Raw genomic sequence first — 115343 nt, 5'->3', positions numbered from 1 at the left:
CTGATGTTGATTGCCACCCGCAGCAGCCACGCTTTTTCATGTGCCGCATTTTCGAAACGAGGGACAGACCGCATGTATTGTAACAACGTATCCTGCAGTACATCTTCGGCATCGGTGAGAATGTGCAAATACGAATACGACAAACGCAAGATGGCCGTTCCGTGTTCCTCAAATAGCCTTTCTGTTTTCTGCTGGATACCTTCCTGTTGCTCGGTCGAATCCTTGGCCACGGCATGTGCATATCCGCAATTCGACCTTGAGGTCAATTTCCGAATCTGTGTCAGCAGCGTACTGCACAAAGACAAAATATATCGCATATAGCGATACTTCGGATTGCTGTATACTTGTTCAATGATATCCAATGTTGACCTCCTACCAAGCCTTCCTCCTGATGATTCGATGATTAGACGAAATCGCCCCCATTCCTAAGAGCAGGGACGATCTCCTTTTATTTTTTGCGGAACCCATGTTGTGAAGCAACGGGGCGTTAGTTTACTTTTACCGTATAATTTAACATTTGTGCAGGCTTCTGCTCCTTTTCCCATGGCCGGGAGTAGGTAAATGTCAACGTGTACGTACCCGGCTTGGCGGCTTTAAACGTCCATGTTTTTTCGTCCCCCGCACCTAATGCGAAAGGCTCGCCCTGCTTAGGCTTTTGGCTCTTCTCTGTCACAAGTTTAATTCCATTTTTATCGGTTGCATATCTCCAGGAGTATCCGGTCGATGTGTTCTCCTCCATGTTTACGCTGAAAAATTGCCCCGTTTTCACGCTGTTTACCTTATCCGCTACCAGCACAACCGGAGACTGCTGTTTTTCAGCTTCATCCTGTTCGGTCACTTTAATCGTGTACACTTTCGTCTCCGCAGCCTTCTGCTCCTTTTCCCATGGCCGGGAGTAGGTAAATGTCAACGTGTACATACCCGGCTTGACGGCTTTAAACGTCCATGTTTTTTCGTCCCCCGCACCTAATGCGAAAGGCTCGCCCTGCTTAGGCTTTTGGCTCTTCTCTGCCACAAGTTTAATTCCATTTTTATCGGTTGCATAGCTCCAGGAGTATCCGGTCGTCAAATTTTCCTCCAGCGTGATATCGAACGTTTTGCCCGCTGCAACGCTAATTTCTTTCAGATGATCGTTCTCCTTTTTCGCAGGCTTGATTGCATCCGTGGCCTTGTTGCCGTCTACCGACTTCACGGGGGTAATGCTGGCAAAAGCAATACCCTGAATACTCATGCTGCCAACCGACAAACAAGCCGCTAGGCTTGCAACCGTGATCATAGATTTCGTAATTTTCATTGTACTTTCCTCCCATAATTTTTATTTAAAATGAAAGGGCACAGAAAGAGCCTGATTTACCCTTGCAAATATATCAGCATTCCTTCTGTTTTGCGACATTCTATTATGTATACAAACGACGAAACGAAATTGTTGCAAATCCTCCAAAAAAAATGAAACATGCTTTTATAGCCTGTCTTCAAACCATAAAATATTTCTTAGGGTTGTAATCCGAAAGCGCTCTGGTGGAGTTATTCATTAGAGCATTTTTTCATTCGAACCGGGTTGCAACCGGTCAAGTCCAAAATTATGTGTAAATTCCCTCAAGCAAAATTCGTTGCTCTAGCTTAACCGTACAACCTTGGAAGAAGTCTTAGCATGTGTTTTGCGCCATTCCAAATAATCCGTCATATCCAGATACTTTCGGCCATTGCTCCACTTTTCATCTATCTCCATTAGCAAAGCTCCAAGTAATCGGTATGCAGAATCGCGGTTTGGAAAGATACGAATCACACGCTCACGACGCCGTACTTCCTCGTTTAAACGCTCTTGGCTGTTTGTCGTACGCAGACGTTTTCGGTACTTCTCTGGAATCGACATTACCGCCGTAGCATCGTCGAAACCTTAACTCCAGTATACGCATCGCTCGCTCCGCTTTCTCACTGTATGTCTCTAACGTTTTATCCAGCAATAGCCGAGCTGTCTCCAAGTCCGGAGCATCTAAAACGCCTCGGATGGCACGGTGCACATCTTCCTTGAGACTTTTCGGTGTTGCGTCCAGCACATTACGAATAAAGTGCGTCTGGCATCGCTGCCATGTAACCCCCTGAAAATGCTGACGGATCGCACGCACAAGCCCGCCATGCTGGTTAGAAACGATGTAATCCACGCCCCGTAACCCACGCTGCTTCAGTTCCTGGAAGAAGGCCCCCCACGTCTCTTCCGATTCCGAATCGCCGAGCATGTGCCCAAGCACTTCTTGTGTTCCGCCGGTATTGACTCCTGTTGCGATCAACAGTCCACGAGAGCGTACACGACCGTCTTCACGTGCCTTCAAGTACATGGGCGTCTACTGGCACAAATGGAAACGGGCTGTCACCAAGTGGACGATGGCTCCAAGCTTGTACGATGGGATCAAGCTTCTTACATAACTCGCTCACCGTAGACTTTGAGAATTCGGCGCCACACAGTTCCTCGGTAATCTGCGACACCTTGCGAGTAGAGACACCATTGACAACCATCTCCATTAAGGCTAATACAAAAGCTTGCTCGCTTCGTTGGTATCCGGCAAATAAATTCGTAGAGAACCTGCCATCCCGGATACGTGGAATATGAAGCGTAAGCGTGCCTACACGTGTTGTGAGCTTATGCGGGTATGTCCCATTCCGATATCCCTTGCGCTCCTCTGCTCGCTCATAACGTTCTGCATCCAACTGTTCGGTCACCTGCGCTTGTAAGACTTGATTCAATACGGAATCCAGCAGCTTGGCTACACCCGCATCTTTACGATCTCCAATAAATAATTGCTGCAAAATATTCGAATCTACGTTAATCTGATATTGAGCCATTTTCAATCCACCTCATTAGTTTGTTGTGTCAGCAACTACATTCTACTTGAGGGGGTTGAACATGGCTCTCTTCATTTATTGGAAGAAGCTATTTTACACAATTATACGGACTCATCTACGATTGACCTTTAAGCAACAACACGTCAAGTTCTGTACCTGTATTTACAGAAAGGAATCTCTTCGTAACCAGGTCAAATCGTACCGTGTCACTTACCTGAATTTCCTGATCTGTTGTTCCCCAAACTTCTTCGGCCACATAGGGAACGATTTCGGTCATCATTTGAATAAAGTCATCTGCTTTTTTATGGCGCTTCTTCTCCTGCTGTAAAAAGCTTTCCATTTCTTCGCTCATTGTTTTCTCTTTTTTGAATACGTTGAACATCGTCCAATCATCCTCTCATTTTTTTATAAATGCAAAAAAGCCGACCTCTGCACAGATTAACCCGTGCAAAAATCTTACTGCCGCTCTTACTTAGCTCAAAATGAGAGCATGTAGGATTACCAAATAAAAAACCTTGAAAGGCATAAAGCCAATCAAGGTTCAAAGTTTAAATAGGGCTTGCTGAATAGGTATAGGTAAGGCTTTGAAATAGCTCGCCACCTTTTCCCCACCTCCACACCGTGCATGCGACTTTCACCGCACACGGCGTTCCATCTTGCTACTTGAATTAAACAACAGTGCCCAAGTTACTCATTTTGCGGTATTGGTTTACCTTTTTAATCATGCTGCCTGTTAGGCCAAGCATGTTTATGAGTTTCATAATCGTTTCCTGGTTTGTGGCATGAATAAGTGTATGGACATCTTGATGAAGGATCCTCAGGTTATTGTAGCTGTCATCTCCACCAAGGTAAGTTGGAAGATAATGATGACAGTGCACATCGTCTGCATAAAGGAATATACCTGTGATCTCGCATTTTCCCATGACCATACTGTACCTACTAATCCGATTATCCAAGTATTCTGCACTGCGTTGAGGATTGTCTGATTTCATTAATATAATGATTTCTGATTGTACAAATCCAACCAGTTTTCTAGTAATCCTCTTCCGCCCCTCGACAGTAAATGGAGTTATCTCTTGACTGAAGTTCAGATTGTTAGAGGTAGTTACATCTACTATCGGGTATAAGTAGACTCCATCCACCTTGAACGTGCGATAACTGGTTGAGTAAAACTTCCTATATGTCGGAGGTGGATTATCAGGATGTTCGTATTTACCAGCCCGTTTCAAACGATTATAAGTGAACTTTTTCAGGTCATAGGCAAGTCGTGAGAACTCAATGAACACATGCGTTGCTTTCCTAAAGTAATTGTGAATCCCGAGAACAAAACTATTGAATTTGTGCACATTACCGGCTGAGGGTGATTGTTGAATATGTTGAATAAGTTTCTTATATTGTATCTTAATCTGTTGTTTTTTCTTCTCAATCACACCGGTATGTGCAACTGCCTTTTTCCCCTTCATTGTAGCTTTAATTGTAAAGCCGAGAAATTCAGATTTCTGTTTCCTCAAATTCAGAATTTTTGATTTCTCAGGGGAAATGTCCAACTTAAGGCGATCTTTCAAATAAAGTTTTACGGCATGGAACCATTTTTGGGCCGTTTTCCAATCACGACAGAGGATTTTGAAGTCATCGGCGTATCTGACGATGAATCCTTCTTTAAGCTTTGACTTCTTAAGAGCATTATATTTATTCCTCTTCGTATATGCATGTTTTGTTTGGAAATTCTCCCATTGTCCAGCTACCCAAGTATCAAGATCGTGCAGTGCAATGTTAGAAAGTAAAGGGGATAAAATTCCTCCTTGTGGGGTTCCTTTTACAGGAGTACCTTCACCTTCTATTACAGCTTTTAGCATTCGACTGATAATCCGTAAAACCTTACGATCGTGTATTCCAAGATTCCATATCTGCTTTAGCAAGGTTGAATGATTAATGTTATCGAAGAATCCTTTGATATCGATGTCTACGATAAAGTGAAGTCCCCCGTTATTAATCAAAAATTGAACTCTAGCCAATGCATTATGGGTGGAGCGCAATGGTCTGAACCCATAACTATGTTTATAAAAGTGCGCCTCGGCGATTGGTTCAAGTACTTGCTTAAAGCACTGCTGTATTAGCCGATCTAGAATGCATGGAATTCCCAGTGGTCTCTTTCTCCCATTAGGTTTTGGAATAAAGACCCGTCTAACCTTTTTAGGTTGGTAATTCTTAAGTTTTGTTTTAACAAGGTTCACAAGATCGCTGTCTGTCATTGTTTTAAGATTCTCGATTGTTTTGCCATCTGTTCCTGCTGTTTTAGATCCCTTATTTGACTTGATTGTACGGTAAGCAAGAAGGATATTTTCTCTTGATGTGATTAGTTCATAGAGACGTTTGAATGTTTTTCCTTGCTTGGCCTGCTCGTGTAAGTCTGTAAAGGTATCTGTTAGATTATAGTAATCCCAATAACGCAGAGCCTGTATTGTGGCAACCCCCTTGCAGAGATTGTCCCCACATTCATACCCGACCGATACAGTTCACTTTTGGAAAGTTGTTGTCAAGTAACAAGACTCAGGGCTGTTCCTCCACTTCTATTACGGAAGTTTCATTGGTCGTGCCCCTACTCTCACAAGGGTAAATGCATTTCGGTGTAACCTTATAGCAACCGTCTTGGACGGCAGTCCATTGTTGCAACGTCCCTTGCTTTCCTTGTTCCTTCTATCCTAGCTATGCATACTGCCCTTAGGTGACTCCTTTGAACCTGCAAGCTTGATACCGCCATTGTTCGGTATAGCGTATTTCCTAACATGTAATTGTACTTTACGCCACTTGCCCCAACATTCATTGGTCAACATGTTTCCATGAGGTAGGCATTTAGATTCTTACATTCGGAGTTTCGTCAGTTCCCCTTTGAACATTCTCACCATAGGCAATTTTTCAGCCGTCCGGCATATCAGTAAGCATACCTTCCTTGATTGGTGGCTCCAGCTTCCTTCTGCCGACTTCACCTAGCTTCATACCTCATGCCCTGCCGAACAAGACGCATGTAGGAGTCTCAACGGAACAGTTTTGGAAAACATGGATTCCTCATTCCTGTTCTCGGATAGAAAGTTAGACTTTTCTTTATAAAGTCCTTGCTTTTCCTGAAGTTATTCAGTTATAGCAAAACAAGTCGCACACATATTGCCTTTAGGCCCACAGAGGCTGACGGCACAGATTCAGCAGCAGTCTGAAAATCGGCAAAAAGAGAACGCGCAGCTTGCGTTCGAGATTCATAACAAGCAGTTGCAGGGCAATGACCGTTTCGCTTGTCTCTCGAAGGCGTGCTCGAATACGCCCCAGTCCGTAGGAGCGTTTGCCTTCTCCGAATTTTCCTTCGATTGCGTTACGCATTGAAGCATCCTGTCTGGCCTGGTTCCGATCAGGTTCCGCTTCTTTCTTCGGACGTCCTAAGTTTGGACCACTCAGACGGATGCCGTGCTCCTTACAATAGCGAAGGTTCTCCCGGTTTCGGTAGATTTGGTCGGCTAGAATGGCTTCCGGATAACACCCATATCGCTGGACGAACGACTCCACGGAAGCTTTCAGTGTCATGCTTTCGTTGAAGTTATCCCAGGACAGCTTCTCCATTCGAGCGTAACCATCCACCAGACTGATCGCCAGCTTTGCCCCAAACTCGACGGGAGCATTCACTTTCCCGCGTACAATCGGCCGTACATGCGGTTGGGAAAGACTGACGATTCGATCTTCCACCGAGTGTGTCCGTTTGTCGTACATCTCTTGTTGTTGACGATACAGCTCGGAAATGACGAGCAATTGCCGATACTGCTGCGAACCCAGTTGATTCAAGCTGCTTTTCGCTGCCAGCATTTCGATGATGCGAAGATTACGCGAAACATAACGAAGCTGTTTGCCAACCGCTTTCCGGATGGATTTGGCACCCGTTCGCCGTTTCTTGGCGATCTCGAGGTAGCGTTTGCGGGCGGTTTGACGATACGTTCTCGGTTTCTTGGCCTTCCCGACGAAAGGCTCGTGCAGAACATCGATGATCGCTTCGAGTTTTTCCCGCGCCTCGTTCAATAATTTCAAATCGGTCGGATACGAGATGTCGGCCGGTGCGCAGGTCGCGTCGAGCATCAAGGTGCCTTTGTTGCATGGTTTCTCTTTGCTTTTGCCGTCTTCATTAACGGATGTTCCATCAGAGCCATGGCCGCTGCCTGGAGGATCTTGAGGATCGTTCTTGTTTTGTTCCTGCTTCTTTCGCTCTGCGTCCTCTTCCAAAATCCAATCGTTGATTCGTTCAATGACATCCGCACCCAATCGCTTGCGGAAATGGGTCAACAGCGAGTGATGGAATGGAGGCTTATCTTGGAACGCCGGCAGCCCAAGGAAGTACTGGTAGTACGGATTTTCGGTGATCTGCTGGACCGTCTCTCGATCATCGAGCTGCATACGTTCCTGAATGTACAGCGCTCCCAAAGCCATACGAACAGACAAAGGGATCTGACCGCGCATTGATTTCTTGAACGACTTCGCGTAGAGTTCTTCTGCCCGCCACCACGGGATGATAGCGGCCAGTTGAACCCAACGGTTCTCCTTATTTAATTTACCGCCAAACGGCAAGTAGAAATCTTCGAACAACTGAAGCTGGCTTTCGGTTCTACGATACATGTCGGCTCACTCCACGTGCACGATTTTTTGCAAGAAATTCGCATTTTCCTTGCATTTTATTTCGAGTTAGAGTCCAGAAATCCTTGTAAAACCTTTGAAAAATGATTGTTCAGCAAGCCCTAAATAGCCCTCTCTTTGTGCCATGGTTTTGTTTCATCTTCTCTCCATGCAATCCAACCTACGGGTAAATCGGAGATTTCAGTTATGGAAGGGTGGAACTCCACGATTTCTTCTAGTGCAACTAACATCGCAGAATCCATATCGACATCATTACCACTATGGAATTGCCACATCCCATCATCAGCATCATGGGATACAAAAAGAATCTCCTTTTTCTTTTCTATTACATCTCGTGTTGTTAAGACCATTGTATTCGGCAAATCTACAAAACCATTTTTCTTACTGACCATAATGATTTACCTCGCTACTTATTTGATTTCTTTCGATTTTCTTCTCTTGATAAGACTTGGGCATTTGAATAACTGTTAGAGCCGCCTTTACTTTTTGGATAAATATGATCGATTTGAACTTCATTTGATGGCGGCGTAACACCTTTCTGGCTTTTTTGTGCAGGTACTAACTCTTTCCCCGAATAGTCAGATTTTATTACACCTCCATTTTTATTTTTGTTCTCCTCAATAATTTTTTGCTTTTGGGTCTTAGTAAAATTCTTTCCAGGTCCTACACTCTTTGAATCAGGTATCTTGGAGTAAGGAGTTTTTACTGAGCTTCCGCCTCCTCCAGAAGGTGCCCTCGCCGGGATATTTCTGATTCCTCCGGCTCCACAATTATGGGTCCAAATTTCCAACTCTGTTACAAAATAATTATGTACTCCTTCGACACGGAAGTTATAAACAGTCGTGCTGTCGTTCTTAATCTCGATACGATCAATCGGATAGAGTTTGCCTTCTGGATTTTGAAGCAGGTCACCTACCTTAAGGTGTCTTGCCTCTATCCAGCCTCGTCCAGGAATCCAGAACGGATGCTCTTCCGTCGTCGTTATTGTTATTCCTTTGACTGTAATTTGGTATGTCTCGTTTGCTTGCCGTTGGAACAATTCAACAACCTGATTATATCCTGTAAGTTCATCCTTCGTCAGTACAAAATCACCGATGCGGATCTCCTCAATCGGCTTGAAGCCTGAAGTCGTTTGTACAGGCGTGCCAGCAGAGAAGCAATTTAAATTGCAATTAGCGATGGATAAAGCAGAAGTAAAGGGAATGCTTGTGAATGAAAGGATAAAAAATAACATCAAAGAAATAATTTTTTTCATGTTCTTCTCCTTTTTTGCAAAAATTTAATCGGGTACTGCGTTCAGGATTGGTTACGGAATGCTGTCGTCCATACACTTTCTGTCCATGCTCTGGTTGAGATCAAGCAAACGGACAATAATCATTTCTTTCCCTCCTTAGCTCGTCACACAGCAAAGTTATCTATAAAAGGTGCTGGATGACGGATGGAATCTGTATTTGTCAAAAAATGACGTTTTTGAGTATAACAAAAATGGTGATTAATGTATTTAATATTTTGTGATAATTACCCAATCAGTGGGATTTCGAATTACATGGGAAAAAGGTGCCGTGTAATTTGGAATCAGCAGACCAAAACGGCATCAATCAATGGCGTGCCTGTACAGAGAGAGTTGATCGGCAGGAACGTATATGCCTATATTCGAGCGACCCGAGTAAAGTAGGACGGTAAACAATGAAAGGTAAGAATTCAGTTTTGATATGGTGTATTATGTAAAGGTAACCTTCGACGGATATCAAGATCATATTCAGAGAAGAGGCTAATAAAATTTTTAAACTCAGAAATGGAGGCGAATGGGAATATGACAACGATTGCGTTCATTGCTGCAAGCTTGATAGTATTTTACTTAATTGTAGGGGTTACAGGTATTAAGATTGAAGACGAACTTATGTATATTCTTGTGTTAATTATAATCGGTATATTACTTGATATAAGCTATAAATTGTCATCAATAGTTCAGAAGAATATAAATAGAAAATAATGGTGAACGATTTTGGATTTCTCTTGACTATACCCTTCTAGTATTTTACATTTGAGTTGCTTGTACAATATTGGGAGGTGCTGTTATGAGTAAAACGTCAAAACTGCTTACTGTTTCACTGCTGTGCTTTTCTTTGATTATTGCGACATTCGGAAATCAAAGCGCATCTGCACACTCAAGTGAAGAGTTAGTTCCTCCATTATTAAATGCTTTACAACAGAGTGAAGATGAAGTGAACAATCATCTTATCAAAATGGGTTTTAATGACAACGAAGTCGAAAAGCTCCCCCTTGAAATGAAGCAAGATATTGTAAGTAAAGGTGGAGTAAAGAAAGAAGTAATCAAAACAGACTCCAAAGTGATACATAAAGATCAAAATGGAAACGAACTGACAGTCACCCCATTCTACTCAGATAGTATGTTTGAGTTAACAGGATACGCAGTAAAAACAGCAAGTTACACAACAGAAAATGAATACGATATTTATGTAAATTACACTTGGAAAAAGCAGCCTTTAGCTGTGTTTACGGATACTGTTGCTATATCGTGGCAATCTCAAGGCACACCAATTGCTGGTACAGCATATTCAAGACATACCTTAGCCTGTTATCATGGAGGGGCTCATACTACCCATTTAACTAATGAAATGAATAATAGCTCTAATCTGAGTGGAACTGGATGGGATGTTGATCTTATTTATTTATCCGATGACGACTGGCAGTATGGTTATGGTAAGCAAACCATTCGGGTTGGTAAGAGCTATGAAGGAACAACTGGAGCATTTCAAGTAGGTTATGCTCACAGAAATTTGCCAGGGACGGTTAGCATTAGTTTTGGGCCTGCTAGTATCGACTTTGGTGGTTTTTCGGAAGAAGTCTTCGATAGATATAACTTCACTTACTAAAATAAAAGTATATCAAAAGAGCCGTTGAGGAAGGAATCCCACGGCTCTTTTGAACTATTTTATAGAGTATTCATTTACTTCAAACGTGAGGATGTTGTTGAAGATGACATAATCCGTTCGTTTGCTAAATGGTCCCTTATTATTGTTATGCTTATCAATTGCATATTTGGAAGGGCCTGATCCTGCGTCCTTTGCATCGTACCATACGATGAAGGCATTAACCTCATCCATGCTGAGGTCAAATTCTCTTTCCAAGCCTGTGGTCATCGTTACGACAAGTATTGCTCTATCGCCTTTAGGTTGTTCGGGCTCTTCTGGTTGTTGTGGCTCTTCAGGATCCGGACTTTCAATCGTGTACATTTCAACTGTACTTAGTATTCCGTCCTCCTTCCCAGTTGTTCCACCGATTACGTAGATATTATTATTTATAGCAGAAGAAAGGTTTTGTGTTCTAGGAAAGGTTAAATTATCAAAATTGGTTAATGTGTTGGTTTTCGGGTCATAAATTTCTACGGAAGACAAGATACCATTGGCTCCGTTACTGGAACCGCCTAAAATATATGCCTTATCATTAACAACAGATACCCCCATTCCGTTTCTGGGCATCGTACTCTCATTTTTTTTAAGCCATGAATCTGTTTCTGGGTCATATTCTAAAATTGATCCATGTGTAGAAGAAAAATCCCACCCACCAAAAACATATATTTTTCCGCCAATCTCTACAGAAGCTATACCGTTAGCAGGCAAAGGCATATCCGTTTTTCTTGTCCATGTATCTGTAGAAGTATCATAGCACTCTGTGTTCTTTAGTGCTCCATTCGAGTTTCCACCGCCAAAGACATAAATCTTATCCCCGATTGCAGTGGCTGGGGCCCAAGATCTTGCTGTGGGCATATTAGCGACTGTCGACCATTCATCTGTTTGAGTGTCATACACCTCTACAATGTTAGTACGTTCTACTTTTCCGTTTTTATCAAGATAACCACCAATTACGTATATCTTATTATTTACAACTGCAGTTGTTAATCCTGCTCGAGCTGTCGGCATGTTCTTCTTTTCTGTCCAAGTATCTGTTGTAGGATCATACATGTAAGTCGTGTTATGTTTCGTGCCAGAATAAGCTTCTTTTCCGCCTGATGATCCGCCAAAGACGTATATATACCCGTTTACGGTTGCAGTGGCCGCCCCTGCTCTTGGTTCGGGTAAATCACTTTTACGTACCCACTTTCCAGACTCTTCAGAAGCAAAAGTTTGAACAGGGCTGAAGAGGACGCCAATTAAAAGTAAGACTGCAAAGACCAAAGATACTCTTTTCTTCAATCTAAAACCCCTTTACAAGTAGTATTGCTACTAAGTGACTTTACTTAATAAGCAGTAGCTTGTCTAAACATTAAGTCCTATAAATTGAAATAATGTAAAGTTCGTTGTGATTTATTTTTCATTTCAGGTTATTTCCATTGATAATCGAACATGCATTCGCATACACTGTTATTGAGAGCAAACAAACGTTCGAGGGGTGATGATCATGAGGCTGGAGCAATGTATCGGCCGAACTGTTGAAATCATATACGAGGACCGGAACGGAGATTACGCAGCGGCGGATCGTCGTCCGCCGCATTCGCGACGGCGTGCTGCACGCAACATGCCTGACAGCGGGGGCATGGCGGCCGTATAGAAACTCTCGAACAATGGCTTATGGGAATCCAGCCGTATGATGCTACCTCAGCATAAACAGGCTTGATCGCTCATCAGGAGAATCAAAATCGACGCGAGCGGCCACAACTGGATGAACAGGAGTGGGAAGGTATCAATAGCCACCTGCAACGTTCGATGATGGAGGGCGAAGAAATAACGCTTAATGTTTATGACCCGTTTGATAAAAGAGTTGTGAGGGGGACTGTAGTCGATATTGATATGTTAGGCCAGCGTGTCCGAATCCGAACGGAAAACGAAGAAAGGCACTGGATTAGGGCGGAGGACATATTGGGGGTGATTGATTAATGAAGTGAGTTACAGCAGGCGATTATATAACCATTATGCCCCATTCTAATTTTGGGGCATAACTCTTACTTGTCTGATAATTTTGCATCTTCAAGTTTTCTTTCCATGATGATTCTATCCACAACCTCTTTATGCATACTAAGAAATTTCTTCTGAGATTGTGCAATACTATGCGTCTTCATGGATACGAGTACAAGACACAATGTGGCTGTAAACATATAGCCAATAGGTCCGTAATGTAGGTGAGTAGCTGCTGCGCTCGACTGACCTGCAGGGTCGTAAAATCCACCTGTGCTTCTCCTGGTGGTGCTCCAACCGTTCGCAGGTTTTAGCGCGTTCGAGATCCATTTCGTTTTTTCGCTTCCGGACATAGGCCAAAACGGTTCGTTGTCCGCCTGTAAACTGGTGTTCCTCTCTCAGCCGCTGGTAGATCCGTATCCCGGTATGCCGCTGTTTCCGGGGAAGCAGGCGATCTTCCTCCAGCCATGTGTCCACGATCTCCATATATGGCCCCATAACCGGGCTTTTACTCTTTCTTCTACCAATCGAGTCGTTCCCGTTGGACTGATCTGCGTACTTCTTCGCGGTTCTCCAGTGAATGCCCATCTGTCTGGCGATGTCACGGATCGAGCACCCTTCTGCTTCGCGTAAAAATCTGATATCGTGTTGTTGAGGCATTTTCAGCATCCTTCCAATCTCCTTCGTCAAGTTCTAGACAAACCTAACGATAGGAGGAATTTAAGGGGCTGACAAGTGCCTTTTTTGCATTCAACTTGAGCATTTTTACGCTGCAATTCTAGGCATTTTTAGTATGCAATACGTTCAGGTTGTTTGACGCTCAACAAGCTGAAAGCTTAACTTTGACTGTTCCAAGGATTCCCCTCCAATTTGATTCCATAAATGGTAGAAGGCATTCCATGCTTGCTCCTTGATTGGATTATGAATGGTCGTTATCCCCAGAGAGGCGGACAATTCGGTATCGTCAAAGCCAATAATGGCTAACTGCTCCGGGATGTCCAGGTTTTGGCGGCGAGCTTCATTCAAAATGCCTGCGGCCACGTAATCATTAGAGCAGAGGATTGCCTCGGGAACCTCTTGCATAGCGGAGAGAGAACGCCAGGCTTCCTCGCCGTCAAGCATGCCATACACTTCATACCGATACCAATCGGCTCTGACCGGCAAGCCCTGTTGCTTCATGGTCGATTCATACGCCAGCCTTCGACTTCTGGTGTTCAAACTGCCGGATCTGCCAAAAATATTCGCAATGCGCGTAAATCCTTTGGCCAGCAAGTGCTCCAGACCAAGCCTGTAGCCTTCGCCTTGATCCATTGATATGGAAGGAATCTGCCCTTTACGCATGCGTTGCCAAGAAATGATCGGCCCATAGCGACCGTAAGCGGATAGTTTCCCGGGATCATTCACGCAGGTAACAATCAATAAGCCGTCTACCCGCTTGCTCCGCAGATCTTCGAAGGCCTGCATCTCTTTGGCTTTATCCCCTTGAGAAGTATAGATAATCGTCTGGAATCCATAACGCAAAGCAGCTTCTATAAAATGGTTCAAAAAGGAAATGGTAATCTCAATAAGGGATACGATGACAATCCCGATTTGATTGGTTCGGCCTATCGACAGCGCTACAGCATTCCGGTTGGGGGCGTAGTCAAGCTGTTTCATGATTTGTAAAATTTTTTCTCGCGTCTCTTTGTTTACATTTGGCGAATTATTGATGACTCTTGACACCGTGGCCCTGGAATAGCCGGAGAGTAACATGATCTGTTCAAACTTTGACATGTAAGTTTCCCTTTCTAAAAAATTAAAGTTGACATGTAACCCGTTCCAACACTTATGATTTATTTGATTTAAGTCAAGGCTTTTATCTAGTGTACCATAAAATCTATAGATGGAACGGAGTGTAGCATATGAACAAGAGCAGCGGGATCGAGATCAATTTCCCACAAGACTTTCTGTGGGGAGGGGCTGTCGCGGCCAACCAACTGGAGGGCGCCTATAACGAAGACGGCAAAGGATTATCTACGCAGGACGTGAGCCCCAAAGGACTTGCCGGCCCGATAACGGAAGCTCCGACACCTGACAATCTGAAGCTGGCAGGGATTTATTTTTATCACCGTTACAAGGAAGATATCAAGATGTTCGCGGAAATGGGTTTTAAAGTGTTTCGCACTTCCATCGCTTGGTCGCGGATTTTTCCAAAAGGCGATGAGGCGGAACCGAACGAAAAAGGGCTGCAATTTTACGATGATTTGTTCGATGAATGCCTGAAATACGGGATTGAGCCGCTAGTGACTTTATCCCACTATGAAACCCCTTTGCATCTTGCGAAAGAATACAATGGCTGGGTTAACCGGAAGCTGGTGGACTTCTATAAACACTATGTCGCCACGGTATTTCATCGTTACAAAGGAAAAGTGAAATACTGGCTAACCTTTAATGAGATCAACTCCATTCTGGAGGCTCCGTTTATGAGCGGAGGCATTTATACACCGAAAGACAAACTCAGCAAACAGGATTTGTATCAAGCCGTTCACCACGAGCTCGTGGCCAGTGCGGCGGCGGTCAAGCTCTGCCATGAGATTGATCCGCAGGCCAAAATCGGCTGCATGATTCTAAGTATGCCTGCCTATCCGCTGACGCCGCATCCGGATGACGTTATTAAAGTGATGGAGTTCGAACATCAGAACTATTTCTTCGGGGATGTACATGCAAGAGGCGTATATCCGGGATACATGAAGCGTTACTTTAGAGAGAACGGGATCGAAATCAAATTTGAGCCCGGCGATGAAGAAACTTTGCTTCATACCGTTGATTTTATCTCATTTAGCTACTATATGAGCGTTTGCCAGACGGCTGATCCGGAGAAAAACGTAGCCGGTCAGGGAAATTTGTTCGGTGGGGTGCCCAACCCTTATCTGCCATCCAGCGAATGGGGCTGGCAAATTGATCCTCAAGGACTGCGTGTAGTCTTGAACGCTTTCTATGACCGTTATCAAAAGCCGCTGTTTATCGTTGAAAACGGACTGGGCGCGGTTGATGAGCTGATTGTAAACGAAGCCGGAGAAAAAACGGTGGAAGACGACTACCGCATTCAGTATTTGAACGATCACCTCGTTCAGGTTGCGGAGGCCGTTGCAGATGGCGTGGAAGTGATGGGGTATACGACCTGGGGCTGTATTGACCTTGTCAGCGCTTCGACGGCTCAGCTCAAGAAGCGATACGGCTTTATTTATGTAGACCGTCATGATGATGGCTCCGGCACGTTTGAGCGTTATCGCAAAAAATCTTTTTATTGGTACAAGGAGGTTATTGCCACAAACGGAAAAAGCCTAAAGCGTTGAGGCATTAGCAAAAGGCGATTAAGTTGGTTGGAACAGGCTTGTAAATTGCTCCTGCGGCGATTTGTGAGCCTTTTTCAATTGTCAGGCTAGGGGTACAGGGAAATGACCGATAATAGGATGGGGGGCGATATCATGATGAATTACAAGCATGAACTTATTACAAGAGATGAAAATCTGCCTATTAAAATCATCGTTCGTAGCACGAACAACAGAAAATTTATACCAAGACATTGGCATAATAGTGTAGAAATTTTATATGTACTCTCCGGAAGAGTTGATAAAATCTTTGTAGATGGCACTGAACATACAGCCAACCAAGGCGATATCGTCGTCATTAATTCGAATGCCACTCATTCTTTTTCTCTGGACCCGGGAAAGGAACGGAAGGATGTTACGATTTTAATTCCTTACGATTTTTTAAAGGCTAATTTTTACAACATGGATCAATATGCATTTGATTGTATCTCAATCAATGAAAAGAATGAACAAAAAATCATGCAATTTAATCAGATGAGGAAGAATTTAGACGAAATCGTAAGTGCCTTCATAAATAAAGAAAGTGATCATCTGGCTCCTATAAAAATAACAAGCTTATCTTATGAGTTGATATACATTTTGCTCACCTATTTTAAAAAAGAAAAAAAGTACGTTGGTGTCATTAAGTCAACTAAATATTTGGAACGGCTAACGCGGATCACAAATTTTATAAAAGAAAATTATAAGCAGAAGCTATCCATTGATATCATTTCCTCGGAATTTGGGTTATCGCCAACCTATCTTTCACGCCTTTTTATGAAATATATTGGAACGACTGTCTTTGATTATATAAACGCTATTCGACTTGAACGATCTTATCATTTTCTCATGAACACGGATCTATCCATATTGCAAATTGCATTGGAAAACGGTTTTCCAAACGAGAAATCATTTAATAGAGTCTTTAAAGCTGCGTATCATGTCACTCCCAGCCAGTATCGTAAAATGAACAAGAGACGAGAAGGAAAGCTTCAAGCGTATAAGAAAAATGCAGATAACGTTTAAACTGACGAAAAACAGAGAAGAATAATAACAGTGCAGTCCTATTCCTTCAAAGTGCAGAAGGCCTCTTAGTTTTGTCTTAGTCCCGAAAAAAGTTCAGTATTTGACCGGAATTTAGCTAAGAAAGGGTAGGAAATGTGAAAATGAATTCCTTAATATTATGTATGTAAACGCTTTAGGAAATCATCTTTGAGGAGGAAGACATGAACTACAGAAGCTTTGCCAGAGATGTAGTCAAATTACTCGGAGGGAAACAAAATATATCCAGTCTTGTACATTGTGCAACGCGGTTACGCTTTAATTTGCATGATTCTGCAAAAACAGATAAGCCGGCGATCGAAAAATTGGAGGGCGTTCTGGGTGTTGTTGAAAGCGGTGGACAATTTCAAGTTATCGTAGGAAAACATGTAGAGGACGCTTATAAAGAAATAGAAAAAATGATCAGCTCAACTGAAACTGCTGAGCCGGTAGATGAAACCAAGGATTCCCTGGGAAACCGAATTTTCGAAGTCATCTCCCGCAGCTTTTCGCCATTGTTGGGAGCCCTGGCCGGAGCCGGGATGTTGAAAGCGCTGTTAACGGTACTGACAATGGTTGGATGGTTATCTACAGAGAGCGGCACCTATTTTATTCTGTCTGCTGCTGGAAATGCCGTCTTTTATTTTCTTCCCATTTTCCTTGGGATTACACTGGCAACGAAGCTTGGGGCTAACCCATATGTTGGGGGTGCCATAGGCGCTGCACTGCTGGAGCCTAACTTTGCAGGATTATTAGAAAACATCGGTGACAGGTCTGATTTTTTAGGCATCCCTGTATTATTGATGGATTATTCATCTTCTGTTTTTCCGGTATTTATAGCAGTTTGTATTTATGCCGCTCTAAATAATTTACTGAAGAAGATCATTCATAGGGACCTGCATCTGTTTATGCTGCCGCTGCTTTCCTTGCTAATTATAGTACCTTTGACTGTATTAATATTTGGACCGTTCGGCATATATGTCGGAGATGCGATTGGTGCGGCAATCGGCTTCTTGAGCTCAAAAAGCGGGATATTAACAGGCGCTGTGATGGGGGCAGGATGGACTTTTTTGACATTGTTCGGCCTCCATTGGGGAGTTGTCCCTATTATGATTTCCAATATAGGCAGCGGTGGAGATCCGCTTACCGGAATGCTCGCTGCGGCTCCTTTTGCACAAATGGGGGTAGCACTTGGCATATTCTTAAAAACAAAAGACAAAAATCTAAAAACATTAGGCGGCTCCACATTATTGCCAGGCCTATTGTCCGGTGTAACGGAGCCAATTATTTATGGGTTGATGGTCCGTTTTAAGCGAACGATTATTTATGTCGTTATCGCCGGTGCCGTTGGGGGGGCAATTAACGGTTTCTTTGGAGCAAAAGCCACCGCATTCGGATTCCCAAGCGTTTTGACAATCCCTGTTTTTACACCTATGGGGTTATATGTTATTGGTGTGGCGGCAGCTTTTGTCGGTGCAACTCTTCTTACGGTCTTATTGGGATATGAAGATAGAGGAGGCAATCGGTAAGGTAGAAGAAAGCATTCGGGGTGAATACCGTATCAAGAGCTGTTGAGGAAGGAATCCCACGGCTCTTGTTTTGTTATTTAAACATAAAAGGAATTACCTTTGCCACTACATTTTGAATCAATTATCGAGATTGGCGAATGCTTCGATTTCTTCTCGGGGCAATGCAATCTCTGTAATACTGTCTTGCTTTGTAATCATTTTATTCAGCACATTTCTTTCATCAAGTCGATTTCTATTTTCATGAAAATTCTTACTTGGGTTACTCCACGGCCAACCTTACATTCTGAATAATTTCGTTACATCCCAATGATAGCCTCTTGCTGAGATTTAAAAGAGCTATGGTATTCATTTTTTCACCCTTCTAATCTAAAAAATCAACGTTAGGGGAAGATATATTATATTTTTATACCATATCTCTTGTTGATAAAAACTTTCTGATAGTCTTAAAAGAGCAATTAGAAGCATTTACTTTACGCCTAAGATTATCAACAGCCGGATTTGTGTTAGCTAAGTATAGCTTTTTCTTGTCGTTGAAGAAATTTGATATATGGTTAATCAATGTAGATTTACCTGTTCCGGCAGAACCATAAATCAAAGCTACACGGGAGTTTACAAACATTTGCTTTAAAGCAGATTTTTTCTCATCACAATCAATATCATAAGGAGTTGACTGTAACCAGAATTCAACTGAATTTACGTAATTGTCAATACCAGATGAAGAAATCTCCCTAAGCTTTCTAATAATTTCAACACTATCTTCAGCGTAACCATTTATATAGATGTGGTCTTTATAGGTTTCCAATCTTCGATTAGTATGTGTATAATATAGAGCGCTATTATATTTCTGTAAAAGAACATCAATATCACCAAATCCTTCAATATCTTTTTTTGATGTGAACAATACTCCATTCTTTTCTGTATTGTTTTTAACTAACCGTGCAAGAAGTTCATGTTCTCGACCTGAAGGCTTTATAGATTCAAACAAATTTAAGATTTTTGGATTGTGATTTTTCAATGACGTATTGAACGGCATGTCATCAAATGGAATACAGCCATAGTCCAAATACAAATATGATAATCTCCTACAGGACTTGTGCCATTGCTGCTGCTTTAAAACTTTATTATTTAATTTATAAATCAAATATCTAATTAGGGCTTGCTGAACAATCATTTTTCTAAGGTTTTACAAGGATTTCTGGACTCTAATTCGAAATAAAATGCAAGGAAAATGCGAATTTCTTGCAAAAAATCGTGCACGTGGAGTGAACCAACATGTATCGTAGAACCGAAAGCCAGCTTCAGTTGTTCGAAGATTTCTACTTGCCGTTTGGCGGTAAATTAAATAAGGAGAACCGTTGGGTTCAACTGGCCGCTATCATCCCGTGGTGGCGGGCAGAAGAACTCTACGCGAAGTCGTTCAAGAAATCAATGCGCGGCCAGATCCCCTTGTCTGTTCGTATGGCTTTGGGAGCGCTGTACATTCAGGAACGTATGCAACTCGATGATCGAGAGACGGTCCAGCAGATCACCGAAAATCCGTACTACCAGTACTTCCTTGGGCTGCCGGCGTTCCAAGATAAGCCTCCGTTCCATCACTCGCTGTTGACCCATTTCCGCAAGCGATTGGGTGCGGATGTCATTGAACGAATCAACGATTGGATTTTGGAAGAGGACGCAGAGCGAAAGAAGCAGGAACAAAACAAGAGCGATCCTCAAGATCCTCCAGGCAGCGGCCATGGCTCTGATGGAACATCCGTTAATGAAGACGGCAAAAGCAAAGAGAAACCATGCAACAAAGGCACCTTGATGCTCGACGCGACCTGCGCACCGGCCGACATCTCGTATCCGACCGATTTGAAATTATTGAACGAGGCGCGGGAAAAACTCGAAGCGATCATCGATGTTCTGCACGAGCCTTTCGTCGGGAAGGCCAAGAAACCGAGAACGTATCGTCAAACCGCCCGCAAACGCTACCTCGAGATCGCCAAGAAACGGCGAACGGGTGCCAAATCCATCCGGAAAGCGGTTGGCAAACAGCTTCGTTATGTTTCGCGTAATCTTCGCATCATCGAAATGCTGGCAGCGAAAAGCAGCTTGAATCAACTGGGTTCGCAGCAGTATCGGCAATTGCTCGTCATTTCCGAGCTGTATCGTCAACAACAAGAGATGTACGACAAACGGACACACTCGGTGGAAGATCGAATCGTCAGTCTTTCCCAACCGCATGTACGGCCGATTGTCCGCGGGAAAGTGAATGCTCTCGTCGAGTTTGGGGCAAAGCTGGCGATCAGTCTGGTGGACGGTTACGCTCGAATGGAGAAGCTGTCCTGGGATAACTTCAACGAAAGCATGACACTGAAAGCTTCCGTGGAGTCGTTCGTCCAGCGATATGGGTGTTATCCGGAAGCCATTCTAGCCGACCAAATCTACCGAAACCGGGAGAACCTTCGCTATTGTAAGGAGCACGGCATCCGTCTGAGTGGTCCAAACTTAGGACGTCCGAAGAAAGAAGCGGAACCAGAACGGAACCAGGCCAGACAGGATGCTTCAACGCGTAACGCGATCGAAGGAAATTCGGAGAAGGCAAACGCTCCTACGGACTGGGGCGTATTCGAGCACGCCTTCGAGAGACAAGCGAAACGGTCATTGCCCTGCAACTGCTTGTTATGAATCTCGAACGCAAGCTGCGCGTTCTCTTTTTGCCGATTTTCAGACTGCTGCTGAATCTGTGCCGTCAGCCTCTGTGGCCTAAAAGGCAATATGTTCAGCAAGCCCTAATTACATTACTGCCAGGACACTTACCTAATACCAGTTCACGACTTTTTTCTAAAATGCAAAAAAACGAAAATCTGTTACATTTCTAAATATTTGATTTTTTACATAAAAGAAGTACTCATCAGGAGAATCTATCAAGTCAACTAAACTCATACCCGTTTCAGTCAAAAAACGCATCAATTCCCGATATTCTGTCGTGCCACTATTAATTTTACGATGCCCTCCAAATATGTCAATAAACCTATTAAGTTCGCATGGACGTATCGACACTTCCCATCCATCAATAATCTGAATAGGCATTATCTTCCCCATTATATTAATGGTATCATTTCTTACAGAAAGCCTGACAGCGTAATTGTGTGTAATATCCAGTTTAGTAAAGGCAATTACTCTATCGAATTTGCTTGCCTTATCATTAGCAGCAGTGAAAGTCACCTCATAGTATATATTCTGATTAACAAAAATCGGTTTAACTTTTTGAATATAATATCTATCGTTATAAGAACTTCTGGTTATATTTGTTTGGGCTTGATTTATTCTATCAGCTATTTTTTCATAGTACTCCGATAGATTATGGTCAGTGTTAAGGGGGAAATTTTCTATATTTTCGAGTACATCTAAATTATATGTATTTTTTAGAAAGATCTTTATTTTCAGCAAATACTCGTAGTACTTTAGCATGAGTCTTTCTGACTTTCCCTCATCAAGAGTATAATGGGATGCTGAAATCTGTAACAAATCGTGAAATTTACTTAAAAATCTGTAGCTTCCTTTTGATTTTATATGTTCGAGAGATTTCGTAATATTGGGATATATAAGTTCAATATCGTTTCCGTTTCCATATATTTTTACTGCAATTGCTTCAACGAAGTTTCTGAGCTGCGATAGAATGTTTTGGGATAATAATCCTCTTTCAGAGTAATCAAATTTAGCTATATTTTTGCATATACTTTCATTTAGTACTAATATATCTAAATTGATTTTCATCAATATATTCTCCTCCAATATGTATTCCATATTAATCTCTTATGCAGCTATGTCTGAGTATAGGACGACAATTTATCCTTCCTACAAGCAGGTGTCTGGTATTTGAGGGTTTAGATAATGTTGGTCTGTGCATTCATTTGCAAGTGTGGGTTGGACGTGACTCCCCAGTAGCCCCCAGCTTAGATCTTAATTCTTATGGGCTTATATGGGCTTCGTAATTTTCTTTTGTTCAATTGCTTGCTTTTTTTGGTTAAATCCCCACTCCTAATATCATCTTGTTCCTGAACAATAGGTTTGAATCTTTTACGAAGAAAATCGATCCACTCAGTTCACCTAGTCACTTTTCATTATACCGGTCTAATCATAACAAATTTTGTCGAATTTCGTTGTCGACAGCTTATTTTTTCGTAACTACTTGTAATTTCTACATACTTGAAATGTAAGCGTCAAACTGAGCCCACCTTTTCATAAGCGATCAATCCCGTCACAATGAATCCATCACGTCCACGAAAGGATGGTTTCTGAATTGGAAACCAATTTGCAAGCAATTTGGAGTGAACATATTACTGCCTATCAGGCCAGTGGTCAAACGATGAAAGCTTGGTGAACGGAGCAGAATGTAACCGTTCATCAGTTGAAATATTGGCTCTACAAAGCCCAGAGAAAAGGACGTGCAGCTTCCGCGCTCCGGGTCTGTCAAGAATTTTGTGTAAACTCTTTTTATAGAACCCTTCCCCCGAGGGGGAGAGTCGCCCCTTACGGCAAACGCTGTCCAATTCGATCCGGATAGAAGACGGAGAGCTGGAGGAGGATTTATCCCCAGTTCTGCACGCGCCCCGTCCATTTGCGATTCAAATCCATCGTCGCAAGATACAGCATCTTCAGCAACGCTTCGTCCGTCGTAAAGATGCTCTTGCCCTTGGTCACTTTACGTAATTGCCGGTGGTAACTCTCAATCATGTTCGTCGTGTAGATGAGCTTGCGGATCTCCGGCGGGTATTTGAAGAATGTCGCGAGCTCGTCCCAGTTACTGCGCCATGAGCGGACAATAAGCGGGTACTTGCCGCCCCAGACTTCCTCGAAGCGATCCAGTTCTACCAGCGCCGCATCCTCCGTTGCCGCTTTGTAGATGGGCTTCAAATCGGCAGTGACTTTCTTCAAATCCTTGTAGGAGACGTAGCGCGTTGAATTGCGGATCTGGTGAATGATGCACTTCTGAATCTCCGTCTTCGGATAGCAGGCCGTAATGGCTTGGGAGAAGCCGGTCAGATTGTCGACACAGGTGATGAGGATGTCCTGGACGCCGCGGTTTTTAAGATCGTTCAGTACGCTCAGCCCAAATTTGGCCGATTCGTTCTCGCCAATCCACATGCCCAGGACGTCTTTGTTCCCATCCAGATCGATGCCGATCACCATGTAGGCGGCCTTGTTCACGATGGCGCCATCCTGCTTAACCTTGAAGTGAATGGCGTCGAGGAACACGACCGCGTACACGCCTTGCAGCGGGCGATTCTGCCACTCCTTGATAAGCGGCACAATCTTGTTCGTCACGTTGGAGATCATCGTTGGCGAGACCTCTACGCCATATAGATGATTCATATGCTCCTGAATATCTCGCGTGCTGACGCCTTTAGCGTACATAGCGAGGATTTGGTCTTCGATGCCGGTAACGTTCGACTGTTGTTTCTTGACGATGACCGGCTCGAACTCGCCGTTGCGATCGCGCGGCACTTGGATGTCGACTTCGCCATACTCGCTGATGATCGTTTTCTTGAATTTGCCGTTGCGGCTATTACTCGTGACTTTGTTCTTGACGTCGTGCTTCTCGTAACCCAGTTCTGTGTCGCGTTCGGCCTCCAGCATGGACTGCAGCGTTTCTGCAAACAGCTCTTTCAAGGCCGACCGTACATCATCCATGGTCTTCAGGTTATTTTCTTTGACGAACGCCTTCACCTGTTCTTTGCTAAATCGCGCCACTTATGTTATCCTCTCGAACCAACCTTTCTCTTAGTTTAATCGATTTGCGTTTGATAGTTTACACAGAATATTTTACAGACTCGTTCCTTTCGTCCTATCTATCGCTCTATGTGCGTACAAAGTTGCAGTCATATTTGAAAAAAACGCAAGAAAACGAAGATAACAAAAAACAGGTCGTTTATGGTGGTATCTGACCATAATTGACCTGTTTCGTTTAACGCTATTACGTTAAATAGGGATACTTTTTCCAGACATTCTGTACGTACATCTTAATTTATGAAAATATCATACAGGTAAAACAAAGGTTATGTTGGTAATGATGATGGTAAGGATTTCATTCGGCACTGGGTAGTCCCCAAAAGAAATAAGTACTTATTACTCAATCTCATCGTCATTAAAAATGGCTTCAAACTCCTCATCAGTATAATCTCTATTACTTGATAGATGATAACGATGAGGTATCCCGTTATGGTCTAGAACATGATCTACAACACCTTCCTCATCAGAAATAACAAAAGTAATTTCATCATCACCTTCATATTTCTTCGGTGTTATATCTGCTAAAACGAGCCACGCACTTCCTTTAATTCTATAAAATTCACTATAAAATCTTACTGACCTTTCTATATCTTCATGTATGACTCCATATATATTATGCTTTTTCTGATACTCTTTTGCAATTTGAATAGCTTGGCTTGCGGTTATGTTCGTTTTCTTTTCTTCCCTCACTATTTCTCAAATCCTTTCCAATCAGGTAGCGGCCATTGTCCATTTCTAATAAAGAAAATCACTAGCGTTGCATAGAACCTGACATGAAGAAGACTTTAAACTCCAGATACGGAACTAATAATCATTATTTATATATATTTACAGTTTCTTTTTTCCTAGCAAAGCCAAAAGTCGATCTCCTACTAAACCATAGGAACATGTTACCATCAAATGTTAATATGCCATTATTACCTATTTAATCACCACTTTAACGGTCTTACATTGCTTTGGGTGTTTTCGTGGTCGACCACCCTTTCGTTTCTTCCGCCTGCCCTTCGAGTGCTTGGTTGGTTTGCGGTGCAGTGCCATCAAAAATTGATCCCACGTTTTATTCATATAGACCCGAAGCAGCTTTAGAAATGACCATAGCGTTTGAGTGGTGTCAGCCTCCTTCCGGACCAACATGACTAAACCATATGCGATGAAGGCTAAAAAAATCTGGTTCCATACTGCCTCTGGATGGAAACTGTACAAATGGACTAAGCTCATATGTTGCTTCATCCATTTAAAGAATAATTCAATCATCCAGCGGCGCCGATAAATCTCGCAGATTTGGGCTGCGGACTTATCCCAGACATTCGTAAGCACACGGTACTGGCGGTTCTTCTCATCGGTATACTCCACTAACCGGAGCTGGGCTTCTATCACATGGCCTTCTTCATCCTTGTAGCTCACGATCACGTCAGCATCACGCACCACAGGCGTCGTTTCATCGATCTCGTGCTCGCAGATGATCGCCGTCTTGTTGCTTTTCTTAATGCGTGCCACGAAGCGTAGATTATCATCCAGCCACTGCTTATAGTGACCATATGTGATGTACCCGCGATCCAAAACATGAATGGCATCTTTATCGATCACCAGATCCAAAGCCACTTCGCTGTCAGCAACGCCTCGTGTGGAACAAACAATGTTTTCGGGATAGACGGTATCCGGGTCGCAAACAGCAAGTTTGGTGTGGATCTTTACCCCGTTGCTGTGTTTGGAGCAGTAGGCCCATTTTCCAGCGACATCAGGGAGTGTAAGTACCGTTGAATCGACAATGCTCAGTTTCCCGATGCCGGGGATACCCTGCTTCGGATAAAGTTGTTGCAAACGTTGTGTCACTTGAATCCATAGCTGCTGCAACACCGGTAAAGGCAACGCTCTGAGTGTACGTACGAGTTGGGAAGCGCTAATGGATTTCAAGTGGATCGCCTGCTGCAGCTGTTCGTTCGCACGCAACGCGTTGCAGATATCTTCGAGGTCCGTGCGTTTATTCAATTGAGCATCAATGAGTAGTTTGATCGCTCTCACGAGTGTAAACTTTCGTCGATAATTGAAGATTGGGAATTCGTCGTCCGAGAGCTGAATCAAATTTAGGCATTTACAAATGACGGTCTGATCTGGTATATTACCCATGGTCTTTTCTCCTTTTGGTGAGGGAATGGGTAACATGCCTATCCTTCAACATTAGGAGATTTTTTTATGAGTTACCAGATATAATCGATCAATAAATTGAAGAAAAAGTAATTAATGAGAAATATATTTTTCATGTCAGGTTTGGTGCAAGGCTAGTGAAAGAAAATATATCTTTGTGCTTCATATATCTCCTCAGCACTAAATTTTTCTTTATTTTTCATAATTTCATTATAAACATACTCTTCCCTTTCTGCTCTTGATTGTTTCAGATAATTTTCTTGTCCAAGTTCTCTAAATTGTTTTGCATGGTAGGATTCATGGAGAGCACTTAAAAGTGATGCGTCAGGTCTCAAGACCATTTGTCCAGTATATGGGTCAAAGCCCCCCGCAACGTTTCCAGGGAGAATTTTTCCCTTTTTGTCAAGAATAACTTTAATGCCGATATCATTCATGTCTTTCTTAAATTTCTTTAAATCTCGAATACTCATAATCCTTAACCCATCAGCTGTTAGACGAGTTTGACCACTAACGGGCATATTTTCCCATTCTTTATAATCAAAATCTCCCGTCCCCTTAGAACCCGGAGGCTTCCCATCAGAACCACCCGAACTGCTCTTCATTACATTATCAAGCTTACTCTTCAACCCTTCCAGGCTTTCCGTCAATTCCTTGCTCATGTTCTCGAAGAGATCGGATGCTTCATTCCCCATATGCGATGCACCCGCAAGTTGGTATCTGGGCGGGGGATTCAAGCTATTTCTCAGCTTCTCCAGTTGCTCTCTGGCATTGCTGCCAAGGTGGCTCAGATCTTTCTGTAACGCTTCCCCGAGCTCCTTTGCGAGTCCGGCCAGCCCTTTTTGTTCGTGTTCTACATAGATGCGGGCTAACGTGTTGCCGTTCTCGCTAAGGCCATCCATATAGTTGCTGAATTTTCGGGAAATGTCTCCTGCACTGTCCGAGATCCATCGGCTCGTAGTGCCGACCTGCTTCTTGATGAATCCGCCCACCGGCTTGAGCACCTTCGGATCAAGGAGTCCTGCGGTTCCAAAGCTTATCGCCGCATCGAACAACGTCGTTTTCCAGCTTAGTCCTTCCCCGTCCATCGCTTGTCTCATGAGGCTTTCGGCGGCCCCGACCATTCCTTGAAACGTCATTCGGCCACCGATGGAAGCCCAGATCCCGCCATAGGGACCAAATATGGCGCCGGATACGGCTCCTATCGTCGTATCTCGAAACGCATCCCACATATAAGCCGAAGTATCGCTGACTTCCCCCCGGCGGATGTCCGAGATCGCTTTTCCGGCTACGGCTGCGGTCCCGGATATGGCCGCCGTCGAAGCAACGGCTGCGATCACGACAGCACCGGCTCCCGCTGTAGCCACGGTGGCCACGGCGGCAACCGTGACCACCGCCACCACCGCTAATCCGGCCAACACATTGCCCCACAGCTTGCCCCAATCGAACTTCGGCGCTTCGCCCTCCTGCGGCTCATCCTCGTACGGCGCATACTCCGTCCGGTCTCGCCCCAGCACCTCGACATGCTCTCCGAGCAGATGATACTCGTTCTCGATCGAGAAGCCGCTCAGGGCGGTAAGCTTCTTGACGAGCACCTGGCTTTGTGCATGGATACGAATCCGCTTCGGGGTAAATAGCGAGATATCGTCTTTTGCATTCAGCAGCAGCTTCCGATGGCTTGTCATCGTGACGCCCGTCGCATCGTCAAAGCTGAGTTGAAGCGGTTCCTTGCTGCCGCTGACGACGTTGATCGCGGTCGGAGACAGTTCCAGCTCGCTGCCGTGCTCCGTGCCGAAGTAGCGGATATTCGGGTCTCCCGTCTTGGCGCAGCTATCCCCGTTCTTGCGCACGCACCCGGTCACCGCCGCGCCGCTTCCCGTGGCGTCGGGCAAGTACAAGGTCGCATGCGTCCCCACCTGCGGCATGCAGTACATGGCGTTGCCCGTTGGCGGAGCGAAAGGAAACCAATACGCCGCGGACGCGGCTTGTTCCTTGTCGATATCCAGACGAAGCTGAACCTGTTCGCCCTGGACGGCCAACACTTCGCCTTCCAGCGACAGGCCGGTCAGCCTCGGATTCACCAGCCGCTCCTGACGAATCCCCTCCCGCCGCGACAGCCGATAGGTATAGACGAACTGTCCCCGGTCCATCCGGGCCGACACCTCGCTGACCACCAGCCGCTTGTTGCGGAACATCACCTCGTCTCCGATCGCGTAACGCGCACCGCTGTCGATCTCGCAATGGTAGAAATCCGCCGGATGCAGGCCGGCTTCGTAGCCGCCCGCCCGTTGAAACGCCGCCAGGTCCCGGCGGGCGATATACGGGAGATCGCCGGGCAGCTCGCAGCTCCTTCCCTCCGGCATGCCGAACATAAACCTTGGTTTTGCCTCTACTATATCACACACGAGAACGGCATGAAAATGGCTGGCGAGCCGTGTCAACAGCTCCCAGTCCGTCTCGTCGTATTGGAAGATCGGCTCCCCGATGCTCGTCGTTTCGCCCGCGTAAGGGATGACATCGGAACCGGGATACGTCTGAATGATATCTTCCACGAGCTGGGCATAGGTCATCCCCGCATCCTGGAAGGAACGGCGCTTGCGCTTCAAGTCCATCAAATGGCTGCCTGACGCACCCTCTATCTGGATCGCATAGACCCCGTTCGTATGGGTGATGCGCACGTCGCTGACCGAACCTTTAAAAATCGCGCTCTCGCTTTGCCCATTTTTCTCGTACAAATGAATTTCGTCGTGCTCCGCAGCGTTCAAGACCGCTTTCACATGGTCGGTGTCCTCGACATAGCCCCGGACGACAAGCCGTCCGTGCTCGTTCGGCTTCCATGCCAGCCGTACATCCTCGATTCGTTGCAGCCGGTACGGCGATTGAATCCGGATGTGATCGAATCCTTTCATCATCGTCAGCCTCCGCTTGGATTACTCGTCGTGCTGCCCGTCGGTCAGGAAATAAATCACGCCGCCCCAGTTGCACACGAGCAAAGAATCGGTCGTCAGCGCCGGCTGACCTTCCACCTTCGTATTCTCCTTCGTGTAGACCCATGTCTCCAAAAATTCAGGCATACATGGCTTGCCCGCGATCGTTTCTCCATTCTCCGCAATAAAATACACGGTTTCACCGCTTGGATTACGTTCTCCCTGACAGGCTCCAAAATGCGGGATATTCTCATGCGGCTTGCAATCCGTCTCATTCATCATCGGCTTGCCGTTTACAAACGACCCATGGCTCCTGGGCAGATTGATCCGCCGCGGGTTGCTGCCGCAGGCGCATTGCATGCGTGCCCCTCTGACCACATACCTCGGCGGAGTCCCGGCCCCTTCCGGCGTCGTCATCTCCATATTCAACATGAATCCCCCCTCTCTATTGCTTCTCCCTGCTTGCATCATTTCGCATACCGGTGGAATAGGACAAGCGCTCATCTCCCACCCTCTGCGTGCTTCTGTCTTGTGCCCGGTTTTTCGGCCATCCGCTGCCCCGTCTTATTCCACAATCGCTTTCTCCAGCCGCACTCCGGTGAAATTCCGGCGCAAGATGCTCTCCGCAACGTCCAGACGAACCGCTACAAGGGGCGAATCGCTCTCCTGGACGCGGACGATCTTTTTGCCCTTTAGCTTCTCTTCCGCTAACACCGGCTTTTTGACGAAGCGCCTGTCGGGAGACCACTCGCTGCTCAGACTGAGTACCATGTCCTCCGGGAAGATTGGAAGGAAATAGCGTTTCTGCCGCTGCCCTTTCAGGTCGAGCAGCGGCGTAAATATAAACCACGCCTCCGGCTCATATATCGCAAGGAGACGTTTCAGATCCTCGGACACGAGATAAAGCTGCCGCTCCATCACATCGAGGAACTCGCTCTCCGGCCCTGCCGTCACGTAGAATACAATCGGGTCCGGAATCTTATGCGCGCTCCGCCATCGGATGTCTCTGCGATCGATTTTGCTTCGCACCTGCTCCAGCACCGGCACGTCCGTATGACGCTCATCTTGCTTCAACCAGAAATAGTCCATGTTCCTATACCGCCCCATCGTTAGTCGCTTCTACGGCTCTCCCGTCGTCCCCTCCGCCGGAAGTTTCATACAGCAGCTCACATTGATCCTTGTATTCGCCAATGAATAATTGCAGGTTCACAGACTTGTCCATCCGGCGATAAGCTTCACTTTCAATGAGCGAAGGGATGAAGCCTCGCAGCCATTCCACCGTCAACAGGTGGTACTTGTAGGCTTCGATCAGCTTGATCTTCTCGATATCCATCCGGGTGATCTTTCTCGCATACGCTTTTCGCTTCTCCTCCAACTCCCCCATCCGGCGGAACTGCGGGGCGAAAATAAAATCAGCAGACCAAGAAGATGCGCATTCCTCCACATCGAGAAACCAATTATCGTCGTAGGCGTCGATCCGATAAAGAGCCGTGTTCGCCATGATGCTTGTCCGCAAAAAGGAGATATACACGTAACGAATGCTCCCCTTGCGCCCCTCTGCCTGCAGCTTGGCGTCTTGCTTGCATACCGCTTCGAAGGCCGCCAAAAAACGGCGTTCGATCTGCTCCTTCTCCTGCCGGTATCGTTCGTCGATCTCCGAGAGATCGAACTGCCAACGGTCGAACACATGCTGCTCCAGCAAATCTTGCAGCGCCTCCTCTTTACTCATCACCCGGATCATTCGATATTGACCTTCCCGCCGCTTAACGTCACGTGTTCGGCAATGTTCAGATTCGCGTCCGCTTGCTTCAAGTCGATCCCGGCTTCGCCCTGCAGCAAGATGCGCGCTCCTCCGGTAATTTCGATGTCATCCTCGGCGGACAGCACGATTTTTTTGTCACTATTAATTTCAATGCCTCCGTCATCCGTCAGGCGCATCAGCAGATTGCCGTTTCCGATAATCTCAATCGCCCCCGATTGGAATACGACTTGCTTGCCGTATTTGGTACTAATGCTTTTGACCGCCGGATCGCTGCGCTTCACCGGGTCGGAGGAGGCCAAGTCGACCGAGCTGGCGGCAAATGCGTTAGGCTCCCTCTCATCAGGAAAATAGAGCCGAACCTCGTCACCGGCTTCCGGCATGCAATACCAGCCGCTTCCGTCCGGGGAAGAATAGACGGTCGAGTAGGGAAACCACATGGCCCCGGCATCATGTCCGCTGTCGATATGCAGGCTGACCTTCACTTGGTCCTTGGACACGTCCAGCACCTTGCCGAACAGCGAGGCCCCTGATAAGGCATGGGCATAGGTTGTGAGGCAGCTTACGCCTTTCTTTTCCCGCAGCTCGTAATGACTGACAAGAATGCCGCCTTCGAGGTTGGTCTCCGCGCGCGCCACAAAGAGCGTCCGCTGCCGAAACGCGACGGGGAAGCCGAGCTCAATCAGCTTGCGGCTTGTCACTTCATAACAAATACCGCTCTCGCCGTCCGCTCCCGACAGGCCGTTCGCGGCATGCTGCTTGGTGTCCTTCAAATTCTTGCGAATCGTATAATTATATTCGTCCAGCTTGAGCGGCTCGCCCACATCGGGAAGCCCGACATAATAGCGCGGCCCCTTATGCGCGGCTATCGGCGTGAGCGGAGCGTGAAAATGGGAAGCGAGCCGCTTGGCGAACTGCCAGTCGGTTTCCTGATACTGCACGATAAACTCTCCGATGCTTTGGCCCCCGGAAGCCCCATCGATGACATCGCCGTTCGCATATGCCCCGGTCAGTTGCGCGAACAGATCGCGGTAAGCCACACCGGCGTTTTGGTAAGAACGGCTCTTTTTCCGAAGATCCATCAAGATGGTGGCGCTTGTCGCCTCGATCGTTAACGTGCGGACGTTGCGGTTCGCCTGCACAGCCATTGTGGTAACGACGCCTTGAAACAAGACGATTTGTCGTTCGCCTTCTTGTACGTAAACTTCCAACTGCGTGTGATCGTCTGCCTCGTCGACGTATTGATCGAGCCTCTCTTCCGGTACAATCCCGCTTACGGACAACTTGACATGCTCGTTCAGTTGCTTGATCAGCCTCAATTCGAGCAGCCGTTCCAATTGGTAAGGGGCAACGACAACGTTGGCACTTGTATACACCGTCTGCTTCTGGCTCATTCTTGCTCCTCTCCGTCATCCAGGGGCAACACGTGTATGGTGCGCATGACTTGGAACGCGATGTCTCTCCACTGGTCATAATCTGCATAGCGGCAGCTAAAGGTCCCCATCCCAGTTTTGCCGTGGAACACGAAGAAGAAGAAAAGCTGATACATAAACCCGTCCAACGCGGAGCTCTTGAATTCGAAATACCCAACCTTATTGCCGTTCGCCTCTTCCGTCCCGTCAGAAAAGAACAGATGCGCCGGGTTCGTCCGCCGGATGCCGGCTCTCATACCGTTCGTTAATTCCTCGACCCATTCCTCTTGCAGGTCGTGGTCGATCCGGTTCAAAGTGAACGCGATACTGCCGGTCTCGTCGGATTTCACGATCGGCGGGCGTGCTTCATAAGGGTATTTCACTTTCCGCACTTGCTCCGGCATGTCCGTAAAATCCTGCGGGACATACATCGTCAGCTTGCCGTCGAAGAACGGTTGCTCCTCGAACGCGTAGTAGCGCTTTCCAACACGGACCGGTCCTGTACGAATGTCGTGCGGCTCCTTCGCTTTCTCCGCTTCGTTCAGCAGCGCTTGAATTTTTTCGTCCATAAATTCCATTCGACTCACATCCCTTCCCTCGAATAAAACAGTCCGAAAATCCCGTTTTTTGTCTACATCATAAAAAAATGACCAATAAGCGTCAATGAGTCTTCCACACAGGTCTATCGCACTGAATTATAGGCAGTTGATCGCGAAATCCGTCGAATGCCAACCATATGTTTCCACACTTTCAGCCACGTCAATGTCCGGGAAGGAAGCCGTGGACAGGTGAGTCCGCTCTACATTCTGGAAGCAAGGGGGCGATGCCAGCGAGAGGCGGGAGCAGCAAGCCTCCACTTTCGAGCGATGCGCATACTGGAGCAAGGTTTCGACGACGCTACGGCGGTAATGTCGATTCGATAGAAGCACTGCAAGAGTCTCCGTATGACGAACAGCCAAGGGGTATAAACGAGGAAGTACGATGTCGTGAGCGTGTAATTCGTATCTTTCCAAACCGCGATTCTGCATACCGATTACTTGGAGCCATGCTAATGGAGATAGATGAAAAGTGGAGCAATGGCCGAAAGTATCTCGATATGACGGATGATTTGAAGTGGCGAAAAACGAACGTAAGAACCCAATCCAAAAGTGTGCGATTAAGGTAGAGGAGCGAGTTTTAATTAAGGGAACTTACACACAATTTTGGACTTGCATTATGCCAGGGCTTTATTATGTGTTGTGCAGATCGGAGACGGTGGGGACGAAATGGGGACCGAATGAGCGTCTTTCCTTGGAATAGACTCCATTCCAAGCGAATTATAATCTATGAGGAATTTGAAATCACGTGCAGTACAGCGTCTTAAGTTGCGGTGCCGATAAGGCATTGGGTAGAGGCCTCAATCCGAAGAGTGATGGACGCAAGACTCATGGATGGACGGTTTCGCACCGAATGATCCGATTACGCGGGCTGAGATGGCCGTGATAATTGATCGGCTGTTGAAGCAGGCGGAGAAATAAGGGCTGGGGCCAAGCCTACTCCCTGTTGCATGATAAGAGCCGTGGGATCACTCCTGCGGCTCTTACTTAGCGAGAAATGAGAGCGTGTATCCATTACCACAAAGAAACCTTGAAAGGCATGAAGCCTAATCAAGGTTAAACAAATCAAGCGCCAATTTGATAAGTGAAGTAAAACCCGGCAGCACTGATTATTTCTTTAACTTGGTTTAAGAAGTTCTTGCAACTATCAGGGAGTTGATATTTGAAAAAAATCTTTATTTCAAATTCTTTGCCTTCAGAACCTTCATATGAAGTATAGATTTCTCCGCTCTCAATAAAACTCAAATAAACATTAAGCTTCTCCTGAAGAAGTAAGAGATGTCTTTCCTCATCGTCCCATGAAAGTGAGTCTATTATTCCAAGAGATACTACACCAGTTTCTTCGTTAAGGCTAAGTACATCGATTTCATTAGTGTTTTGTAACGGCATTTTTATACCCCTTTCTTTTCTTTGGGGCTTATAGCTCCATCTCAACCATCTTTCTTTCTATATGGACTTTAGTTGGTGGTATTTTTGTTCCTCTAGTATAAGGTGCTTTCCCTTTACCTACAACTGTTGGGGATGCTTTACATTCAACACAATTTATTTGACCTGTTTGCTTGTTTGTTGACACAATATCAATTCTCGTCTTAACCCCACTTTCTGTTTTTACGGTTATTTGCTGCCTCACATTAGTATTATTAGGATTCGAAGAAATCTTATTTACTACTTCTTTCTCAAAAGCATCTCCATTAGCTCTATTTATTTTAATTTGAGACGTCCCCTTATAGCTTGAGCCACCGCCCCCTCCTGAAGGCGCCCTCATCGGGATATTTCTAACTCCGCCTGCTCCACAATTATGCGTCCATATTTCGAGCTCCGTTACGAAATAGTTATGTACTCCTTCGACACGGAAGTTATAAACAGTCGTGCTGTCGTTCTTAATCTCGATCCGATCAATCGGATAGAGTTTGCCTTCTGGATTTTGAAGCAGGTCACCTACCTTAAGGTGTCTTGCCTCCACCCAGCCTCGTCCAGGAATCCAGAACGGATGCTCTTCCGTCGTCGTTATTGTTATTCCTTTGACTGTAATTTGGTATGTCTCGTTTGCTTGCCGTTGGAACAATTCAACAACCTGATTATATCCTGTTTTTCCTGTTCGTTCATCCTTCGTCAGGACAAAATCACCGACGCGGATTCCCTCTATTGGCTTGAAGCCTGAATTCGTTTGTACCGGGGTTCCGGCAGAGAAGCAATTTAAATTGCAATTAGCGATGGATAAAGCAGAAGCAAAAGGAATGCTTGTAAATGAAAGGATAACAAATAACATCAAAGAAATAATTTTTTTCATGTTCTTCTCCTTTTTTGCAAAAATTTAATCGGATACTGCGTTCCTGATTAGTCACGGAATGCTGTCGTCCATACACTTCATGTCCATGCTCCGGTTGAGATCAAGCAAACGGACAATAATCATTTCTTTCCCCGCTTAGCTCGTCACACAGCAAAATGTATTTAAAGTTTTGTAATAATTACCTAATCAGTGGGATTTCGAATTACATGGAAAAAAAGGCTGCCGTGTAGGTTGGAACCAGCAGACTAAAATGGCGTACCCTGAGGGGGTTATATCCCAGTCCTATATTAATACAATAAACTGGGTGCAGCTCCATCCACCAACAAGCGAAACCCGGTTACAGGAGCCCTGCTTACATGATGCGTGGGCTCTTTTTTATTGGGTGGGTAGGAGCCGAGTCAGAATCTGCCTTATTCCATATCATATAAGTACCAAGAAGAAGGAGGTAATTGATCCAGGACTGATAGTGGAATTGGGTGACTCGGGATTAGGTGGGTGTCCTCGATAGGCTGTGCTATCTGTACTTCTTGGTGGAGATTGTTCTGGATGAAGTGCCCAAGCCCCCTCCATAATCTTAGCTATACCCCGCTGATACCTCCTTGGCGGGGTTATTTCCATGGATATTCAAAAGCCCCCGATTACTCAGGGGCTTTTATCATTTGTATTTACATTACAGGAGAACACTTTGATAGATATCGGCAGCAAATGCAAGGCCGGCCGTATTGATAGCGCCATGTGGCAAGTAGTTCGTCACCTGAAAAGAGAATACGAAGCGAACACCAATATTAACGCTGACTACTCCAAGGGAAGCTGGTATCGAATAGAAGCGGACATTTTGCCAGTTGTACGGAAAGGCGATGTCTGTCGTAATCCCAGCTACCGGGTTGAGCGTACCGGCATTCAGATCGACATCCAGCCCTGGCACTGGGAACAAGTTGATACCAAGAGAGGAGACGGCCTGGATACGTGCTGTTACCGCGTTGTCAGCGAACACAGTTAATGCAATTAAGAATTCATTCAGTACACCGATAGATAATGGGATGGTGACTGAGACGGAAGCGAAGCCGTGCGTCTCACCAGGGAAAAATGCGGGTTGGGTCCATACGAATTGCGGGTTCGGCGCGGCCGCGAGTGGTGTATTGTCATTATCAAATTTTGCCAGTTGAGGCCAAATTGCAGGGGCATTGCCCACATTGACGACATTGGGTGCGGCTCCTGCCAAAAGGCTATTTACTGCAGTTGCTCGATCTGGAGCAGAAACGACATTCGCCGCACTGCTTGTAAGCCGTTGGATAGGAACGAGTGGCATCAGAAAACCTCCTTCATTTAATGTCGAGGGACCGAGAATGTTCTTGTCCTCCTCCTTCAATAATGTATGAAGGGTAGGGGTAAACTGCTTGGATGAACTCACTATATTTGAGGTCGATAGTTTATCGAGATAGGAAGGAATGTGACAAATGTTCGGGCGGTTGCAGAAGCTGCAAGGTTAAATGGGACGCTGAGAACCGCACTCGCCAAGCCGGTTTTCCGGCGATCACCGAAGAACCGTTGAGGAAAGTGATATGCTCCCCTTAAAGTAGACAGGTAAAAAAATAAAACCTTCTGCTTTAAGGGGAGCATATCAAGGAATCCCACGGCTCTTTTTATTGCACCGGTGAAAAGGAGCTCTGCTGGCATTGTACTAGGGCGTGTATGCAAACCTTAAGCCAACCAGATCATGGAAGAGGCCAGCTTTAAGAAGGCAACAAAAGTACAGGCCAATTTATCGTACCGAGTTGCCAGCCGACGATTATGTTTGAGTTTGTTGAACAGGCATTCGACCAGATGACGCTCTTTATACAACCACCAGTCGGTTGTACGTTGGATCGTGCGATTCTTCTTACTGGGAATGACGGAATGGGCCAGTTTCTCTTCCAAAAGCGCAATGATTTTATCGGTATCGTATCCGCGATCCGCCAAAACATGTTTACCTTGTATGTCTTGGGTTTGCAGGATCTCATAACCCGTTACACAATCATTGATGTTGCCTGCGGTTACTTCGAAGCGTAGCGGATTGCCAAGGCCGTCTACAACGGCATGAATCTTGCTGGTTAAGCCTCCGCGTGATCGTCCGATGGCTTGGAATTGCTGCCCCCTTTTGCCCCCGCGCCGTGTTGGTGAACACGAACGATGGAAGCATCGAGCATAACACTTTCGTCATCGGGATTGGCAGCCAGAACCTCTAGCATTCGATCAAAGATGCCTGCTTTCTCCCAGCGGCGGAAACGACTGTAGACACTGCTCCAGGAGCCATAATGCTCTGGCAAGTCTCGCCAAGGCGCACCAGAACGAATCACCCAAAGCATGGCATTGAACATTTTTCGGTTATCGATTGCCGGACGTCCACCCTGTGGTTTCCGTTCCGGTGGCAAGAGGTCTTTGAGTCGTTCCCATTGGTCATCTCGTATCTCATATCGTCTTCTCATAGGATAAGTTTACCAGATATTTGGCTATTTCGATAGTTTGCGTACACGCCCTAGTAGGGCTCCTTTTTTTATATGGTTGGATTCGAGTCAAAATCCGGCTTATTCCATCCGTATCATATAGGAGGTACTCGATCCAGGCATGTTAAGAACAATCTTCATAGCAAGCGTCTCTTTCCCTTATTCGATCCATCGAATCAGGTTCGGTTTTTCATCCAATATGGATAGATACTGCTCCATCCATCCATATTTCGCTTCCGAATCGAGCAGCATATATCTTTGGTATTTTTCAAGACGGTCTTCGAGTTTTGACCATCCAAAGTGCTTCAATCGAAGCTCCGATAAACGGTGGGGAAGCTCGAATACATTCTCAGGGAGCCGCCCGCAATGCAGCGGAGTCTCCCTCCATTTGTATACAAAATCAGAACGGTAACGGAGCAAAAACGGACGATAGGTTAAGTGCGATCGCCAAAGATGGTCCTCCCTGTAATGGGTTTCGTTCCAAAAATCGAAGAGCCGAAAACAAAATAAGTCAACTTCGTCTTGCTGTAACAGTTGTTGAATCTCACTGGCAAACCGGCCCTCAAAAATTTCATCAGCATCGAGATTCAAAATCCAATCGGGCTCTGTTTTCACCGTTTCCTCCCATTGTTGCTTTCGTAAATCGACTTCGTTTTTAAACTTTGATACGTCATTCCTTACCAGCCTAACGGGTATCCCCTGCAACGCGTCGAGGCAAACGTCAACCGTGTTATCTTCGCTGCCGTCATCGATAATCACTGCCTCATCAATATATTTTCGGTGCTCCTCGAGTACCTGTTTCAAATACCGTTTCTCCTCGTTCTTGACCACCATTGTCAATGTCAATTTATCCCATCTTTGTTTTATAGGGGGTTCTGTGATTTGACCAATGCTTTCGGATAACCCTATATCCTGCCTTTTGGTATGTTCGCCAGTCTCGTATTTGAACCTTTCTACCCCGTCTAGATCAGACTCGCGATAAATATGATAAGCAGGAAAGTGAGTGTCAACATATAACGAAAACCCGATTGCAGCGGCACGAACACAGAAATGACGATCTTCCCCCCAAAAGGAAAGGTTCTTAATAGGCTTGAAGTTGACGCCAGCGACTAAAGCATGACGACTGATAAGAGTACAGGCCCCTAACCCTCCTACTTCATATACCCCCGGAACTTTTAATTGAGTAATAAATTGATCGTAACGGACAGCGATGTCTTCGTCGCTTAAATCCTCACCCCGTTGCTGTTCCCACTGCGTGTACTCGTCACGAAGCCATACTTGAGGCTGAGGGGTAGAATCCGGTTGCCATGAGGTCCAAAAAATTTCCGACACGATATCTTTTCCCGTAGAGACAAGTTGTTCAACCGTTCTGGGATGCAGCAGCAAATCGGAATCGACTAGAAATAAATAATCATACTGTTCATCAGTCGCATGTTGGATCATGGTATTTTTAAATTCTGCTACTTTCCAAATAAGATGTTCGGTCCAAAAATGTGTGGTTTCGTTACGAAAATACTCATCCCCTTGCCCGGATGTCAGCACCGTAACATGGTCCACCACCTTGGCGAAGTCTCGAAGCATTTCACTTGCCCGTTCGTCCCGGTTATCATCAATAAATAAATATCCGAATTCCATATGTTCCTGCCTTAAACGATGCAAAGAGATTAAAAATTCGCGTAAAATGGCCGGTTTTTGATGGACGGGACTTCCGATTAACACACGCGTTTTGTCATTCATGACGATCCCCTCCGGCTTTTACCTTGTCGTAATTGCTTAAGACAGATTCCAAATACCTTTTATTTTGCATGACCCTTGGGTCGGTCGGACGGTAGCTACAGGCAATCTCATTATGATAGTGAGCTAATTCGTATTCACCAATTCGGTCGTAACATACGCAAAGTTGAAGATGGGGAAGCCAGGTCGAGCATACGGGATTGAGAAACCCCCAGTTGTCTCTCGACTGTTCGAATTGGATAGCCAGCCTATACCAGAATATCGCTGTTCGAATGTCCTCCTGCTGCAAGAAATGAAATCCCAAGCGGCAACAAAATTCGGGTCGGGGACTACCATATTGAAAAGAGCGTAAAGAAGATGCCAACTCCTGTTCCCGATTACCAAGCTGATGATAACAGTCTGCTAACTTCCCGCAGGAAGCAATATTATCTTCGACCCATCCCTTTCCCGTAGCTAGAAATTTTTCGTAATAACATATTGCTTGTTCGTACATCCGGTGATCAACGAGTTCATTTGCAAAGTAATATAAAACCCTAGGCGAAAATTCTTCGCCGCTGAGCAACCGTTTTTCGTAAATTTTAAGATTTCTGTCGCTATCATGGTGGAGTCTGTTATGTGTGATGATAACATCACTGTTCAAAATATTCCCCCAAACTTCGAGGTATTCGTGAACGGCACCAATCCATCGGAATTGGTTTCCCCTCTTCACAAGGCGGTTACGTCTAACGCTTGAAGTCACATTACCAAATTCATCGAAAGCTAAATGATAATCCATCATAACAGAATCAACGGATTGATCGAGTTCCTCTTTTAGAGTGGACAATTTCTTACGGTCTTCATCCATTAATATGTCATCCGCGTCCAACCAAAAGATATAGTCCTTTGTAGCGAAACTGAAAGCATAATTACGTGCCGCTGCGAAGTCGTCAATCCATACGAAATCGAAAATTTGATCCGTATACTTACGTACAATTTCCTTGGTGTCGTCGGTCGACCCTGTGTCTACAATAATGATTTCGTCAACGATATCCTGAACGGAGCTCAAGCATCGATCGATACTATCCTCTTCGTTTTTTACAATCATACAGAGACTAATGGAAATCAAATTAATCACCTCATTACAGGTATATTCTGGGGGGAATACCCATGTGAGCTTTATTTCTCCTTTATTATTTCTATAAACGTTACGTCCCAAAAAAGCGGCCAGCCCCGCTAAGGACTAGCCGCTTATTGTCTAGGGCTGTATTAAAGCCCCTGTAAAAGTGATTGCTCCGACCGCATTAGCTGTACCGACAGTAGTTAGTGCAGCTAAGGTATAGGTAATATTTCCAGATCCAGGGGTTAGATCAACGTGGTCAACGCTGGTTGCTCCAAATGTGGTATTTGCGACTGCATGCTGATTAATGCTAAAAATTATAGTTGCCCCACGGAGGACTTGTAGTTGAAGTACTGTATTACCTGACGTAGACTCCCATCCTACGATTCCAGTTAACCAAATGCGGCTTCCTACAGGAACTCCCGTTATTGTGATCGTTTTTAATGTAGTTGCGACTGCGCTTAACGGGATGGCTGAACTCCCCGTTGTATTTGGCGTATTCTGGGATACTCGAAATTGTTGGAAGGGGCTTGTGGCTCCCGTGACTCCAGTGGCTCCGGTCGCTCCAGTGGCTCCGGTGGTTCCGGTGGCTCCAGTTTCTCCCGTGGCTCCAGTGGCTCCGGTGGCTCCAGTTTCTCCGGTGACTCCGGTGGCTCCAGTGGCTCCAGTCGCTCCAGTTTCTCCCGTGGCTCCACTGGCTCCGGTGACTCCGGTGGATCCAGTCGCTCCAGTTTCTCCCGTGGCTCCGGTAGCTCCGGTGACTCCAGTGGCTCCAGTTTCTCCGGTCGTTCCAGTGGCTCCTGTTGCTCCGGTAGCTCCAGTGGCTCCGGTGGCTCCCGTTTCTCCGGTGACTCCGGTGGCTCCAGTCCCTCCAGTGGCTCCAGTCGCTCCGGTGACTCCTGTTGCTCCAGTATCTCCCGTGGCTCCACTGGCTCCGGTGACTCCGGTGGCTCCTGTGGCTCCAGTCGCTCCAGTTTCTCCCGTGGCTCCGGTAGCTCCGGTGACTCCAGTGGCTCCCGTTTCTCCGGTCGTTCCAGTGGCTCCAGTCGCTCCAGTCGCTCCGGTGACTCCTGTGGCTCCCGTTTCTCCAGTGGTTCCTGTTGCTCCGGTAGCTCCTGTTACTCCGGTAGCTCCTGTTACTCCAGTGGCTCCGGTGGATCCGGTAGCTCCGGTGGTTCCAGTGGTTCCTGTTGCTCCGGCGGCTCCTGTCGCTCCAGTGGCTCCGGTAGCTCCAATGGCTCCGGTAGCTCCGGTGGCTCCGGTGGTTCCAGTGGTTCCTGTTGCTCCGGTGGCTCCTGTCGCTCCAGTGGCTCCGGTAGCTCCGGTGGCTCCGGTGGCTCCAGTGACTCCGGTGGCTCCGGTAGCTCCCGTTTCTCCGGTGACTCCGGTGGCTCCGGTAGCTCCGGTGGCTCCGGTGGCTCCGGTGACTCCTGTTGCTCCCGTTTCTCCGGTCGTTCCAGTGGCTCCAGTGACTCCCGTGATTCCTGTCGCTCCTGTCACTCCCGTTTCTCCAGTGGCTCCGGTAGCTCCAGTGGCTCCGGTGGCTCCAGTTTCTCCGGTGACTCCGGTGGCTCCAGTCCCTCCAGTGGCTCCAGTCGCTCCGGTGACTCCTGTTGCTCCAGTATCTCCCGTGGCTCCCGTGGCTCCAGTGGCTCCAGTCGCTCCGGTGACTCCTGTTGCTCCAGTGGCTCCGGTGGCTCCGGTAGCTCCGGTGGCTCCGGTGACTCCTGTGGCTCCCGTTTCTCCGGTCATTCCAGTGGCTCCAGTGACCCCTGTGGTTCCTGTCGCTCCTGTCACTCCCGTTTCTCCAGTGGCTCCGGTAGCTCCTGTTACTCCAGTGGCTCCGGTGACTCCTGTGGCTCCTGTGGTTCCTGTTGCTCCGGTGGCTCCTGTCGCTCCAGTGGCTCCGGTAGCTCCAATGGCTCCGGTAACTCCAATGGCTCCGATAGCTCCGGTAGCTCCGGTGACTCCTGTGGCTCCCGTTTCTCCGGTGGCTCCGGTAACTCCTGTGGCTCCGGTCGCTCCGGTGGCTCCTGTAGCTCCGGTAGCTCCGGTGGCTCCGGTAACTCCTGTGGCTCCGGTGGCTCCCGTTTCTCCGGTGACTCCGGTGGCTCCAGTCCCTCCAGTGGCTCCAGTCGCTCCGGTGACTCCTGTTGCTCCAGTATCTCCCGTGGCTCCGGTGACTCCTGTGGCTCCGGTGGCTCCGGTAGCTCCCGTTTCTCCGGTGACTCCAGTGGCTCCGGTAGCTCCGGTTACTCCTGAGGTTCCTGTAGCTCCAGTTTCTCCCGTGGCTCCGGTAACTCCAGTGACTCCTGTGGCTCCCGTTTCTCCGGTAGCTCCGGTAACTCCAGTGGCTCCCGTTTCTCCGGTGGCTCCAGTGACTCCGGTGGCTCCAGTGGCTCCCGTAGCTCCCGTTTCTCCGGTAGCTCCGGTAACTCCAGTGACTCCAGTGGCTCCCGTAGCTCCCGTTTCTCCGGTGACTCCTGTGGCTCCGGTAGCTCCCGTTTCTCCTGGCGCTCCGGTAGTTCCGGTGGCTCCAGTAGCTCCGGTAGCTCCCGTTTCTCCGGTAGCTCCAGTTTCTCCCGTGGCTCCGGTAGCTCCGGTGGCTCCGGTGACCCCCGTTTCTCCCGTGGCTCCGGTGGCTCCAGTTTCTCCCGTGGCTCCTGTGGCTCCGGTCGCCCCCGTTTCTCCGGTGGCTCCCGTAGCTCCCGTTTCTCCGGTAGCTCCGGTAACTCCAGTGACTCCTGTGGCTCCCGTTTCTCCGGTGGCTCCGGTGGCTCCCGTAGCTCCCGTTTCTCCGGTAGCTCCGGTAACTCCAGTGACTCCGGTGGCTCCCGTTTCTCCGGTGGCTCCGGTAGCTCCCGTTTCTCCAGTGGTTCCTGTTGCTCCGGTGGCTCCTGTCGCTCCAGTGGCTCCGGTGGCTCCAGTTTCTCCGGTGACTCCAGTGACTCCAGTCGCTCCGGTGACTCCTGTTGCTCCAGTATCTCCCGTGGCTCCACTGGCTCCGGTGGCTCCGGTAGCTCCGGTAGCTCCTGTTACTCCAGTGACTCCGGTGGATCCGGTAGCTCCGGTGGATCCGGTGGTTCCAGTGGTTCCTGTTGCTCCGGTGGCTCCTGTAGCTCCCGTTTCTCCGGTAGCTCCGGTAACTCCAGTGGCTCCAGTTTCTCCCGTGGCTCCGGTGGCTCCCGTTTCTCCGGTAGCTCCGGTAACTCCAGTGGCTCCAGTTTCTCCCGTGGCTCCGGTGGCTCCCGTTTCTCCGGTAGCTCCAGTGACTCCAGTGACTCCAGTGGCTCCGGTAGCTCCCGTTTCTCCAGTGGTTCCTGTTGCTCCGGTGGCTCCTGTCGCTCCAGTGGCTCCGGTGGCTCCAGTTTCTCCGGTGACTCCAGTGACTCCAGTCGCTCCGGTGACTCCAGTGACTCCAGTCGCTCCGGTAACTCCTGTTGCTCCAGTATCTCCCGTGGCTCCACTGGCTCCGGTGGCTCCGGTATCTCCTGTTACTCCAGTGGCTCCGGTGACTCCGGTGGCTCCTGTGGCTCCGGTAGCTCCGGTGACTCCTGAGGTTCCTGTAGCTCCAGTTTCTCCCGTGGCTCCGGTGGCTCCCGTTTCTCCGGTAACTCCAGTGACTCCTGTGGCTCCCGTTTCTCCGGTGGCTCCGGTGGCTCCCGTAGCTCCGGTCACTCCGGTGGCTCCTGGCGCTCCGGTGGCTCCCGTGGCTCCGGTAACTCCAGTGGCTCCGGTGACTCCAGTGACTCCTGTGGCTCCTGTGGCTCCGGTAGCTCCGGTGACTCCTGAGGTTCCTGTAGCTCCCGTTTCTCCGGAAACTCCAGTGACTCCAGTGGCTCCCGTTTCTCCGGTGGCTCCTGTGGCTCCCGTTTCTCCGGTAGCTCCGGTAACTCCAGTCGATCCGGTGACTCCTGTGGCTCCGGTCGCTCCGGTGGCTCCGGTGGCTCCTGTAGCTCCCGTAGCACCTCTAGTTAACACAGGAAAAATGATTCGACAGCTTTTTGGGGGGATTAATGATAAAGGGAGTAAGTTTAGAGGGTAAATTTTGATTTTCATAAACAACCTCCATTTTAAGTGGAGATTAAATTAAGAAAATATCACAAACTTTTCATCGTTTCTAATATTTTATGCAGGCAAGTAGTTAATGAAACATGTACATTTTTTGATTCTTGAGGCTCCACCTTTTCCTAGTTACTGGTTAGCCGAATCTTTTGACCAACTTCACCACTCGACACATGTCTGCGAGGTATAAGGAAATAAGTTGTGATGTTTTTTCTCGGTCCACCATGTCAGCGGTAGTCCTCTTCCTTTTCTAAACCCAGCCGGACAAACGAGCGTTCCCGTCAAGCATCGAAAAAACATTAAGGGCAGAAACGTGGCCATAAACTCGCCGACTAAACAAATGCTTTAAATCGAAAAGTGGCTGTGAAGGCTTTCTTGGAAAGAACGGAGAGAGTGGTAGCAATAAGAGAACAGGAGAAAAGCACGGTTCGATGTTTCGTAGGACAGTACCCGCAATTTGCTGGACATGGGTAACAGTCATAATGCTCATCGTACACGTATTCATGCTTTTTAAAGAAGCCTTCTTTCGTTGAAGATGGGTATAGAGCAGGACAGGACGAATTTCTTGTTATTGCAGAGCTGGCGTAATGTAACCTGCATCCGCCGCAACCGCTTGTGGAGCTGGAGCCAGACGAGCAACCTCATCTCTTGAAAAGCATCAATGGCTTTGGTCATTAAAGCAGTTTGTTATGGGGCGGTTGTTTTGCCTTGAAGAAAACTACTACATCAAGAAATACTATACTCAAAAATGTAAGTATTCCGAGAGGAAGTTGAGATCTAACGACTGGGTTGAGAAAAAAGTATAGGGGTTGTTAAATACCAACTTAATATGCAGAGTACAAAACGGAAAAGGCGGAAGCTTGAGCTGCGGTGCCGATAGGACATTGGGTAGAGGCCTCGATCCGAAGAGTGATGGACGCGGGGATTATGGGCGGACGTAACACGGGATTCGCCCCCAATGAACCGATTACGCGGGCTGAGATGGCCGTGATAATTGATCGGCTTTTGAAGCAGGCTGAGAAATAGATTATATTGAAGATGTCGGTTACCCGATGCAAAAAAGAGCCGTTGAGGAAAGAATACCACGGCTCTTTCTATTCACTATTAGGCGCATCTCTAAAAACGGAGTCTAAAATTAAATTCAGATGCTGGTGAAAAGGAGCTCTGCTGGCATTGTGCTGGTGGGGCTCCTTCTTTACTGCAAATCAAACATATACGGCAAAAGCCCCGGGATTATTCCGAGGCTTTCTTCTTACGGGTATACACGGGGTGGAGCATGGTCGATGGTACTCCACAAAAATGAGTAATTACCAAAAATGTCTTTCACAACAATGTCTTCTCCGTTTTTTGCACACGATCAACACTTTCTGCCCTTCTTTAAGAATAACCTTGATTGCTTTACGATGATGTCGCATCCCTTTTCTAAACTACAATATGAGAAAGTACTTCAAATGATTGGACCAGTATCACGACCAGTTAATTAGGGCATACCTATTATGGTTCCTTGCCTCCTTATCAGTGGGTCGTCTTTAGGGCGGCTTTTTTCTTATTTCTAAAGCTCCACTTTTCATCTATCTCCATTAGTAAAGCTCCAAGTAATCGGTATGCAGAATCGCGGTTTGGAAAGATACGAATCACACGCTCACGACGCCGTACTTCCTCGTTTAAACGCTCTTGGCTGTTTGTCGTACGCAGACGTTTTCGGTACTTCTCTGGAATCGACATTACCGCCGTAGCATCGTCGAAACCTTGCTCCAGTATACGCATCGCTCGCTCCGCTTTCTCACTGTATGTCTCTAACGTTTTATCCAGCAATAGCCGAACTGTCTCCAAGTCCGGAGCATCTAAAACGCCTCGGATGGCACGGTGCACATCTTCCTTGAGACTTTTCGGTGTTGCGTCCAGCACATTACGAATAAAGTGCGTCTGGCATCGCTGCCATGTAACCCCCTGAAAATGCTGACGGATCGCACGCACAAGCCCGCCATGCTGGTCAGACACGATGTAATCCACGCCCCGTAACCCACGTTGCTTCAGTTCCTGGAAGAAGGCCCCCCACGTCTCTTCCGATTCCGAATCGCCGAGCATGTGCCCAAGCACTTCTCGTGTTCCGCCGGTATTGACTCCTGTTGCGATCAAAAGTCCACGAGAGCGTACACGACCGTCTTCACGTACCTTCAAGTACATGGCGTCTACTAGCACAAATGGAAATGGGCTGTCACCAAGTGGACGATGGCTCCAAGCTTGTACGATGGGATCAAGCTTCTTACATAACTCGCTCACCGTAGACTTTGAGAATTCGGCGCCACACAGTTCCTCGGTAATCTGCGACACCTTGCGAGTAGAGACACCATTGACAACCATCTCCATTAAGGCTAATACAAAAGCTTGCTCGCTTCGTTGGTATCCGGCAAATAAATTCGTAGAGAACCTGCCATCCCGGATACGTGGAATATGAAGCGTAAGCGTGCCTACACGTGTTGTGAGCTTATGCGGGTATGTCCCATTCCGATATCCCTTTGCGCTCCTCTGCTCGCTCATAACGTTCTGCATCCAACTGTTCGGTCACCTGCGCTTGTAAGACTTGATTCAATACGGATTCCAGCAGCTTGGCTACACCCGCATCTTTACGATCTACAATAAATAATTGCTGCAAAATATTCGAATCTACGTTAATCTGATATTGAGCCATTTTCAAATCCACCTCATTAGTTTGTTGTGTCAGCAACTACATTCTACTTGAGGGGTTTGAACATGGCTCTCTTCATTTATTGGAAGAAGCTATTTTACACAATTATACGGACTCAACTTATGAAGGATAAGGAATGGTTTGAGGAGCTGATTGAGGTAGTGCCAGTAGCTGACACCACCCGCAAGTGAATAGATATTTACGTATTCAATATCAAGTAGTCATTATTATAGTAGTTTGATAGAACAATTATCAGAGCCTATTAAATTACAAATTTGAATGCCTAATAAAACAACCACCCAGGGCGGTTCTTTCCAGAAGACCAGCATAATAAACAAAATGCAGCCAGCGCAAAATCTACAGGAGGCAAAATCGCAGTGGTACACAACGGATTATAGAGTGCGGCGAGCAAGATGCCTACGACCGCCGCATTAATACAGATCAAAGCGCCTGTCAGCTCTAACACACCAGTATAAAAGCTCAATCCGTCGTTAGGCTTATAGAGAGCCCACAATTCTTCCTCCTTTTTGTTCTTATACATCCAATCCAGTGCTTCGTCGACCGTTTTCCATTTGGCTTTCTTCACGGTCGCCCTTTGCTCAGCGGCACCTTGGCCTGCTCCTTCGCTTTAGCCGCCTCTCGCGCCTTCTGGAGGGCCGCATTGCCTTCGGTCTCGATGGCGGCTACGGCTTCCTTCGCAGACTTGCCGTTCTCGACCATCGCCTTCAATTCCTTAATGATAATGTTCGAGAAGGCCATGAGGAATCCGTCCGGGGGGTTCACGTTCGAGCCCCCCATACGGACCCGCCCGAAGCTTTCGGCCGCAGCATATAGAAGGGTTCCGTGCTTTTGCCGTCTACCTCTTTCATACAATCCATCCTTGTCGGCAGTTGACCCCGGAAGGAACGGGAAGCGGCCTTCGTCATTTCTGCTGGACCGTTCACGAACTTCACGAATTCCCAAGCCGCCCGCTTGTTCGGGGAATCGGCCGCGATCGCATAGATAGAAGAACCCAACATCGTAAAGGCGGATTCCTCCGGCGAAGCCGGAGCGACGGGAGCCGTAACAAAGTCCCAATTGACTTCTTGGATGTCGCTGCCATACTTCGGCTGATTCCGAAGCTCGCTCAGGAGCCAGCCCGATCCGAACATCATCGCGACTTTGCCTTTGAAGAACTGCTCTGTCTGCCAAGAATACATCGTATTTTCTTTTTCCGGCTCCAGAGAAACAGTATAGACCGCTTTACTGCGAATCGCCTTGGCTGTCAGCTCCATCGCTTCCTTCCAGCCGTCCGTGTTGAACGTGATCTTCTCCCCCTTCGCATCGAATACCCGGAGCGACGAACTGCTTGCCACATTAAAAAGCATGTCGTCGGCATTGCCGAATTCATCAGACAGTCCATAAATCCGATCGTCCCCGGAACTGAGGCTCGCGAAGCGGCTCGACAATTCGATCAGTTCTTTCCAGCTCATCTGATTGCGCGGCGGGTCAATCTGATGTTCTCGGAACAGATCGGCATTATAGTAGACGACCGAGGTATTAAAGTACGGAGCCAAGCCGTATAACGAGCCGCGGCCGCGTTCCCGAAGCATCTCGACGAGCCCGGGCATATATCCGTCCAGATCGAATTTCTCCTGCTCGATCACCGTGTCCAGATTGTACAGCTTCCCTTCCTGCGCCAGTTTCTCGAAACTGTACAAACTGGTCATAATGACATCCGGCTTATGTTTCTCGATAAATTTGAGATATTCCTCCTCATAGCTCGTCCCGTTTTTCTGCATATCCAGATAGATTGTCCCCGTGTTGATGACCTCGAACTCAATATTGGGATACTTCATATAGAAGTTGTTCCCGTAATCGCTGTAAAAGATGTCCTCGTCATAATAGAGCACTTTAATTTTCGCCTTGCCCTCGGAGTCCATCGCGAACTTCCCGCCCAAGCAGCCCCCCAGCAAAGAAATCACCGCAAGCAGCAGTATGGCAACCTTCCATTTCTTTCTCAATCCGTTCTTCTCCTTTTCGTTATGGTCGCGGTTTCCCCGCAGACTTCCCGTTCTCGATCATCTCCTTCAGTTCCTTAATGATCAGGTTTGAGCAGTTCCTACGGAAGCCGTACAGGAATTCACGTTCGAGCTCCCGCCACAGGGACCTTCTCAATGCCTTCGGCCGCATCAGATAGAAAGAATCCAAGTTTTTCCGTCCACCTCTTTCATGTAGTCAAACAGTAATTCCGGCCTTTCTTAGTCCTGTTATAATTAAGATATAGCTGCTTATTATTTCTCCTTTGCAATGATTGTTTCTGCGATGTCCATCAGTTCTTCCTTCCCGACTTCGCTCATGATCCGGAATCTGATTTTCCCGTCGGCGCTGTTCCATTCAAGAATGTTCCATACAAGAACCTCATTATCTAGCTTATCGATATGTGTAATGTATACCGCTTCGGTTCCGCCAATTTCGAGCAATTCCCGGCTTACTTTCATTTCAGGCGGTAGGGTAGCCCCTTCGGGCTGCTCTTCTTCGGGCAGCTCTTCTTTATACTCCGCGATTATTGTGATATCTTTGTTGCCCCTTCCATTTCCCTTTCCGTAGATCAACTGCGAGCTACCGGACACATCCCAAGTCAGCTTTTTGACATAATATTTTTCTCCCTTCTTTGCCGCCTCCGCCTTCAGTTGTTTCTGAATCTGCTTATACTCTTTGCCAAAACGTTGAGGTTCTTGAGAGTAAACCATCCCCACCTTGAACTGGTAGCCATCCGGCAGATTACCCGGTTCCGGGATAGCCGGACCCTTGTATTCAGCTTGCTTTTTCGCAAATTCTTTGTAGCTCTTCAGCTCTAACACACCAGTATAAAAGCTCAATCCGTCGTTAGGATTATAGAGAGCCCACAATCCTTCCTTTTTTTGGTTCTTATACATCCAATCCAGTGCTTCGTCCACCGTTTTCCATTTGGATTTCTTCACGGCAAGCGCCTTCTCCGTCTTGTTCGCTGCGGTCGACGCCGCCGCGGGAAGCGCGGCTGTCACTCCGGATGAGAGTGCTCCTAGCAGCATCAGACCTGCGATCGTGGCAGTAATGTTTTTCTTGTTCAACATTCCATATTCTCCTTTCGGGCATTGCCCTTTCGTATTCGCTCATTAGGTATATTAAATGGTTACTGAAATTTTAATAATGTGAGTTTTAGTTAATTGCTAATTTTTTCTTCTATTATCTTAAAAGCCTCATACTGCCATGCTATCGCTTTTTAAAATAGGGATCGGAGTATTTGTAATACCTGTATGTTGGTTATAGCTCATTAACGTCCAACCACTTTCCAGAGGAATTAACCTAAAACTCGAATTCAAACGTCTTGCGCTTATATGCAAATTCAAACCCGAGTTTCGCCCCTAAACGAAGAGACTCCTTATTCGTCTCAAGTGCTGACCAGTGCGGGGTTATGCCAGTTACCAGACAATGCTCCAAATACGCGGCGCTCGCTAGTGTGGCGAAACCTTTATTCATGTCTTCGTCGTTATATGTTTCTACACTAATTTCATGATCTTGGCCATTTACACAGCAAGAAAGACATGCGCTAATAATTTGGTTGCCCTTCACCACGCAGTAGCCTAAACCTATCTTAAGAAACTCGTCGATCGAGTACCAAAATTCATTCAAGACCTCGGAGAGGATTTCTTCGTTCTTGATCATTGCTTTATCGATTCTTCGGATCGCATATCCGGCCGGCAACGGCTTAAAGGCGCTTTTGAAAGTATGGAAGCGTTTCGCATTGAATGCGTGGTACCACTCAAAATCCGTCTCGTAATTCCGATGCGAAATGGCTTTCTCTATCGCTTGCCCCCAAGCATCATCGCTTACAACCGCCAGAAAATAAGTGCCGCCGCAGGATTCCAACGTATCGATCTTCAATTGATTATCGATGAAGTCCGGCAGCGGACGAAGAAAGTCCTCGTTCGCAGGATCTCCAATGAACATTGTGATCGTTCCGGTAACGTCGATCATAGCCGTACGCGGATGCTCCGGGTTATCCACGTAAACGGTGCCGCGGTTATTGCCATTAATGACAGCGTTTAACGTCAAGTCGCAGGACTGGTCGTTTTTTAGCAACGGCCTTATTTTGTCGTGATCGTTTTTATGGAGTTGGCTAATCACGATGAGGCTCACTCCTTCTTAATGTAGCTTTTTCTTGAGAAAATACTGTTTGATTCCGTTCGGATAGTCGTCCAGAATGCCAAAAATTTCATACCCCATGATCTGATAGAAATACGGAGATTGATAGCTAAAAGTCGAGGTATGCGCAAAAGTGCAGCCCATTTCCTTGCCGGCACTTTCCGCCTTCGCGATCATCGCCTTGCCGTATCCTTTGCCACGGTAATCATCCGCAATCCAGAACATATCGATATACAAGCAATAGTTGTACGTTTCGCAAAAGATACCGCCAATCACTTGTCCGGACTTATCCTTTAAAAATAAATAGACGTCATGCTCCGGTTTTTTGAGCAATCCTTGTGATGCTTTGGCATTGTAATCGTACAGGTTGTCCGCTATATAATCATAATCTTTTTCACTGTAGTCGTAGCTTATTTTGATCTCTCCGTCTAACAAGGGTTCCTCCATCCAAGCATCTCCTTCACAAGATGAACAAAACCGGTTCTCTGGTTCTACCAGCCGACTGCAAAGTTTAAATCGATGACTACTTGGTAAGCAGGAAAGCGCCGCATCGATTCGCTCGCATACAACGGGAGGCAAAGGAATCGGATCATTTCGGCGACCCTCCTGCATTAAAATCGGGTCATACATCATTCTCCTATCGTGTGGGGATTCAAGGACTTCCGCCAGTAGCTCGCGAGCCCGATGCAACCGGGATTTTATTGTGCCTTCCGGAACGCCAAGCAACTTCGCGATTCGCTTAATCGGAACATCCTCATAATAATAAAGCTGGATGACGATCTTAAGGTGATCCTCCAAATACGCTACCGCTTCTTTCAACTCAATTGCCTCATAAGGAACTTCCGCGGCTGTACAATTCCATTTGGATTGATCAATGATCCGCATCCGTTTTTGTGCCCGCAGCAACTGGATGCATTCGTTAATCAGAATACGAGATAACCATGATTTGAAATAGGCCGGCTCTCTCAAGGTGCTTATGCTCCTGAACGATTTGAAAATCGTTTCCTGTACCGCATCGGCGCAATCCTCCTCGTGATTCAGGTATGTACGTGCCAAGTGATACAGATAATTCTTATGAGCCTGAATCAACCTGATGAAGGCGTCGGTATCTCCATGAATGGCCAGGCCAATATCTTGCTGAAAATCGTGTTTAAAAGTCACATCTTGAAACCTCCTGCTTCTGCGCTTGATTTTGAATACATAGACTTAGATGTAGAAAGAAGTTCATTGGTTCATGAAAAACAAAATTTCAAAAAATATAAATCACAAACCACTTCTAAAACAAAGCAAGTAAAACATCAGCCCGACATTTTAAACCTCTCCTTAACATGCACCCTCACTCAAACTGTGGATAGACGTTGAGAGAATAGAGTCCCTTGGTGTTAGACTCAGTTTTCATTCATACTCCAGCGCGGAATCTACCTTTCCGGCGTCCGTAATGTGGAGGAATGCTTGGAATAGATTAGGCGGATATTCGGCGATCCGGTGGCATAGATACAAATACCATTCATGGCCATACGTTAAATAAAGGCGAACCGGATAGCCCGCCTTCTTCAATTGGCTGCACAAATCCAGCCGAATTCCGTATAACATCTCGAACTCAACGCCCGGCTCATGGATCCATCCCCGCTTGATGACCTCATCAATGAGAGACTCATCATGTGTGGCGATCGACACCCGATGGCCTCTGCGAATGGCCTGATCCACAAGCTGAACATATCGCTCATTCAGGGCGGCCGCTCCTTCCCCGTTACATGCTGTGCTGCGGCTCGCTGCAGCAGCTGGTAGATGACCGGCGTCTGCTAGAATAGGTCTTCACATCAGGCCGGCGGGCAATGGACTTCAACGCCCCGGCAAATTTTTTTTCCAAATCAATCGTTGTCACTCTCAGTGGTCCCCTCTCTTGTCTTATAGATCCAATGTACAATAGGACAGGAGGAGAGGATTGTAAAAAATTGCGCTTATCTATACGGACATGGCATAAGTTTGAGGTGTTGCCCCTACGATTTTGGCAAAGGCTTTCGCAAAATGGCTCTGATCATAGAAGCCGGTGTCCACCGCAATTTCGGCAATGGGCCGCCGATTTTTCAATTCCTTCTTGGCATGATTGATGCGCAGCAGATTTTGATACGCATGTGGCGGCACATGCGTGCTTTTCTTGAACATGCGAATGAGATGATATCGGCTGATCCCGGCTTTCTGCTCCAACGTTTCCAGGGTGATCCGATCCGTATAATGCGCATGGATATATTCCTTGATCAGATTGACGTACTTCGGTTCCAGCATGCCATAAGGCTCATGCGTCAGATCGGATGCATGCTTGCTTACGAGCTTGTGCATCATTTCGATTAACGCCGTTTCGATTTCGAGCGGTGAACCGTTCCGGGTCAGTGCCCCCATAGTACGATTGAGCAGCTTGCTGCAGGCTTTATTCTTCTCCTTTTCGAGCAAGAACGGAATATGAAGCCGGTTGATATCGGGCAGTTCAAGCTGAGCGAACCATTCCGGCTTAATGAACAGCATTTTGTATTTCCATTGTGCATTGTTAGCAGGCTGACAGGCGTGGAGAATGAGCGGCGGAAAGCTGATCATTCGTCCCGTCTCTACGCGCCACAAGACGCCATCACACCAAGCATGCGTCTCGCCTTCATCGATTAAACCGATGGAATACTCCTCATGAAAATGCTTCTGATATGACAGGTCATTCTTATGGCATCGCTTTACCTCCAGAAAAGGCAACGCGTCGTCTCGGTAAAAGGTTATATCAGTCATGTGCAAGCCTCCATATGAGAATAAACTGGATCACCAGGCCATTGCCTGATTTGTACGTACCAGTTTAACATAATCGTTACAGTTATTGGGAACTGTGTACGTGTAACCACCTGCCCACCAGCCGCTTTTCCGCCTTTGTTATCCCTAGGTTTGCACCTCTCAGAATCAAAAATAATTCATAAATGGAATGGCCAATCTGAACTGAGTTTAATTATGTACTTCGTTTCCGTCACAGCAGGATATAATTTAATGGGGAAATGGCCCAGTTGTTCGAGACAGGCCGCTTTGGTAACATATTTCTAAGAGTTACTTGACTTTACTGAAAAATCGTCAGTTCACTTCTTCTCGGTTTCCCGCGGAAGTCCGCTTCGCCCTCACGCTGAATGGCGGATGCCCATCACCGTTCGTCACAGAGGCAAAAGGATAAGGAATATCCCTCATTTGGGGTAGAACCAATATTTTTACGTAAAATCCATACTAAGAAAATTTCTGGAATGGAAAAGCCGATTTTTTATTGAACAGACTTTTTCTAAGGCTACTGAGGATTTTTTAGTATGACTCCACATAAATTGTTCACACAAATATTGTGACTTTTCTACATGATAATCCCTCGGTGTACGGTGTAAGTTAGAATAAATTTTGAGAAAATAGTTTTGTTTTTCCATGAACCAAAAAGCTTCTTTTTATATCTAACTTATGGAACCAAAAATCAAGCGCGGGAATAATAAGGGGGGTATCATACAAGATTTTCATCAGGATGTTGGGCGTGCCATCTGTGGAATCACCTAGATAGTTTTGTATATTGAAAAAGGATCCGCATCTTTTATTATTTTAATATATTAGAATCATTTTAATTAGGAGAGAAAGACCGAATATGATTGGTTTTGTTTTTGATTTACATCTTCCCGTATTTATAGGCATTTATACAGTTGTTTTTTCTATTTTTTTAGCAAGTATGAAAATTAGGAAAAAGAAGTTTGAATTTTATAGAGTATTGCTTCAAGGTGCCTTTATTTTTTACATACTTGCCTTAATGAAATTAGTTTATCTCCCCATCCGCGTATTGTTTGGAGATCATAATTTAAGTCAACCGACTATTTATGATTTCATGCAATTAATTCCATTTAAAACTATAGAAACTACATTGAATCACCATAACTATATACAGGTTTATGGTAATTTGCTGTTGTTATTTCCCCTTCCTATTTTACTACAATTGATTTTTAAGAAGTTTTCCTTCTTTAAATCCTTTTTAATCGTACTATCTGTAACTGTATTTATAGAAATTACTCAATTTGGTATTGATTTATTAACGAATTATCCGAACAAAGTCATGGATATTGATGACGTCATTCTAAACACGTTAGGGGGAATAATTGGCTGGTTTTTTTATGAAACATATGCCGCGTTTAGGGAACGCCCCACCCTCGAAAGAAATAGAAAAGTATAATGAAAAACACTAGCGTTGCATCAATCTTTTTACGAAAATTTCTATCCCATAAGTCTCCATATTTGTAACTTATCGAACTATATTCGTGGACAAAAATAAAGAAATCTCCTATTGTTGAGTTACCCTAAACGTTATCCATAAAACGCCTCAACAAAGGAGATTTCTATGGACAACGTACCGAATCATAACGTCATTTGTCAATGCCTAAAATGGTTACATGTCCATTCTACTCGACACGAGTCATTGGATTACCGGGCCCAAACGCTCTTTTTCTCGCTCATTGATCGAATCAAGCAACGAACAAAAGGGAAACGCGGCATTACGCCTGGTATTGGCAAACTCAAGCTAATCGATTCATCGGGACTTACACTACCTCCCATTCTCGCGAAATGGTCCTATTGTTCCAAGAGTAGCCATGGCGTGAAGATGCACACCTCCTTGGTCGTTGCGCACTCCAAAACGAGGTATCCAGACATTCAGAAATGGGTAGAGGATAAGACTAAATTGCCGAGATTTATCGAAATCGCTGGCATATTGAGTTGTTTTTTAAATGGGTCAAGCAGCATGTTCGATTGGTAAAACCCCGCGGTTATACGGCCGAAGCGATTTGGAACCAAATGTATATTGCTTTAATCGCGTATGCTCTCTGTTTGCTGATTAAATTAACACTGGACTGTAAAAAGTCGACATGGGACCTCCTCCAGTTGATTCGCATCTATGCGACTTTTTTAGACTTAGCGCGGACATCGCAAATGTAAATACATACCATATATTGATGTTAATTGAAATTAGATTATGAACTAACCGCTCGATGCAACGCTAGTGGTGAAAATTATTGTTATAAATGAGATAATAATACCGACCAGTAATACTCCTTCAAATTACCAAGGCACAGACTATGACTCATTTTTTATAAACATGACAGTTGTTCAAATCATTTTTTTGCCAATGCGTTCCGGAAAGAATACGGAGGACTGCAGCAGCATTTTCCCCCAGTTTTTCACGCGGCCCCGTCTTCGGCGGATGATTCCCGCCAGAACCACCAGAGTCGCCTACTAATCCGGCCAACACATTGCCCCACAGCTTGCCCCAATCGAACTCCGGCGCTCTCAATAAGTCGCGTCATGATACAAAGCGTCGGCGCGCCGAGAGGTATGTGTATGGTTTATCTTCCTCCGACTCATAGTCGTTTTGCAGCAACATTCTGCCTCCATATATCCGAAAAATTGATCATTCCGAAAGCCTCCTTTTAAGACATACTGCCTCCCGACAGTCGCCGTGGGCTCTGAACCGGAGCCGTTGCAGGCGAAGCCGCTTTAAGCGCACGAGTCGCCTCCTTAGCCTAAAAATCTATACATTTATCCCACTAACGCATGATACGTACTCCAGTTGCAGAACTTATGGACTCCTGTCTCTCTCTAAAAAAACTGCAACAGCAAGACCATCAAACGGGATGCTTCCGGTCCAATCTTCATAGAAGATTCCGGAAGGTAAAGCTTCGTATAACGGAAACGGTTATATTTAATCTTCGCGCAGCACAGATGCACGTTCTGTTCCCTCGCTGCAAATGCGGTCCAGCATGATGGTGACCGCGAGCAGGTCCGCCGAACCGCCGGGGCTGATGTTTCGCTTGATGAAGTCCTCGTCCAGCTCGCATACCATTTGTCTGCCCTGGTCCGTCAGCATGCCGCCGGCGTCCAGAACGCGCTGAGCCTGCCCTTGGACAAACGCCAGTGTATCCATGTCGTGTCTGGCGACAATGTTCGTGTCCTCGTTTACGGTCATCAAATGGAGCAGCGTCTGCACGCATCTATCGTTCATATGGCAAGCACCCTGGGATTTTAAATGCCGGAACGCCGGAAGCGAGCAGTTCCTTACGGTAGGAAATCCGTTCTCCACTTCTCCGCGGATTCCTTTCAAGCCGAATTTCCTGTACAGCGTTTCCCCGTTGGTCAGCCCTTCCGTCTTCTTCAAGGAATCCAGCTCGCGCGAGCACAGACCCGCCGTCATCCTGGATATTTGCTCGCAGAGAGCGTCTGCATCCACACGGGCCCTTTGCTGCTCCACCATACAGCAAGCTGCGGCGGCACAAATGATCCCGAGTGAGAACACCAGCCCCTTGTGGGTGTTTACGCCGCCTGTAGCGTCAAACATGGCTTGTTCGGCCGCCATGCCAAGCGGCCGCAGGCTGTTGAAAAGCTCCTGCGGATGGTCCCCGCGAAACTCCGCTCCCAACCGGGCACACTTGACGAAATAGGAAGAAAGGGCGGCAGAGCTTTCCATAAAGGTGAAAAAGTCCATGTCCTTATGCGCGCCACGACTAAACCGGTCAACCAAACCCGGCTTCGGACTGGCGGAAACCTCCAGCAGCAGCGCCAGCACCGCATCTTTTCCCAGCTTCTCGCAAAGCTCAACCTCTGCCATCATAGATCACCTTTCTCCTAAGCCAAAATGGAATTGTTTTATCCGATGTGAGGCTTATAAACCGGCTCCCACATGGCTTTTTGCACCGCTTCTTCGATATGGTCCGTCGGAGCGCCCGCTACGCCATCCTTCATCGCGGCCTTCGCCACCGCAATAGCTACGGCTTTCGACACGCTGCGAAGATCCTCTACCTTGGGCAACAAGGATGCGCCGGGCTTGGTAATATCGACAAGACCGGCTACGGCGGATGCAGCAGCCGTGAACATATTTTCCGTGATCAGCCTGGCTTTCACGACAATGGAGCCAAGGCCGAGGCCGGGAAACACGAACGCGTTATTGGATTGCCCGATCACATACTCCGTTCCTTTATACGCAACAGGCTCAAACGGGCTGCCTGTGGCGATCAGCGCTTTGCCGTCCGTCCGCTCGATCAAGCTGCCCGGCGCCGCTTCCGCTAAAGCTGTCGGGTTCGACATCGGCATGATGATAGGCCGTTCCACGTGCCTCGCCATCTCTTTGACGATTTCTTCCGTGAAAGCGCCGGCCACGCCGGATGTGCCGATCAGAATCGTCGGCTTCACCTGGCGAATGACTTCCAGCAGGGGAATGGTTCCCTTCTCGCAGCGTTTCCAGTCCGCCACTTCATCGGCTTTTCGAACGTAAGGCCGCTGGAATTCCAGTATTCCGTCCATCTCGTCCGTTAGCAGCCCGCGTTGATCAATGGCCCAAAATCTATCGTACGCATCCTCTTCGGAAAGTCCGTCCGCCATCATCGCCCGGCTGATCTGATCGGCATTGCCGGTGCCCGCCGAGCCGGGGCCGAAGACAACGATCCGCTGCTCCCGCAGGGGAACACCCGTGAGCTTGAGTGCCGATAAGATGGCGGCAAGCGTAACCGCGCCCGTGCCCTGAATATCGTCATTGAATGTGAGGATTCGATCCTTCCAGGACTTGATAATGTTGCGGGCGTTCACGATGCCGAAGTCTTCCCAATGAAGCAGGGCGTTCGGGAACCGCTCAAGCGCCTTGGCAATAAAGGTATCGACAAATGCCGTATACCGTTCCCCTGTGATCCGCTCATGACGGTTGCCGATATAAAGCGGGTCCTTGAGCAGCTTCTCGTTATTCGTCCCCGCATCGAGCACGACCGCGAGAACCCGGCCCGGATGGATGCCCGCGGCTGCCGTATAAACCGCCAGCTTCCCGATGCAAATATTAATGCCGCCTACTCCCCAGTCGCCGATCCCCAGGATGCTTTCGGAATCGGTGGCGACAATCAGATCGATATCGTCCGGCTCCGCATCGATATTGGCGAACGTCTCCTCCATGCCGTCGATGTCGTCGATCGAAAGGTACACACCGTCGGGGCTATGGTATTCCAGGCTGTAATTCCGGATCGCTTCCCCAACCGTCGGCGTGTAGATAACGGGCAGCATCTCGCTGATGTGATCGGTCAACAGACGGTAGAACAGAACCGTATTTCGCTTTGCCAGATCGTTCAGCATGATGTTCTGGCGCAGCTTGTTCGGCTGCGCGAGAAATTGCTCATAGGCCCGTGTGGCTTGATCTTCCAAGGTCAGCACGATGGGGGGCAGCAATCCTTCGAGCTTCAATTTCTTGCGCTCTTCCAGCGTAAAGGCCACGCCTTTATTGAGTAACGGCTTGGCGAGAATTTCTTTCCCGCAGACGACGGATGCTTCATCGCGCTCAGCGGTTGGAAGATGTAGAGCTGCCATACGATTTTCCCTCTTTCTTCATATAGTTAACAGACGATTCCGGCGTTCTTGCATGGGCGGCCTCCTTCTGAAAATAATCGTCCGCGATCTTGTGAATAGCGTGCAAAAGCTCGGTTATGGAATGCGCCCTGCTCCGTCCGCATGCGTGCGCGTCCTGTTCGCACAGCAAGCACTTGCGCTTGGGATGACTCAGCTCCTCTCTGGATACGATCGTTCCGTTGCGCCCGATAACGTCCATATCCAGCAACCTGCCCAGGGGATGCAGATTTTCCAGCGTTATGACAAGCTCCTTGACCGCACGTTCATCCGCATCGACGACAATAAATGCTTCGGAGCCCGTCGCAAGGTTATAAGTTTCCAGATAGACCGGAGATATTCGATTCATTGTCAGTCGATGAATCAGGCTCTGATACCCCTCGTGGAAAATTTGCCTGCTCGTCGAAGTGGATTTCCGGGGACCGGGGATGTTTACCGTAAAGGAAATTAACGGCAGCGAGAAGGTCTCCAGAAGTCTTCTTTGTGTGGCCGCCCTGTCTTCGCGGGCCAGCAGCATCTGTTCAAGGGTTACTTCAACCTCTTGCATCATGGCGTCTCTCCCCGAATACGACGAATAATTTCATCGGCCCCCGGCGACATCAGGAACGTGTAGGTCGTGTCCGGAACCAGTTCTTGTACGGCATTCATATCGCCCTTACGAATCAGCTCCCGGACTCTCGATGCGCTGATGGCCACTCCGCCGGCTGCCAATCTCGGCACTTCCTCCACTTCGATTCCGCAGAAAGGAAGCATCTCTTTCATGATCCGGTTATAGGCGCGGGTAACCTCGCAGAACGGTTCTTCGCCTACGAACCTTTTTTCAATCTGCAAAGAAGGCGCGATATATCGGGTAAAAAGGGTAAGGTCAAGCTTGGCATAGGTCTCCGCCACGTCCTCATCCTTCTTCATAAAATAAGACGGAAAGGTAGCGTCGGATATGATATAATCCTTACCCCAATGCAGTACTACGTTGGACAGATGCTTGATCCCGTCCTGCACCAGCCTGTATCTGATTTCCGACGGAAAAATCGACCTGTCCTCCCGGACGACGAATACATGCAGCCTATTGTACCTGGCGGCGGCATATTCAATCAAGTGCCGGTGTCCTAATGTAAACGGGTTGCAGTTGACGACTATCGCCGCCGAAGGAACCGCTTCGCCGGATTCGCGAAGGGCGTTATCGAGATACTTTTGTACGCCGTCCCTTCGATTCTCCAGCAGCACGATTTCAGGCGGCACTTCGGCGATCGCATGAAAGCCGAGCCCGGAAAATATCCGCTTGTTCTCAGGCTTGGTAAAAATAAACAGGTGCGTCCGGCCTCTCCGGTATTCTTCGTTCACCAGATGCGTGACGACCCGGGCCGAAAGCCCTTGGCTTTTATATTCGTCATCGACGGCGATGCATTTCAGCACCCTGCCGGAGAAGGAGCCCGTGGCCACCATTCGGCCATCGTCCACGATGGCCACGGCATATTCCATTTCTTTGTCCACCGTCAGTCCCTGCGTGCCAAGGAACGCCTGGAGCCTGCTGATATCACGCCCGGATTCCAACCTTAGAACCTGTTCCTGCAGTTGATCTGTCCACATGGCATTCTCTCCAATAAAGGAAGCGCGTCCTGCCCCTGTATAGGTATGGACGAATACGCACCCATATTTGTCCCGCCGCTGGAGCCGCGGGAGGGCCGATTATTGTCTTGCTACCCCTGTTGCCGGGCAACCGTTTTGACCGCTTCGCTGACGGCGGCACTTACTCTTTTATCCAGTGCGTCCGGGACGATATATTGCTCGTTCAGCTCATCATCCTGCACCAATTCGGCAATTCCTTTGGCGGCGGCGATCTTCATTTCATCGGTAATAGCGACTGCTTTGACATCCAGAGCGCCTCTGAATATACCCGGGAACACCAGCAGGTTGTTGATCTGATTGTGGAAATCCGATCTGCCGGTGGCCACGATTCTTGCGCCGCCCTGAAACGCTTCATCCGGCAAAATTTCCGGAACCGGGTTGGCAAGCGCGAAAATAATGCTGTCCGGATTCATCGTTTGCACCATTTCTTTCGTTAGCACGCCTTCCACCGACGCTCCAATAAATACGTCCTTGCCTTTGATGATCTGTTCAAGCGGGCCCGTTTCGAGGCTTCGGTTCGTAGCCATCGCTATACTCTTCTGTGCTTCGTTAATGGAATCGTCGTTCTCGACAATGGCCCCGTTGATATCGCACAATACGATATGCTTGGCTCCGGCTGCAAGCAATAGCTTCGCAATGGCGATTCCTGATGCGCCTGCGCCGTTGATCAAGATGTTTACGCTAGCAAGCGGCTTATTGACGATCTTTAGCGCGTTGTACAAGCCGGCCAATACCGCGATGGCCGTGCCGTGCTGATCGTCGTGATAGACCGGAATATTGAGCAGCTCTTTCAGCTTGTCTTCGATATAGAAGCATTCCGGGGCTTTAATGTCTTCCAGATGAATGCCGCCGAAGCCCGGAGCGATGACTTGAATGGTTCTGACAATCTCATCCGGATCATAGCTGTCGATACAGATCGGATACGCATCCACGCCGCCGAATTCCTTAAGCAGCAGCGCCTTGCCTTCGATTACCGGCAATCCCGCCTCCGGACCGATATCGCCAAGCCCTAAAACCGCCGTGCCGTTCGTAAGAATGGCAACAGTGCTGCCTTTGATCGTATACTCGTAAGCTTTGCTTTTGTCTTTGGCGATTTCTTTGCATGGCTCGGCTACTCCCGGCGTATACGCAATAGCCAGATCATTTTTGTTGTTAATGGGCATTTTTCCCGCGATTTGCAGCTTTCCGTTGCTCTCCTTATGCGCTTTTAACGCCATTTCTTTTATGCTCATTGGTTTATTTCATATTGAACACCAGGTTCAATACGACCTCCTCTTCGATAGGATCAGACACGCCCGATCTTATTTGTTTTTTACCTGGCGGATAACGTCGATGACCGAACCGTCGCGGTATTTGACAACGCCGACAATTTTATCCTCCCATTGGATGGGCTCCGGATTTCCGACGATGCGGGTCGCTTTTTCCTTCAGTTCCTCAATCGTCACTACCGGAAGCTTGGCTGCTTTCAGGTTGTGCAGCAGGTCGTCCCGCATCGGGTTGACCGCGATGCCCTGATCGGTGACGAGCACGTCGACCGTATGGCCCGGGGTAATGATCGTATTGACCTTGTCGAGAATCGTGGGCATTCTGCCGCGGATCAGCGGAGCGACAATAATCGAGGCGGAAGCTCCGGCCGCAGTGTCGCAATGTCCGCCCGAAGCGCCACGAATCACGCCGTCGGAGCCTGTGATAACATTCACATTGAAATCAAGGTCGATTTCCAACGCGCTCAGTACGACGACATCGAGCTGGTGCGCCGCGCATCCCTCGTTGTCGGGGCTCGCATAATACTCGGCGTCGATCTGATGGTGGAAGCGGTTGTTCTTCAGCGATTCCACCGCTTTCAGGTCAAAGCTCTGCACGTCGAGCAGCCGGTGGATCAAGCCTTCTTCGTGCAGCTCGACGATCTGTTGGGTGATACCGCCAAGGGCAAAGCTTGCCTTGACATTATGCGCCAGCATCTTGTCCCGCAAAAACCGTGTCGTCGCAAGGGAAGCGCCGCCTGAGCCGGTTTGCAGCGAGAAGCCGTCCAGGAAGTAACCGGAAGCCTCGATAACGTCCGCGGCATAGCGGGCGATCAGGAGGTCCTTCGGATTGCTCGTATAGCGGGTAGCTCCCGAGACGATTCCCTTCGGGTCGCCGATGCAATCGACTACGACGACGTAATCGACCTGCGATTCCGGGATGCCGAAAGGCACGTTGGGATACGGGACCAAGTTGTCGGTAATCATGACGACACGGTTCGCGTGCTGCGCATCCACTTTCGCGTAGCCGAGCGAGCCGCAGGCCGAAGCCGCAGCATTGCCCCGCGAATAGCCGTTGGCGTTGCCGTACGGATCGCACGAAGGCACGCCGAGAAACGCGACATCGATCGGGCATTCTCCCGATGCGATCGCCCGCGCCCGGCCGCCGTGGGAGTTGATGACGACGGGAATGTCCATCAGGCCGTGGGAATAGGCTTGCGCGAGCTCGCCTCTTAGGCCGCTCGTTTCAATTCGGCGGATGACGCCGTTCTGCACATGCTTGACCAATGGAGCATGAATATCCGTAAGCGAGCTGGCCGCGAGCACGAGGTCGCGAATGCCCATCTCGGCGATTTTATCAATGACCATATTGACGATATAGTCTCCATTGCGGAAATGATGGTGGAACGAGATCGTCATCCCGTCTCTTAAGCCGGTCGCTTTAATGGCAGCTTCAATCGAAGCGATGACTTTGTTTTTGGCGGGATTTTGCTGGCGATCCTTGAGCCTCTCCGTATTTTTATACTGGCCGTTGACCTGCTTCTTATGATAGGGGGTCAGCGAGCCGAGCCCGTCGATATGCAAGGGAATTTCTCTTCCTGCCTCATTATGCATCACATTCACCTTATTCCGTGTTATTTTTACGCGTTGGCCAAGCTAAGAACTCTGCGGGCTCTTTCGACGATCGGACGGTCGATCATCCGGCCGTCCAGGCTGATGACGCCCGAGCCCTTGGCTTCCGCTTCCTCGATGGCTTCAATGACCCGCAAGGCTTTGCGTACTTCGTCCTCCGTGGGCGTGTAAATGCGATTGACGATCTCAATTTGGCGCGGGTTAATGATGGACTTGCCGTCAAAGCCCAACTGCTTGATCAGCTTCACTTCGTTCGCAAAGCCTTCCTCATCCTTGACGTTCGAGAAGACGGTATCGATCGCATCGATGCCCGCCGCCCTTGCGGCGAACAAGATGATGCTGCGGGCCGTCTGCAGCTCAATGCCGTCGGCCGAACGAGTCGTTTTGAGATCGGTTACGAAATCCTCAGCACCAAGGGCAATCCCGATGAGCCGGCTGCTGGACGTGGCTATGCGCTCGGCGTGCAACACACCCTTGCCGCTTTCAATCGCGGCGAACAGCTTGATCGTGCCGTGCTCCATGCCGATCCTGCGCTCAATCTCCGTGATTAATTCGTCCGCTTCGACGACATCGTCGGCTGTCTCCGTCTTCGGCAATCGGATGGCATGCGGTTTCGCCCGCACGATCGCCTCGAAATCGTCCCTGCCGTAAGGGGTGTTGAGACCGTTGACCCGAACGAGCACCTCCGTTCCGCCAAAGTCGAACGTTTTCAACGAATGGTATACGAGCAGACGCGCCGCATCCTTCTCGTTGACCGAAACCGAATCCTCAAGGTCGATCATGATCGAATCCGCCCCGTATATATGGGCATCCCGGATCATGCCGGGATTGTTGCCGGGAACGTAGAGCATCGTTCGTCTAAGCTTTTGCATTTATTCCGCCTCCCATGGATGGTGGTTGTCATGGACCGCTCTGCCGACAGCCGTCTTGACTCTCGCCTGTATGGTGCAATCCAGTGCGCCCTTGTCGTTGGCGCGTACCAGCGCATCCGCTACCCCCATGCTTTCCAGCGTTTCCCGGATGACTTTGCGAATCTGATTGCCGAACTGGTTTTCCACCGTGCTGATCAGATCGATTTCGATGCCCTTGCCTTCGTTTTGTTCGATGGATATCGTGATATCGCTTGATTCAAGCGTACCCGCTATCCCTACTCTGCTGATTTCCAAAGTGAACACCTCGCTAACTATGTCTGTGCCTTCAGCCTGCGGATTGGAACAGCTCCTTGATCTTTCTGGCCAGTTCCGATCCGGTTACCGGCTTACACATGTAATCGTCTATGATGAACCGTTCCTTGGACTCCACGACCTTTTCCTCCACAAATCCGGTCACTAAGATGATCTTGATTTGCGGATTTAGCGTTTTCATCCGTTCCGCCAAATCCAGGCCTTTAATATAGGGCATGGCTTGATCGGTGATGATAACGTCGAACTTGGTCGGGTTCGATTCGACTGTTTTGATCGCTTCAACGCTGCTCGATTCGGATTGTATCTTAAAACCGAAGGGCTCAAGACCTTTTTTCATCGCTTTCAAAACCTTGATCTTGTCATCGATAAGCAGAACGGTCTTTGAATCCTTAGGAACAGGCAAGGGACAAGACGGGCCTTCATTCACCTGTAATGTGGCTTGAGGAATGTAAACCGAAAAGACGCTCCCCTTTCGGACTTCACTTTCCACCGTTATAAATCCTTTATGACTCTCGACGATTCCGTACACGATGAACAACCCGAGTCCTGTGCCTTCTCCGGTTGACTTCGTCGTGAAGAACGGATCGAAGATTTGGGACATCGTTTCCTTACTCATGCCATATCCCGTATCCGACACGGATATTTTGACAAAGCGTGGAGCGTCCTGTGCGGATTCATTTATTTTTCGGGCCTCGTGGAGAGAGAGCGTCTCCACCTTGACCTTCAGAGTCCCGCCTTGACCCTTCATCGCCTGATACGCATTGGTGCAAAGATCTATTACCACCTGATGGATCTGGACTTTATTAGCTAGAATGACGGCACTGCCATCGAGCTTTTCATAAACGACATCAATATTTGGCGTTATAATCGGCTCGACAAGTTTCAATGTTTCCTCAACCAGTGCAGCTACGTTTGCGGGCTCATATTTGCCTTTCCCGTTATCCGAACGGCTAAAGACAAGCACTTGTTCGATAATATTCCGGGCTTTTTCAGACGCTTCATAGATTTCGTTCGCATAATCGTACATTTCTTCCTGAGGACTCAACTTGTTCAGCATGATTTCCGAATACCCCAAAATCGGGGTTAGCAAGTTATTGAAATCATGAGCGATTCCACCGGTCAACGTACCGATAACCTGAAGCTTTTGAGCGTGCGCCAGTTGCAGATCCTTTTTCCTTATCTGCTCGTGAGTCGCGTTCAGCTCCCTCAAATACTTCGTCTCCACTTCAAGGGCTTTTTTATTTTTCTGAGCCTTCATGACCATGAAGATAGCACCGGATAAAATTAATAAGATCATGAAAAAAATCTCCATGGTTTTGAAACGATTTTCGGCAATGGGCCCCTTTACGTCCTCATAATCCATAGCCGCGGCGACGATCCAAAAAAAAACGCCAAAGTGAGCCTTGGAAAAAGCTTCAAACTTCTTGGTTTTTTCCAGACTCTGCTCCATCCACCAATAGGAATGGTAAACCGCCGAACCTTCTTCCTCGCTTAACTGAAAATCCATTAACGTGTCCAGATCCCTAAAATCCAGTTCGGGATAAGCGATTTTCAGGCTCTCCAGGGATTTCCCTATATTCCACGGATTCGGATGCATGAGGTAGACCCCCTGATCGTTCTTTACGTGGACATAGCCCTTCTTGCCGACTCGGAACGGCTTGACCAAAAGTTCATATATAGCGTTCAGATCAACCGAACTGACGAGAATACCTTCAAATTCCTGATCTAGAAACACAGGTTGGTAAATATTTGTAATATACCTTCCAGGTTGTTCAAACTTGGCCTCCCCGATCAGAGCCTGTTTTTCCCTCAGAACATTTTGAATCTCATCTTCAATGGTTGTCCGAATAGTCTCCGCTTCGGTAGCGGAGGTTTCGGGAAAAATACCTACTGTTTTCCCTTTTTTATCGATAACGCAAATTCTGTCAATCCCTTGATTTTTTGCCATGTAATAAGCTTCAATCGCCTGCTTTACCGGCACCGGATCGGCATTGGCCATTCCGAGGGCAACTCCGCGGTTTCCCGCGACGATTCCAAGATTGTGAACCTGCTCTTTAAAGGACACCTCCAGGTTCCTGGCGGTCAATTTGGCGATCGTCAAAAGCTGCTGCTGTTGCTGAGTGATCACGGTCCGTTCGTCATTGACATAGGAACCATAGGCCATCCAGACAAGAAGCAGAAAGGCAACCGGGAGCGCCGACAGCATAATGAAATACAGCAGACTTTTTTTGTTTTGCAGCTTGTCAAGTTTGAAATACATATCGTTTTTCCTCTCCGGGCCATCTCTAGTCGCCCACTTTATACGGATGGAGGCATCCTGATTCCAATATGGACGAGAGGGAATTAATTTTTAAGTGACTCCCAGATTCCGACTTGTAAATCATTCTTAACGAACCTGCTTATCTCGAGATATACCCATCGTAAAACGAAAATCTTAAAGTATTCTGGCTTCATCTTAAAATTTTTTAAAGATTTTCGCTTGCGATACATTGGTCGGGATCGAGAAAGCCGTGAGATGGCAACGACAATAGAAGCCGGAACAATAAAGACGGCCGGCGCCGCAAACGCCAACCCGCCCTTATCTCATTTACTTCAACCACAACTCGAAAATTACGCCTGCAGCCACCAGAATCATGGCTCCGCCGAGACGGGTAGCCAGCTGCGCATAGGACATCAAGATCATTCTGTTCGATGCGCCCAATATTTCAAGGTCACCCGAGCCGCCTCGGTTAACGTGGCACAGACCGCCGGCAATGACGGCTTCAATTTCATAGAAGCCAACCAATTTAGCAAAGAACCAACATCCGACGGAAACGCCTGCAATCGTAAAGATACTAATCACAGCGGTTTGCAGATTAACGGCATGAAGCAGTGCGCTAAAGTCGGTAAAAGTGATACCGACACCTGCCAAAAAGACATACATGATTTTACCCATCATAAATTCGTTAACCTTTTTCAACCCGTCTTTTGCACGTTGAGGAATGACGTTACATCCATTTGCAAGGATCAAAAAGATAACCATGTAAGCATAAGGGTGAATCTTGAAAGAACCGATACTTGGAAGGAGGCCGTTACCGACCAAATTTGCCAGAGCAAAGAAGGCCATGGCCACAAACAGCCCAAAAACTGCGTCCGTCATTGTAGCCTTATTTTCTTTTTTGGCTTCGTTTGCAGCAGTGACTTGACCTTTAATCAATTCGCCGTTACCGGTCCACTTCGGCATTTTCTTTCCGATTCCATTTAAAATTGCTGCGAAAATGATGGAGAAAATGTTGGCGATTGTTAAGATTGCGATGGCCGAGGAATACCAAATTGTCGGGTCTTGCTGAGTAACTTGGCCCCAAATTTTACTCATCGGAATGGCGCCGGCGCCATTTCCGCCGCCCATAATCGGAAATGCATAATTGATGACGACTTCTTTATAAGGCACGCCTACAAGGAATCCGCCTACAATCGCAAAGATGATTGCAGTAATTGTACCGACGACAACCATCGGAATAAATGCGCCAATAGCTTTGGCCAAAAACTTTCTATTAATTGCCAAAATGGAACTGGTGATAATGACCGCAATAAAAAAGTCAAGCAATCCCATATCGTCAAAAAGATTCTTTACTCCGTCTACTGCTTCTGCAGGAATAACCCCTTGCGCCACTAAAAATGAAGCGCCCAAGAAAGAAAGCAAGGCGCCGCCGCCGAGATAGTCTTTCCAGATCGGAAGGTTATCTCCGACCTTTCCAAAGAAAAATCCCACAACATACAATAACATAATACTTCCGGCAAAAGAGGTTTCGATAGATTTGGTGACAATAGATAAAGTCAGGATTACAAAACCGGCAAACCATGCCCATAAAGGCACCCCGTACATGTTAAGGGATAGAAAATTTCCCTTTGAGGAGGTTCCAATCCCCTCGGAACCTAACGTTGGTGATAGTTTTGACATCGTTGTTTCCTCCTAAACTGAATGCATTACAGGGCCACGAGGTATGTAAGCGTTTACAGAAACGGCGCTTCCCCATACTAATGGAACACCTCTCTTCGTGTGGTTGCGCTCACTGTAAACGATTCCCATTTTTCCGCGATCGAACTTCCTGGTATTCGGCTGTTTTTTCGCTTAACGGGTAAGCGGGGAAGGATGGGTAACCAAACTCAAGCAAGTCCGCACATTGATCGCAAATTTGCCCGTTTTTGTCCAATGTCCTTCCATTCCCGTGACATAGCGGACATTCTTGTCGAGGCTCTTTCAATGAATTTCTTCCTTTCCGACATCGAAATGATCAAGCGTGTAATGCTTCTCCCATCGAATGTTGGATCATCCTCCTCTGGGGTTGAGATAAATTTAGTGTAAATTGCATTTCTTAAAGTATTCTGATCAAATCTTATTATTTTTTAAGATTTGCAGGAAAAAGAAAGACCGTCAGGAGGATGATCCTGACGGTCTTTCGGCTTATGCAATTTTGTTCTAGGTTTCCACAGTAAAACGGTATCCGATCCCCCATACCGTCTGGATATATTTCGGTTTATCGGGCTTATCCTCGATTTTTGTTCGCAGATGCCGGATGTACACCATGATCGTATTGTCGTCGATCACCGTTTCCTTCCAGACGTTCTGGTACAGCTGCTCCTTGCTGAACACCTGGTTGGGATGCTCCATCAAAAATTTCATCAGCAGCGCTTCTTTGGAGGAAAGCGTGATTTCTTCGCCGTTTTTGTAGAACGTATACGTTTTCAGATTGAACAGGAACGGCCCCAAGGCTAACTTGGAAATCTTATCCTTCGATTCAAGCATCTCGCGGTAGCGCCGGATGTGATTTTTCACCTGGGCGCACATAACCTGCGGGCTAAAGGGCTTGGTGATGTAACCGTCGGCACCCAAGCCGAAGCCGATGATCTGATCCGTGTCTTCCTTCTTGCCGCTAAGGAAGACGATCGGGGTGTTGATACCGAGTGCGCGGGTTTTCCCGAGGACGCCGTAACCGTCGATATGATCCATCACAATATCAAGAATGATCAGATCAAAGGCTTGCTTTTGGATCATATCCATCGCTTCGCTTCCGTTCTTCGCTTGAAACACTTGCATGTTATCGCTTTCAAGAACAGTGGTGATCAGCTTTCGAATATAGTCTTCGTCATCGGCGACGAGTACCTTTGCTTTGCTCATACTTATGCGGCACACCTCCGTTAAGGTCAAGGCTGTATACGAGTTTTTATCGGACAAAGAATGTGAATTTATTCCCATAGCCTTTTAAGGTGAAGTTTATCAACACTGTTCCGAAAAATCAAGAAGTCAAACCTAAAAAAAGGAGATCCGATGAAAGGAGACCACTGAGTAACTTGCTTTTTTCACTAAGCAACTAAACATCGAAAAACATTAGACGGCCGGTATCCCTGAATTTGGAATAACGGCCGTCTTTTTATTTTCTAATTCTGCCTCCAAAGCTGGATTTCTTGCTTCATCAGCTTTAGTCTTTTTTGTAAATTTACGGTGAAGATCGTTTCGAGAAATGTTAAATCTTGTACGCCTTCATCGCCTTGCGGATCTCTTTCCACGACGGGCGCTTGCCGTACATCAGGACGCCGGTGCGGTAAATCTTCGCCGCCAGCCAGCCGAACACGAAGACCGAGGCGAGCAGGATAACGATCGATGTCCCGAATTCCCACCAGGCTACCTCGCCTACGCCAAGACGCAGCAGCATCGAGGTCGGCGTGAAGAAGGGAATGAACGAAGAAATCTTCACCAGCAGCGAATTCGGCGTTGAGATGCTAAAGATCGCAATGTAGAACGCCGCCATCGTCAGCATCGTAATCGGCATGATCGCCTGGCCGAGATCCTCCGTCCGGCTCACGATCGAGCCGACGGCCGCGAACAGGGTCGCGTACAGGAAGTAGCCCAGCACATAGAGCAGCAAGCCGCCGCCTATAACACCCCAATCGATCATCGACATATCGAAGTTAATGGCCTCCAGCGGCGCGCTGTTATGCGGCAGCATCAAGTTCCCGATCATGACGAGGAAAAAAAGTCCGATCTGCATTAACCCGAGGATGAACATCCCGATAATCTTTCCGAACATCTGGGCGAGCGGCGAGACGCTCGTAATGAGAATTTCCATAATGCGCGAGCTCTTCTCCTGCGTAACTTCGGACGCGATCATATTCCCTGTCATCGTATTCGTCATGAAAAACAAAATGATGAGCACGGTAACGACAACGACCGATACCCCTTTCTTGGCCGGGTTCTCTTCTTCGCCCGCAGTGCCCCCATCCTTCAAAATCGTCTTGCTCTCGACTTGAACCGGCTCGTTCAATTGGGCAATCTGCTCCGGTGTCAATGAATCCTTGACCAGCCACTCCGTCTTAATCAGCGCGAGCGTGCCTGTCAGCTTCGATTCCTTCTCCATGCCGAGCTCATCTTTCCCGGAATAGACAACAAGCGGAAATTCTCCCTGCGCCTTATCCTCGAATGTAATATACCCTTCGATCTTGCTGGCCTCTACATCCTTCTTCAACTGCTCCTCCGACGCATCGGTATACGGAACGAAGCGGAAGTCCGCCTTCTCCTGCCTGGCATAATGATCGGTCAGCGACTTCGCGATGTCCGGATGCGGCCCGGAGACGACGCCGATCGTCGTCGGTTCGTTATTCGAGAACAAAGAGATAAAGTACGGGACGTTGGCGCCTATGCTAATCAGCAGCGCGAGAATCAACGTCGAAATAAGAAACGATTTGGTCATTAGCTTGGTCCGCAGCGTAAATCCGATGACCGTCCATACATTATTCATTCGAATCACCTCCTACCGCCTTGATGAAGATTTCATTCAAGGTCGGCTCCTTCACTTCGAAGTGCTGAATCGGACCTTGGGCGAGCGCTTTCTGCAAAATTTCCTGTGCCGCAGCCTCGTCGCTGATCCGAATGCGGTATCCTTCCTCCGTCCGGTTCACGTCGGCTACCCCCGGAATCAAGGCCAGCCCTTCCACTTCCCCGGCGGTCCGAAGCAGCACCTGCTCCCGCGGGTAACGGGACTTCAGCTCCCGCAGCGAGCCTTGAACGACCGCGTTGCCCTTCTGCAAAATCGTCACATTGCGGCACAGCTCCTCGACATGCTCCATTCGGTGGGTCGAGAACAGAATGCTCGTGCCTTGGTCGCGAAGCTCCTTGACGGTCTCCTTCAGCAGCTCGACATTGACCGGATCCAGCCCGCTGAACGCCTCATCGAGAATGAGCAGCTTCGGCTTATGCACGATGGCCGCGATGAACCCGATCTTTTGCTGATTCCCTTTGGACAGCTCCTCAATTTTCTTGTTATAGTTCTCCGGCACATTGAAGCGTTCCAGCCAATATTTAAGGTTCCGGTCCGCTTCCTTGCGCGGCATTCCGCGCAATTGCGCCAAGTAGGTCACCTGATCGCTTACCCGAATTTTCGGATACATGCCCCGCTCTTCCGGCAGGTACCCCAGTGTCCGCTGCAGCTCCGTATGGAACGGCTGGCCGTTATAGCGGATCTCTCCTCCATCCGGGTAAATAAGGCCAAGCACCATGCGCATCGTCGTTGTTTTCCCCGCGCCGTTCGCCCCGAGCAGACCGTAAATTTCCCCCTCTTCCACGTCCAGACTCAAGCCGTTGACGGCTGTCTTGTCCGCATACTGCTTCACGACTTGCTTCAACTCCAATGGCTTCATTCGCCTCGAACCCCCTGATTCAACTCAATTAAATACGCCAGAATATCATCCAGCTCAATGCCGGCCGTCTGCATCGGAATCATGCCGTTCTCCGCCAGGAACGCATCTGCCCGATCCGCCTGGCTGGCAATCAGCCGTACCCCGTGCCGTTCCTGGATCGCCTTGACTACGCCCGGAACGCCGGCATAATCCTCGGCCTCCCCTTCTACCCAGAATTCCTTCCAGGCATCGAACAGCGCATCCTTCTCGATAATGAGCAGCACCTGCCCCTTATGCAGGAACAGAACATAATCAGCCAGCCGCTTCACTTCCTCGATAATATGCGTCGCAATGACAATGGAACGATGGCCTTCTTCCAAATACGAATTCAAATCGTCGATCATCATCCGCCATGAAATCGGATCGAAGCCGGAAGATGGCTCATCCAGCAGCAGGAGGTCCGGCTGCGGGCAGATGCCCAGGATAAGATCGAGCTTGCGGCGCATCCCTTTGGACAGCTTCCTGAGCTTCGTCTTCGGGGGGATGTCGTACCGGGCCATCAGATGATGATACAACTTCCAATCCCATCGCTCATACCAGTAGGCGGAGAAGGCTGCTGCCGCTTCCGCGGTAAGATCATCCTCCTCCGAATTGGGGCTCTCCGCCACATAACCGATGCGCGCCTTGACAGACGTGTCCAGCTCCGGTCGATACGTCTCCTGGAAGAGCGAGATACTGCCGCTGTCCGGCTTAATGAAGCCCATGCACATCCCCATCAGCGTCGTCTTCCCGGCCCCGTTCGTTCCCACAATCGCGGTGACGCAGCCTTGGGGAATCTGTATGTTCAGCGGTCCGATTTGCAGGCGTTCCCTCCGCTTCATCACATCCTTCAAGACGATGACCGGTTCGGTATTCATCACATTTCCTCCCTATTGACGAATTACTTCATCTTCTTCTGCCGTATCAAGTCCTCCAGCATATGCGCAAGCTCTGCCGCGGACATTTCTACCCGCATGGCGGCCTCGATCGCCGCCACGAGCGCTTCTTCCACGGCCCGCTTGCGGTACTGCTCCCGCTCGCCGATCCCGACCGGCGCAACGAACGTCCCCGTTCCCTGCTTCGTCCGCAGCAGCCCTTCCCCTTCCAGATCCTGATATACTCTTCGAACCGTAATCACGCTGCACCGCAATTGATGGGACAATTCACGAATGGACGGCAGCAGCATCCCTTCATCGAGATAACCGCTCAAAATCAACGCGCGCAGCTGATTCGTAATCTGCGCATATAACGGTTCCGAGCTGTTCTCATTAATGTCAATCGGTATGAACACCGCCTGCCCACCCCCTGACTCTTCATATTGATATCGTCACACTCTCCCCGTGCAGAGGCTATGAACGTCTAGTCGAGATCCCGATTGCGAATCGTATTCCGGGTGGCGGCTATGCCGATAATGAATGTCTGGACAATGACGCCTGCGGCGATCAAGCCGCTAATCCACGGATAATGCTTGGCTATATAGATAACGGCCATCATCATGCTTCCCCCGGACAAGGCCACGTAAGACAATTCGCAGGTAGCCCCCGGCATGCTTGCCCAGTTCAAACTGGATGTAAACCGTCTGAACCACGACGGAGAATGCAGTCAGAACGAGCACATAGGCGATGAGCGACAGCGGCGAGAAGGTCGATTGCAGACTGTCGCTGAGCATCATCTGTGCGGTTAAGAACACCGTCATATTCAGAACGAAGGCCACCGCCAGCATCATATAGCGTGATAGCGCGATCGTACCCACATCAATCGGAAGAATGCGCAGCTTCCTCATCCATTTCGTATAAGAATCCTCCTGTAAATAGCGCGTGTTGCGCCGGGAGAAAAAGAAGCCGAAATTCGGCAAGGTGATAAGGTAGACAAAATCAAAAACCGCCCGCAGAACTAAAGTATCGCCCTCCTGATCCGGTTTCAACAAGCCATTCAGCATCAGCGTCGAAATAGCCCCCATATAACCACTGAACAACAGTGTGAACAAGACCCCCCATTTAAAGCGAATCAGGTCCGTCTTGACCAGCATCCACGCATCCTTCAACTGCTTATTCACCGGTATCCCCTCACTTCTCGAATCCATCGATGGAGACTCAGCATCTCTCGTGTCCTGCATCTTGAAGGCGCAGGCTCCATGATCACTGTGCTCACTGTATATATCTTTATACACAGTATACTCACTTCGTCATTTTAATGTCAATACTCGTTTCCGTCGGTATGCGTTTTTAGGTTGACATCCATAAAAAAAGCATTCCGGGGCAAGGAATCTTCCTTCGTCCGGGATGCTTGATCGTGACTGAAGAGAGCACGATAAAAACGCCCCTATGCCAGGCTCCCTCAACGGAAGCAAGCATAAGGGCCTTGACTTGAGTGCGTATCTAGCCGAAGATGGCTTCGATGACCGGCTTCGTGTGGCCGCCAGGGTACAGTAAATAAAGAAGCACATATACGGTCACGCCGGTGATGGCTGTAATGAACCAGATGATCGAGGTGATTTTTCCGATTTTGCGATGCAGCTTAAATTTGGAGCGGAATCCGCTAATCAATGTCGTAATGCCGAATACGGCCGCCACGGTAGCGAGTACAATATGGAACAGCAGGAAGATGAGATAGATCGTCTTCAATCCTTCAGGGCCGCCCCAGGAGGTATTGCCGACAAATATGGTCCGTGACACGTAAATGATAAAGAACAGAAGGGCGGCTGCGGCTGCCGCGATCATCGTCTTCTTGTGCGCCTCGCGCTTGCCCTTGATGATAAGCGCCCAGCCGATCGCGACCAGAACCGCGCTAATGACGATAAATGTCGTGCTTACCGCAGGCATAATATTATACAAATCCACGAATGGTATGCCTCCTCTACCTCAACTCAGACTTGCCTTTCATTATAAACCAATTCTATCAATGGAGCTGCCCTTCTGGAAGAGTGTCCACAATATCGTCATCCTCTTTGCTTTCTCTCCGGTACCAATGAATGAAGACATAATAGAGAATGCAGCCGAACATAATCTCTTGCACCAGCTTCATCACGATGCCCCCGAGCTGCTGATCCTCCTCCGGCGAGAACCAGTTGAAGAATTCAGGGCCGTCAAAAGCGGCCAGCAGCTTGCTCGGATCGCCGGTTAGACAGTAGCCCATCGCTTGAATCCACGTTTCCTTGTCCACATAAGTCGCGTACAACGGCTCGCCTGCAAAAATAATGAGCGCGCACGCCGGCGTAATCAGGACGCCGTTCAAGAAGATATAACCCATCTTCTTGACATCCGCCAGCATAACCCACTCCGGGACCGGCACGACAATCGGCCACCACATGATCATGGATGCGATGAACAGAACAATATAATAGACGACATGAACCGTGTAATGCGTCATCACATAATCATGAATCGCAGGCACATGGTAGAACGAGAATAAAGCATTGAACAGCAGGGCCATGAGGATCGGATGCATGAACCCTTTCAGCCGCCGGAGCGGCTTGCGATCGAGCAAATATTTCCACAGCCAGGCCGGGATGCCTAATAGAATCAATGGCGGGACAATAATGTACGTGATAGCCATCATCAGCATATGGAACGTCAGCATCATATGGCTCATGATGTTCAGCGGCCCCCATTGGGCCAGATATAACAGCAGCACGCCGATGATGAACATGAACTTCTTGGATACAGGCACGGGATCAACCTGGGCGAACACTCGTCTATACGGACCCGTGATTCCCAAATAGAGAATGATAACAAGCACCGAAGAGACAAGAAACAACGGACTCCATACATCATACGGGCTAAAGTATTTCGTTAATTCAAACAATCTCGTTCATCTCCTTCTCTTGCGGATGCCATCATTTCGCCACATTTTGCTCTATTACGGAAAAAGAGGCGACGGCTGTGCGTCCCCTCTTTCTAAATATCCGATTCGGCTTACCACCAGACCCAATATACGGCCATTATAATCGCCAGGAATGCGACGAAAGCTCCGCCTATCATAAAGACAATGGGCAGCATATGGCCTTTGTCCTTCATATGCATCCAGTAGGCCATTTGAATGATGACCTGGAGAACAGCCATGACAAGAAGCAGAATATAGGTGAATGTTTTGTTCACGATACCGGCGGAAGCTACCATTACAAAGGCGATAAGCGTCAGTACGATGGAGAAGATAAAAGCAATGATATGCTTTTGCTTTCCTTCATGCTTATGACGGCGATTCGACGAGTTGGATGCCACGTTTTGAGCTGCCATCGCTTACCCCACCTTTCCCATCAAGTAGACAACCGTAAAGATGAATACCCATACGACATCGATGAAGTGCCAGTAAATCGCCGACACGTACACTTTAGGCGCCGTAACCAGGTTGAGCCCTTTCTTGAAGAGCTGGCCAATCAGGATGGTAATCCAGACGACGCCGAAGGCAACGTGCGCGCCGTGGAACCCGACTAGCGTATAGAACGATGTGCTGAAGGCGCTTGTCGTGAACGTATGGCCTTCATGGACGTACTCGACGAACTCGTAAATCTCCAATCCGAGGAAGCAGAAGCCGAGAACAACAGTAACGATGAGCCACGTAATCAAAGACTTGATGTCTTTGCGGTGCAACGCTTGAACCGCGAACACGCTCGTCAAGGAACTCACCAGGAGGATGGCCGTTGCCGCCGCAATCATCGGAAGCTGGAACAGCTCGCTGGCCGCCGGTCCGTCGCCTATCTGATCGCGGAGCGCCAGGAACGTCGCGAACAGCGTGCCGAACAACACCGCTTCGCCGCCAAGGAAAAGCCAGAAGCCAATCACTTTATTGCGGCCGTCTAACGTCGCTTTTTCCGGTTCGTGAGGCCATTGGCCGTCAGCGTGGTGTGCAGGTGCGCTCATGCTTTTACCCCCTTTTGCTCCAACTCTTCCGGTTCAATATGATAGCCGTGATCGTCTTTGACCGAACGAATGACCATGCAGGCGAACGTAATCACCAATCCAAGAATCGCAATGAGATGGTTGTTGAACAGGAAATTCAATGCCCCATTTTTGAAATCGTCCTTGGCGAACATGAATCCGAAGCCGGCGATGAACAGGCCGACGGACATCATGAACGGCAGGATGGAAGGTGAAGGCATATGGATCGCTCCAACCGGTTCGGCCGGCGTCATCTCCGTACGGCCTTCCATCTTTTCTTTCCACCAAGCGTCATATCCGCGCACAAGCGGAGTCTGCTTGAAGTTATACTCCGGCGGCGGAGAAGGAATCGTCCACTCCAGCGTACGTCCGTCTTCCCAAGGATCGTTGCCCACGACCTGCTTCTGGCGAGCGGCGAGAATAACGTTGGCCAGGAAAAGCAATACCCCAACCCCCATCATCAGCGCCCCGATCGTACTGATAAGGTTCATCGCATCGAAGCCCTGGTTCGGCAAATACGTAAAGATGCGGCGCTGCATCCCGATCAAACCGAGGAAGTGCTGAACAAAGAACGTCAGTTGGAAGCCAATCCAGAACATCCAGAACGTGGCCTTGCCTATTTTCTCGTTCAGCATCCGTCCGAACATCTTCGGCCACCAGTAATGGAAGCCCGCGAAGAGGCCAAGAATCAATCCGCCTACAATCGTATAGTGGAAGTGGGCTACGACGAAGTAGGTGTCGTGGAACTGAAAGTCTGCCGGCGCCGCGGCCAGCATGACCCCGGTTACGCCCCCCATAACGAACGTAGGGATAAAGCCAACTGCAAATAGATTGGCGGTGGTAAATTTAATCGAACCGCCCCATAACGTAAATACCCAGTTAAATATTTTGATCCCCGTCGGAACGGCAATCAGCATCGTCGCGACCGAGAAGAGCGCGTTCGCAACCGGTCCCAGGCCAACCGTGAACATATGGTGCGCCCAGACCATGAAGCCCAGGAATCCGATAAGCACGGTCGCGAAAACCATCGAGCTGTACCCGAACAGACGCTTGCGCGAGAATGTGCTGACGACATCCGAGATAATACCGAACGCCGGAAGAATCAGAATATATACTTCAGGGTGACCGAACAGCCAGAAAATATGCTGCCATAGAACGACGTTCCCGCCATTCGGCGTATAGAAAAAGTTCCCTCCGAAGAGACGGTCGAACATGAGCAATACGAGACCTACCGTAACGGCAGGGAAAGCGAACAAAATGAGCGCGGACGTAATGAACGCCGTCCAGGTGAACATCGGCATCCGCATGAATGACATGCCCGGCGCGCGCATGTTAATAATTGTAGCCAGGAAGTTAATCCCGCCGATCAGCGTTCCGAGACCGGAAATCTGCAGCCCGAGAACATAGAAGTCGACCCCGTGGTGAGGGCTGTAATCGGTGCTGGACAATGGGACGTAGGAAGTCCAGCCTGCATCAGGCACTCCGCCCAGCAGCCAGCTTAGATTCAGAAGCACTCCTCCGAAGAAGAATGTCCAGAAGCCGAGCGCGTTCAGGAACGGGAACGCGACGTCGCGCGCCCCGATTTGCAGCGGAACAATCGCATTCATTAGAGCGAATATCAGTGGCATGGCGCCAAGGAAGATCATGGTCGTTCCATGCATCGTAATCAATTCGTTGAATGTCTGCGCATCCACGAATTCGAAATTCGGTTTGATCAACTGTATACGTATCAAGATGGCCTCAATACCGCCGATACCGAAGAAGAAGCCTCCGGCAATAAGGTAAAGAATACCTATCTTCTTATGGTCGACCGTCGTCAGCCAATCCATTAAGCCGCGATGACGCTTCACCGTGTGAGCCAAGGTCGTTACCTCCCCTAGAAGATGCTTTTCTATTGCTTATTGATTTCTTTCAGAGAATCAAGTTTGTATTCCGCCAGATATTTCACAATGCTGTCCAGCTCTTTCTCTGACAATACGCCCTCGAATTTAGGCATCGTATTCCCTGGTTTCACCTTCTGCGGATTCAGAATCCACTGGCGCAAATGATCTTCCACCACTTGCTGCTCAATCGGCTCGTCAATCGTATCCCGGTTGAGCATGATGCCGGCGACAGCTTCGCGGCTTCCCGTCCCCTTCAAATTCGGGCCGAGGGAAGGCGCATTATCGATAGCGTGGCAAGTGAGGCAATTCTGCTTGAAGCTCTCGGCGACTTGCGCGTCGCCTTCGAACGGCTTCGGCTCCGCCTTCATCTCATTAACCCAAGCGTTGAACGTCTCCTCGCTTACCGATTTGACCTTGAATTCCATCAAGGCGTGGGACTGTCCGCACAACTCGGCGCACTTGCCCCGGTATACCCCAACCTCGTTCGCGCTGAAGTACATTTTATTCACGTTGCCTGACGGGTTGGTATCCATCTTCCCTGCGAGAGCAGGTACCCAGAACGAGTGAAGGACGTCGGCCGTCCGCAACTCAACCGCCACGTTTTTCCCTGTAGGGATGACTAGATCTTGTGCTGTATGTACGCCCAGTTCAGGGTATTCAAATTCCCACCAGAATTGGTGCGCGGTTACCTTGACCTTGATAGCGTCCGGATCCTTGCTGTAATCTTCAGCGAAGGCGAAGACGTACTTCACGGTCGGCACTGCCAGAATAATCAAGAGGAGAATCGGAATAACCGTCCAAATAACCTCCATCTTGTGATTGCCTTCTACTTGCTTCGGAATCGATTGGTCACCCGGCCGTCTGCGGAAGCGGATGACGGCATAAATGGAAAGCGCGAATACGGCAACGACTACGAGCGTCATAATCGAAATCGCAATCTTCATCAGACCGAACTGACCCTCTGCTATCGGACCCTGTGGATTGAGAGCGGACAAATCCGCGCGGCCACAAGCGCTGAGCAGCAAGACGAGCCCGGCTAACAGAGGAAGGAGTCGCTTCACTGCATGCCACCGTTTCATCATTGATCAACCCCACTTTGTACGTTTTCGCTGATTACCGCATCTCATGCCCCTTCACTTGCCTTCCTGTCCGAAAGCATCAGCATACATTCATGCGAACGTATACATTATGCTCCACGCGCGGAATTCCAATCCTCTCGGCACGCTTCAAATCGCTACGGAAGAAAGGCTTCGACCGTGTCAGGCAGCGGCATGTTGCATGCGCTTACGCATGCACATAGCTATCCAACCGGTCCCCATGGAGTCACCGGCTCTAGCACGGATGTCGTAATCCTGTCAATAAATACAATCACTTACCTAAATATAATTACCAATATTTTATTTGTCAATGTTTCGGGAGGAGTTCACAAAGTGTTCAGAAAGTCATTTTGGCCCGTTATATCAACAAATGCAAACGCTTACAAATTGAAAACACCCTCATCGAAATGTGTCGAAAGCAAGAAGATGTTGTCAAATTTCCGATTCTCAAACATTGACGGCGGTGCTCCCTGCATACTTATACCCGTTTTTCAGAAAAATAACGTAAATCATGAAGTCCAGCGGTATGATGTCAAGTCCCTGATTGATGAGAATTGGAAAATTTCCTTGGCGTGCAGCAGGATCAATCCCAAAAAAGGCATCACCAAACTAGACCCAGTCGAAAATTAAGTAAAATACCATAATTTAACTGGGAATTAGAGAAGAAAATTCATGAGCCAAGGCATTATTGCTCTGTCGGCTTCACCTTCCTTCTGGGCGTATAGAGTTGGTCGTTGCGTAGCAGCACATCGACCAGACGCACAAGTTTTCTTGCCGTTAAGACGAGGGCACGTTTGTGTTGATGCTTAGGGACTTCATTGAATTTCTTCCGGTAGTACTCCCCGAATTCCGGGTCGCGGTTTTTTACCGAGTTGGCAGCTTCAACAAGGTAGTAGCGAAGGAATCGGTTGCCGGAACGAATGCGCTTTGTATCTTCCGCCTCGAAGGAGCCGGATTGGTGCTTGCGCCACGTCAGACCCGCATACTTGGCCAAGGCGGCTTGATCCGTGAAGCGGTCGATGTCGCCGATCTCGGCCAGGATGCCTGCGGCATAGACCCGATCAATGCCCGGAATGGAACGGAGGCACTGGCTGCTGGAAATGCCGTCTAAAATGCGCTCAATCGCCTTGTCGAGCTCTTTAAGCTGACTCTGGATGCTCCGGATCGACTGAATTGAGGTGCCCAGCACCAAATCAATGGAATCCTCGACAACCTTCGAGAGACGGTACGAGGCCCGAGCCGCCTTTTGAATACAGCGGGCGACGTGTTCGGGATCGGGGAAACGATTTCTCCCCTTGTCCTTGAGATAGTCAGCCAAACGGGCGACATCCATATTCGCCATCTCATCCAGACTATACTTTTCCGAGAGCATTTCCATGATGGCATGGCCGAACACGGAACTGTCCACCTCCGCGCGAAAAGCATTGCACTTGTAGAACAGATTTTGCAAAAAGTATTGCTTCTCGCGGGTAAGGTTGTGTACGAGATGGAATCGCATGCGAGTGAGCCGCTGCAAGGCGATGTACTGTTCCTGCATCACGATAGTCGTCGTGAGTCTGCCAAAACGCAGGCGGTCTGCAATGATCCAGGCATCGATGCGATCGGTTTTGTCCAGGTCGGCATAAGCGTCTTTGAATTTGTTAATCAGCTTCGGATTAATGGTGAACACCTTGGCATTCAATTGTTGAAGGGCCTCATCCTCATGCAAGTACATGGCTGGATGCCAACTGTAGACGGATGTGGCTTCAAGCCCGATATGAACCTCAGAGCAGGCTGTCTTGACCGCAGCAGAAATGATGCGATCCCGCAAGTAAGAAGCGCCGTGCAGATTGTTGGTGGTCTTGAAGGTCTCCAGGGTGTCGCCATCCGATTTCATCAAACAGGCTTCCAGTTCTTCGGAACTGACGTCAATACCGACAAAAAGCTTCAAGAGAATTCCTCCTTTCTATAAGGGATTCAGGGAACGGACTCTCCGGACTGTCTCCGGCGCACTCGCCGATCAATCACCCTCGCATATGAGAACACGCTTCGGTTCACGAGCTGCCCCGACGCTGCTACAGTCGGGCATGAGTTGCCGAAGGGAACAGCCAGCGGGTAAGAAGTGCAAGCGAGTACCGGAGAAACAGACTTAAAAAGTAGATTGGACTACAGGAGGGAGACGAATTTCCCCGAATGGAACCCTAAGTTCCATTGTCCAGAGACATTCCGGAAAGTCCAGTCCCCATATTAATTTTCAATGTGCAAGCTGGAAATTTTGAAGGCATTCTATGTTTCTATAAAGGACTGGAAAAAGACTCAAAACTGCCTTCAGGAAATACTATACGAGGAGGGATGCTTGTGTCGTCAATAAATGGTCAGAAACACAATCGGAATGTTCACTCAATTGTCACTTATACCGCCTGTGTGCTAAGCATTGCCGTCGGCTTGACTGGCTGCATCGGCTATCGCTCCGAGAAAACAAGATCCTATGACGGAAATACAACCGCAAACTACGCGAACCGGAAGACGGTGCAGCCCCTGGAAAAAAGGCCGTCGACTCCGACCGATTCCGATATTGCTACCCCCGATTACACCGCCAAAGGCAACAGCCTGGAGCGGAAACAGTTCGACCGCCCGGAATTGCATCGTCCCAACACATTGTATGTCGACCGTCCGCTGAGCGCGCTTGTCAGCAACATGGAGGGCGTCGCAGCCGGGTATGTGCTGAGATGGAACGACACCGCCTATGTCGCTCTGACGTTCGAAGGGACAGCCAACGGAGTGAAGGGCCGCGGCGGCAACGATACCCGCGAGCAGTACGGCATGGGACGGAACGAGACAAGCAGGAAGTTCGACAAGAAGAATCCCCAGGCGGTAACGAAGCACAGCCCGATGCGGACGCTGGAGCGGATGGACGATCTGTCCGATGAATTCCTGCATACGGTGAATACGGCCATTCGGCGCCATGACCCGAGTATCGCCAAAGTCTACACGAGCGCTAATAAGGATCTGTTCAATTCGGTATCGATTCACGCGTTGAGAGCCTATCCGGGGGAGTCCCTGGAATCGGTGCAGGATATCATCCGGGAAGATCTGCGCCGCTATATTCGGTGAGGCCCGCGCCACGCCGCAGGACGCAAAAAAAGCGCTCCGACCTGTTCGGAGCGCTTCATTATCTCTATATCTAAGAACTGACGCCTTATCCTGATTGCCGCACGTCCTGCACGCGGCCGATACATCCATCTGCCTGCGTCTCTGCCGTGACTGCGTGAATTACGACACGCTGGTGTCGATCTTGCCAAGCTCAAGCTCTACAAGATGAGTTAGTTCGTCTTCATAGCCTCCCATAATCCGGTACTTCCGGATATACTCCCTCACAAACTTCCGCGGATTCTTTGGACGGAAAATGCGAGTCATCTCCAACAAACTTTCTTTCACTTCGTTGTGACCTTTCGTTGCCATGAAAATTCCCTCCCAAAAGCGTTGTAGAACATGCTCCGCAATGGAGTACAGCCTGGACGTATCGCTTCTCTTTCTGGAAATTCGCAACCGTTTCTCTATTATAACATATTCGAAAGCAGAGCAAAAACACACCGCTCATGTACGCCATCCAACGAATCGGGCACCCTGGAAATGAAGCGCTATTCCGCATTTTGTGCAATGGCCCCGGCTCCTTCGGGGCCCGGGCTCTGAAGCCGGGATCACGCCGCCCTGTCCCGCTTGCTGGCAAGCGGTTGGCGAACACGCTATAATGGGATAATTAGGAAAGGAGCGTTACTTGCTTGAAGGGATTACGGGGACTTGGATTAGGCAGAGACATCGCGTTGCTGGCTATTATTTTATTTTTTGTGGAGTTCGTTCGGGGGGCGGCCCTGATTTCGTTTATTCCTATTTACGGAAAAAATACTTTGCATATCAATCTGGCCATTATCGGAACCGCCATTACGGCTCATTATTTAACGGATACGATTTTGAAAATGGGGATTGGATATTTGCTTGACCGCTTCTCCCCCCGGCTCATCATCAATGCCGGGCTATTGATTTCATTCACGGGCATCGGCCTGTTCTATTACGGCTCAAGCGACTGGCTGTTCATCGCGGCAGCCGCCCTGTATGGCGTCGGCATCTCCCCGGTATGGATCGTATGCCTCACCAAGGTGAAGGAAGAGAACCGGGCCGCGCAGATGGGATTTCTCTATATGATCTGGCTTGTCGGGATGGGGGCAGGCCCGGTCGTGCTCAACCTGATCGTGGACAAGCACCCGCAGACCGCCTATCTGCTGCTGTTCGCCTTATCGGGTATCGCGTGGGCGCTCAGCTTCTTCATCAGGGGAGGCAGACAGCAATTGCCCGGGGCAACTCCCGTTCCGTTCAAGCAGCAGTGGGACGCCCTGCTGGTGAAGGTGAAGGCGATGAAGCCGCTTCTCCCGGGCATGATTCTCCAGACCCTGGGCGCGAGCATGCTCGTCCCGATACTGCCGACCTTCGCCGCGGAGGCGCTCTCCTTCTCGAGCCAGCAGTACTCGGTGCTGCTCGTCCTTGGCGGCGGCTTCACTGTGCTCGGGCTTGTCCCGATGGGCAAATGGTCGGACCGCGTCGGCCGCAAGCCGTTCCTGATTATCGGCTTCGGCATCTTCGGCCTGGCGCTCGCCTCGCTGTCCCTCTATCCGTCCGTCATCTTCGCTTACGGATTGGCCGTGCTGCTCGGCATATCCTACTCCGCGGTGCTGCCGGCCTGGAACGCGCTGCTGGCGCTGTATGTCCCGCCGGGGAATAAAGGTCTGGGCTGGAGTCTGCTCTCCACCGTGGAAGGGATCGGGGTGCTGCTCGGCCCCGTTATCGGAGGCGTCATCGCGAGCGCATCGTCCGCCGGCACGGTCATCTGGATCAGCGCCGGCCTGTTCGCCGCGATTTCCATTATTTATTTGCTGTTCCCTTCCCGCTGGTTCGCGGAAAGGTAACGCCCGCGCCGCAGGCAGCGGGGCAAGAATCCGGACCCGGATACAATTCGTTGAGCGGGGGCATCTATAATAGAGAGCCTGCGCGACGGCACCGCCCTCGCAGCAGACGGATGCTGAAGAAAAGGAGCTGCGCACCGATGACAAAAGAACAGGAGCATAATCAATATAAGATGCATCCCATGTCCCGCGATCGGGTCGAGGTGGACGGCATATACGCAAATGAATGGGGACGGGAAGAAGTGCTTCACCGCGGCCAGCACTTTCCCTCGGATCCGCAATTGGGCGCGTCCGAGTGGGAGCTGAAGGAGTTCATGTTCGACAATCACCATGAAGGCCGGACCGATCCCCGGCTCGTGCCCAAAGCGGAAGAAGAACCGCCGAAGCAGACGCATCCGCGCAAGCATATCGATCGGGGCGATAAATAACATTGAGGGTACCGGGGCCTGCGGGCCCCTCCTTTTTCAGGTTACATATCTATATTGCGTTCGAATCCATTCGGCCAGTTCCTCCGCCAGCTCCTCCGCTCCCAGCAGCCGCCATTCCATATCCGACAGATTGTAATGCTTTATTCTATGATCGGTATCGAGCGGAGCGGAGAGCGGCTTCAGCCTCATTTCTTCCCATGCCGGCTCCGTATACACATACAGCTCCATCCCTTCCGCCCCTCGCCAAAATACAAGCCGCAAACCGGAGATCAATTCTTGGAAGGAAGAAGCGGCGACAAATTCAAACGGCTGCATGAACGAAGAGAAACCGTTTCCATCCCACGGGAGGCAGTGAACGCTTCGCAGCCGGAAGCCCAGTCTATTCACCGCATCGATGACGATGCTCTGCTCCACGCTCGGAATCACGTCAATCCGATCCTCATCCGAAGGCTCCCTCGCTTCCCCGTTCTCCATCACCGTCTGCAGCCAGACGGACGTCTCTCCGATAGTCAAAGGCAAATGGGCCGGAAGCCGGATACAAAAAGGAAGCTCCTTCGTCTCCAGCGGGTCCACGCTCACATAGGAACAGACGGGATAACGCCTCAGCGTGCAGGCCCTCGACATGCCTTGCGGAAGGTGCGGTTCCGCATAATCGGTCTGCAAAATCAAGTGAATCCCTTCGATTCTTCGGGACAAGGGGCCGCCGCGAAGCTTCACGATGCCGCGCATCTGCTCGCCCGGCGCATAGCGCCCCCGCTCCAGCAAGGTATCAACCTGGCTTCCTCCGTACATCGCGCTTGCCAAGAAACGATTGAACATGGACATGCGGCAGCAGCCTCCCTGGAATCCTTTTTGACGATAACAGTCCATCATTACGATAGCCCATTCGATCCATTCGACGAATCCCTTATTTTTCCTGCCCGTTGCCGGGAACTTCCTTGCAAAAAGTTCACGCAAATCATCGCTGTTTTGCTATGATAAGAGAATCATAGTTGACCCTAGTCCAGCATCGTGTTGGACTCGAATGGACATAGGAGAGAGCATGATGCTGTTTGTGGTGAACCGAAATGCGGGGAACGGAAGAGGTATATGGATCTGGCGCAGCGTAGAGAACTGTCTGCGGCGATTCGACATCCCTCACGACTCCAGTATTACACGGACGGCAGAAGAAGCGGAGGAGGCGGTCCGGCAATATGTAGAGCGCAATCCCAGCGCTCTCGACGTCGTGATCGGAGGAGACGGCACCATTCACCGCCTGCTGCCGCTGCTGGTCGGCACGGAAGCAACCTTGGGCATTATCCCCGCAGGTTCGGGCAACGATACGGCGCGCGGCTTCTCCCTCCCGACGGATCCGTTGGAGGCCCTGCATACGATTCTCCATGGACAGCGGTCCATCGTCGATCTGATTTATGCGAACGGCCAATGGACGCTGACCGCGCTCGCCACCGGATTCGATGCCGACGTGGCGCAATACGTGAATGCGAGCCGTTATAAAAGGTGGTTCAACCGTCTTGGCATCGGCTCGCTTGCGTATGTATACGGCATGCTCCGCACCTTATTCCGATTCCGGCCGGCAGACGCCGACATTGTCGTGGATGGCGCTGACCGCTCCTTCAAGGACGTCTGGCTCGCCGCCATTACCAACGCCCCCTATTACGGGGGCGGCATCCCGATCTGTCCGGATGCGGAAGCCGGGGACGGTCTATTGGACGTCTGCGTCGTGCACGGCTGCAGCCGCTGGGAACTGCTGCGGCTCTTCCCGACCGTCTATTCGGGACGCCATCGGACGCTTCCGTATGTTACCATGCTGCGCGGCCGGCAGATAGGCATCCGCTCCGCGGTCCGCCGCTGGACATACGGGGACGGAGAGCGCGTCTCCGCGACCCCTCTGCACGCCGCTGCCGCTCCGGGCAAGCTGCAGTTGATGATTCCGCAGCGCTCACGCTGAGCTGCGCGCTGCGCCTGCTGCCATGATGCCGGCCTTATGGCATCATCCGGACAGGCAGTTTATATAGGAAAGGAGAATAATATCGGATGGCCAAATCAAAAGTAGGCTCTTTTTTTGAAGAGTTCAAGCAATTCGCCGTTCGGGGCAACGTTATCGATCTCGCCGTCGGGGTGATCATCGGAGGCGCGTTCAACAAAATCGTCACCTCCATCGTCAACGATCTCATCATGCCGCCGATCGGCAAGCTGTTGGGCGGCATGAACTTCAAGGATCTGTTCATTCCGCTCGATCCGGATCTGGTCGTGAATGGACAACCCGTCTCTTCCCTGTCGCTTGCCCAAGCGCAAGAAGCCGGGGTTGCCGTCATTGCCTACGGCCAATTCATCAATGTCATCATCGATTTCCTGATTGTCGCTTTCTGCGTCTTCTCAATCGTGAAAGGCACCAATATCCTGCACCGCCGGAAGAAGGCAGAGGAAGCGCCGGCGGAGCCGACAACGAAGGAATGCCCGTACTGCCTCTCGGAGATTCCGAAGGAAGCCGTACGCTGCGCACATTGCACGTCCATGCTGGACGAGTCCGGCGCACGCGCGTAAGCGGCCGGAAGGAAGCAGGGCCTTCTTCTCTCCATGCGTATCACCGCATGTCCGGGAAGAAGGCCTTGCTTCTATTCATTCGAACGCATTGCCGGACAAGTCCGCTCCCGCTCCGTTACATCGGCCGGTTCGGCTTGTTCATCAATTGTTCGGCAATGGCGCGCAGCTGCATGTCCGGGGTGTAGGATTCCTCCCCGATATCCAGCTTCTTGACGCGAATCTCTTCAATATCGCCATCGCTCGTATTCGGCGTGAAAATCAGACTGTCTTTATCCGTGCAGCGCACGTTATATCCCATCATCCGGAACATCTCCTCGAGTTCCGGCGGCGTCGGCTTCTTCCCTTCCTCCGTCATGATCAGCCCGCGCAGCTTCGCAATGTCTCCCGCTCCGCGATGTACCGCTTCAAAATGAACAATGCACTCCATCTGACTTCCTCCTCTATGCTGTCGCCCGGCTTGGTTCCATCCAGATGGTAGACTGCCCGTCGCGCCACGCCCGATGCACCGCGCATCACGCTCCCTTGAAAGCTTGGCCTGGCAGAGCGACGCATCACATTTCTTTCTATCTTGATCCATACGCAATGAGCTGATTCACGTTTCAGGAATTTGTTTCATTTTTCACAAAGTTCGAAAATTAGTCAAAATATTTAGCCATAATCTCCTCTATCCGTTCGCTGAAGCGCCGCTGGCCGTTCAGGTCCATCTCCCGCTCCAGTTCATACAGCACCGCCTCTTGCAGGAAATGGCTCAGAACGAGGCGCGTCACGGCCGGGTGCTCCGTCAGCAGCGCTTTGGTGGCATGGCCGCTGCCCCGCGCCCCAATCAGCGTCTCCCGCCGATCGACGACAAAAGCGAAATGCCGCGGCTCGCTCTCCACCTTCCCCGACATCGGCCAAATCCGTTCGGTCGTCCGGCCTTCGTGGCCGGCGATCGACCACAGCACCTTCACTCCCCGCGCTTCCGCCAGGAGCAGCTCCTCCCGGAGCTCGGCCGCTTCATCAGGCCATACATCGACGATAATCTCCCGCTCCGCATCATGCAGCGTGCGCTTGATCGTATCCGATACCGCCCGCTCCCCTTCGATACTGTAGAAGGAGCTGCCGTCCGCCTCCGCCGCAGGCATATTCTTCTCCACATAGCGCAGCGAGGTCTCCAGGCGGGTCGCCAGCAGCTTCGTCAGTTCTTCCGCGGGCAGGGCCGCATAATGTGACGGATCTCCCTTGCGGTGAAGGATGACGCCCTGATCGACGAGGCGCTGCAGCGCGGCATAGACGTTGGAACGGGATACCCCCAGCTTTTTGGCGATTTCATATCCGGTCATTGCGCCCTGCTCAGACAAACTTACAACAATCTTTGCTTCCATTTCCGTGAACCCGAGCGCTCGCAAATGCGATACGAGTCCTTCCATCAGGCCAGCCTCCCACTCTACGAATACATCTGTCAGATACCAAGGCTGTTCACCTGGCCTTCCCTGTTGTCATTGTAACTCAATCCGGAGATTTTTTCATCGAATACCGTCGCTATTTGTCGACAGTGCATAAAAAAAGGGGGTGTCCCAAAAGTAGTATTTCACTACAGTGAGACAGCCCCCCCTGCTTCTCAAAGCTCGACTCGCCGAAAACTGCAAAACGGCAGCTTTCCTTTATGACGTGTACTCCGTTACAGGGAATCCTGCAAAACGGCATCAATTTCTGACTATCCAATCGATAAAAGACAAAAATCGATGAACATCATGTAATTTTGCACTAGCGTTGCATCGAGCGGTTAGTTCATAATCTAATTTCAATTAACATCAATATATGATATATATTTACATTTGCGATGTCCGCGCTAAGTCTAAAAAAGTCGAGCTGGAAACAGACCCTACGCGTTATCCATTATATGTAAAAATCGTTTTCGTTTGTCATTACGTCACAATCAGTCTCGGTTTCATCGACTTTGTTGCCTTTTTCGGACGTCTCCCATTTCGCTTTGGTCGACCTCTAGATGTTCGAGTCGGCTTGCGGTTGAGTGCAGCGATCAAATTTTCCCATGGTTTTTCCGCATAGATGCGAATCAACTGGAGGAGGTCCCATGTCGACTTTTTACAGTCCAGTGTTAATTTAATCAGCAAACAGAGAGCATACGCGATTAAAGCAATATACATTTGGTTCCAAATCGCTTCGGCCGTATAACCGTGGGGTTTTACCAATCGAATATGCTGCTTGACCCATTTAAAAAACAACTCAATATGCCAGCGATTTCGATAAATCTCGGCAATTTGATGTGCGGATAAGTCAAATCGATTCGTTACAATTCGATAGGTACGCCCTTGGTCATCGTTAAACTCAATCAAACGCAGAACCGCTGGCAGCTCCGGCATCGTCACATCAGCATCAAGGATAAACCCATTCTGCCTTTTGGGGAGGTCTCTTTTTCTGATGATCGTTAACCGGCTCTTTTGCTTGACGCGGCAAACAAATTTAATCTTATCCTCTACCCATTTCTGAAAATGGTCGTACACCTGGTATCCTCGGTCCATCACGTAGGTCGCATCTTTATCCACTGTAAATTCCAACACGACTTCATGATCGGCTACATCTTTGGTTGAAGCGACGATCTTGTCTGGATACATCGTTTTGGAGTCCGCAACGACCAAGGAGGTGTGCATCTTCACGCCATGGCTACTTTTGGAACAATAGGACCATTTCGCGAGAATGGGAGGTAGTGTAATTCCCGATGAATCGATTAGCTTGAGTTTCCCAATACCAGGCGTAATGCCGCGTTTCCCTTTTGTAAGTTGCTTGATTCGATCAATGAGCGAGAAAAAGAGCGTCTGAAGATACTCCATAGGCAGCCGTTTCAGCTTCCGCGATAGTTGGGAAGCGCTTATGCTCTTGAGTCCAAGCAGTTCTTGAAATTCAGGATTAGCGGCTACATGCTCTGACATGACTTTGTATGAGTCTCGTTGCTGAAGCTGTGCCTCTACAAATAAGAGTGTCGAAGCGCCGACAAACAACTTTTGGGCCCGGTAATCCAATGACTCGTGTCGAGTAGAATGAACATGTAACCATTTTAGGCATTGACAAATGACGTTTTGATTCGGTACGTTATCCATAGAAATCTCCTTTGTTGAGGCGTTTTTATGGATAACGCTTTGGGTAACTCAACAATAGGAGATTTCTTTATTTTTGTCCACGAATATAGTTCAATAAGTTACAAATATAGAGACTTATGGGGTAGAAATTTTCGTAAAAAGATTGATGCAACGCTAGTGGTAATTTTGCAGGAATTTCATCAAATAGCGGCTTAAAGAGCAGAAATTGATGCATCCACGCAGAATTTCACTGCTTCATCCATCTTCCACCAGTTGCGCCGCCGTTTTTCCCGCATCCACATTCTCTGTTACCTCGTCATCTCCATCATTTTGCAGTGCCTGTGAGACACCCCCTTCAAATCGTCCCGCGGCTCTTCTCCGTTCATAGCCGTTCATATAAATGGCGTGCCGCAGCGCTCGCACCATTTCGCCTCCGGCTCTGCAGCGGAATTGCAGTTCGGGCAGCGGCGGACGGAAGGCTCCTCCGGCTTCCTCGCGACCGGCCTGCCGCCGACGGTAATGTTCATTTCCCGTCCGGACCGGCCGGACTCCAGCGGCGGGATGGAGAATTCCTCCTTCTGCCTTTTCGGGTGAGACGGGAGGCGGTCCGGATGGTACGTGTATCGTACTTCCTCCTCGCTCTCCTCGTCTTCCTCCGGCTGCGAAGGCTCCCATCGGCCGTCGTCTTCCGCCGCGGGCGCCGATTCGGAGACAGAGGACGGATGATGGGCATAGACTCTCGTCTCCTCTTCCTCCTCGCCCCATTCCTCATCCTCTTCGAACAGCGCCTCCGGCGCCTCTGGCAGCTTCCGGCCGCAGGCAGCGCAATAATTCGACGTTATCGGCGCCACTTCTCCGCATTCGCACCGCTTCTCATGGCGGAGCTCGCTCACCTTCCATTCGAGCTGCTTGATCTCTTCTTCCAGCAGCAGGTTGGCGTCTCCAAGCGCCATAATCTCATCTTCCGCTAGCGTCAAATCCTTCTTTTTATAGGCATCATATACCCGTTCGCCGATCAAATACACATTCTGCTCGATCTCTTTGCGCCGGGCCGCAATCTGTGATTGCAAACGATTGATTTCAATGACATTTTGCGCCTTCTCCGATGCTTTGCTGGCGCCTTCCCTTAACTTTTGCAAGATTCGGTTCATAAGCAATCCCTCCCTTTCCATGCCCACCGTTGAACATGGCCCCTTATCCCCTATACACAGGACGGCGCGGATCGAAACAGACCCTTCACACAATCGGGGTAATGCTCCCTCCGTTCTTCCATGGCGGGCATGCGATCCGTTGCCGTGCAGAGCCGGTTCCAGAACCAAGCCTCTTGTTCAACGTATGCGCAACTGATACAGAACATGTACAACAACTGCTTCACAAATCGGGCGCCCCGCAAGCCCGCATCAGCCATGATATACCGGGGGTGATTTATTATACTACGAAGGAACCCGCGATTACTATGGGAAAGGAGATGCCTTTTTTGGCCAAGCCTGCGCGGCCTGCGCGGCTCCATTCCGAAGCGGCTGGGCATCGATCGCCGGATGGGCGTGCTTTGATATTCTGCCCCCGAATCCGTTACAATAGAAGAAGCATACGGGCAATCCGGTAATCCATTTTTGCCGATGTCTCTTGCATACTACGCAATTACACGAGGAGATTCGTATGTCACAGACCGATATCATTATGAAGCAGTACGAAGAAGTGAAGCAGCTCCCGACATTGTATCAGTTGGCTCTGGAAGAGCTCGAGACCAAGATCAAGGTCATCCAAGCGGAGTGGAAGCTTCGGAACGGCTATGAGCCCATCGAGCATATTAAGACACGTCTCAAGGAGCCGAGCAGCATTTTCAACAAGCTGCAGCGCAAGGGCCTTCCGCTCACCCTCGATTCGATTGTGAACAAGATCTATGACGTGGCTGGAATGCGGATCGTATGCGCGTTCGTCAAAGACATCTACCTGATACTCGATCATTTGAAGACCCGCGACGATATCCGCATTACCGAAATCAAGGACTATATCGCCAATCCGAAGGGGAACGGCTATCAGAGCCTTCATATTATTGTCCAGGTGCCGCTGGTCTTGTTCGAGGATACGCGCTGGATATATGTGGAGATCCAACTGCGGACGCTGGCCATGGATTTCTGGGCGAGCCTGGAGCACATTATTTATTATAAATTCGAGCAGCAGGTGCCTTCTCACGTCATTAAGGAATTGACGGAAGCGGCCAAAGCCGTGGACGAGCTGGATCGGAAGATGCTTGATTTGCGCAAAGAGATATTGTCTTACAATCATGAGGACTGGCTCAAAGGAATTCAGAATGGCCTGTCTCTGCGCGACATTGCGTCAGCGCCATAGAATGGGCGAATCGCGCGTTCCTGTTCTTCCCGTCCAGTCCGGCAGCCATCCAGCATAAAAAGCGGGCGGCTGATGCAACTTATCAAATGACGCCACGAACGCGGACATGCTCAGGCGGACCTTCGGGTCCGTCTGTCTTGTCGCGTCGCGTCCACCATACTCGGGAAGGCAAAGGAGGCCTTGCATATGCCAAAGCCGGACAACCGGGCGGACAATGCAGCGCATATTCAGAATGCAATCGACAATACCGTGGAGAACCTGCGGGAGAGCGAGCAGTATTTGTCGGCGCATGCAGATGAAATAAGCGAAGGCGAGCAAGCGCAGCTGAAGGCGAAGAACGAACGCCGCCGCCACAGCATCGAATCGCTGGCGGACGAGCGCCGTGACGAGCAGCCGTACACCAAAGAGTAGTCTGCACGCATAGAGAACCGGGGGAAGGGGAGCTTCCTCCGGTTCTCTGCGTTACGTGCGCCGTTTCTCTTTCCTTGCCTGGATGCTTATATTGACTGCCTTTTACTTCCCTATCCGCGTATCGTCATCCTTGCCGCCTTTGAGCCATTATCCCCTTCGCTCATATGCTCGCGTTATTCCCGCCGTTGTCCTGGCGGTGTTCTTGTTTCTATGTCCCTTGTTCCGCTATCCCATAGCGTCCTATTCGCTTCCTTTACTCCATTATCCCATACGCTCATAAGCTTGCGCCGTTCAGGCATCCTCTCGTCTGGTTCTGTTTTAGGCCGCATGATCGAGTATCCCATTCGCTCATATACAGAAGCTTTACATCTGTTTCCTTCGAGCCTCCCCGATCTCTTTCTCCGCCAGCCGGTGCCGTGCGAGCGGAGCAGCAGACAAACGCTAACGGACGGACCGGGCCCGCCCAAGATATAAAATATGCCGGAGACGGTCACCCATCTCCGGCTTTCTTTTCCGAATCGTGATAAAGAAGTGCTATTGCAAAAATTGCTCCAATGTCGTTCCTTCGCTATATATCGCGTCAGCGGCTTCCTTCCCGACATAGCGGATATGCCATGGCTCGTACACATAGCCGGTAATCGATTCGCCATCCTTCGGATAGCGGATGATGAAGCCATATTCATGGGCGTGTTCCGCAAGCCATTTTCCTTCTTCCGAATCGCCGAATACCTCTTCCAGCACGTTGCCTACGCTTGGGCTGGATACGTCAATCGCCAGCCCGGTCTGGTGCTCGCTCGTTCCCGGAACGGCACTAACGCGGGAAGCATACTCTTTCCCTTGCGTCTCGACATAATGATTGAACAGCGATTGCTGACGCTGGTACGAGCGGTAGCCCGAGACGGCGTTCAGCGTGATGCCATCCTGCTCCGCGCCGGCGAACAGCGCTTCCAGCGCTTCGGCCGCTTCCTTGCGCATATGGCGCTTCTCATGCGGCTCATCGAACGAGAACTTGACATTCGGCTCTACCAAATCCGGAGGCTCATATCCATCCGGCAAATACCGCTCCTTATTCACGACAACCATAATCGATTCTTCATTCGTTACGACGGCTCGTCCGTCCACTTCCTGCACCGTATTCGCCAGGGCGAATTCCGACTTCATTTGTGCAATGGCGTCGACGGCCCCTTCATTATCCGTATCGCTCCCGGATTCCGCTGAATGATCAGGATCGGGGGATGGCGTCAGGGCCGGATCAACCTCGGTCTGGCCCGATTGCGGCTCTCCCGCCTGACTGCTGCTCGATGCCTGGCAACCGCTAAGCAAGAGGGCTACACCCAATGCTGCGATTAGACACCGGACGGCCATACGGTTCTGGTTCATTCGAGTATCCCCTCTCTCAATCTTGACTCGCAGCTTGCTGCTAGATTGAGAGTCTATTATATCGCATTCTATCGGCGATTTCGAATAGTAAGAGATTTGCCGCTTTCCCTGAATAGACAGTCACACTTCTCCGGTTCAAGCGATATGCTATAGTACGATCGCATACGGAAGGAGCCGCCGTGCAATCAACTTGGACAGCCCGCCCATGGGCTGTACCTGCAGCGGAATCAGCTGTGCCGCATTGAACCGCAGTCACAATCCCGGCCGCCGCTTTCTCGGCCAAGGAGGTGATATCAGATGAAGCAGAGACATCCGGTAATTGGAATTTTCACATACCGCAGGGGCACCCGGTTCACGGAATCCTTCGTCTTCCGCCAATGGGTGGAGATCGGCAGGAAGCTGGGGGCCAATGTGTATGTATTCAATGAATCAGACATCCGCCTCCGCCAAAAGCGGATTCGCGGGTTCAAGTTCACCCGTTTCGGCTGGACTGCCGCGATGGAGCCTTGGCCTGACATCGTCATCGACCGGAGACGCAGCAATTGGAACGCCGCCTTCCGCATTATGCGGAACCGCTCGCTTTTCCCCTATGCCAACGATAAATTCGTGCTCAAGTCCAAAGCGTTGGAAATGTTCTCCGAGGATGAAAGAACCGCCCGCTGGCTTCCGAAGACATTGCCTTATTCCGAACGGAATCTGAGAAGCATGCTGGCCCAATATCCGCTCATCTATGCGAAGCCCAGCAACGGAACCGGCGGAATGGGCGTCGTCCGCATCCAGGCGAAGCAGGGCAGGTATGAAGTCTGGGGACGGGAACGAAGCTTCGGCTTGCGCAATGTCCGGCTGCGTCATCGGGGCGAGGTCGTTCGCTGGCTCGCGCATTGGACCCGTTCGCAGCGCATTCGCAACGGTTCATTTGTCCTTCAGCAGGGCATAGATACAGAGATTCTCCCCGAAAGAACCGCCGATGCCCGCGTCCTTCATCAAAAAAACGGAGAGGGCGAATGGGTGACGACAGGAATGGCTATCCGCGTCGGCACGCCGCGCAGCCCGAATTCCAATCTGGCGGGGCAACGGGGCAGTGCAGCGCTGCCGTTCCTTCCGTTCATGGAGAAGCACTTTGGGACCGAGCAGGCGAAGGCCATTGAAGAGGAATGCCGTTGTCTGGCGCAGCGCCTGACCGAAGTGATCGAAGAAAAGATCGGCTCCCTGTTCGAGATCGGGATCGACCTGGCTGTAGATAAGGCCGGCAAAATATGGCTGCTGGAGGTCAATCCGAAGCCGAGCCGGGATCCCGCAAGATCGGCGATAAGGAAGCGTACCGGAATGCCTTGACGTACCCGATCGCTTATGCGATGTATTTGGCACAGCAGCGATATGGGAAGGCAGAACACAAGATGGTCCAAATTCATGATCAGCACAAGGAAGAGAAAGCCGTCCTGGAACAGGAAGAAAAACAAGAACAGCAGGGGCAACAAGTAGAACAAGCGCAACAAGCACAACAAATACAGCAAGTGCAACATGTTCAACAAGTCCAATATGTTCAATATGCAGAACAAGTGCCGCAGGGGCAACAAAAGGTACAAGATGCCCGACAGGTACAGGAAATACAAAAAGTACAAGAAACTCAACGGATAGACCAAATACAAGTACAAGAAGAAATAAAAGTACAACAAGGCCACCCGCAACCAGAGCAGCATGTGCAACATCAGCAGGAACCGGTGCAGGAGCAAAAGCAGACGCTGAAGCAAGAGGAAGAGCAGGAGTTCCTCGTGCGGGTCAGCGGACACAGCCCGAATCCGGAACGCGAAGAGGCTTGACCATCCCGCCCATTCACGCACCGCTCTGCCGATGCCCCGGCCTCCTGATTCAGTATAAGAACCCGCCAGGCCTAACCGGCTTGGCGGTTTTTTTCGTCGGGACCTTATAGACTTCGAGCAAATCACTGACGCTTCCTCTGCAAAAGCGCAAACGTTGTTGTTTTCTGCAATTCGAGGTTACACGGATACGGTACCTTGGCTTGGCGCCGATTCCGTGTTGAAGTCAATCTCCCCGTCCGGATCGCGATGGAACGCCTCGCGGTCGAATTCGCCCTCGCTGCTGGCGACCAGCAGGGAGGCGACGGTCGTTCCTGTCGCGTTCACCGTAGTGCGGGCCATATCGACGATCGCATCGACGCCGAGCACAAGAGCAAAGCCTTCGAGCGGCAGACCGGCCTGCACCAGCACGACCGTCGTCGAGATCGAGGCCGGGCCGGGGACGCCGGCAACGCCGACGGAAGCCAACGTCGCGGCGCCGATGATGAGAAGGTAATCGGCGATATTGAGATCAATGCCGTAGACCCGGGCGATGAACACGGCGACGATGGCCGGGTAAATGCCGCCGCAGCCGTTCATGTTAATCGTCGCCCCGAGCGGCGCCACGAAGCTGGCTATCCGGTCCGAGACCTTCATCCGCTTCGTAATCACTTCCAGGTTGACGGGCAGCGTCGCGTAGCTACTGCGCGTCGTGAAGGCGACCGCCATCGTCGGGTACGCTTTCTTGAAAAACCGGATCGGATTGACGCGGGCGCCGAATGCGACAAGCGATCCGAACGTAATTATCATATGGATGAGGCACGCCGCATAGACAGCGATAATGAACCACGCCAATTCCTTCAAGGTGGACAGTCCGTATTTCGCGGACATCGATGTCATGAGTCCCAGCACTCCGTAAGGCGTCAGCCGGATAACGAATTTGGTGACGCGAAACATAATATGAGAGAACGATTGGAAAAACGAGCGGACCGGCTGCACCCGCTCCGGGTTCCGCGTCCCTTCGTATATGATGGCGACGGCGATGAAGGCTGCGAATATAATGACCGGCACCACTTTGCCTTCACCCATCTCGTTAATCGGGTTCGACGGGACGAGATCAAGCACCACCTGGCGGAAGCTCGGAATCTCGCGCGCCTGGAAATCTTGCGCCGCATCGCCGTTCTGTGCGATCCCGGAACCGGGATCGATGACGAGCGCCGTCCCCAGGCCGATAACCGCCGCGATCGCGGTCGTAATCAGGAAGAGCGCAATGGTCTTCGTCCCGAGCTTTTTCAAGACGGCCGGATCTTTAACGGACGTGATGCTTGTAATGATCGCGGCGAAGACGAGCGGCATCACCACCATTTTGATGAGGCTGACATACAGTGAGCCCAGAATGCTGACGTCCAAAGCCGCCGGACCGAACAGCGCCCCCAACGTCAGCCCGAGCGCCATCGCCAGCAGCACGCGCAGGCCGAAGCCGACCTTGTTCTTCCCCAGCCACCACAGCAGAATGACGAGCAGCAGGGCAACGCCCCAGCTTGCGCAGACATTCCAGTCCCGCAATGTAATCCAAGATTGTTCGTTCATGATCCGTCCTCCTGATAACTTATAATTCCAACATGTTTAATGGGTATTATAAGAATAGGAAGGGCGATCGTCAATTGTTTTTTGCTCGGAGCCTGGTCCGACTCTACTGAAATCTTCCTTTGGAGCAACGGAAGCCGCGTCGAACGGGATGTGGTTTCCGCCATCATAGATGAGGGCCACAGTTGTCCAATAGTGGACAGGCAGCACATCGTTTTGTGTCAGACTTGTAGTCTTTAAATCCTGCTCGTGTCGTGGAACGATGTTTCCCGACTCCAATTTATGAAAGCCTTCCGGTTTTCCCTCCCATTTCAGGGTGCCAGTTTCCGGATCAGTCAAGTTGACTTGCTCTTTCAACGTTTTGGCCCCTCTTGGGGAGGAGCGGCTTTTTTCTGAAAGCGTCCCGTTCCTCATTCACGGCTGGTTCCATCTCTAATTTCAACCAGCCCCCCTTGAAGAGTTAGCCGGTTTTACAGCTTAGACCCAAAAAGAAAGAAGAGCTAAGCAAGACTTTAAACTGCTTAACTCTTCTTTCAATGGATGATGTCACCGCAGCTTCGGCAGCTCTTTAACAAGGTGTTGTATCAGAAACTCTAAATGTCTTATTTCCTACCCCTAACCATAAATATTTTGTACCGCTTAGCGTAGATCCACCCCAAGGTGTTCACTTGAAACTTGGTTGTCCCTTAAGTATTGGACTAAATCCCCCTTTGTTTTAAATCCATCACCGTATAGATTATTCTCTGTCTTAACAAAAGTTACATGATCTGTAACTAGTGACATCATCCTTTAAAAGGATATTACCAAAGATATCCAAGGTAAATATGTGAAAGAAATCACAAAATTGAAAGCGTTTGCTTTTATTTTTATCTTGGGAGACTGAATATTGGGGACTATATCTTTTTTAGCCCAGCATCCAGTTTCTATCTATTCACCTATATAGGTTTATAATCGGCATCAGATACTTCAGCAGATATAGTGTCATCTCTTTTCGCAATTTCCTTATTATCCTTAGAGAGCGCTATGATTTGAAATTCTGTTCCCTCAAATCCCTCCATATCCATTAACCAAACTCTGGCATCTTTTCCCGCAATAATTTTAGCTTGCCCTTCAATATTTCGTTTCTTTTCTATAATTTTGATTTGAGTTATCTCTGGATTTCTAATAAGGCCAAAATACATAGGGGAGGATGTTTTTCCTATGGGTGGAAAAGACATATACGTAAAACCAAACCGATTTAACGTTAAATCAATATCTCCTTGTGCTCCACTATAAACTTTATAGTTACCGAATCTTTTTTCTACAACAGCAACTGAAAAATCATTGTTACTAAGTTGATGGTAAAATACGACAATCCCATGCTTCGTGTTTTCTTCATGGATAATATCTATCCGCTCTGGATGTGATGTGCTTAGTGCTTCTTGTCACTAGCGTTGCATCAATCTTTTTACGAAAATTTCTATCCCATAAGTCTCTATATTTGTAACTTATTGAACTATATTCATGGACAAAAATAAAGAAATCTCCTATTGTTGAGTTACCCTAACGTTATCCATAAAACGCCTCAACAAAGGAGATTTCTTATGGATAACGTACCGAATCATAACGTCATTTGTCAATGCCTAAAATGGTTACATGTCCATTCTACTCGACACGAGTCATTGGAGTACCGGGCCCAAAAGCTGTTTGTCGGCTCTTCGACACTCTTATTTGTAGAGGCACAGCTTCAGCAACGAGACTCATACAAAGTCATGTCAGAGCATGTAGCGGCTAATCCTGAATTTCAAGATCTTCTGGGTCTCAAGAGCATAAGCGCTTCTCAACTATCGCGGAAGCTGAAACGGCTGCCTATGGAGTATCTTCAGACGCTCTTTTTCTCGCTCATTGATCGAATCAAGCAACTTACAAAAGGGAAACGCGGCATTACGCCTGGTATTGGGAAACTCAAGCTAATCGATTCATCGGGAATTACACTACCTCCCATTCTCGCGAAATGGTCCTATTGTTCCAAAAGTAGCCATGGCGTGAAGATGCACACCTCCTTGGTCGTTGCGGACTCCAAAACGATGTATCCAGACAAGATCGTCGCTTCAACCAAAGATGTAGCCGATCATGAAGTCGTGTTGGAATTTACAGTGGATAAAGATGCGACCTACGTGATGGACCGAGGATACCAGGTATACGACCATTTTCAGAAATGGGTAGAGGATAAGATTAAATTTGTTTGCCGCGTCAAGCAAAAGAGCCGGTTAACGATCATCAGAAAAAGAGACCTCCCCAAAAGGCAGAATGGGTTTATCCTTGATGCTGATGTGACGATGCCGGAGCTGCCAGCGGTTCTGCGTTTGATTGAGTTTAACGATGACCAAGGGCGTACCTATCGAATTGTAACGAATCGATTTGACTTATCCGCACATCAAATTGCCGAGATTTATCGAAATCGCTGGCATATTGAGTTGTTTTTTAAATGGGTCAAGCAGCATATTCGATTGGTAAAACCCCACGGTTATACGGCCGAAGCGATTTGGAACCAAATGTATATTGCTTTAATCGCGTATGCTCTCTGTTTGCTGATTAAATTAACACTGGACTGTAAAAAGTCGACATGGGACCTCCTCCAGTTGATTCGCATCTATGCGGAAAAACCATGGGAAAATTTGATCGCTGCACTCAACCGCAAGCCGACTCGAACATCTAGAGGTCGACCAAAGCGAAATGGGATACGTCCGAAAAAGGCAACAAAGTCGATGAAACCGAGACTGATTGTGACGTAATGACAAACGAAAACGATTTTTACATATAATGGATAACGCGTAGGGTCTGTTTCCAGCTCGACTTTTTTAGACTTAGCGCGGACATCGCAAATGTAAATATATATCATATATTGATGTTAATTGAAATTAGATTATGAACTAACCGCTCGATGCAACGCTAGTGGCTTCTTGTATGGTTTTTGAACCACTATTGCACCTTACGATAAAAAAAGAAAAAAACAATAATAGTACAACAAAAACATATACCCTTTTCTTCATAAAACCTCTCCCCTTTCTTTAATTGTAAGACCAATGTATATTATCAAACTTCGAAAGTCTATAAGGTAATTTTGATTCGATCACATATGGGAAGCGTCTCTGTCCTCACTCCGAAATCAATAGAAAAATCGGTAGATATGATGGCCATATGGACCTGTCCATTCTATAGACGAGAGGCCGCTCCCTTAGCGGGAACAGCCCCTGGCGTCATTGTGTTCGGTTAGCAGTCCAAGTTACTTTTTCAGATTATCCCAAGCCTTTTGGAATTCATCGAACATTTTATCCTTGTCGGACTTGCCCGCGATATAGGCCTGGATCGAGTTCCCGAATTCCTGCGTGGCGCCGTCCGGATATTTGAACCAGTTCCAGCTCAGGACGCGGTTGTCCTGGCTGTACTTCATCACATCGCCCGCGATGTCGCCCAGATCCTCCGCCGTCGCGTCGATCGTCGACATGGCCGGGATGAACTTGAACTCCTTGGCAATATACTGCTTGCCGATATCGGAGGTAACCATCCAGTTCAGGAACGTCTTCGCTTCTTCCTTCACCTTGGAATTCTTGTTGATGACCCAGTTGTTCGGCACGCCGACGAGCAGCTTGTCATTCTTCGCCGCGTCATTGTCAATCGGCAGCGGCAGCACCCCGAGATTCAAGTTCGGATCGATGCCGTCGATCTGAACCTGGGTCCAGTTGCCCTGCTGCATCATGGCGGCTTCGCCCTTGGCGAACAGCGTCACCTGCGTGTTATAGTCGGTCGTCAGCGGGTTTTTGTTGCCGTACTTTACCGTCAAGTCAAGCAGGTTCACCCAATTCTCGAACTCCGGATTGCCCTTGAACTTCGCGCTGCCGCCGCTCAACCCCTGAATAAAGGCATTGGTGTCCGGCTGCTGCGCAAAAGCGACGTTCAAGTTATGAATCCCGAGAATCCACCATTCCTGATAGCCGTTGGCGAATGGCGTAATGCCGGCGGCCTGCAGCTTCTTCGCGGCTTCTTCCAGCTCGGCCAGCGTCTTCGGCAGTTCGGTAATTCCCGCCTTGGCGAACAGATCCTTGTTATAAATGAAGCCGTACCCTTCCAGGTTCATCGGCATGCCGTACAGCTTGCCGTCCTTGGTCATCGGTTCCTTCGCGAGCGGGAGCACATCCTGCACCCACGGCTGATCCGACAGGTCCTCCAGATGCTCGAACCAGGTCGTCAGCTCCTGGAAGCCGCCGTTATTGAAGATGTCGGGCGCGTCATTGCCCGCGAATTTGGCCTTCAGCGCGGCGCCGTAATCGGCTCCGCCGCCGACCGTCTGAATATCGAGCTTGATATTCGGATGCTCCTTCTCGAATTCCCCCTTCAGCCGGTTCAGCGCCTCCGCGATTTCCACCTTGAATTGGAAAATCTTCACCGTCTTCACGTCCTGCTTGCCGCCCTCCGCCCCGGATGCGGAGGAAGCGTCTCCGCCCGCGTCCTTCGCTCCGCAGCCCGCGAGCATCACCGATACCGCCAGCAGCATGACCAGCGACCATTGTGCCATTCGTCTCATTTGCCAGACCTCCCCTTATGTGTATACCTGATTTTGTTGCGGTTGTGTAGCATATCCGTGTGATAAAGGCTAAGAAAGCCGACGGTCCGCCGCCAGCGGCGGCGACAGCCGCTTGATTCCTCTCCAGTATAGGCTCTATTTGCAAACGGTTACACCGAGAGAATTGACCGAACAGGTGCAATTCATTGACCATTGAAGCACAGGATCGTCTCGCGTTGCGGCTTATGGTCATGACATACCGATTGAGGCATGTATCTTACCCTTTGACCGATCCGGCCGTAATCCCTTCGATAATATAGCGCTGCATCGCCAGGAAGAAGACGACGATCGGCGTAATGCCCAGCACGAGCGCCGGGAGCGCCAAATCCCACTGCTTCGTGTACTGCCCGAAGAACGCATAGGTCGCCAGCGGAATGGTGCGCAGCTCCGCGCTCTGAAGCATGAGGGACGGAAGCAGATAGTCGTTCCAGATCCACAAGCTGTTCAGAATCGCCACCGTGACGAACATCGGCTTCAGCAGCGGCAGCACGATCCGCCAGAAGACCGCATACGGAGAACAGCCGTCGACAACCGCCGCCTCTTCAATTTCCGCAGGAACCGACTTCACGAAGCCGTGGAACAGGAAGATCGAGAGCGGCGCCCCGAAGCCGAGATAACAGATAAGCAGTCCCCAGATGCTGTCCATCAGATGCAAGGTCCCCGTGACCTTGACCAGCGGGATCATGATGGACTGGAACGGAATGACCATCGCCGCGACGAACACCATGAACAGGATCCGGTTGAACCGGGAATTATGCCGCACCATCCGGTAAGCGGCCATGGCGCTGAAGAGGCCGATAAGCAGAATGCCGGCGACCGTCACAAGGAGCGAATTCCCGAAAGCCTGCGGGAACTGCGTGATCTCCCACGCCTTGCGGTAGTTCTCCCATTCGAAGGAGACGGGCCAGCTTGCGGCATTGCTCAGCAGATCGCCGAACGATTTGACGGAATTGACCAGCAAAAAATAGAACGGAACCAGAAAGACAAGTCCGGCCAGCACCATCAGTCCTTCGGTCAGGAGCAGACGTACGCCGTATTTGCGCGCGGATTCCATCAGCTCTCCACCTCCTTGCTCTTGGTGATTTTCACCTGAATCAGGGTAATGACGGCGACGATAACGAAGAACAGAAGCGCTTTGGCCGTTCCGAGACCGTAGCGGTTATTTTGGAACGCCTCCAGATAAATGTTCAGCGCGACCGATTCCGTCGATTTGAACGGGCCGCCCTTCGTGAGCGACAGGTTCAGGTCGAACATTTTGAACGACCAGGAGATGGCGAGGAACAAGCAGACCGTCACCGCCGGCATGACGAGCGGCACGATGACGTGGCGCAGCACCTGCCCGCGGGAAGCGCCGTCAATCTCGGCCGCTTCGAGCACATCCTTCGAAATGTTCGTCATCGCCGCGATGTAGATCACCATCAAGTAACCGGCCGTCTGCCAGACAAAGACGATGATAATGCCCCAGAACGCCGTCGTCTCGTCGCCGAGCCACGGCAGATTGAAGAAGCCGATGCCCGTCAGCTCGCCGATAGCGGCGAAGCCCTTGACGAAGATGAACTGCCAGATGAAGCCGAGCAGCAGGCCGCCGATGACGTTCGGCATGAAGAAAACGGTGCGCAGCGCATTGCGCAGCTTGAGCGGCTTCGTGAGCACGTAAGCGAGCAGGAAGCCGATCAGGTTCGTCAATACGATGCCCGCCACCGTGAACCGCAGCGTGAACCAGAAGGCCGGGAAAAAATCCGAATCCTTCGCGAAAATTTGTCTGAAATTATCGAGTCCTACCCAGGTTACCGACCCGGACACTCCATTCCAATCGGTGAAGGAATAGTACATGCCGAGCAGGAACGGAAAGACGACGATAACGGTAAAAAAGAATGCCGCCGGGCCGATGAAAAAAAGCTGTTGTCCGACTTGGGACCATGTTTTGCGCGACATTCGCCTCTCCCCTTTTCATGTCATGAGTAATATTCGTGTTCAGGAATATCTCTAGTATGACGTCCTTTGAAAGCGGTTGCCACCGCCGGTGGTGAACGAAAAGGTGCAATATATTGACCGCCCCGGGCCGAACGGGTACACTGTGACCGGAGGAGTTGAACATCATGCGCTGGAACAGCATCCGCACCAAGCTTATTCTGTTCATGCTCATTGCGGCGATCGTGCCGACGGTCGCGACGATGGTCGTGTCTTACAGCTATACGACCGACTCATTGAAGCGGCGGGCCATCGAAGAGAACCGCCAACTTATGTTTCAGGGGAAGACCAATCTCGGCAATTTGCTGGATAATTTGAACCGGACGTCGCTGGCGGTCTATACGGATCATGAATTTTTCCGGCAGCTCGAGTTGGGTTACGACGATTACACCGCGGAAGCGAATACCTATGTCTCCTTGCAAAATATCGCCGCCGCGATGGGCGACATCTGGCAGGTCTATTTATACCGGAACAAGCAGCAGCGGGCGACGCTAGTCATCCAAAGCCTGCCGCGGCGCATGCATGACGTCGCGCTCGACGAGAACGTCCGCCGCTATGCGGAGGAGGGGATAAGCATGCAGCCGACCCATCTGAGCGGAATGTACGGCTTCAACGCGTCGCCTTATTATTTCCCGAGCGTTCAAGTGTTCACGCTTCATCGTCCCATCTACCGCATGCCGTCAAGCGAGCGGCTCGGCTACCTGTCCATCGACGTCAAATTGGAAGCGCTGTCGCGGATTGCGGAGCAGCTTTACGCCCGGGACAAGGAGCAGTTCTATTTGGTCGATGACGAAGGCGTCATTTTCTATTCAGGAGATCGGGAGGCAATCGGGCGCCCGTTCCAGGAGACCGGACACGATCTTGCCCCGTTCCTGGCATCGCCTAGCGGCAGCAACGAAGCGGACGGCTCTCTCTTCGTTCATGAGCGGGTCGAGACGCCGCTGGTCAATATGACGCTGATCAAAATCATTCCGAAGCATGTGCTGCTGGAGGAAGCGAACCGGGCCGCCGTCGTCAACATGCTGCTGATCGCGCTATCGCTCGTTGTCATCATTATCGCGACGATAATCGTGTCGTTCCGGATTACCCGGCCGATCCGCCAGCTCGTCCGCTATATCAGCCAGGTCCAGACCGGCAATCTGCACGTCGACATCCAGCCTTCCGGCAATGACGAGATCGGCGTCGTATCCAAGCGCTTCCGCAATATGGTGGACCGGCTTAACAATCTTATCGTGCGCGAGTACCAGCTCGAGATCGCGAACAAGACGAATCAGTTGAAAGCGCTGCAGGCGCAGATCAATCCGCATTTCATGAACAATGCGTTGCAATCGATCGGCACGCTGGCGCTGCAGCACAAGGCGCCCCGGATTTATAAGCTCGTCACCGCGCTCGCCCGCATGATGCGCTACAGCATGTATACGGAGGAGAGCATCGTGACGCTACGGGAGGAGATCGATCATGCGAAGGCCTACCTGCAGCTCCAGGCGCAGCGGTTCGAGAACGCCTTCGACGCGCGCTTCGAGCTCGATCCGGGCACGCTGGATCTGTCCGTGCCGAAGATGACGCTCCAGCCGCTGATCGAGAATTATTTCAAGCACGGGCTGGAGCAGGAGCGCTCCGGCGGCTGGCTGCGGATTGCCAGCCGGATTGTCAGCCGTCCTGCCGATGGCGAAGAGACGGAAAGGATCGAGATTATCGTCGAGGACAACGGCCGCGGCATGCCGCTGCAGCGGCGAATCGAGCTGAATGAACGGCTGGCGAAGGTCCATCCGGAGCGGCTCGGCATCCGCACGAGCCACGATCTGTGGCGCGGCGCCGCAGCCGACGAGACCTCGTCCGGCATCGGCCTCGTCAATGTGCTGACGCGGCTGCAGCTGTTCAGCAGCGGGAAGGCGAAGCTGCGGATCGAGGCCGTCGAGCCGCACGGCACCCGCATCACGATACTCATCAAGGGGGAGCTAGACTCGAATGGAAGTGTTAATCATTGACGATGAAAAGCATGTCCGCGAGGCGATCCGGCTGCTGGTGGACTGGGAGCATCACGGGATCACGGCGATCCGCGAGGCGCAGGACGGCAAACAGGCGATCGAGCTGCTGGCCGCCCGCAAGCCCCAGATCGTCATAACGGACATGATGATGCCCCGGCTCGACGGAACCGGGGTGATGGAATGGATCAGCCGCCATGCGCCCGCCTGCAAGGTAATCGCTATCAGCGGCCACGACGACTTCGCGCTCGTGCGCCATACGTTGCAGCATGGCGGCATCGACTATATTCTGAAGCCAATCGATCCGGAGGCGATCAATGAAGCGGTCGCCAAGGCCGTGGAGGCGTGGCGGCACGAGGAGGCGGAACGGCAGGCCAGCCATATGCAGCGCATGCAGGTGAACGAGTTCAAGCCGCTCGTCTCGGAGAAGCTCTGGTCGAGCCTGCTCGACGATCCGGCGGTGTATGAAGCGAACGTCCGCCGGCTGGCGTCGGAATTCGGCCTCCCGGCCGGCATCTCCCGCATCCGGCTCGCGATCGCCCGCGTGCCGGCGGGAAGCCGCGAATTCCGCGGCAAATTCGGCGATGATGTCCAGCTTCTGTTCTACACGCTGGTCAACATTGCCGCCGATTTCGTGAACCCGCCCGGGCGCGTGCGGGGCGCGGCGTTCCGCTACTGGAGCGCCGGAAGCGAGCTGGCGATCGTCCTGTGGGAGGACGCCGCCGAGCTGGAGGCCTTGCTCCAGCGCATCAATGCCGGCTTGGTGCAGACGGTGCAGCGGAAGCTGCACTTCGGGACAAGCGGCAGCCAGCCCTTCCCCGCCGGCCTGAACGCGGCCTACGCGCAGGCCAAGGAAGCCCTGGCGCGGCGCAATCTGATGGAGGCCGGCATCGAGGTGCATCCGTTCCGGGACGGAACGGAGCCGGGTGCCGCGGCGCCTGTCCGGCTGTCCGCCGCCGCGGACGATTGGGCGCTGGCGGCGCAGAGCGGCCAGGCCGATCGGCTCGCGGCCGCCGTCCGGCGCTGGAGCGAGCCGCTGCGCAGCCGCGGCGTGCTGACGCCGGCGATGCGGGCGCAGTGCCTGAAGGAATGGGAGGCGCTTCGCACCCGCCTCGTGCAGGAAGCCGCCCCGGACAGCGCAATCGCCTCCGGCCTGCTGGAGAGGCTGGAGGCCGAGGATCCGCTCCGTCAGCTGGCGGATCGGGACGGCCTGACCTGGGAAGAATGGGAACGGCACTGGCTGGAGGCGCTGCAGCGCCTGTCCGATGCCCTGTCCGCCCGGCAGGGCCGGGAGCAGCATATTATTTTCGACATCGCCCGCTACGTGGAGCAGCACTACAATGAGGACCTGTCGCTGCAGGATATGGCCGAGCGGTTCTATGTCAGCCGGGAATACATTTCCCGCAAGTTCAAGCAGCAGTTCGGCATTAATCTGTCCGACTATTGGACAGGCATCCGCATTGAGAAGGCGAAGCGGCTCCTGTTGAACCCCCATCTCCGTATTGCCCAGGTCGGAGAGATGGTCGGCTATCAGGACGAGAAGTATTTCAGCAAAGTGTTCAAAAAAGTGGAGGGCGTCTCGCCCAACCTGTACCGCAAGCAGCATGGCGGAGCCTAACCGATAGAACAAGACCCTGAATCTGTGCCAGCGGGCAGAGAATTCAGGGTCTTGTTCGTTTATCCGGACGCCGCGCAGTGACGTTCCGGCATCATCCGGCCGCCCTTTTCGGTACTAGCTGACAAAATTGAAAGATTGCGGGACAACACCGTTATTTTCGGGCGGCTTCGGTTATATTCTGTAATATAAGTACGTTCAACCACTATAACGTGTACAAGGAGGAAGCGCCATGTCCCGCTACCGCTGGTGGAACATCCTCGCGCTGGCCGCGATGATCGCCGTCAACGCCCTGGCCGAGTTCGTGCCCCTGAACGGCAAGACGACCGGCGGCATTTCCGATAGGTTCCCTACGCTGATTACGCCTGCCGGCTATGCCTTCGGCATCTGGATGCTTATCTATGCGCTGCTGATCGGGTATGCCGTCTATCAGGCGCGCACCGCCAACCAGTCCAAGCCCGTCCTGCAAGCCATCGGGCCGCTTTTCATCATCAGCTGCTTGTTCAATATCGCCTGGATTCTGCTGTGGCACTATAGGTATGATCGCATCTGGCTGTCTATCCTTGCGATGGCCGGCTTATTCCTCAGCCTGCTGTTCCTCTACGCCCGCACCCGGCGGCATGGAGCTCTGCCGGCGGCGGATCGGCTGTGGGTGCGCCTGCCGTTCAGCATCTATTTCGGCTGGGTAAGCACCGCTTTGCTCGTGAATACGGCCGTTGTCTTGACCAATGCGGGATGGGACGGATTCGGGCGCGGGGACGAGACCTGGGCGCTTCTGCTGCTGGCCGCCGGCGCGCTGTTCGCCTGGGTTGTCGGAGGCCCGAACCGCGATCCGCTCTTCGTGCTCATGTTCGTCTGGGCGTACGCCGCTATCGCCGTGAAGCAGCAGTCTGCGCCGTCTATCTTTTATACCTCGCTCGGACTGGCCCTGCTGCTCGCCCTGCTTGCCTTGTCGCTCGCCTTTACCCGACGCGGTCCTTCGCCTTATCCCGAACCGTAGCGGCAGCGCTGTCGCCGGCCGGGTCCTTCCCCTTCTGCCTCAACCAGGCCAGAGCGAGCAGCAGCGCAGGATAGACAACCTGCACCGTGGAGGAGAGGCTCGGTCGTCATGAACAAGTCGATCATGTCCTGCATATTATCGGTAATCCAAAAAGTCATGATCACCATAAGCAGGCCGATCGGAAACACGATCGGACGGTCGTCTTCCAGCTTGAGCCACTGCGCGGTGCCGATGACCAGGATATAGTACCACGTAATCACCTGCACGAAGCCGCTCAGCACCCGCAGCACCATAATGATGGCTTCCATATGCTCGAAAAAATCGCCCAGGCTGATATAGCGGGAAGCGGCAAAGATAGGAAACGTGAACATGGAGGTCAGCGTCCCGAAAAACCAGAGACAGGTCAAATTAGTGACGACCATCGTGAACAGCATCAGCGCCACGGCCGACTTGCCCCATTTCCACTTGCTCCGGTTCCCTTTGACGAAGGGGAGAATGAGGCCGGCCAGCGCGAACTCCATGAACCAGGTCAACGGCAGAATCGAGCCTTTCCAGATCGGCTTCCACCCATGCTCCAGCACGGGGAACGTCTGCATCAGATCCAGGTTCGGAATCAGCATATGAGGGACGACGACGATAAATCCGAGGAACACCGGCGCAATCAGCATGGAGAAGCGGCCGATCACCTCGATGCCGCCCCGAATCGCCACCGCGCAAACAAAGATGAAGCAGAAGACAACGACCGGGTGGGGCGTGCGGATCAAGACCGAACCGACGATGAACTCCCCGTATTCGCGCGTAATCAAGCCGGTGCCGTGCCAGATGAAAAGCGAGGACGATGACGTTGGCCGCTCCGCCAAGCCGCCGCCCGAGCAGAAGCTCCGCCTGCTGCACCAGCGTCAGATCCGGATAATATGAATGCAGCTTCAGCACTACCGCCAAGGTGAAGAAGCCGGTTAACGAGCCGATGAACGGGGAGATCCACATATCGTGCTTCGCGAACTGCGCGGAAAAGGCAGGCAGCGCCAGCACCGAAGTCGCTCCGACCATCAAATACAACAGCATGCTTAATTGCGGCCATGTAATCCTGCCCCGTCCGCCTCACCTCTTCAATAAGCTGCTCGGTCGTCACGCCCTCGATATAGGCGAACGTGATCGCGATCTTCGTCATCTGCCCTTTTTTCAGCGTCTCCATCTTGAGGCTCGGCGTACGGATGCGAAGGCGAAGCAGCGACATGTTCGTCTGCAGATTTTCCACGAATCCTTCGCGCGGCCCCCGCACGACCGATTCCGCATCCGGCTCCTGTATGTCCCGCTTGTCCCATTGCATCGCTTCGATCGCGATGACGAACGAGGTCTGATGCGTAATGAGCAGCGTATAGGCGTTCAGCAGCAGCTCCAGCGCTTCATCCATCGATTCGATGGCTTCCGCCTTCGAGGTGAAGAAGGTTGCTTCAATATCTGAATATTTTCCGTGCCTTCATCGGACCATTGGACCTTCTTGGCGCGTCCTGTCAGCTGTTCCAAGGCGGTTCCCCCCTGTACCGGACAATCTTTCCTTACCCGTTAGATTGTGGACCGCCTAGCCGTTTGATGCGTTGACATGCGCGGTGTGGCATGATATTATTCATCTCGATTTCAAGATATTAACGGATATTATCGTTATCGAGGTGAATCTGTTACTATAGGGAAGAATGACATTCATTTTGAAGGAAAGGAACGATTCGAGTGAGCGAAAAGGAAAGTTGCGGCGGCGGAGCGGCGAGTGTCGATCAATCCTTGAAACTATTCGTCGTCCTGTCGCGGGCATCGAAGTCGCTGATGGATTTCGCCCAGCAGGACATGAAGCGCTATCAACTGAACCCTTCCGAATTTGCGGTTCTGGAGCTCCTTCATCATAAAGGCCCCACTCCGATCCAGCAGATTGGCGGCAGAGTGCTGCTCGCCAGCGGAACGATGACTTATGTCGTCGATAAGCTCGAGAAGAAGGGCTATTTGAAGCGATGCCCATGCGTGCAGGATCGCCGCGTCATTTATGCCGAGCTGACGGAACAGGGAACAGCCTTGATGCAGGACATTTTCCCCAAGCATGCCCAGGCCCTGCACCAGCTTATGGAGGTGCTTGCTGCGGAGGAGCAGGAGCAGCTAACCTCGCTCTTGAAGAAGCTGGGCCGGCATATCGCCCAAGTGAATACGAATCACTAGCCCTCGGACCGATCCGGGGGCTGCTTTGCTTGGACGCTCCTGAACCGGATGCGCTCCGCAGCGATCGGTCTGCGCGCGGCCGTTTTTTTGGCTTGTCCCGTTTTTTTTCACATGCAGAACGCGGTTGAATCCAGTACAATAGATCAATGCGGCATCCCTGGTTAATGCCCATGCCGGTGTCTTCACCGCCTGGCGGCTGCCGCATCATCCAGACACATCTTATCCCGATAATCATTGTCTTCAACAAATATAGGGTATTGAAGGAGGATATGAACGCAATGACTATGAACACGATGGCCCAAGAACGGTATGAAGCCTGGCTGAACGACGCGTCGATCGATGCGGCGACCAAGGCGGAGCTCGCCGGAATTGCGGGCAATGAACAGGAGATTACCGATCGCTTCTACAAGGAATTGGAATTCGGCACCGGGGGTCTGCGCGGCGTCATCGGCGCAGGCAGCAACCGGATGAACATATATACGGTAGGCAAAGCGACTCAGGGGCTGGCCCAATACTTGAAGGGCTCTTCCTCCTCTCCATCGGTGGCGATCGCGTATGATTCCCGCCATTTCTCCCCGGACTTCGCGCTGGAGGCCGCCCTCGTCCTCGCGGGCAATGGAATCAAGGCCTATGTCTTCCCGGAGCTGCGTCCGACGCCGGAGCTCTCCTTCGCCGTCCGCCATCTGCAAGCGAGCGCCGGGATCGTCATTACCGCCAGCCATAACCCGCCGGAATATAACGGCTACAAAGTCTACGGCAGCGACGGCGGGCAGATTACGAAGGACACGGCGGGCCGCGTCATCGCCGAGATCCGCGGCATTCACAGCTTCGCCGACATCCGCAAGGCGGATCGGGCGGAGGCGGAAGCGGCCGGGCTGCTCGTCTGGCTCGACTCCGCTATGGACGATGCCTACATATCGGCCGTCACCGCCGTCAGCCGGAATCCGGAGACGATTCGCCAGACGAGCGATCAATTCCGCGTGCTGTACACTCCGCTGCACGGAACGGGCAACAAGCCCGTGCGCGCCGTGCTGGATCGCCTCGGCTTCCAGCAAGTGCGCGTCGTCCCGGAGCAGGAGCTGCCGGATCCGAATTTCTCCACGGTCAAATCGCCGAACCCGGAGGAACGGGACGCTTTCTCCATCGCGATCGCGCAAGCGCAGGAATGGGATGCGGACATCATTATGGGAACGGACCCGGATGCGGATCGGATGGGTGCCGTCGTGAAGAACGCGCAGGGCGAATACGTCGTCCTGACCGGCAACCAGTCCGGCGCGCTGATGGTCCACTATTTGCTGGACGCCATGAAGACGCAAGGCGCGCTGCCGGACAACGGCGCCGTCATCAAGACGATCGTGACGAGCGAGCTGGGGGCGGCCATCGCCAAATCGTACGGCATGACGGTCTTCAATACGCTGACCGGATTCAAATATATCGGCGAGAAAATGACCGAGTTCGACCGGACGGGGGAGCACACGTTCCTGTTCGGGTATGAAGAGAGCTACGGCTATCTCGCAGGCAATTACGCGCGCGACAAGGACGCCGTCATCGCCGCGATGCTGATCTGCGAGGCAGGCGCCTACTACAAGGCGCAGGGCAAGACCTTGTACGAAGTGCTGCAAGGCCTGTACGAGCAGCACGGTTATTATTTGGAGGCGCTGGAGACGCGCACGCTCAAGGGAGTCGAGGGCGTGGCCATCATCGGCGGCATCATGGACGAATGGCGGGCAGCGGCGCCGTTCTCCGCGGGCGGAACCGCCGTGGCCCGAACGGAAGATTATGCCGAAGGCCTGTATGGCCTGCCGAAGGAGAACGTGCTCAAGTTCCATCTGGCGGACGGCAGCTGGTTCTGCCTGCGTCCTTCCGGGACGGAGCCGAAGATTAAGATGTACTTCGCCGTGCAGGGCACGTCGGCCGCCGAAGCCGAGCAGCGCCTGACGGCGCTCCGCCAGGACGTGATGGCGCGGATCGACGCCTTCATCGCCTCGAAGCAAGCCTAAGCGCGGCTAGGCTTGCCCGCAGCCGAACCGGGCATCGCTGCGGGCTCTCCCGTTCGCGGCTTCAAGCAAGTGCCTGCGCCACCGGGACGTTATCTCCCCGATGGCGCTTGCCCGGACAAAGCCGCTGCATTCCGCTCCGATGCGGAAGGCGGTTTTTTTTGAAGATCGAGGTTGCAACGGAACGCCAACCCGTCCATACTGAGGATTAGGCAGAATCCACCGAAATCGATGCAGGCTGCTAGTCAGGCCTGGAAGGAAGGAGCTCGTAATCATGCAGCAAGAAACATTAGACTTATTCCGCACCTTGACCGAATTC

Annotated in this window: 100 protein-coding genes and 8 pseudogenes (2 of these 108 only partly in view); 28 read left to right on the top strand and 80 right to left on the bottom strand. The window is 50.0% G+C overall.

The genetic code is table 11. The features are described 5' to 3' along the window. From OCY70_RS10845 to OCY70_RS10810, 8 genes and pseudogenes are all read right to left on the bottom strand, one after another. Nucleotides 1-362 carry the 5' portion of an RNA polymerase sigma factor gene (locus tag OCY70_RS10845; protein WP_261944844.1) on the bottom strand. It extends 280 nt beyond the left edge of the window, so the window shows 362 of its 642 coding nt (coding positions 1-362); its start codon is at nucleotides 360-362; its stop codon lies off the left edge, out of view. A gap of 125 nt (nucleotides 363-487) precedes the next feature. Next, nucleotides 488-1294: a protease inhibitor I42 family protein gene (locus OCY70_RS10840; RefSeq protein ID WP_213427434.1), complete on the bottom strand. Its 807-nt coding sequence runs from the start codon at nucleotides 1292-1294 to the stop codon at nucleotides 488-490. A gap of 321 nt (nucleotides 1295-1615) precedes the next feature. Beyond that, a pseudogene (locus OCY70_RS10835) lies at nucleotides 1616-2841 on the bottom strand (IS256 family transposase). Between the two features lie 115 nt (nucleotides 2842-2956). Then, the gene (locus OCY70_RS10830) at nucleotides 2957-3223 is read right to left on the bottom strand and encodes a hypothetical protein (protein WP_213427435.1); all 267 of its coding nucleotides are present in this window, start codon (nucleotides 3221-3223) and stop codon (nucleotides 2957-2959) included. A gap of 286 nt (nucleotides 3224-3509) precedes the next feature. After that, the gene (gene ltrA, locus OCY70_RS10825) at nucleotides 3510-5303 is read right to left on the bottom strand and encodes a group II intron reverse transcriptase/maturase (RefSeq protein WP_213431462.1); all 1794 of its coding nucleotides are present in this window, start codon (nucleotides 5301-5303) and stop codon (nucleotides 3510-3512) included. 706 nt (nucleotides 5304-6009) lie between these two features. Continuing rightward, the gene (locus tag OCY70_RS10820; RefSeq protein ID WP_261944843.1) at nucleotides 6010-7491 is read right to left on the bottom strand and encodes an IS5 family transposase; all 1482 of its coding nucleotides are present in this window, start codon (nucleotides 7489-7491) and stop codon (nucleotides 6010-6012) included. A gap of 119 nt (nucleotides 7492-7610) precedes the next feature. Further along, nucleotides 7611-7901, bottom strand: coding sequence for a hypothetical protein (locus OCY70_RS10815; protein WP_213430801.1), 291 nt, complete (start codon nucleotides 7899-7901; stop codon nucleotides 7611-7613). A gap of 14 nt (nucleotides 7902-7915) precedes the next feature. Continuing rightward, nucleotides 7916-8764 carry a polymorphic toxin-type HINT domain-containing protein gene (locus tag OCY70_RS10810; RefSeq protein WP_213430800.1) on the bottom strand — a complete coding sequence of 283 codons (849 nt, stop codon included), beginning with the start codon at nucleotides 8762-8764 and terminating at the stop codon, nucleotides 7916-7918. A gap of 823 nt (nucleotides 8765-9587) precedes the next feature. On the opposite strand from OCY70_RS10810, the gene OCY70_RS10805 reads away from it, so the two are divergent. Then, nucleotides 9588-10406 carry a hypothetical protein gene (locus OCY70_RS10805; RefSeq protein WP_213430799.1) on the top strand — a complete coding sequence of 273 codons (819 nt, stop codon included), beginning with the start codon at nucleotides 9588-9590 and terminating at the stop codon, nucleotides 10404-10406. A gap of 54 nt (nucleotides 10407-10460) precedes the next feature. Here the strand turns inward: OCY70_RS10805 and OCY70_RS10800 are convergent, their stop codons facing one another. Continuing rightward, nucleotides 10461-11726 carry a Kelch repeat-containing protein gene (locus OCY70_RS10800; protein WP_213430798.1) on the bottom strand — a complete coding sequence of 422 codons (1266 nt, stop codon included), beginning with the start codon at nucleotides 11724-11726 and terminating at the stop codon, nucleotides 10461-10463. Nucleotides 11727-12143: 417 nt separating this feature from the next. Between OCY70_RS10800 and OCY70_RS10795 the strand changes: the two genes are divergently transcribed. Next, entirely contained in the window at nucleotides 12144-12407 is a 264-nt protein-coding gene (locus tag OCY70_RS10795; protein ID WP_249725576.1) for a YolD-like family protein, read from the top strand. Between the two features lie 168 nt (nucleotides 12408-12575). On the opposite strand, the gene OCY70_RS10790 is transcribed toward OCY70_RS10795, so the two are convergent. Both OCY70_RS10790 and OCY70_RS10785 read right to left on the bottom strand, forming a co-directional pair. Next, complete coding sequence (locus OCY70_RS10790) at nucleotides 12576-13094, bottom strand: hypothetical protein (protein ID WP_213430797.1); 519 nt, start codon at nucleotides 13092-13094, stop codon at nucleotides 12576-12578. Between the two features lie 135 nt (nucleotides 13095-13229). Next, nucleotides 13230-14198 (bottom strand): LacI family DNA-binding transcriptional regulator, encoded by a 969-nt coding sequence (locus OCY70_RS10785; protein WP_213430796.1) that lies wholly within the window; start codon nucleotides 14196-14198, stop codon nucleotides 13230-13232. 128 nt (nucleotides 14199-14326) lie between these two features. Between OCY70_RS10785 and OCY70_RS10780 the strand changes: the two genes are divergently transcribed. The 3 genes from OCY70_RS10780 to OCY70_RS10770 all read left to right on the top strand — a co-directional run bounded on the left by OCY70_RS10780 (nucleotide 14327) and on the right by OCY70_RS10770 (nucleotide 18345). Then, nucleotides 14327-15760, top strand: a complete 1434-nt coding sequence (locus OCY70_RS10780; RefSeq protein ID WP_261944842.1) for a glycoside hydrolase family 1 protein — start codon at nucleotides 14327-14329, stop codon at nucleotides 15758-15760. A 132-nt stretch (nucleotides 15761-15892) separates the two neighbouring features. Continuing rightward, entirely contained in the window at nucleotides 15893-16801 is a 909-nt protein-coding gene (locus OCY70_RS10775) for a helix-turn-helix domain-containing protein (RefSeq protein WP_249725575.1), read from the top strand. Nucleotides 16802-17001: 200 nt separating this feature from the next. Continuing rightward, a complete protein-coding gene (locus OCY70_RS10770; RefSeq protein WP_213430794.1) occupies nucleotides 17002-18345 on the top strand; it encodes a PTS transporter subunit EIIC in 1344 nt (447 codons plus the stop codon). Between the two features lie 403 nt (nucleotides 18346-18748). On the opposite strand, the gene OCY70_RS10765 is transcribed toward OCY70_RS10770, so the two are convergent. Beyond that, entirely contained in the window at nucleotides 18749-19414 is a 666-nt protein-coding gene (locus OCY70_RS10765; RefSeq protein WP_249725574.1) for an AAA family ATPase, read from the bottom strand. A 203-nt stretch (nucleotides 19415-19617) separates the two neighbouring features. Between OCY70_RS10765 and OCY70_RS10760 the strand changes: the two are divergent. Then, a pseudogene (locus OCY70_RS10760) lies at nucleotides 19618-21209 on the top strand (IS5 family transposase). Here OCY70_RS10760 and OCY70_RS10755 read toward each other — a convergent pair. The 10 genes from OCY70_RS10755 to OCY70_RS10710 form a co-directional block, all read right to left on the bottom strand. Beyond that, on the bottom strand, nucleotides 21172-22107 hold the full coding sequence (locus tag OCY70_RS10755; RefSeq protein WP_213431329.1) for a hypothetical protein: 936 nt from the start codon (nucleotides 22105-22107) through the stop codon (nucleotides 21172-21174). The pseudogene OCY70_RS10760 and the gene OCY70_RS10755 sit on opposite strands and share 38 nt — an antisense overlap. Before the next feature lie 813 nt (nucleotides 22108-22920). After that, complete coding sequence (locus tag OCY70_RS10750) at nucleotides 22921-24084, bottom strand: IS256 family transposase (RefSeq protein WP_213431328.1); 1164 nt, start codon at nucleotides 24082-24084, stop codon at nucleotides 22921-22923. Nucleotides 24085-24459: 375 nt separating this feature from the next. After that, nucleotides 24460-24813, bottom strand: coding sequence for a hypothetical protein (locus OCY70_RS10745; protein ID WP_213431327.1), 354 nt, complete (start codon nucleotides 24811-24813; stop codon nucleotides 24460-24462). A gap of 231 nt (nucleotides 24814-25044) precedes the next feature. Next, nucleotides 25045-26250 (bottom strand): IS4 family transposase, encoded by a 1206-nt coding sequence (locus tag OCY70_RS10740; RefSeq protein ID WP_261944490.1) that lies wholly within the window; start codon nucleotides 26248-26250, stop codon nucleotides 25045-25047. Between the two features lie 152 nt (nucleotides 26251-26402). Continuing rightward, nucleotides 26403-29177 (bottom strand): zincin-like metallopeptidase toxin domain-containing protein, encoded by a 2775-nt coding sequence (locus OCY70_RS10735; RefSeq protein WP_213426969.1) that lies wholly within the window; start codon nucleotides 29175-29177, stop codon nucleotides 26403-26405. 18 nt (nucleotides 29178-29195) lie between these two features. Continuing rightward, nucleotides 29196-29624, bottom strand: a complete 429-nt coding sequence (locus OCY70_RS10730; RefSeq protein WP_249724660.1) for a DUF4280 domain-containing protein — start codon at nucleotides 29622-29624, stop codon at nucleotides 29196-29198. A 132-nt stretch (nucleotides 29625-29756) separates the two neighbouring features. Beyond that, the gene (locus OCY70_RS10725; protein ID WP_261944841.1) at nucleotides 29757-30281 is read right to left on the bottom strand and encodes a hypothetical protein; all 525 of its coding nucleotides are present in this window, start codon (nucleotides 30279-30281) and stop codon (nucleotides 29757-29759) included. 4 nt (nucleotides 30282-30285) lie between these two features. Further along, nucleotides 30286-30933 carry a hypothetical protein gene (locus OCY70_RS10720; protein ID WP_261944840.1) on the bottom strand — a complete coding sequence of 216 codons (648 nt, stop codon included), beginning with the start codon at nucleotides 30931-30933 and terminating at the stop codon, nucleotides 30286-30288. After that, nucleotides 30930-32345 (bottom strand): phage late control D family protein, encoded by a 1416-nt coding sequence (locus OCY70_RS10715; RefSeq protein WP_261944839.1) that lies wholly within the window; start codon nucleotides 32343-32345, stop codon nucleotides 30930-30932. The genes OCY70_RS10720 and OCY70_RS10715 overlap by 4 nt, the downstream gene beginning before the upstream one ends. After that, the gene (locus OCY70_RS10710; protein ID WP_213431244.1) at nucleotides 32342-32941 is read right to left on the bottom strand and encodes a hypothetical protein; all 600 of its coding nucleotides are present in this window, start codon (nucleotides 32939-32941) and stop codon (nucleotides 32342-32344) included. The genes OCY70_RS10715 and OCY70_RS10710 overlap by 4 nt, the downstream gene beginning before the upstream one ends. A gap of 386 nt (nucleotides 32942-33327) precedes the next feature. Here OCY70_RS10710 and OCY70_RS10705 point away from each other — a divergent pair. Beyond that, nucleotides 33328-33528, top strand: a pseudogene (locus OCY70_RS10705) (transposase); the annotation flags it as partial. A gap of 265 nt (nucleotides 33529-33793) precedes the next feature. Next, entirely contained in the window at nucleotides 33794-33880 is an 87-nt protein-coding gene (locus OCY70_RS10700) for an S-layer homology domain-containing protein (protein ID WP_249725662.1), read from the top strand. Nucleotides 33881-34024: 144 nt separating this feature from the next. On the opposite strand, the gene OCY70_RS10695 is transcribed toward OCY70_RS10700, so the two are convergent. From OCY70_RS10695 to OCY70_RS10665, 7 genes and pseudogenes are all read right to left on the bottom strand, one after another. Further along, nucleotides 34025-34348 (bottom strand): DUF6572 domain-containing protein, encoded by a 324-nt coding sequence (locus OCY70_RS10695; protein WP_249725661.1) that lies wholly within the window; start codon nucleotides 34346-34348, stop codon nucleotides 34025-34027. Between the two features lie 28 nt (nucleotides 34349-34376). Continuing rightward, nucleotides 34377-35249, bottom strand: coding sequence for a polymorphic toxin-type HINT domain-containing protein (locus OCY70_RS10690; RefSeq protein WP_249725660.1), 873 nt, complete (start codon nucleotides 35247-35249; stop codon nucleotides 34377-34379). A 670-nt stretch (nucleotides 35250-35919) separates the two neighbouring features. Next, the gene (locus OCY70_RS10685) at nucleotides 35920-36558 is read right to left on the bottom strand and encodes a hypothetical protein (RefSeq protein ID WP_213431242.1); all 639 of its coding nucleotides are present in this window, start codon (nucleotides 36556-36558) and stop codon (nucleotides 35920-35922) included. 458 nt (nucleotides 36559-37016) lie between these two features. Further along, nucleotides 37017-37714 (bottom strand): annotated as a pseudogene (locus OCY70_RS10680) (IS5 family transposase); the annotation flags it as partial. Between the two features lie 177 nt (nucleotides 37715-37891). Beyond that, nucleotides 37892-39469, bottom strand: a complete 1578-nt coding sequence (locus OCY70_RS10675; RefSeq protein ID WP_213428786.1) for a glycosyltransferase — start codon at nucleotides 39467-39469, stop codon at nucleotides 37892-37894. Next, a complete protein-coding gene (locus OCY70_RS10670) occupies nucleotides 39462-40571 on the bottom strand; it encodes a tetratricopeptide repeat-containing glycosyltransferase family 2 protein (RefSeq protein WP_213428829.1) in 1110 nt (369 codons plus the stop codon). Before OCY70_RS10670 ends, OCY70_RS10675 begins: the two co-directional genes overlap by 8 nt. 129 nt (nucleotides 40572-40700) lie before the next feature. Continuing rightward, nucleotides 40701-44543 (bottom strand): beta strand repeat-containing protein, encoded by a 3843-nt coding sequence (locus OCY70_RS10665; protein WP_261948763.1) that lies wholly within the window; start codon nucleotides 44541-44543, stop codon nucleotides 40701-40703. A 954-nt stretch (nucleotides 44544-45497) separates the two neighbouring features. Here OCY70_RS10665 and OCY70_RS10655 point away from each other — a divergent pair. Next, a complete protein-coding gene (locus OCY70_RS10655; RefSeq protein ID WP_261944838.1) occupies nucleotides 45498-45653 on the top strand; it encodes an S-layer homology domain-containing protein in 156 nt (51 codons plus the stop codon). 489 nt (nucleotides 45654-46142) lie between these two features. Here the strand turns inward: OCY70_RS10655 and OCY70_RS10650 are convergent. The 9 genes and pseudogenes from OCY70_RS10650 to OCY70_RS10615 all read right to left on the bottom strand — a co-directional run bounded on the left by OCY70_RS10650 (nucleotide 46143) and on the right by OCY70_RS10615 (nucleotide 54255). Next, nucleotides 46143-47319, bottom strand: a pseudogene (locus OCY70_RS10650) (IS256 family transposase). 224 nt (nucleotides 47320-47543) lie between these two features. Next, nucleotides 47544-47776 (bottom strand): annotated as a pseudogene (locus OCY70_RS10645) (hypothetical protein); the annotation flags it as partial. A 122-nt stretch (nucleotides 47777-47898) separates the two neighbouring features. Further along, nucleotides 47899-48099 carry a hypothetical protein gene (locus OCY70_RS35750; RefSeq protein WP_306433942.1) on the bottom strand — a complete coding sequence of 67 codons (201 nt, stop codon included), beginning with the start codon at nucleotides 48097-48099 and terminating at the stop codon, nucleotides 47899-47901. Continuing rightward, entirely contained in the window at nucleotides 48096-49319 is a 1224-nt protein-coding gene (locus tag OCY70_RS10640; RefSeq protein WP_306433943.1) for an ABC transporter substrate-binding protein, read from the bottom strand. Before OCY70_RS10640 ends, OCY70_RS35750 begins: the two co-directional genes overlap by 4 nt. A 270-nt stretch (nucleotides 49320-49589) precedes the next feature. Then, nucleotides 49590-50411, bottom strand: coding sequence for a hypothetical protein (locus OCY70_RS10635; protein WP_213428791.1), 822 nt, complete (start codon nucleotides 50409-50411; stop codon nucleotides 49590-49592). Nucleotides 50412-50643: 232 nt separating this feature from the next. Continuing rightward, nucleotides 50644-51465 carry a GNAT family N-acetyltransferase gene (locus tag OCY70_RS10630; RefSeq protein WP_213428793.1) on the bottom strand — a complete coding sequence of 274 codons (822 nt, stop codon included), beginning with the start codon at nucleotides 51463-51465 and terminating at the stop codon, nucleotides 50644-50646. A gap of 18 nt (nucleotides 51466-51483) precedes the next feature. Continuing rightward, nucleotides 51484-52644 (bottom strand): GNAT family N-acetyltransferase, encoded by a 1161-nt coding sequence (locus tag OCY70_RS10625; protein WP_249725197.1) that lies wholly within the window; start codon nucleotides 52642-52644, stop codon nucleotides 51484-51486. A 234-nt stretch (nucleotides 52645-52878) separates the two neighbouring features. Further along, nucleotides 52879-53214, bottom strand: a complete 336-nt coding sequence (locus tag OCY70_RS10620; protein WP_390905247.1) for a proline dehydrogenase family protein — start codon at nucleotides 53212-53214, stop codon at nucleotides 52879-52881. 234 nt (nucleotides 53215-53448) lie between these two features. Further along, entirely contained in the window at nucleotides 53449-54255 is an 807-nt protein-coding gene (locus tag OCY70_RS10615; protein ID WP_213428794.1) for a helix-turn-helix domain-containing protein, read from the bottom strand. A gap of 874 nt (nucleotides 54256-55129) precedes the next feature. Between OCY70_RS10615 and OCY70_RS10610 the strand changes: the two genes are divergently transcribed. The 3 genes from OCY70_RS10610 (at nucleotide 55130) to OCY70_RS10600 (ending at nucleotide 56463) form a co-directional block, all read left to right on the top strand. Further along, a complete protein-coding gene (locus OCY70_RS10610; RefSeq protein WP_213428796.1) occupies nucleotides 55130-55705 on the top strand; it encodes a VanZ family protein in 576 nt (191 codons plus the stop codon). A 165-nt stretch (nucleotides 55706-55870) separates the two neighbouring features. Continuing rightward, the gene (locus tag OCY70_RS10605) at nucleotides 55871-56284 is read left to right on the top strand and encodes a hypothetical protein (RefSeq protein WP_261948762.1); all 414 of its coding nucleotides are present in this window, start codon (nucleotides 55871-55873) and stop codon (nucleotides 56282-56284) included. Beyond that, nucleotides 56245-56463, top strand: coding sequence for a hypothetical protein (locus OCY70_RS10600; protein ID WP_261944836.1), 219 nt, complete (start codon nucleotides 56245-56247; stop codon nucleotides 56461-56463). Before OCY70_RS10605 ends, OCY70_RS10600 begins: the two co-directional genes overlap by 40 nt. Before the next feature lie 145 nt (nucleotides 56464-56608). Here OCY70_RS10600 and OCY70_RS10595 read toward each other — a convergent pair whose 3' ends face one another. The 25 genes from OCY70_RS10595 to OCY70_RS10475 form a co-directional block, all read right to left on the bottom strand. Next, entirely contained in the window at nucleotides 56609-56818 is a 210-nt protein-coding gene (locus OCY70_RS10595; protein ID WP_213428800.1) for a hypothetical protein, read from the bottom strand. 408 nt (nucleotides 56819-57226) lie between these two features. Further along, nucleotides 57227-58132, bottom strand: coding sequence for a triphosphoribosyl-dephospho-CoA synthase CitG (citG, locus tag OCY70_RS10590; protein ID WP_261944835.1), 906 nt, complete (start codon nucleotides 58130-58132; stop codon nucleotides 57227-57229). 35 nt (nucleotides 58133-58167) lie between these two features. Beyond that, nucleotides 58168-59865 (bottom strand): NAD-dependent malic enzyme, encoded by a 1698-nt coding sequence (locus OCY70_RS10585; protein WP_213428803.1) that lies wholly within the window; start codon nucleotides 59863-59865, stop codon nucleotides 58168-58170. Further along, nucleotides 59837-60451, bottom strand: a complete 615-nt coding sequence (citX, locus tag OCY70_RS10580; protein WP_249725201.1) for a citrate lyase holo-[acyl-carrier protein] synthase — start codon at nucleotides 60449-60451, stop codon at nucleotides 59837-59839. The genes OCY70_RS10585 and citX overlap by 29 nt, the downstream gene beginning before the upstream one ends. Then, complete coding sequence (gene citC / locus OCY70_RS10575) at nucleotides 60448-61488, bottom strand: [citrate (pro-3S)-lyase] ligase (protein ID WP_213428804.1); 1041 nt, start codon at nucleotides 61486-61488, stop codon at nucleotides 60448-60450. Before citC ends, citX begins: the two co-directional genes overlap by 4 nt. A 110-nt stretch (nucleotides 61489-61598) precedes the next feature. Then, nucleotides 61599-62759, bottom strand: coding sequence for an NAD(P)-dependent malic enzyme (locus OCY70_RS10570; protein WP_213428806.1), 1161 nt, complete (start codon nucleotides 62757-62759; stop codon nucleotides 61599-61601). Nucleotides 62760-62828: 69 nt separating this feature from the next. After that, nucleotides 62829-64385, bottom strand: a complete 1557-nt coding sequence (citF, locus tag OCY70_RS10565) for a citrate lyase subunit alpha (protein ID WP_213428807.1) — start codon at nucleotides 64383-64385, stop codon at nucleotides 62829-62831. 26 nt (nucleotides 64386-64411) lie between these two features. Then, a complete protein-coding gene (gene citE / locus OCY70_RS10560; RefSeq protein ID WP_143798127.1) occupies nucleotides 64412-65275 on the bottom strand; it encodes a citrate (pro-3S)-lyase subunit beta in 864 nt (287 codons plus the stop codon). Next, entirely contained in the window at nucleotides 65276-65578 is a 303-nt protein-coding gene (citD, locus tag OCY70_RS10555; RefSeq protein WP_261944834.1) for a citrate lyase acyl carrier protein, read from the bottom strand. Nucleotides 65579-65600: 22 nt separating this feature from the next. Beyond that, the gene (locus tag OCY70_RS10550) at nucleotides 65601-67847 is read right to left on the bottom strand and encodes an ATP-binding protein (RefSeq protein ID WP_261944833.1); all 2247 of its coding nucleotides are present in this window, start codon (nucleotides 67845-67847) and stop codon (nucleotides 65601-65603) included. 327 nt (nucleotides 67848-68174) lie between these two features. After that, a complete protein-coding gene (locus OCY70_RS10545; RefSeq protein ID WP_143798125.1) occupies nucleotides 68175-69527 on the bottom strand; it encodes a 2-hydroxycarboxylate transporter family protein in 1353 nt (450 codons plus the stop codon). A gap of 519 nt (nucleotides 69528-70046) precedes the next feature. Continuing rightward, nucleotides 70047-70745, bottom strand: coding sequence for a response regulator transcription factor (locus tag OCY70_RS10540; RefSeq protein ID WP_213428813.1), 699 nt, complete (start codon nucleotides 70743-70745; stop codon nucleotides 70047-70049). A 346-nt stretch (nucleotides 70746-71091) separates the two neighbouring features. Beyond that, nucleotides 71092-72363 (bottom strand): ABC transporter permease, encoded by a 1272-nt coding sequence (locus OCY70_RS10535; protein ID WP_213428814.1) that lies wholly within the window; start codon nucleotides 72361-72363, stop codon nucleotides 71092-71094. After that, nucleotides 72356-73261 carry an ABC transporter ATP-binding protein gene (locus tag OCY70_RS10530; RefSeq protein WP_213428816.1) on the bottom strand — a complete coding sequence of 302 codons (906 nt, stop codon included), beginning with the start codon at nucleotides 73259-73261 and terminating at the stop codon, nucleotides 72356-72358. Before OCY70_RS10530 ends, OCY70_RS10535 begins: the two co-directional genes overlap by 8 nt. Beyond that, nucleotides 73258-74157, bottom strand: coding sequence for an ATP-binding cassette domain-containing protein (locus OCY70_RS10525; RefSeq protein ID WP_213428818.1), 900 nt, complete (start codon nucleotides 74155-74157; stop codon nucleotides 73258-73260). The genes OCY70_RS10530 and OCY70_RS10525 overlap by 4 nt, the downstream gene beginning before the upstream one ends. Before the next feature lie 23 nt (nucleotides 74158-74180). Then, complete coding sequence (locus OCY70_RS10520; RefSeq protein WP_213428820.1) at nucleotides 74181-74570, bottom strand: GntR family transcriptional regulator; 390 nt, start codon at nucleotides 74568-74570, stop codon at nucleotides 74181-74183. Nucleotides 74571-74638: 68 nt separating this feature from the next. Continuing rightward, the gene (locus tag OCY70_RS10515; protein ID WP_261944832.1) at nucleotides 74639-74770 is read right to left on the bottom strand and encodes a hypothetical protein; all 132 of its coding nucleotides are present in this window, start codon (nucleotides 74768-74770) and stop codon (nucleotides 74639-74641) included. Then, nucleotides 74730-75335 (bottom strand): hypothetical protein, encoded by a 606-nt coding sequence (locus OCY70_RS10510; RefSeq protein WP_249725210.1) that lies wholly within the window; start codon nucleotides 75333-75335, stop codon nucleotides 74730-74732. The genes OCY70_RS10515 and OCY70_RS10510 overlap by 41 nt, the downstream gene beginning before the upstream one ends. A 322-nt stretch (nucleotides 75336-75657) precedes the next feature. Continuing rightward, on the bottom strand, nucleotides 75658-76101 hold the full coding sequence (locus OCY70_RS10505) for a DUF420 domain-containing protein (RefSeq protein ID WP_373871467.1): 444 nt from the start codon (nucleotides 76099-76101) through the stop codon (nucleotides 75658-75660). Between the two features lie 76 nt (nucleotides 76102-76177). Continuing rightward, nucleotides 76178-77083, bottom strand: coding sequence for a cytochrome c oxidase assembly factor CtaG (gene ctaG / locus OCY70_RS10500; RefSeq protein ID WP_213428823.1), 906 nt, complete (start codon nucleotides 77081-77083; stop codon nucleotides 76178-76180). A 110-nt stretch (nucleotides 77084-77193) separates the two neighbouring features. After that, nucleotides 77194-77514: a cytochrome C oxidase subunit IV family protein gene (locus tag OCY70_RS10495; protein ID WP_119790334.1), complete on the bottom strand. Its 321-nt coding sequence runs from the start codon at nucleotides 77512-77514 to the stop codon at nucleotides 77194-77196. A 3-nt stretch (nucleotides 77515-77517) separates the two neighbouring features. Continuing rightward, the gene (locus OCY70_RS10490; RefSeq protein ID WP_213428825.1) at nucleotides 77518-78138 is read right to left on the bottom strand and encodes a cytochrome (ubi)quinol oxidase subunit III; all 621 of its coding nucleotides are present in this window, start codon (nucleotides 78136-78138) and stop codon (nucleotides 77518-77520) included. Further along, nucleotides 78135-79985, bottom strand: coding sequence for a cytochrome c oxidase subunit I (ctaD, locus tag OCY70_RS10485; protein WP_213428836.1), 1851 nt, complete (start codon nucleotides 79983-79985; stop codon nucleotides 78135-78137). The genes OCY70_RS10490 and ctaD overlap by 4 nt, the downstream gene beginning before the upstream one ends. A gap of 62 nt (nucleotides 79986-80047) precedes the next feature. Beyond that, entirely contained in the window at nucleotides 80048-81121 is a 1074-nt protein-coding gene (gene coxB / locus OCY70_RS10480) for a cytochrome c oxidase subunit II (protein ID WP_213428827.1), read from the bottom strand. Nucleotides 81122-81821: 700 nt separating this feature from the next. After that, complete coding sequence (locus OCY70_RS10475) at nucleotides 81822-83066, bottom strand: IS110 family transposase (protein WP_261944499.1); 1245 nt, start codon at nucleotides 83064-83066, stop codon at nucleotides 81822-81824. 407 nt (nucleotides 83067-83473) lie between these two features. Here OCY70_RS10475 and OCY70_RS10470 point away from each other — a divergent pair, with 407 nt between their 5' ends. Next, complete coding sequence (locus tag OCY70_RS10470; RefSeq protein WP_213431167.1) at nucleotides 83474-84229, top strand: hypothetical protein; 756 nt, start codon at nucleotides 83474-83476, stop codon at nucleotides 84227-84229. Between the two features lie 159 nt (nucleotides 84230-84388). On the opposite strand, the gene OCY70_RS10465 is transcribed toward OCY70_RS10470, so the two are convergent. Further along, a complete protein-coding gene (locus OCY70_RS10465; protein ID WP_006284293.1) occupies nucleotides 84389-84577 on the bottom strand; it encodes a hypothetical protein in 189 nt (62 codons plus the stop codon). A gap of 320 nt (nucleotides 84578-84897) precedes the next feature. On the opposite strand from OCY70_RS10465, the gene OCY70_RS10460 reads away from it, so the two are divergent. Together OCY70_RS10460 and OCY70_RS10455 are read left to right on the top strand one after the other, a co-directional pair. Then, entirely contained in the window at nucleotides 84898-86076 is a 1179-nt protein-coding gene (locus OCY70_RS10460) for an MFS transporter (RefSeq protein ID WP_213431168.1), read from the top strand. 137 nt (nucleotides 86077-86213) lie between these two features. Next, nucleotides 86214-86501 carry a transposase gene (locus OCY70_RS10455; RefSeq protein WP_213431169.1) on the top strand — a complete coding sequence of 96 codons (288 nt, stop codon included), beginning with the start codon at nucleotides 86214-86216 and terminating at the stop codon, nucleotides 86499-86501. 36 nt (nucleotides 86502-86537) lie between these two features. Here OCY70_RS10455 and OCY70_RS10450 read toward each other — a convergent pair whose 3' ends face one another. Continuing rightward, nucleotides 86538-87326: a sporulation protein gene (locus OCY70_RS10450; protein ID WP_213431170.1), complete on the bottom strand. Its 789-nt coding sequence runs from the start codon at nucleotides 87324-87326 to the stop codon at nucleotides 86538-86540. 217 nt (nucleotides 87327-87543) lie between these two features. Between OCY70_RS10450 and OCY70_RS10445 the strand changes: the two genes are divergently transcribed. Continuing rightward, nucleotides 87544-88449 carry a diacylglycerol/lipid kinase family protein gene (locus tag OCY70_RS10445; protein WP_249725638.1) on the top strand — a complete coding sequence of 302 codons (906 nt, stop codon included), beginning with the start codon at nucleotides 87544-87546 and terminating at the stop codon, nucleotides 88447-88449. 86 nt (nucleotides 88450-88535) lie between these two features. After that, nucleotides 88536-89045: a large conductance mechanosensitive channel protein MscL gene (mscL, locus tag OCY70_RS10440; protein ID WP_213431171.1), complete on the top strand. Its 510-nt coding sequence runs from the start codon at nucleotides 88536-88538 to the stop codon at nucleotides 89043-89045. Between the two features lie 115 nt (nucleotides 89046-89160). On the opposite strand, the gene OCY70_RS10435 is transcribed toward mscL, so the two are convergent. The 4 genes from OCY70_RS10435 to OCY70_RS10420 form a co-directional block, all read right to left on the bottom strand. Then, complete coding sequence (locus OCY70_RS10435; protein ID WP_213431172.1) at nucleotides 89161-89472, bottom strand: dipeptidyl aminopeptidase; 312 nt, start codon at nucleotides 89470-89472, stop codon at nucleotides 89161-89163. A 208-nt stretch (nucleotides 89473-89680) separates the two neighbouring features. Further along, nucleotides 89681-90454, bottom strand: a complete 774-nt coding sequence (locus OCY70_RS10430) for a TrmB family transcriptional regulator (protein ID WP_213431173.1) — start codon at nucleotides 90452-90454, stop codon at nucleotides 89681-89683. Between the two features lie 498 nt (nucleotides 90455-90952). Further along, the gene (locus OCY70_RS10425; RefSeq protein ID WP_261944587.1) at nucleotides 90953-92143 is read right to left on the bottom strand and encodes an IS4 family transposase; all 1191 of its coding nucleotides are present in this window, start codon (nucleotides 92141-92143) and stop codon (nucleotides 90953-90955) included. A gap of 371 nt (nucleotides 92144-92514) precedes the next feature. Further along, a complete protein-coding gene (locus tag OCY70_RS10420; protein ID WP_213431045.1) occupies nucleotides 92515-93273 on the bottom strand; it encodes a zinc ribbon domain-containing protein in 759 nt (252 codons plus the stop codon). Nucleotides 93274-93781: 508 nt separating this feature from the next. Here OCY70_RS10420 and OCY70_RS10415 point away from each other — a divergent pair. Both OCY70_RS10415 and tlp read left to right on the top strand, forming a co-directional pair. Further along, nucleotides 93782-94474: a GTP pyrophosphokinase gene (locus OCY70_RS10415; protein ID WP_213431046.1), complete on the top strand. Its 693-nt coding sequence runs from the start codon at nucleotides 93782-93784 to the stop codon at nucleotides 94472-94474. Between the two features lie 186 nt (nucleotides 94475-94660). Then, nucleotides 94661-94885 (top strand): small acid-soluble spore protein Tlp, encoded by a 225-nt coding sequence (tlp, locus tag OCY70_RS10410; RefSeq protein ID WP_213431047.1) that lies wholly within the window; start codon nucleotides 94661-94663, stop codon nucleotides 94883-94885. A gap of 534 nt (nucleotides 94886-95419) precedes the next feature. Here tlp and OCY70_RS10405 read toward each other — a convergent pair. Next, nucleotides 95420-96265 (bottom strand): M15 family metallopeptidase, encoded by an 846-nt coding sequence (locus OCY70_RS10405; protein ID WP_213431048.1) that lies wholly within the window; start codon nucleotides 96263-96265, stop codon nucleotides 95420-95422. A 297-nt stretch (nucleotides 96266-96562) separates the two neighbouring features. On the opposite strand from OCY70_RS10405, the gene OCY70_RS10400 reads away from it, so the two are divergent. After that, nucleotides 96563-97600 (top strand): YheC/YheD family endospore coat-associated protein, encoded by a 1038-nt coding sequence (locus OCY70_RS10400; protein WP_213431049.1) that lies wholly within the window; start codon nucleotides 96563-96565, stop codon nucleotides 97598-97600. After that, nucleotides 97597-98085, top strand: a complete 489-nt coding sequence (locus OCY70_RS10395) for a hypothetical protein (RefSeq protein WP_213431050.1) — start codon at nucleotides 97597-97599, stop codon at nucleotides 98083-98085. The genes OCY70_RS10400 and OCY70_RS10395 overlap by 4 nt, the downstream gene beginning before the upstream one ends. Nucleotides 98086-98262: 177 nt before the next feature. Here OCY70_RS10395 and OCY70_RS10390 read toward each other — a convergent pair whose 3' ends face one another. The 3 genes from OCY70_RS10390 to OCY70_RS10380 all read right to left on the bottom strand — a co-directional run bounded on the left by OCY70_RS10390 (nucleotide 98263) and on the right by OCY70_RS10380 (nucleotide 100829). Continuing rightward, on the bottom strand, nucleotides 98263-99651 hold the full coding sequence (locus tag OCY70_RS10390) for a dicarboxylate/amino acid:cation symporter (protein WP_213431051.1): 1389 nt from the start codon (nucleotides 99649-99651) through the stop codon (nucleotides 98263-98265). Nucleotides 99652-99687: 36 nt separating this feature from the next. Next, a complete protein-coding gene (locus OCY70_RS10385; RefSeq protein ID WP_213431052.1) occupies nucleotides 99688-100005 on the bottom strand; it encodes a hypothetical protein in 318 nt (105 codons plus the stop codon). Nucleotides 100006-100583: 578 nt separating this feature from the next. Next, nucleotides 100584-100829 (bottom strand): hypothetical protein, encoded by a 246-nt coding sequence (locus OCY70_RS10380; protein ID WP_213431053.1) that lies wholly within the window; start codon nucleotides 100827-100829, stop codon nucleotides 100584-100586. A 402-nt stretch (nucleotides 100830-101231) separates the two neighbouring features. Between OCY70_RS10380 and OCY70_RS10375 the strand changes: the two genes are divergently transcribed. Next, a complete protein-coding gene (locus OCY70_RS10375; RefSeq protein ID WP_261944831.1) occupies nucleotides 101232-102422 on the top strand; it encodes an IS4 family transposase in 1191 nt (396 codons plus the stop codon). 491 nt (nucleotides 102423-102913) lie between these two features. Here the strand turns inward: OCY70_RS10375 and OCY70_RS10370 are convergent, their stop codons facing one another. The 3 genes from OCY70_RS10370 to OCY70_RS10360 form a co-directional block, all read right to left on the bottom strand. Next, on the bottom strand, nucleotides 102914-104212 hold the full coding sequence (locus tag OCY70_RS10370; RefSeq protein ID WP_213430124.1) for an ABC transporter substrate-binding protein: 1299 nt from the start codon (nucleotides 104210-104212) through the stop codon (nucleotides 102914-102916). 256 nt (nucleotides 104213-104468) lie between these two features. Continuing rightward, complete coding sequence (locus OCY70_RS10365) at nucleotides 104469-105305, bottom strand: carbohydrate ABC transporter permease (protein ID WP_213430123.1); 837 nt, start codon at nucleotides 105303-105305, stop codon at nucleotides 104469-104471. Next, complete coding sequence (locus OCY70_RS10360) at nucleotides 105305-106186, bottom strand: carbohydrate ABC transporter permease (RefSeq protein ID WP_213430122.1); 882 nt, start codon at nucleotides 106184-106186, stop codon at nucleotides 105305-105307. Before OCY70_RS10360 ends, OCY70_RS10365 begins: the two co-directional genes overlap by 1 nt. A gap of 164 nt (nucleotides 106187-106350) precedes the next feature. Here OCY70_RS10360 and OCY70_RS10355 point away from each other — a divergent pair, with 164 nt between their 5' ends. The 3 genes from OCY70_RS10355 (at nucleotide 106351) to OCY70_RS10345 (ending at nucleotide 110822) form a co-directional block, all read left to right on the top strand. Further along, the gene (locus OCY70_RS10355; protein WP_213430121.1) at nucleotides 106351-108210 is read left to right on the top strand and encodes a sensor histidine kinase; all 1860 of its coding nucleotides are present in this window, start codon (nucleotides 106351-106353) and stop codon (nucleotides 108208-108210) included. Beyond that, nucleotides 108191-109825 (top strand): response regulator, encoded by a 1635-nt coding sequence (locus OCY70_RS10350; protein ID WP_213430120.1) that lies wholly within the window; start codon nucleotides 108191-108193, stop codon nucleotides 109823-109825. Before OCY70_RS10355 ends, OCY70_RS10350 begins: the two co-directional genes overlap by 20 nt. Nucleotides 109826-110054: 229 nt before the next feature. Further along, nucleotides 110055-110822, top strand: a complete 768-nt coding sequence (locus OCY70_RS10345; protein ID WP_213430119.1) for a tryptophan-rich sensory protein — start codon at nucleotides 110055-110057, stop codon at nucleotides 110820-110822. On the opposite strand, the gene OCY70_RS10340 is transcribed toward OCY70_RS10345, so the two are convergent. The 3 genes and pseudogenes from OCY70_RS10340 to OCY70_RS10330 form a co-directional block, all read right to left on the bottom strand. Then, nucleotides 110807-111682 (bottom strand): GerAB/ArcD/ProY family transporter, encoded by an 876-nt coding sequence (locus tag OCY70_RS10340; protein ID WP_249725467.1) that lies wholly within the window; start codon nucleotides 111680-111682, stop codon nucleotides 110807-110809. The two genes, OCY70_RS10345 and OCY70_RS10340, sit on opposite strands and share 16 nt — an antisense overlap. A 19-nt stretch (nucleotides 111683-111701) precedes the next feature. Beyond that, nucleotides 111702-111872, bottom strand: a pseudogene (locus OCY70_RS10335) (GerAB/ArcD/ProY family transporter); the annotation flags it as partial. Nucleotides 111873-111978: 106 nt separating this feature from the next. Beyond that, nucleotides 111979-112236 (bottom strand): annotated as a pseudogene (locus tag OCY70_RS10330) (spore germination protein); the annotation flags it as partial. Between the two features lie 314 nt (nucleotides 112237-112550). Here OCY70_RS10330 and OCY70_RS10325 point away from each other — a divergent pair. Both OCY70_RS10325 and OCY70_RS10320 read left to right on the top strand, forming a co-directional pair. Then, complete coding sequence (locus OCY70_RS10325) at nucleotides 112551-113027, top strand: MarR family winged helix-turn-helix transcriptional regulator (protein WP_283776850.1); 477 nt, start codon at nucleotides 112551-112553, stop codon at nucleotides 113025-113027. A 278-nt stretch (nucleotides 113028-113305) separates the two neighbouring features. Beyond that, nucleotides 113306-115027, top strand: a complete 1722-nt coding sequence (locus tag OCY70_RS10320) for a phospho-sugar mutase (RefSeq protein WP_261944875.1) — start codon at nucleotides 113306-113308, stop codon at nucleotides 115025-115027. A 6-nt stretch (nucleotides 115028-115033) separates the two neighbouring features. Here OCY70_RS10320 and OCY70_RS10315 read toward each other — a convergent pair whose 3' ends face one another. Then, a complete protein-coding gene (locus tag OCY70_RS10315) occupies nucleotides 115034-115204 on the bottom strand; it encodes a hypothetical protein (protein ID WP_261944830.1) in 171 nt (56 codons plus the stop codon). Between the two features lie 94 nt (nucleotides 115205-115298). Here OCY70_RS10315 and OCY70_RS10310 point away from each other — a divergent pair, with 94 nt between their 5' ends. Next, nucleotides 115299-115343, top strand: the start of a protein-coding gene (locus OCY70_RS10310) for a M42 family metallopeptidase (RefSeq protein ID WP_213430115.1). Its footprint extends 1035 nt past the window's final position; the window shows 45 of its 1080 coding nt (coding positions 1-45); its start codon is at nucleotides 115299-115301; its stop codon lies beyond the right edge, outside the window.

Origin of the sequence: Paenibacillus melissococcoides (assembly GCA_944800085.1) — a bacterium.
Taxonomy (GTDB): Bacteria; Bacillota; Bacilli; order Paenibacillales; family Paenibacillaceae; genus Paenibacillus_B; species Paenibacillus_B melissococcoides.
Note: the sequence above shows the minus strand (reverse complement) of the source record. Positions and strands in the feature narration are given on the sequence as shown.

Coding starts and splice junctions, on each gene's coding strand:
- OCY70_RS10810 (WP_213430800.1), bottom strand. CDS start 8,764: ATGAAAAAAATTATTTCTTTGATGTTATTTTTTATCCTTTCATTCACA.
- citC (WP_213428804.1), bottom strand. CDS start 61,488: ATGTGGACAGATCAACTGCAGGAACAGGTTCTAAGGTTGGAATCCGGG.
- OCY70_RS10415 (WP_213431046.1), top strand. CDS start 93,782: ATGTCACAGACCGATATCATTATGAAGCAGTACGAAGAAGTGAAGCAG.
- OCY70_RS10725 (WP_261944841.1), bottom strand. CDS start 30,281: ATGGACTATTTCTGGTTGAAGCAAGATGAGCGTCATACGGACGTGCCG.
- mscL (WP_213431171.1), top strand. CDS start 88,536: ATGGCCAAATCAAAAGTAGGCTCTTTTTTTGAAGAGTTCAAGCAATTC.
- OCY70_RS10420 (WP_213431045.1), bottom strand. CDS start 93,273: ATGAACCGAATCTTGCAAAAGTTAAGGGAAGGCGCCAGCAAAGCATCG.
- OCY70_RS10425 (WP_261944587.1), bottom strand. CDS start 92,143: ATGGATAACGTACCGAATCAAAACGTCATTTGTCAATGCCTAAAATGG.
- OCY70_RS10550 (WP_261944833.1), bottom strand. CDS start 67,847: ATGTATTTCAAACTTGACAAGCTGCAAAACAAAAAAAGTCTGCTGTAT.
- OCY70_RS10525 (WP_213428818.1), bottom strand. CDS start 74,157: ATGAATACCGAACCGGTCATCGTCTTGAAGGATGTGATGAAGCGGAGG.
- citX (WP_249725201.1), bottom strand. CDS start 60,451: ATGATGCAAGAGGTTGAAGTAACCCTTGAACAGATGCTGCTGGCCCGC.
- OCY70_RS10465 (WP_006284293.1), bottom strand. CDS start 84,577: ATGGCAACGAAAGGTCACAACGAAGTGAAAGAAAGTTTGTTGGAGATG.
- OCY70_RS10820 (WP_261944843.1), bottom strand. CDS start 7,491: ATGTATCGTAGAACCGAAAGCCAGCTTCAGTTGTTCGAAGATTTCTAC.
- OCY70_RS10755 (WP_213431329.1), bottom strand. CDS start 22,107: ATGAAAATCAATTTAGATATATTAGTACTAAATGAAAGTATATGCAAA.
- OCY70_RS10455 (WP_213431169.1), top strand. CDS start 86,214: ATGACAAAAGAACAGGAGCATAATCAATATAAGATGCATCCCATGTCC.
- OCY70_RS10435 (WP_213431172.1), bottom strand. CDS start 89,472: ATGGAGTGCATTGTTCATTTTGAAGCGGTACATCGCGGAGCGGGAGAC.
- OCY70_RS10380 (WP_213431053.1), bottom strand. CDS start 100,829: ATGTATTTTGGCCTTATTAGAAATCCAGAGATAACTCAAATCAAAATT.
- OCY70_RS10350 (WP_213430120.1), top strand. CDS start 108,191: ATGGAAGTGTTAATCATTGACGATGAAAAGCATGTCCGCGAGGCGATC.
- OCY70_RS10530 (WP_213428816.1), bottom strand. CDS start 73,261: ATGAAGCCATTGGAGTTGAAGCAAGTCGTGAAGCAGTATGCGGACAAG.
- OCY70_RS10610 (WP_213428796.1), top strand. CDS start 55,130: ATGATTGGTTTTGTTTTTGATTTACATCTTCCCGTATTTATAGGCATT.
- OCY70_RS10320 (WP_261944875.1), top strand. CDS start 113,306: ATGACTATGAACACGATGGCCCAAGAACGGTATGAAGCCTGGCTGAAC.
- OCY70_RS10390 (WP_213431051.1), bottom strand. CDS start 99,651: ATGAACGAACAATCTTGGATTACATTGCGGGACTGGAATGTCTGCGCA.
- OCY70_RS10830 (WP_213427435.1), bottom strand. CDS start 3,223: ATGTTCAACGTATTCAAAAAAGAGAAAACAATGAGCGAAGAAATGGAA.
- OCY70_RS10710 (WP_213431244.1), bottom strand. CDS start 32,941: ATGGAATTTATGGACGAAAAAATTCAAGCGCTGCTGAACGAAGCGGAG.
- ctaD (WP_213428836.1), bottom strand. CDS start 79,985: ATGGATTGGCTGACGACGGTCGACCATAAGAAGATAGGTATTCTTTAC.
- OCY70_RS10570 (WP_213428806.1), bottom strand. CDS start 62,759: ATGAGCATAAAAGAAATGGCGTTAAAAGCGCATAAGGAGAGCAACGGA.
- OCY70_RS10515 (WP_261944832.1), bottom strand. CDS start 74,770: ATGGCCGTTATCTATATAGCCAAGCATTATCCGTGGATTAGCGGCTTG.
- OCY70_RS10540 (WP_213428813.1), bottom strand. CDS start 70,745: ATGAGCAAAGCAAAGGTACTCGTCGCCGATGACGAAGACTATATTCGA.
- OCY70_RS10770 (WP_213430794.1), top strand. CDS start 17,002: ATGAACTACAGAAGCTTTGCCAGAGATGTAGTCAAATTACTCGGAGGG.
- OCY70_RS10605 (WP_261948762.1), top strand. CDS start 55,871: ATGGACAACGTACCGAATCATAACGTCATTTGTCAATGCCTAAAATGG.
- OCY70_RS10715 (WP_261944839.1), bottom strand. CDS start 32,345: ATGAGCCAGAAGCAGACGGTGTATACAAGTGCCAACGTTGTCGTTGCC.
- OCY70_RS10375 (WP_261944831.1), top strand. CDS start 101,232: ATGGATAACGTACCGAATCATAACGTCATTTGTCAATGCCTAAAATGG.
- OCY70_RS10405 (WP_213431048.1), bottom strand. CDS start 96,265: ATGAACCAGAACCGTATGGCCGTCCGGTGTCTAATCGCAGCATTGGGT.
- OCY70_RS10840 (WP_213427434.1), bottom strand. CDS start 1,294: ATGAAAATTACGAAATCTATGATCACGGTTGCAAGCCTAGCGGCTTGT.
- citG (WP_261944835.1), bottom strand. CDS start 58,132: ATGATGGCAGAGGTTGAGCTTTGCGAGAAGCTGGGAAAAGATGCGGTG.
- OCY70_RS10360 (WP_213430122.1), bottom strand. CDS start 106,186: ATGTCGCGCAAAACATGGTCCCAAGTCGGACAACAGCTTTTTTTCATC.
- OCY70_RS10740 (WP_261944490.1), bottom strand. CDS start 26,250: ATGGGTAATATACCAGATCAGACCGTCATTTGTAAATGCCTAAATTTG.
- citF (WP_213428807.1), bottom strand. CDS start 64,385: ATGCATAATGAGGCAGGAAGAGAAATTCCCTTGCATATCGACGGGCTC.
- OCY70_RS10370 (WP_213430124.1), bottom strand. CDS start 104,212: ATGAGACGAATGGCACAATGGTCGCTGGTCATGCTGCTGGCGGTATCG.
- OCY70_RS10700 (WP_249725662.1), top strand. CDS start 33,794: ATGGACGGTTTCGCACCGAATGATCCGATTACGCGGGCTGAGATGGCC.
- OCY70_RS10635 (WP_213428791.1), bottom strand. CDS start 50,411: ATGTTGAACAAGAAAAACATTACTGCCACGATCGCAGGTCTGATGCTG.
- coxB (WP_213428827.1), bottom strand. CDS start 81,121: ATGATGAAACGGTGGCATGCAGTGAAGCGACTCCTTCCTCTGTTAGCC.
- tlp (WP_213431047.1), top strand. CDS start 94,661: ATGCCAAAGCCGGACAACCGGGCGGACAATGCAGCGCATATTCAGAAT.
- OCY70_RS10815 (WP_213430801.1), bottom strand. CDS start 7,901: ATGGTCAGTAAGAAAAATGGTTTTGTAGATTTGCCGAATACAATGGTC.
- citE (WP_143798127.1), bottom strand. CDS start 65,275: ATGCAAAAGCTTAGACGAACGATGCTCTACGTTCCCGGCAACAATCCC.
- OCY70_RS10355 (WP_213430121.1), top strand. CDS start 106,351: ATGCGCTGGAACAGCATCCGCACCAAGCTTATTCTGTTCATGCTCATT.
- OCY70_RS10685 (WP_213431242.1), bottom strand. CDS start 36,558: ATGCCACTCGTTCCTATCCAACGGCTTACAAGCAGTGCGGCGAATGTC.
- OCY70_RS10445 (WP_249725638.1), top strand. CDS start 87,544: ATGATGCTGTTTGTGGTGAACCGAAATGCGGGGAACGGAAGAGGTATA.
- OCY70_RS10430 (WP_213431173.1), bottom strand. CDS start 90,454: ATGGAAGGACTCGTATCGCATTTGCGAGCGCTCGGGTTCACGGAAATG.
- OCY70_RS10730 (WP_249724660.1), bottom strand. CDS start 29,624: ATGTTGAATATGGAGATGACGACGCCGGAAGGGGCCGGGACTCCGCCG.
- OCY70_RS10450 (WP_213431170.1), bottom strand. CDS start 87,326: ATGTCCATGTTCAATCGTTTCTTGGCAAGCGCGATGTACGGAGGAAGC.
- OCY70_RS10735 (WP_213426969.1), bottom strand. CDS start 29,177: ATGATGAAAGGATTCGATCACATCCGGATTCAATCGCCGTACCGGCTG.
- OCY70_RS10495 (WP_119790334.1), bottom strand. CDS start 77,514: ATGGCAGCTCAAAACGTGGCATCCAACTCGTCGAATCGCCGTCATAAG.
- OCY70_RS10365 (WP_213430123.1), bottom strand. CDS start 105,305: ATGGAATCCGCGCGCAAATACGGCGTACGTCTGCTCCTGACCGAAGGA.
- OCY70_RS10775 (WP_249725575.1), top strand. CDS start 15,893: ATGATGAATTACAAGCATGAACTTATTACAAGAGATGAAAATCTGCCT.
- OCY70_RS10490 (WP_213428825.1), bottom strand. CDS start 78,138: ATGAGCGCACCTGCACACCACGCTGACGGCCAATGGCCTCACGAACCG.
- OCY70_RS10585 (WP_213428803.1), bottom strand. CDS start 59,865: ATGGCAGCTCTACATCTTCCAACCGCTGAGCGCGATGAAGCATCCGTC.
- OCY70_RS10695 (WP_249725661.1), bottom strand. CDS start 34,348: ATGCCGTTACAAAACACTAATGAAATCGATGTACTTAGCCTTAACGAA.
- OCY70_RS10720 (WP_261944840.1), bottom strand. CDS start 30,933: ATGATCCGGGTGATGAGTAAAGAGGAGGCGCTGCAAGATTTGCTGGAG.
- OCY70_RS10675 (WP_213428786.1), bottom strand. CDS start 39,469: ATGAATGACAAAACGCGTGTGTTAATCGGAAGTCCCGTCCATCAAAAA.
- OCY70_RS10690 (WP_249725660.1), bottom strand. CDS start 35,249: ATGAAAAAAATTATTTCTTTGATGTTATTTGTTATCCTTTCATTTACA.
- OCY70_RS10785 (WP_213430796.1), bottom strand. CDS start 14,198: ATGTCAAAGTTTGAACAGATCATGTTACTCTCCGGCTATTCCAGGGCC.
- OCY70_RS10400 (WP_213431049.1), top strand. CDS start 96,563: ATGAAGCAGAGACATCCGGTAATTGGAATTTTCACATACCGCAGGGGC.
- OCY70_RS10535 (WP_213428814.1), bottom strand. CDS start 72,363: ATGAATAATGTATGGACGGTCATCGGATTTACGCTGCGGACCAAGCTA.
- OCY70_RS10505 (WP_373871467.1), bottom strand. CDS start 76,101: ATGCCTGCGGTAAGCACGACATTTATCGTCATTAGCGCGGTTCTGGTC.
- OCY70_RS10615 (WP_213428794.1), bottom strand. CDS start 54,255: ATGACTGATATAACCTTTTACCGAGACGACGCGTTGCCTTTTCTGGAG.
- OCY70_RS10345 (WP_213430119.1), top strand. CDS start 110,055: ATGTCCCGCTACCGCTGGTGGAACATCCTCGCGCTGGCCGCGATGATC.
- OCY70_RS10790 (WP_213430797.1), bottom strand. CDS start 13,094: ATGCTGAAAATGCCTCAACAACACGATATCAGATTTTTACGCGAAGCA.
- OCY70_RS10780 (WP_261944842.1), top strand. CDS start 14,327: ATGAACAAGAGCAGCGGGATCGAGATCAATTTCCCACAAGACTTTCTG.
- OCY70_RS10805 (WP_213430799.1), top strand. CDS start 9,588: ATGAGTAAAACGTCAAAACTGCTTACTGTTTCACTGCTGTGCTTTTCT.
- OCY70_RS10545 (WP_143798125.1), bottom strand. CDS start 69,527: ATGTCAAAACTATCACCAACGTTAGGTTCCGAGGGGATTGGAACCTCC.